The organism is Propionibacterium cyclohexanicum, from assembly GCF_900111365.1.
Classification (GTDB): Bacteria; Actinomycetota; Actinomycetes; order Propionibacteriales; family Propionibacteriaceae; genus Propionibacterium; species Propionibacterium cyclohexanicum.
Genome location: NZ_FOGZ01000010.1, coordinates 1 through 91355, shown reverse-complemented (window position 1 = coordinate 91355; position 91355 = coordinate 1). Strand labels below are relative to the sequence as shown.

At 66.8% G+C, this 91355-nt stretch carries 78 protein-coding genes, 1 tRNA gene, 2 pseudogenes and 1 riboswitch; of the genes and pseudogenes, 35 read left to right on the top strand and 46 right to left on the bottom strand.

Annotated features, from left to right (window positions below; translation table 11 throughout):
• Positions 1 to 93 precede the first annotated feature (93 nt).
• Complete coding sequence (locus BMX93_RS06435; protein ID WP_177170097.1) at positions 94 to 429, top strand: PRD domain-containing protein; 336 nt, start codon at positions 94 to 96, stop codon at positions 427 to 429.
• A 52-nt stretch (positions 430 to 481) separates the two neighbouring features.
• On the opposite strand, the gene BMX93_RS06430 is transcribed toward BMX93_RS06435, so the two are convergent.
• The 5 genes from BMX93_RS06430 to BMX93_RS06410 all read right to left on the bottom strand — a co-directional run bounded on the left by BMX93_RS06430 (position 482) and on the right by BMX93_RS06410 (position 5713).
• Positions 482 to 907 (bottom strand): heat shock protein transcriptional repressor HspR, encoded by a 426-nt coding sequence (locus BMX93_RS06430; protein ID WP_091969181.1) that lies wholly within the window; start codon positions 905 to 907, stop codon positions 482 to 484.
• Positions 908 to 937: 30 nt separating this feature from the next.
• Complete coding sequence (gene dnaJ / locus BMX93_RS06425) at positions 938 to 2101, bottom strand: molecular chaperone DnaJ (protein WP_091969179.1); 1164 nt, start codon at positions 2099 to 2101, stop codon at positions 938 to 940.
• A gap of 21 nt (positions 2102 to 2122) precedes the next feature.
• A complete protein-coding gene (locus BMX93_RS06420) occupies positions 2123 to 2872 on the bottom strand; it encodes a nucleotide exchange factor GrpE (protein ID WP_091969177.1) in 750 nt (249 codons plus the stop codon).
• A gap of 137 nt (positions 2873 to 3009) precedes the next feature.
• A complete protein-coding gene (gene dnaK, locus BMX93_RS06415) occupies positions 3010 to 4878 on the bottom strand; it encodes a molecular chaperone DnaK (RefSeq protein WP_091969175.1) in 1869 nt (622 codons plus the stop codon).
• Between the two features lie 610 nt (positions 4879 to 5488).
• Positions 5489 to 5713, bottom strand: a complete 225-nt coding sequence (locus BMX93_RS06410; RefSeq protein ID WP_091969173.1) for a CsbD family protein — start codon at positions 5711 to 5713, stop codon at positions 5489 to 5491.
• Between the two features lie 310 nt (positions 5714 to 6023).
• On the opposite strand from BMX93_RS06410, the gene BMX93_RS06405 reads away from it, so the two are divergent.
• From BMX93_RS06405 to BMX93_RS06395, 3 genes are all read left to right on the top strand, one after another.
• Positions 6024 to 7412: an FAD-binding oxidoreductase gene (locus tag BMX93_RS06405; protein WP_091969172.1), complete on the top strand. Its 1389-nt coding sequence runs from the start codon at positions 6024 to 6026 to the stop codon at positions 7410 to 7412.
• Positions 7413 to 7440: 28 nt separating this feature from the next.
• Complete coding sequence (locus tag BMX93_RS06400) at positions 7441 to 7896, top strand: GNAT family acetyltransferase (protein ID WP_091969170.1); 456 nt, start codon at positions 7441 to 7443, stop codon at positions 7894 to 7896.
• Positions 7897 to 8003: 107 nt separating this feature from the next.
• Complete coding sequence (locus BMX93_RS06395; protein ID WP_218139247.1) at positions 8004 to 10724, top strand: ExeM/NucH family extracellular endonuclease; 2721 nt, start codon at positions 8004 to 8006, stop codon at positions 10722 to 10724.
• Positions 10725 to 10784: 60 nt separating this feature from the next.
• Here the strand turns inward: BMX93_RS06395 and BMX93_RS06390 are convergent, their stop codons facing one another.
• The 3 genes from BMX93_RS06390 to BMX93_RS06380 form a co-directional block, all read right to left on the bottom strand.
• A complete protein-coding gene (locus BMX93_RS06390; RefSeq protein ID WP_091969169.1) occupies positions 10785 to 12218 on the bottom strand; it encodes a glycoside hydrolase family 1 protein in 1434 nt (477 codons plus the stop codon).
• Between the two features lie 22 nt (positions 12219 to 12240).
• A complete protein-coding gene (locus tag BMX93_RS06385; protein ID WP_091969167.1) occupies positions 12241 to 14112 on the bottom strand; it encodes a beta-glucoside-specific PTS transporter subunit IIABC in 1872 nt (623 codons plus the stop codon).
• Positions 14113 to 14347: 235 nt separating this feature from the next.
• Positions 14348 to 15229, bottom strand: coding sequence for a PRD domain-containing protein (locus BMX93_RS06380; protein ID WP_091969165.1), 882 nt, complete (start codon positions 15227 to 15229; stop codon positions 14348 to 14350).
• 274 nt (positions 15230 to 15503) lie between these two features.
• Between BMX93_RS06380 and BMX93_RS06375 the strand changes: the two genes are divergently transcribed.
• Positions 15504 to 16409, top strand: coding sequence for a Cof-type HAD-IIB family hydrolase (locus tag BMX93_RS06375; protein WP_091969154.1), 906 nt, complete (start codon positions 15504 to 15506; stop codon positions 16407 to 16409).
• Here the strand turns inward: BMX93_RS06375 and BMX93_RS06370 are convergent.
• The gene (locus BMX93_RS06370; RefSeq protein WP_245725764.1) at positions 16348 to 17100 is read right to left on the bottom strand and encodes a helix-turn-helix domain-containing protein; all 753 of its coding nucleotides are present in this window, start codon (positions 17098 to 17100) and stop codon (positions 16348 to 16350) included. The genes BMX93_RS06375 and BMX93_RS06370 overlap by 62 nt on opposite strands.
• A 108-nt stretch (positions 17101 to 17208) precedes the next feature.
• Between BMX93_RS06370 and BMX93_RS06365 the strand changes: the two genes are divergently transcribed.
• The 6 genes from BMX93_RS06365 (at position 17209) to BMX93_RS06340 (ending at position 23370) form a co-directional block, all read left to right on the top strand.
• The gene (locus BMX93_RS06365; RefSeq protein WP_091969152.1) at positions 17209 to 18156 is read left to right on the top strand and encodes an ABC transporter ATP-binding protein; all 948 of its coding nucleotides are present in this window, start codon (positions 17209 to 17211) and stop codon (positions 18154 to 18156) included.
• Positions 18153 to 18962 carry an ABC transporter permease gene (locus BMX93_RS06360; RefSeq protein WP_091969151.1) on the top strand — a complete coding sequence of 270 codons (810 nt, stop codon included), beginning with the start codon at positions 18153 to 18155 and terminating at the stop codon, positions 18960 to 18962. The genes BMX93_RS06365 and BMX93_RS06360 overlap by 4 nt, the downstream gene beginning before the upstream one ends.
• A gap of 122 nt (positions 18963 to 19084) precedes the next feature.
• On the top strand, positions 19085 to 19981 hold the full coding sequence (locus tag BMX93_RS06355) for an SDR family oxidoreductase (RefSeq protein ID WP_245725763.1): 897 nt from the start codon (positions 19085 to 19087) through the stop codon (positions 19979 to 19981).
• 75 nt (positions 19982 to 20056) lie between these two features.
• Positions 20057 to 21736: a cation:proton antiporter gene (locus BMX93_RS06350; protein WP_091969149.1), complete on the top strand. Its 1680-nt coding sequence runs from the start codon at positions 20057 to 20059 to the stop codon at positions 21734 to 21736.
• Positions 21737 to 21785: 49 nt separating this feature from the next.
• Positions 21786 to 22853, top strand: a complete 1068-nt coding sequence (locus tag BMX93_RS06345; protein ID WP_091969147.1) for a lactate/malate family dehydrogenase — start codon at positions 21786 to 21788, stop codon at positions 22851 to 22853.
• A 1-nt stretch (position 22854) separates the two neighbouring features.
• Positions 22855 to 23370: an ACT domain-containing protein gene (locus BMX93_RS06340; RefSeq protein ID WP_091969145.1), complete on the top strand. Its 516-nt coding sequence runs from the start codon at positions 22855 to 22857 to the stop codon at positions 23368 to 23370.
• A 6-nt stretch (positions 23371 to 23376) separates the two neighbouring features.
• Here BMX93_RS06340 and BMX93_RS06335 read toward each other — a convergent pair whose 3' ends face one another.
• From BMX93_RS06335 to BMX93_RS06300, 8 genes and pseudogenes are all read right to left on the bottom strand, one after another.
• Positions 23377 to 23589, bottom strand: a complete 213-nt coding sequence (locus tag BMX93_RS06335) for a TOBE domain-containing protein (protein WP_091969143.1) — start codon at positions 23587 to 23589, stop codon at positions 23377 to 23379.
• A 149-nt stretch (positions 23590 to 23738) separates the two neighbouring features.
• Positions 23739 to 25928 carry an alpha-galactosidase gene (locus BMX93_RS06330; protein ID WP_091969141.1) on the bottom strand — a complete coding sequence of 730 codons (2190 nt, stop codon included), beginning with the start codon at positions 25926 to 25928 and terminating at the stop codon, positions 23739 to 23741.
• Positions 25925 to 26980: a zinc-binding metallopeptidase family protein gene (locus tag BMX93_RS06325; protein WP_091969139.1), complete on the bottom strand. Its 1056-nt coding sequence runs from the start codon at positions 26978 to 26980 to the stop codon at positions 25925 to 25927. Before BMX93_RS06325 ends, BMX93_RS06330 begins: the two co-directional genes overlap by 4 nt.
• Positions 26981 to 27087: 107 nt before the next feature.
• Positions 27088 to 28392 (bottom strand): annotated as a pseudogene (mgtE, locus tag BMX93_RS06320) (magnesium transporter).
• Between the two features lie 105 nt (positions 28393 to 28497).
• A complete protein-coding gene (locus BMX93_RS06315) occupies positions 28498 to 29742 on the bottom strand; it encodes an ABC transporter permease (protein ID WP_091969137.1) in 1245 nt (414 codons plus the stop codon).
• Positions 29739 to 30662 (bottom strand): ABC transporter ATP-binding protein, encoded by a 924-nt coding sequence (locus BMX93_RS06310; RefSeq protein ID WP_218139245.1) that lies wholly within the window; start codon positions 30660 to 30662, stop codon positions 29739 to 29741. The genes BMX93_RS06315 and BMX93_RS06310 overlap by 4 nt, the downstream gene beginning before the upstream one ends.
• Before the next feature lie 62 nt (positions 30663 to 30724).
• Positions 30725 to 31165, bottom strand: coding sequence for a MarR family winged helix-turn-helix transcriptional regulator (locus tag BMX93_RS06305; protein WP_091969133.1), 441 nt, complete (start codon positions 31163 to 31165; stop codon positions 30725 to 30727).
• Positions 31162 to 33033 carry an MFS transporter gene (locus BMX93_RS06300; RefSeq protein ID WP_091969130.1) on the bottom strand — a complete coding sequence of 624 codons (1872 nt, stop codon included), beginning with the start codon at positions 33031 to 33033 and terminating at the stop codon, positions 31162 to 31164. The genes BMX93_RS06305 and BMX93_RS06300 overlap by 4 nt, the downstream gene beginning before the upstream one ends.
• A gap of 1009 nt (positions 33034 to 34042) precedes the next feature.
• Between BMX93_RS06300 and BMX93_RS06295 the strand changes: the two genes are divergently transcribed.
• From BMX93_RS06295 to BMX93_RS06285, 3 genes are all read left to right on the top strand, one after another.
• Positions 34043 to 34933 carry a substrate-binding periplasmic protein gene (locus BMX93_RS06295; protein ID WP_091969128.1) on the top strand — a complete coding sequence of 297 codons (891 nt, stop codon included), beginning with the start codon at positions 34043 to 34045 and terminating at the stop codon, positions 34931 to 34933.
• A 125-nt stretch (positions 34934 to 35058) separates the two neighbouring features.
• Positions 35059 to 35733 (top strand): amino acid ABC transporter permease, encoded by a 675-nt coding sequence (locus BMX93_RS06290; RefSeq protein WP_091969126.1) that lies wholly within the window; start codon positions 35059 to 35061, stop codon positions 35731 to 35733.
• On the top strand, positions 35733 to 36524 hold the full coding sequence (locus BMX93_RS06285; protein WP_091969125.1) for an amino acid ABC transporter ATP-binding protein: 792 nt from the start codon (positions 35733 to 35735) through the stop codon (positions 36522 to 36524). Before BMX93_RS06290 ends, BMX93_RS06285 begins: the two co-directional genes overlap by 1 nt.
• A 38-nt stretch (positions 36525 to 36562) precedes the next feature.
• Here BMX93_RS06285 and proC read toward each other — a convergent pair whose 3' ends face one another.
• The 4 genes from proC to BMX93_RS06265 all read right to left on the bottom strand — a co-directional run bounded on the left by proC (position 36563) and on the right by BMX93_RS06265 (position 40396).
• Positions 36563 to 37354: a pyrroline-5-carboxylate reductase gene (gene proC, locus BMX93_RS06280; protein WP_091969123.1), complete on the bottom strand. Its 792-nt coding sequence runs from the start codon at positions 37352 to 37354 to the stop codon at positions 36563 to 36565.
• A gap of 13 nt (positions 37355 to 37367) precedes the next feature.
• Positions 37368 to 38030 (bottom strand): VOC family protein, encoded by a 663-nt coding sequence (locus BMX93_RS06275; RefSeq protein WP_177170096.1) that lies wholly within the window; start codon positions 38028 to 38030, stop codon positions 37368 to 37370.
• Positions 38031 to 38117: 87 nt separating this feature from the next.
• Positions 38118 to 39230, bottom strand: a complete 1113-nt coding sequence (locus BMX93_RS06270; RefSeq protein ID WP_091969119.1) for an NADH:flavin oxidoreductase/NADH oxidase — start codon at positions 39228 to 39230, stop codon at positions 38118 to 38120.
• Between the two features lie 158 nt (positions 39231 to 39388).
• Positions 39389 to 40396, bottom strand: coding sequence for a ketopantoate reductase family protein (locus BMX93_RS06265; protein ID WP_245725762.1), 1008 nt, complete (start codon positions 40394 to 40396; stop codon positions 39389 to 39391).
• Positions 40397 to 40628: 232 nt separating this feature from the next.
• On the opposite strand from BMX93_RS06265, the gene cobA reads away from it, so the two are divergent.
• Positions 40629 to 41402: a uroporphyrinogen-III C-methyltransferase gene (gene cobA, locus BMX93_RS06260; protein ID WP_091969117.1), complete on the top strand. Its 774-nt coding sequence runs from the start codon at positions 40629 to 40631 to the stop codon at positions 41400 to 41402.
• A gap of 32 nt (positions 41403 to 41434) precedes the next feature.
• On the opposite strand, the gene BMX93_RS06255 is transcribed toward cobA, so the two are convergent.
• Positions 41435 to 41776 carry a MerR family transcriptional regulator gene (locus BMX93_RS06255; protein ID WP_091969115.1) on the bottom strand — a complete coding sequence of 114 codons (342 nt, stop codon included), beginning with the start codon at positions 41774 to 41776 and terminating at the stop codon, positions 41435 to 41437.
• Positions 41769 to 43937, bottom strand: a complete 2169-nt coding sequence (locus tag BMX93_RS06250) for an amylo-alpha-1,6-glucosidase (RefSeq protein ID WP_177170095.1) — start codon at positions 43935 to 43937, stop codon at positions 41769 to 41771. The genes BMX93_RS06255 and BMX93_RS06250 overlap by 8 nt, the downstream gene beginning before the upstream one ends.
• Positions 43938 to 44116: 179 nt before the next feature.
• Here BMX93_RS06250 and BMX93_RS06245 point away from each other — a divergent pair, with 179 nt between their 5' ends.
• Entirely contained in the window at positions 44117 to 45247 is a 1131-nt protein-coding gene (locus BMX93_RS06245) for a glycosyltransferase family 4 protein (RefSeq protein WP_218139244.1), read from the top strand.
• A gap of 177 nt (positions 45248 to 45424) precedes the next feature.
• On the opposite strand, the pseudogene BMX93_RS06240 reads toward BMX93_RS06245, so the two are convergent.
• Positions 45425 to 45541: pseudogene (locus BMX93_RS06240) on the bottom strand (integrase core domain-containing protein); the annotation flags it as partial.
• 469 nt (positions 45542 to 46010) lie between these two features.
• On the bottom strand, positions 46011 to 46202 hold the full coding sequence (locus BMX93_RS06235; protein ID WP_091969194.1) for a DUF4113 domain-containing protein: 192 nt from the start codon (positions 46200 to 46202) through the stop codon (positions 46011 to 46013).
• A gap of 366 nt (positions 46203 to 46568) precedes the next feature.
• On the opposite strand from BMX93_RS06235, the gene BMX93_RS06230 reads away from it, so the two are divergent.
• A complete protein-coding gene (locus BMX93_RS06230; protein WP_143052835.1) occupies positions 46569 to 48335 on the top strand; it encodes an alpha/beta hydrolase in 1767 nt (588 codons plus the stop codon).
• A 30-nt stretch (positions 48336 to 48365) separates the two neighbouring features.
• Here the strand turns inward: BMX93_RS06230 and BMX93_RS06225 are convergent, their stop codons facing one another.
• The 3 genes from BMX93_RS06225 to BMX93_RS06215 form a co-directional block, all read right to left on the bottom strand.
• Positions 48366 to 49700 (bottom strand): beta-1,3-glucanase family protein, encoded by a 1335-nt coding sequence (locus BMX93_RS06225; RefSeq protein WP_091969107.1) that lies wholly within the window; start codon positions 49698 to 49700, stop codon positions 48366 to 48368.
• A gap of 142 nt (positions 49701 to 49842) precedes the next feature.
• A complete protein-coding gene (locus BMX93_RS06220; protein WP_091969105.1) occupies positions 49843 to 50364 on the bottom strand; it encodes a hypothetical protein in 522 nt (173 codons plus the stop codon).
• A gap of 165 nt (positions 50365 to 50529) precedes the next feature.
• Positions 50530 to 51138 carry an NAD(P)-dependent oxidoreductase gene (locus BMX93_RS06215; RefSeq protein ID WP_091969193.1) on the bottom strand — a complete coding sequence of 203 codons (609 nt, stop codon included), beginning with the start codon at positions 51136 to 51138 and terminating at the stop codon, positions 50530 to 50532.
• Between the two features lie 119 nt (positions 51139 to 51257).
• Here BMX93_RS06215 and BMX93_RS06210 point away from each other — a divergent pair, with 119 nt between their 5' ends.
• Positions 51258 to 51668, top strand: coding sequence for a winged helix-turn-helix transcriptional regulator (locus BMX93_RS06210; protein ID WP_091969103.1), 411 nt, complete (start codon positions 51258 to 51260; stop codon positions 51666 to 51668).
• A 114-nt stretch (positions 51669 to 51782) separates the two neighbouring features.
• Here the strand turns inward: BMX93_RS06210 and BMX93_RS06205 are convergent, their stop codons facing one another.
• The 4 genes from BMX93_RS06205 to BMX93_RS06190 form a co-directional block, all read right to left on the bottom strand.
• Positions 51783 to 52526 carry a M50 family metallopeptidase gene (locus tag BMX93_RS06205; RefSeq protein ID WP_177170094.1) on the bottom strand — a complete coding sequence of 248 codons (744 nt, stop codon included), beginning with the start codon at positions 52524 to 52526 and terminating at the stop codon, positions 51783 to 51785.
• Between the two features lie 72 nt (positions 52527 to 52598).
• Complete coding sequence (locus BMX93_RS06200; protein ID WP_091969099.1) at positions 52599 to 53258, bottom strand: methionine ABC transporter permease; 660 nt, start codon at positions 53256 to 53258, stop codon at positions 52599 to 52601.
• Entirely contained in the window at positions 53255 to 54367 is a 1113-nt protein-coding gene (locus tag BMX93_RS06195; RefSeq protein WP_091969097.1) for a methionine ABC transporter ATP-binding protein, read from the bottom strand. Before BMX93_RS06195 ends, BMX93_RS06200 begins: the two co-directional genes overlap by 4 nt.
• 112 nt (positions 54368 to 54479) lie before the next feature.
• Positions 54480 to 55433: a MetQ/NlpA family ABC transporter substrate-binding protein gene (locus BMX93_RS06190; protein ID WP_091969095.1), complete on the bottom strand. Its 954-nt coding sequence runs from the start codon at positions 55431 to 55433 to the stop codon at positions 54480 to 54482.
• A 493-nt stretch (positions 55434 to 55926) separates the two neighbouring features.
• Here BMX93_RS06190 and BMX93_RS06185 point away from each other — a divergent pair, with 493 nt between their 5' ends.
• The 3 genes from BMX93_RS06185 to BMX93_RS06175 all read left to right on the top strand — a co-directional run bounded on the left by BMX93_RS06185 (position 55927) and on the right by BMX93_RS06175 (position 58819).
• A complete protein-coding gene (locus BMX93_RS06185; protein WP_091969093.1) occupies positions 55927 to 56388 on the top strand; it encodes a DoxX family protein in 462 nt (153 codons plus the stop codon).
• Between the two features lie 132 nt (positions 56389 to 56520).
• The gene (locus BMX93_RS06180) at positions 56521 to 57255 is read left to right on the top strand and encodes a response regulator transcription factor (RefSeq protein ID WP_091969091.1); all 735 of its coding nucleotides are present in this window, start codon (positions 56521 to 56523) and stop codon (positions 57253 to 57255) included.
• Between the two features lie 97 nt (positions 57256 to 57352).
• Positions 57353 to 58819, top strand: coding sequence for a sensor histidine kinase (locus BMX93_RS06175; RefSeq protein WP_177170093.1), 1467 nt, complete (start codon positions 57353 to 57355; stop codon positions 58817 to 58819).
• 151 nt (positions 58820 to 58970) lie between these two features.
• On the opposite strand, the gene BMX93_RS06170 is transcribed toward BMX93_RS06175, so the two are convergent.
• From BMX93_RS06170 to BMX93_RS06150, 5 genes are read right to left on the bottom strand one after another with little or no spacing between them, the layout of a single operon-like run.
• Positions 58971 to 60836, bottom strand: a complete 1866-nt coding sequence (locus BMX93_RS06170; RefSeq protein ID WP_091969087.1) for an amino acid ABC transporter ATP-binding/permease protein — start codon at positions 60834 to 60836, stop codon at positions 58971 to 58973.
• Positions 60829 to 62721, bottom strand: a complete 1893-nt coding sequence (locus BMX93_RS06165) for an ABC transporter ATP-binding protein/permease (protein ID WP_218139243.1) — start codon at positions 62719 to 62721, stop codon at positions 60829 to 60831. The genes BMX93_RS06170 and BMX93_RS06165 overlap by 8 nt, the downstream gene beginning before the upstream one ends.
• A 56-nt stretch (positions 62722 to 62777) precedes the next feature.
• Positions 62778 to 63776: an ABC transporter substrate-binding protein gene (locus BMX93_RS06160; protein WP_091969083.1), complete on the bottom strand. Its 999-nt coding sequence runs from the start codon at positions 63774 to 63776 to the stop codon at positions 62778 to 62780.
• Positions 63777 to 63817: 41 nt separating this feature from the next.
• The gene (locus BMX93_RS06155; RefSeq protein ID WP_091969081.1) at positions 63818 to 64669 is read right to left on the bottom strand and encodes an ABC transporter ATP-binding protein; all 852 of its coding nucleotides are present in this window, start codon (positions 64667 to 64669) and stop codon (positions 63818 to 63820) included.
• Positions 64666 to 65688, bottom strand: a complete 1023-nt coding sequence (locus tag BMX93_RS06150) for a FecCD family ABC transporter permease (RefSeq protein WP_091969080.1) — start codon at positions 65686 to 65688, stop codon at positions 64666 to 64668. Before BMX93_RS06150 ends, BMX93_RS06155 begins: the two co-directional genes overlap by 4 nt.
• Before the next feature lie 327 nt (positions 65689 to 66015).
• Here BMX93_RS06150 and BMX93_RS06145 point away from each other — a divergent pair, with 327 nt between their 5' ends.
• Together BMX93_RS06145 and BMX93_RS06140 are read left to right on the top strand one after the other, a co-directional pair.
• On the top strand, positions 66016 to 66393 hold the full coding sequence (locus BMX93_RS06145; RefSeq protein WP_245725761.1) for a winged helix-turn-helix transcriptional regulator: 378 nt from the start codon (positions 66016 to 66018) through the stop codon (positions 66391 to 66393).
• A gap of 118 nt (positions 66394 to 66511) precedes the next feature.
• Entirely contained in the window at positions 66512 to 67555 is a 1044-nt protein-coding gene (locus BMX93_RS06140) for a zinc-binding alcohol dehydrogenase family protein (RefSeq protein WP_091969078.1), read from the top strand.
• 25 nt (positions 67556 to 67580) lie between these two features.
• Here BMX93_RS06140 and BMX93_RS06135 read toward each other — a convergent pair whose 3' ends face one another.
• The 6 genes from BMX93_RS06135 to BMX93_RS06110 all read right to left on the bottom strand — a co-directional run bounded on the left by BMX93_RS06135 (position 67581) and on the right by BMX93_RS06110 (position 76117).
• Positions 67581 to 68588, bottom strand: coding sequence for a ribokinase (locus BMX93_RS06135; RefSeq protein WP_245725760.1), 1008 nt, complete (start codon positions 68586 to 68588; stop codon positions 67581 to 67583).
• A 20-nt stretch (positions 68589 to 68608) separates the two neighbouring features.
• Positions 68609 to 69556, bottom strand: coding sequence for a uridine-preferring nucleoside hydrolase UriH (gene uriH / locus BMX93_RS06130; protein WP_091969074.1), 948 nt, complete (start codon positions 69554 to 69556; stop codon positions 68609 to 68611).
• Between the two features lie 34 nt (positions 69557 to 69590).
• Positions 69591 to 69884 (bottom strand): GNAT family N-acetyltransferase, encoded by a 294-nt coding sequence (locus tag BMX93_RS06125; protein ID WP_091969072.1) that lies wholly within the window; start codon positions 69882 to 69884, stop codon positions 69591 to 69593.
• 96 nt (positions 69885 to 69980) lie between these two features.
• Entirely contained in the window at positions 69981 to 72044 is a 2064-nt protein-coding gene (locus BMX93_RS13265) for an FHA domain-containing protein (protein ID WP_091969071.1), read from the bottom strand.
• Between the two features lie 180 nt (positions 72045 to 72224).
• On the bottom strand, positions 72225 to 74879 hold the full coding sequence (gene ppdK / locus BMX93_RS06115; protein ID WP_091969069.1) for a pyruvate, phosphate dikinase: 2655 nt from the start codon (positions 74877 to 74879) through the stop codon (positions 72225 to 72227).
• Between the two features lie 356 nt (positions 74880 to 75235).
• Entirely contained in the window at positions 75236 to 76117 is an 882-nt protein-coding gene (locus BMX93_RS06110) for a pyruvate, water dikinase regulatory protein (protein WP_091969067.1), read from the bottom strand.
• A 166-nt stretch (positions 76118 to 76283) separates the two neighbouring features.
• A riboswitch (cobalamin riboswitch) is annotated at positions 76284 to 76419 on the top strand.
• Positions 76420 to 76454: 35 nt separating this feature from the next.
• Between BMX93_RS06110 and BMX93_RS06105 the strand changes: the two genes are divergently transcribed.
• The 3 genes from BMX93_RS06105 to BMX93_RS06095 are packed head-to-tail and all read left to right on the top strand — an operon-like array spanning position 76455 to position 79485.
• A complete protein-coding gene (locus BMX93_RS06105) occupies positions 76455 to 77525 on the top strand; it encodes a FecCD family ABC transporter permease (RefSeq protein WP_425438765.1) in 1071 nt (356 codons plus the stop codon).
• Entirely contained in the window at positions 77522 to 78373 is an 852-nt protein-coding gene (locus tag BMX93_RS06100) for an ABC transporter ATP-binding protein (RefSeq protein WP_091969065.1), read from the top strand. Before BMX93_RS06105 ends, BMX93_RS06100 begins: the two co-directional genes overlap by 4 nt.
• 29 nt (positions 78374 to 78402) lie before the next feature.
• On the top strand, positions 78403 to 79485 hold the full coding sequence (locus tag BMX93_RS06095; RefSeq protein ID WP_218139242.1) for an ABC transporter substrate-binding protein: 1083 nt from the start codon (positions 78403 to 78405) through the stop codon (positions 79483 to 79485).
• A 27-nt stretch (positions 79486 to 79512) separates the two neighbouring features.
• Here the strand turns inward: BMX93_RS06095 and BMX93_RS06090 are convergent, their stop codons facing one another.
• On the bottom strand, positions 79513 to 80820 hold the full coding sequence (locus tag BMX93_RS06090; protein ID WP_091969061.1) for an MATE family efflux transporter: 1308 nt from the start codon (positions 80818 to 80820) through the stop codon (positions 79513 to 79515).
• A gap of 125 nt (positions 80821 to 80945) precedes the next feature.
• On the opposite strand from BMX93_RS06090, the gene BMX93_RS06085 reads away from it, so the two are divergent.
• From BMX93_RS06085 to BMX93_RS06070, 4 genes are all read left to right on the top strand, one after another.
• Entirely contained in the window at positions 80946 to 81950 is a 1005-nt protein-coding gene (locus BMX93_RS06085; protein WP_091969059.1) for a class I SAM-dependent methyltransferase, read from the top strand.
• Complete coding sequence (locus tag BMX93_RS06080) at positions 81947 to 82801, top strand: aldo/keto reductase (RefSeq protein WP_091969057.1); 855 nt, start codon at positions 81947 to 81949, stop codon at positions 82799 to 82801. Before BMX93_RS06085 ends, BMX93_RS06080 begins: the two co-directional genes overlap by 4 nt.
• Positions 82791 to 83360 carry a DUF4175 domain-containing protein gene (locus BMX93_RS06075; RefSeq protein ID WP_143052834.1) on the top strand — a complete coding sequence of 190 codons (570 nt, stop codon included), beginning with the start codon at positions 82791 to 82793 and terminating at the stop codon, positions 83358 to 83360. Before BMX93_RS06080 ends, BMX93_RS06075 begins: the two co-directional genes overlap by 11 nt.
• Before the next feature lie 153 nt (positions 83361 to 83513).
• A complete protein-coding gene (locus BMX93_RS06070) occupies positions 83514 to 84284 on the top strand; it encodes a FadR/GntR family transcriptional regulator (protein ID WP_091969053.1) in 771 nt (256 codons plus the stop codon).
• A gap of 12 nt (positions 84285 to 84296) precedes the next feature.
• Here BMX93_RS06070 and BMX93_RS06065 read toward each other — a convergent pair whose 3' ends face one another.
• Complete coding sequence (locus tag BMX93_RS06065) at positions 84297 to 85622, bottom strand: LssY C-terminal domain-containing protein (RefSeq protein WP_245725759.1); 1326 nt, start codon at positions 85620 to 85622, stop codon at positions 84297 to 84299.
• A gap of 249 nt (positions 85623 to 85871) precedes the next feature.
• Between BMX93_RS06065 and BMX93_RS06060 the strand changes: the two genes are divergently transcribed.
• From BMX93_RS06060 to scpC, 3 genes are all read left to right on the top strand, one after another.
• Positions 85872 to 86369 carry a GNAT family N-acetyltransferase gene (locus BMX93_RS06060; protein ID WP_143052833.1) on the top strand — a complete coding sequence of 166 codons (498 nt, stop codon included), beginning with the start codon at positions 85872 to 85874 and terminating at the stop codon, positions 86367 to 86369.
• A gap of 51 nt (positions 86370 to 86420) precedes the next feature.
• Positions 86421 to 87605, top strand: a complete 1185-nt coding sequence (locus BMX93_RS06055; RefSeq protein WP_091969185.1) for a DUF1015 family protein — start codon at positions 86421 to 86423, stop codon at positions 87603 to 87605.
• A gap of 133 nt (positions 87606 to 87738) precedes the next feature.
• The gene (scpC, locus tag BMX93_RS06050; protein WP_091969049.1) at positions 87739 to 89256 is read left to right on the top strand and encodes a succinyl-CoA:acetate CoA-transferase ScpC; all 1518 of its coding nucleotides are present in this window, start codon (positions 87739 to 87741) and stop codon (positions 89254 to 89256) included.
• A 110-nt stretch (positions 89257 to 89366) separates the two neighbouring features.
• Here scpC and BMX93_RS06045 read toward each other — a convergent pair whose 3' ends face one another.
• The gene (locus tag BMX93_RS06045; protein WP_091969047.1) at positions 89367 to 90020 is read right to left on the bottom strand and encodes an HAD family hydrolase; all 654 of its coding nucleotides are present in this window, start codon (positions 90018 to 90020) and stop codon (positions 89367 to 89369) included.
• 215 nt (positions 90021 to 90235) lie between these two features.
• Here BMX93_RS06045 and BMX93_RS06040 point away from each other — a divergent pair, with 215 nt between their 5' ends.
• Entirely contained in the window at positions 90236 to 90877 is a 642-nt protein-coding gene (locus tag BMX93_RS06040; RefSeq protein ID WP_143052832.1) for a hypothetical protein, read from the top strand.
• A 188-nt stretch (positions 90878 to 91065) separates the two neighbouring features.
• Positions 91066 to 91139, top strand: a tRNA-Gly gene (locus tag BMX93_RS06035).
• Positions 91140 to 91355 lie beyond the last annotated feature (216 nt).

Below are 91355 nucleotides of genomic sequence, written 5' to 3'. Positions count from 1 at the left end.
TCGGCTTCCGCAACCTCACCAACTACATCGCCCGCAGCCTGCTCGAGACCGGCGGCTTCAGACCCCACCTACACCCTCATCTGTGAAGAGCCGGTGATCGGGCGCGCCGCCGGGCGCACCATCGACGAGGAGTCGATGTCGGCCACCCGCTTCGTGACCCACCTGCGCTATCTGTTCGTCCGGTTGCAGCGCAACGCCCAGATCGACCACACCTCTGCGGAACTCATTGCGGCCATCAAGGCGGCCGACCCAGCGGCGGCGTCGATCACCGGCTCGGTGGCCTATCTCATCGAAGCGCGCAGCACCACGACCCTGACGCCCGATGAACGGGCCTATCTCACCTTGCACGTTTCCCGACTGCTGGCCGAGTTGCCAGCCGAGGACCCTCCGAACAGACCCTCCCCGCCGAAGCCCGACACGCAGGGCTGAGTGCCGGCGGCCCGCCAGGTCAGCCCCAGCACAACGGCCGGTCGGCCCGAGGTCACATCTCGATGGCAGGTGGTGCCGCAGGGCGGCGGAAACGGGAGTAGTCCACCGTGCCCTGGGCGCCGGCGGTGAAGACCCGCTGCACTTCCTCCTGCACCTGCGTCATCTGGCGCATCAACTCGGTCATCTGGGCCGCCCGCTCGCGCATAGCCTCCATCTCGTTCTCCAGCTCGATGATGCGCCGGATGCCGTTGAGATTGATGCCCTCCTCCTGGGAGAGGTGCTGGATGAGCCGCAGCCGGGAAATGTCGCGCGACGAGTAGCGCCGTCCACGGCCCTTGGTGCGCTGCGGCACGACCAGCCCCATCCTGTCGTAACCCCGCAGTGTCTGCGGATGCATGCCCGCCAGCCCGGCGGCCACCGAGACACTGAAGATGTGGGCGTCCTGGTCAATCACCTCAGGAAGCCTGGAGGACTTCATCGCATCGCTCGATTCATCGCACGACCTGGCTCATCGCGACTCCCCGACCAGGTTCACCCGCGGGTTTGCCTCGCGCACTGCGGCGCGATAGGCCTCCAGCGCCTCCTTGGCGGAACTGCTGAGGCTGGACGGCACCTGCACCTCGATCGTCACGAGCAGATCGCCATACTCGCCGTTGGCCTTGCTGACGCCGCGACCGCGTACCCGGAAAGTACGCCCGTTGGGCGTGCCCGCGGGGACCCGCAGCTTCACCGGCCCCGACTGCAGGGTGGGAACCTCCACCTCGGCCCCGAGCGCGGCCTCCGGGAAGGTGACCGGAACGGTGACGGTGAGATTGTCGCCACTGCGCCCGAAGATGGGATGGCCGTTCACATGCACCACCACATACAGATCGCCATTCGCCCCGCCGTTCTCGCCACGACTGCCCTTACCCTTTACGCGGATGCGCTGCCCATCGGTCACGCCGGCCGGCACCCGCACCTGCATCGTGCGCGTCGAGGTGGCTCGCCCGGAACCATGGCAGACCTCGCACGGGTCGTCCACCACCAGTCCGCGCCCATGGCAGGTATGGCACGGCTCGGACAGCGAGAAGACACCCCCCGCGCTGGTCGGCTGCATCCCCGAGCCCTGACAGGTGGGGCACATCCGCGGCATCGTGCCCGCTTTCGCTCCGGTTCCCCGGCAGGCCGGGCACGGCTCGTCGCTGACCATCTGCATCCCCACAGTGGTGCCCTTGACCGAGTCGAGGAAGCTGATCGTCACCTCGCCCTCGACATCGGCGCCGCGGCGTGCCGAGCGCATCGTGGTGCGCCGGGCGGTGCTGGGCCCCTGGTTGAACAGGCCGCCCAGCAGGTCCCCCAGACCTCCCTCGCCCATCGTGGCGCCGCCACCCATTGTGCGGAAGATGTCGTTGACGCCGCCGGCGCCGCCCTGGGAGCCGTGCGGGAAGTGGAAGCCACCGCCCAGGCGCCTCGTCTCGTCGTACTCCTTGCGCTTGGCCGCGTCGCTGAGCACGTCGTTCGCCTCGGATGCCTCCTTGAAGCGCTCCTCGGCACGCGCGTCGCCTGGATGCTGATCGGGATGGTTCTCCCGGGCGATCTTGCGGAAGGCCTTCTTGATCTGCTCCGGCTTGGCATCCTTGGGCACGCCCAGCACCTTGTAGTAGTCCTTCTCCAGCCAATCCTTGGTGCTCATCGATGCCCCCTGTCAACCAACTCAGTTGCTCGTGGTGCCCGGGCCCGCCGCGGTGTCGTCATGGGGCGTGCCGGGCTGGTACTCGGGCTCCTCATCCTGCTGGCCGGCGGCCTCGCCCGTGCCCTGCGGGGCCTGTCCCCCCTCTGCCGATTCTCCGCCCGCCTGGTCCCCGTTCGGCACCGAGACCACCACGCGGGCCGGGCGGACCTCGACGCCGTTGAGCTCGACACCCTTTTGCATCACCTCATGAATGAGCATCTCGCCCTCGCCGGGCACCGGCACCTGCATGAGGGCCTCGTGCCTGCGCGGGTCGAACTCCTCGCCGGCCTCGCCGTAGAGGGAAAGCCCGTGCTTGGCGGCCAGCCGGCCCAGCTCGTCGGCGACCAGTTTGAACCCGCCGGTCAGTTCCCCGTGGGCCGAGGCCTGGTCGATCGCGTCGAAGACCGGGACGAGATCGCGCACCACGGATTCGATGCCCCGGTTTCGGGCAAGATCGCGGTCACGGTCGACGCGGCGCTTGTAGTTGACGTACTCGGCCTGCAGGCGCTGCAGATCGCCGGTCCGCTCCGCGACGAGCGCCTTGAGCTCGTCAACCGGATCGGCCGAGGCCTCATCCGCATCCGCGTCGTGGTCGGCGCCGGCCGGGGGCTCGGTGGCCTCATTGTCGGCCGTCTTGTCCAGGAACTGCTCGGGTGTCAGCTCGGAGAAGTCCTTGCTGATCCCGTCCTCGGGCCGGTCCTCGCCTGCGCCCTCGGCTGGCTTGTCAGTCATGTCTGTGTCTGCTCCTCATCGCCGGACCGTATCGCCCGGCGGGATTGTCCGCTACTGGAGCGCCCTGTGCCCTCGAGCGCATGAGACCGACGCCGGAGCCGTGAGCCGCACATCGGCCCCGGCTCCGGCGTCACCGATCACTTCTTGTCGTTGTCGTCGTCGACGATCTCGGCATCGACGACGTCGTCATCGCCACCGCTGGGCTGGGAGGACGCATCGGCCTGAGCGCCATCCTGGGGCGCGGACGCCTCGGGCTGGGAAGCCTGCGCCGCCTGGTAGATGGCCTGACCCATGGCCGAAGCCTTCTGGTTCAGATCGTCCATCGCGGAGCGCACCTCGTCATCGTTGTCGGTGCCCTTGAGCGCCTCCTTCAGCTTCTCGATCGCCTCGGTGACCGGCTGCTTGGTCTCGTCGGGGATCTTGTCGCCGTTGTCGCTGATCAGCTTCTCGGTGCGGAAGCACAAGGCATCGGCCTCGTTGCGCATCTCGACGGACTCGCGGCGCCGCTTGTCGGCCTCCTCGTTGGCCTCGGCGTCCTTGACCATCCGGTCGATCTCGTCCTTGCCCAGGGCAGAGCCTCCGGTCACGGTCATCGACTGCTCCTTGCCGGTGGCGGTGTCCTTGGCGTACACGTGGACGATGCCGTTGGCGTCGATGTCGAAGGTGACCTCGATCTGCGGCAGGCCACGCGGGGCAGGCATGAGCCCGGTCAGCTCGAAGTTGCCCAGCGACTTGTTGTCGCGGGCAAACTGACGTTCGCCCTGGTAGACCTGGATCATCACCGAGGGCTGGTTGTCCTCGGCCGTGGTGAAGATCTCCGAGCGCTTGGTCGGGATCGTGGTATTGCGGTCGATGATCTTGGTCATCACGCCGCCCTTGGTCTCGATGCCAAGGCTCAGCGGGGTGACGTCGAGGAGCAGCACATCCTTGACCTCGCCCTTGAGCACACCGGCCTGGAGGCTGGCGCCCAGGGCCACCACCTCGTCGGGATTGACCGACTTGTTCGGCTCCTTGCCGCCGGACAGCTGCTTCACGAGGTCCTGCACGGCGGGCATCCGGGTGGAGCCACCGACCAGAATGATCTCGTCAATCTGGCTCACGGTGATCTTGGCGTCCTTGAGGACGGCGTTGAACGGGCCGGTGCAGCGATCCAGGAGGTCCTGGGTGAGACGCTGGAACTCGGTGCGGGTGAGCTTCTCCTCCAGGTGGAGCGGGCCGGACTGGTTCGCCGTGATGTAAGGGATGTTGATGTCGGTGGTCTGCGCCTGGGAGAGCTCGATCTTGGCGTGCTCGGCGGCTTCCTGCAGACGCTGGCGGGCCATCTTGTCGTTCGACAGGTCGACACCGGTCTTGTTCTTGAACTGAGTCACCAGCCATTCGACGATGCGCGCATCCCAGTCGTCGCCACCCAGGCGAGCGTCGCCCTTGGTGGCCTTGACCTCGAAGACGCCGTCGGAGATGTCGAGCAGCGAGACATCGAAGGTGCCGCCACCGAGATCGAAGACGAGCACGGTCTCTTCCCTGTCGGCCTTGTCAAGGCCATAGGCCAGGGCGGCAGCGGTGGGCTCGTTGATGATGCGGTCGACCTTGAGGCCGGCGATCTCGCCCGCCTCCTTGGTGGCCTGACGCTCGGCATCCCCGAAGTAGGCGGGCACCGTGATCACTGCATTGGTGACGGTCTCACCGAGATAGGCCTCGGCGTCCCTCTTGAGCTTCTGCAGCACATAGGCGCTGATCTGCTGGGGCTTGAAGTCCTTGCCGTCGATCTTCGTCGTCCAGCTGGTGCCCATATGGCGCTTGACCGAGCGTACGGTGCGCTCCGGGTTGGTGACGGCCTGGCGCTTGGCGACATCGCCGACCAGCACCTCGCCGTTCTTCGCGAAGGCAACCACCGACGGGGTGGTGCGGGCTCCCTCGGCATTGGGGATGACCGTGGGATCGCCACCCTCGAGGACGGCGATGACCGAGTTGGTGGTGCCGAGGTCGATACCTACTGCACGAGCCATTGTTCCTGCTTCCTCCAGTGTCTGGGCGATGACCGCCCCTGTGTCCATGTGCGGGCGATGACCGCCCTGTTGTACGCCCGGTGGTTGCCCACCGGTTGGGGCCCCGATGCCGTTCCTGCCGCAAAGCATCGGCGGCCCACAAGCCTTGTCGCACTCAATCGATGGATCCCTCCATCGCGCACCGCCCGAGCGGCACGCCATTGAGCTTACATCACTCAAGCCCAAACCTTGAGTGCACTGGGCTCAACCGATCTGGAGGGTTCGTTATTCCTGGGTTCGACCACCATCCGGGTTCGACCACGACAGATCTGCGGACGGCTGGCCTCCACGCCTCACCCCGATCCCTGCCCCCAGGTCTCGCATTCGGGACGCAGAAAGGGGCACCCACCGCGGTGGGTGCCCCTGCCATGGACATAGTGCGCCAGCTGCGCCGACGAAGGCTCAGCCCCCTACCCGAGCCAGCCCAGACACGAGCCAGCCCAGACACGAGCCAGCAGGTGCACGAGCCAGCCCAGACACGAGCCAGCCCAGACACGAGCCAGCAGGTGCACGAGCCAGCCGAAGAATGGACCAGTTGCTGGGCCCTCGGCGCAGCTACCCGGTCAGCGCCTCACTGCTGATCGGAGTCCTTCTTGCCGATCCGCCCAAGGGCGTCCTGGACGCCCCTGGCAGCCTCTTCGGCCTTGCCCTTGATGTTCTCAAGGCCTTCCTTGAGCTTTCCCTCGGCCTGGTCGTTACGGCCCTCGGCCTTCAGGTCCTTGTCATCGGTGACTTTGCCGACGCCTTCCTTGATCTTGCCGCCGAACTGCTGTCCCTTGTTCTCGAGATCGGACATCTCGTCTCCTCACTGATCAGGCACGCTCTGGTCATCACTGCTCATCGCGTGGCCACTGGCCGAGCGATGAGCAGCTGGATTCCCCATACCCACTTGGGCAGCCGCCCACACCCCCAGATCTCCGACAACCCGGCCGAGCACACCACCGTCCGAACAAACCCCCGTCCGAATACACCACGCCCGAACAGACCGCCCCGACCTCACACCGCGGCGCCCGACGGACGAGGATCCGGCGAATCAGGCGGATGAGAGGGTGTAGCTTCCCAGGAACCGGCATCTGTGGAGACCGAGGAGTGGCAGAGGAGCGGCAATGGCCATCGCGAACGCCGACCTGACAATCAGGGAGCTGCACGCGGCAGTGGGCCGCTCGGCAGTACTGACGGATCACCAGACCCTGGCAGCACGCAGCAACGATCGTTCCGCCGCCGCCAGCCAGGGCCGGGCCATCGCCCTCGTCCGGCCCCGCGACACCGCGGGGGTCTCGGCGGTGCTCCGGATCGCCGCCACCCATCGCTGTCCCGTCGTGCCCCAGGGCCGGCTCAGCGGCCTGGCCGGGGGCGCCAACGCCGTCGAGGGCGCCATCCTGCTCGACATGACCGGGATGAATGCGATTCTGCGAGTGGACCCGGTCGAGATGGTGGCGGTTGTCCAGCCCGGAGTCATCACCGCCGATCTTGCCGCGCGAGCGGCACGCGAGGGCCTCTTCTACGCTCCGGACCCGGCGTCGGCCACCGAGTGCACCATCGGCGGCAATGTGGCGACGAACGCCGGCGGCATGCGCTGCGTGAAGTATGGCGTGACCCGCGACAGCGTTCGATCCCTGGAGATCGTGCTGGCCGGCGGTGAGGTGGTGCGCACCAGACCGCCGACCGTCAAAGCGGTGGGCGGCCTGGATCTCACCGGGCTGATGGTGGGCAGCGAGGGAACGCTCGCGGTGATCACCGAGATCACCGTTGACCTGCTGCCGGCCCCCGGACCGACGCTGGGAGTCAGCGCCTCGTTCTCTTCCGTGGACGATGCCCTGGACACGGCCAATGCCATCGTCGCAGGGCCGCACCGGCCCAGTGCCCTGGAATTCTGCGATGCCGGCGTCATCGCTGCGCTGCGGGCGAAGGTGCCGGAATCGGGGCTGCCGGCCGACGCCATGGCGTGGCTGCTGGTGCTCACCGACTCAGCGGCCGGAGCCGGGGAGGACGTGCGCTGGTACACCCAGACAGCCCGGGCCCACCGCGCGGTTCGCGTGGACAGCGCCACCGACGCCGGAGCGGTCGAGCGGCTCATGGTGGCGAGGCGGGCCCTCAATGTGGCGATGCGTGCGGTGCGCGGCGGAAGCCTCAACGAGGATGTCGCCATTCCGCGCTCGCGGCTCGGCGAGTTGCTGCGCCGTCTGGATGCGCTGTCCGCGCGGCGGGGAGTGCCGATCGCCACTGCTGGCCATGTCGGCGACGGGAATCTCCATCCGGTCATCCTCTTCGACCCCCACGACCCGGGCCAGGTGGCGGCGGCGCAGCAGGCACACATCGACGTCCTGGCGATGGCCCAGGAGCTCGGCGGAACGGCGACCGGCGAACACGGCATCGGCCTGGAGAAGCTGGGTGCGGTGGACGCCGAGCTCGGCCCGCGGCTCCGCTCGATACAGCGCGGCATCAAAGCGGTGCTCGACCCCCAGGGCCTGCTGAACCCCGGCAAGAAGCTCTAGGCACCGGCCCCGTGACAGTATCGTTGCCATGACGCCTCAGGCCGCTTTGCGCATCCGGCCATTCGCGCCCGAGGACAGCGGCGCAGTGGTAGCCCTCTGGCACGAAGCCGGTGTCACCCGCCCGTGGAACGACCCGCTCGCCGATATCGAGCGCAAACGCGCCGTCCAGCCCGAACTCTTCCTGGTGGCCGTCGATGCGAACCAGCCGGTCGGGGTGATCATGGCCGGTTTCGATGGTCATCGCGGCTGGCTGAACTATCTGGCAGTCGCCGAGCGCTATCGGGGCTCGGGGCTGGGCCGTCGGCTCGTCGAGGCCGCCGAGGCAGAGCTGGCGGCGCTGGGCTGCCCCAAGATACAGCTGCAGGTGTGCCCGGAGAACACGAAGGTCCTCGGCTTCTACGAGCACCTGGGCTACACCTGCTACGAGGTGGTCGACATGGGCAAACGGATTGTCGACGACCTCCACCGCGAGAGCGCCCCCTGACGCGAGGATGAGCAGCTGGTTTCCGCCCGGCAAACCGGCGGTGAACTCTCTCAGATCTTTCTCAGCCACCCCGGGCCAGGAGCGAACGGGCTTGTTAGCGTCGCTTCGTGGCGAGTCGCGCCCACATCGCGGACAAGGAAGACATGATCCCTCAGACAGCTCTCCGGCGCCTTCGGGCTGTCGTGGCCGCGGTGCTCACCGCGGCCTGCTCAACTCTCTCGTGGGCGATGGCCGGCGACTCGGCCCTCGCCGCTCCCGCTGCTGGGGATGCCCACATCGTCATCGACGAGGTCTACGGTGGCGGCGGGAACGCGGGGGCACCGTACACCAACGACTTCGTGGAGCTGTTCAACCCCACTGCGCGCAACGTCGATCTGGGCGGGTGGACGCTGCGCTATTACTCGGCCAGCGGCAATCTCGGCAACTCCTGCACGCTCACCGGAACGCTGGCCCCAGCGGGGTACTTCCTCGTACAGGAAGCCGCGGGCGCCGGCGCCGGTGAGGCGCTGCCCACCTCCGAGGCGACCTGCCCAGCGTCGCTGAGCGCCTCCAAGGGAACCGTCGAGCTCGCCGACGCCAGCGGATCGACGATCGACCTGGTGGGCTACGGAGCAACCAAGCGCTTCGAGGGCGCCGCCGCAGCGCCAGCGCTGGGGAACACCACCGCAGCGCAGCGCGTGGACCACCGCGACACCGACCAGAACGGGGCAGATTTCACTGCCGTGGCACCCGCACCGCACGCCGGCTCGTCAGGCTCGCCGTCCGGCCCGGACTCGCCCACCCCACCTGCGGTCACGGACACCCCGATCGCCGCCATCCAAGGCAGCGGCGACAGTTCTCCGCTCGTCGGACGTCAGGTGACGACAGTGGGCGTGGTGACGGCGGACTACCCCACCGGCGGATTCAACGGCTTCTACCTCCAGACACCCGGGACCGGGAACACCGAGAAGAAGCCCGGTGATGCCTCGGACGGCGTCTTCGTATACGGCTCCTCGATCGCCTCGGATGTGAGGACCGGTGACTGCTACCGCATCAGCGGCACGGTGAGCGAGTTCAACGGGCTCACCGAGCTCAACGATCCGAAGGTGATGGCCACCCTGAGCTGCGCCCCGGTGACTCCGGTGAAGCTGGCGGACTTCCCGGGCAGCGACGCGGCCAAGGAGGCCTACGAGGGCATGCTCGTCGCGCCGCAGGGCGACTACACGATCACCAACAACTATGCGCTCAACCAGTTCGGCCAGCTCGGCCTGGCCGTCGGGGATTCGCCGCTCCGCCAGGCGACCGATGTGGTGCGTCCCGGCACGGCCGCGCAAGCCTATGAGAGCGATAACCTCACGCGGCTCATGACGCTCGACGACGGGTCGAGCTGGAATTATCTGACCAACTCCGCGGCCCAGAACTCGCCCTTGCCCTATCTGTCCCAGGAGACTCCCCGGCGCACCGGCTCGCATGTGCAGTTCACCGAGCCGGTCATCCTCGACTACCGGTACGGATGGAACTTCCAGCCGACCGGACAGGTGGTGGGCGCGCACAGCTCCTTCGTCCCGATCAGCTCTCAGGACACCCGCGACGAGCACGTGCCGGCAGTAGGCGGCGAGGTGAAGCTCGGATCCTTCAATGTGCTCAACTACTTCCCCGATCTGGGGCAGGACGAGCCAGGCTGCACGGCCTACACCGATCGAACGGGCGTGCCGATCAGCGCGAAGGACTGCACCGTGCGCGGTGCCTACAGCCCCGCGGCATTCGCCGATCAGCAGACCAAGATCGTCTCGGCAATCGACACGCTCGACGTGGATGTGCTGGCACTGCAGGAGATCGAGAACCCGGCGCAGGTGGGCTGGTCCGGACATGGCCGCGATGCCGCCGTCGCCGACCTCGTGGCTGCCCTCAACAAGGCCGCCGGGACGACGCGCTGGGCCTATCTGCCCTCACCCGCCGAGGTCCCGGCCGGCGAGGACGTCATCAGGCCGGCCTTCATCTACAACCCGGCGACCATCAGCCCGGTGGGGGCCTCCTCGATCCTCACGTCCAGCGCATTCGACAATGCCAGGAACCCGCTGGCCCAGGAGTTCACGGTCACGCGCAGCGGCCTGTCCTTCGTCGCCATCGACAATCACTTCAAGTCCAAGGGCTCGGGCGTGGACGACGGCACTGGACAGGGTCTGGCGAACACGGATCGGGTGGCCCAGGCGAAGGCCCTGACCAGCTGGGCGACAAGCACTTTCGCCGACAAGCCGGTCTTCCTGCTGGGTGATTTCAACTCCTACTCGCGAGAGGATCCGGTAGAGACCATCGAGAAGGCCGGGTTCACCTCGCTGATCCCCCAGGCCGACACGAGCTATCAGTACTCGGGGCGGATGGGCTCGCTCGACCACGTCTTCGGGAACGCGAGGGCTGCCGCGCTCGTGAATGCGGGTGCCCACTGGCACATCAACGCCGATGAGTCGATTGCCATGGAATACGACCGGCGCAACGAGAATGTCACCGACTTCTTCGCTCCCGGCCCCTTCCGGTCCTCCGATCATGACCCCTCGGTGGTCGGCCTCGTGACGAGCAATGCGAGCGCCGTGCCCCCAGCGAGCAGTGCGGCCCCGCACAGCCCCTCGAGTTCTCCGAGCCAGGCGGAGCAGCTGCCCGGGTCCCCCGCCGCCTCGGCCAACCCGGCCACCCCGCTCGCTCACAGCACGCCGGTGCCCACGAGGACAGCCGCCGACCACCGGGCCGGCGCCGGCCTTCCCTTCACCGGCGGCGAGGGCGGCGCGGCCGTGGCGAGCGCTCTTGCGATGGCAGCCCTTGCCGCGTTCGGGGCTCGCCGGCGCAGCCGCTGAGGCAGGGCCGGCTCGTTCGCGCAGCCGCCTGGCCAGTCTGCGCACCGCCCCGGCGCCGACTCACTGGGAGGACGGCCTCACGAGCGTCCGGCCATTGCTCGCGATCACCTCGGCGTACCACCCGAACGACTTCTTGGGATAGCGGTCCAGCGTGCCGCTGCCGTCGTCGTCGCGATCCACATAGATGAACCCGTACCGCTTGCTCATTTGGGCGGTGCTGGCGCTCACCAGGTCGATGCACCCCCACGTGGTATATCCCCAGACCTCCACTCCGTCCTCGACCGCCTCGGCAACCTGCACCAGGTGATCGTTCAGATAGGCGATGCGATAGTCGTCGAGGACGGTCGGGTGCCCGTCGACCTGGACGAGCCGATCCCTGGCACCCAGTCCGTTCTCGACGATGAACAATGGCTTCTGCCACCGATCCCAGAACTGATTCATGACGGTTCGCAAGCCCACCGGGTCGATCTGCCAGCCCCATTCGCTGGCCTGCAGGGTGGGATTCGGCACGCCGCCCATGATGTTCCCCTGGCCAGCCGCCCTTTTCGCCGGATCAGCCGTCTCGCAGGAGCTCATGTAATAGCTGAACGAGACGAAATCCACGGTGTTGTGCAGCAGTTCCCGATCGCGAGCGGTGATGTCCAGCTCGATTCCCCTGTCGCGGAACATCCTCAGCGCATATCCCGGGTATTCGCCTCGGACATGGACATCTCCGAAGAGCAGATTGGCGTGATCGGCTGCCATCGCGGCGTGGACATCGGCCGGCGCGGGAGTCAATGGGTAGACAGGCATGGCCAGCACCATGCAACCGACCTTGATATGAGGATCCATCTCGTGGGCGATCTTGGTGGCCAGTGCACTGGCCACCAACTCGTGATGAACCGCCTGGTACAGATCACTGGGGGACAATTCCTCCGGCGGGGTCGCGATGGCGCCGCTCATGAAGGGCGCGTGCAGCACCGAGTTGATCTCGTTGAAGGTGAGCCAGTACCTGACCCTGGCGCCGTATCGGTCGAACAGCACACGAACATAACGCTCGTACAGACCGATGAGATCCCGGCTCACCCAGCCGTTGTAGCGCTGGGCAAGCGCCAGCGGGGTCTCGTAGTGGGAGATGGTGACGAGTGGTTCGATACCATATTTCTCCAGCTCATCGAGCACTCGGTCATAGAAGGCCAGGCCCGCCTCATTCGGCTGCGTATCGTCGCCGTTCGGGAAGATCCGGCTCCATGCAATGGAGAACCGGAAGACACGGAATCCCATCTTGGCGAACAGTGCGATGTCCTCGGCATAGCGATGATAGAAGTCGATGGCCTCAAGTTTCAGGTTCTCGGGGGTAGGGCCCGTCGTGATCGGGCCGACGAATCCCTGTGGCATGACATCCTGGATCGACAGTCCTTTGCCGTCCTCGTCGTAGGCACCTTCGATCTGGTTGGCGGCTGTCGCGCCACCGAAGAGGAAGCCCTCCGGGAATTCCACCGGGTTTGCATTCATGATCAGTCTCCTTGGATTGCGATCAGACGGACGCGGTCGCCGGCTCGGCGGCAACCGCCAGGTACAGGTTGTCCCCGTGCGCGATCGGCCCACTGGCTGGTTGGGCCACAGTGAAGCTCTTCGAGTTGGTCACGACGACCGGGGTCACTAGGGCGAAACCCGCCGCGCTGATTGCCTCGGCGTCGAACTCCACGAGGAGCTGCCCGAGCGTCACGTGCTGGCCCTTCTGCACCATGAGCTCGAAGTGCTTGCCATTGAGCTTCACGGTGTCGATCCCGATATGGATGAGCACTTCGGTACCGCTGGCGCTGCGCAGGCCCACCGCATGGCCGGTCGGGAAGGCGGCGATGACCTCGCCATCGAAAGGCGCATAGACCGCGCCACCGCGGGGCTGCACGGCAAGACCCTGACCGAGCTGCCCGCTGGCGAATGCGGCGTCTGGAACCTCGGACAGGGCGATGACCGTGCCGTCCACGGGGCTGTACACCTGAGTATCGATGTCGGGGGAGGTGGGCTGTGTCCCCGCACTCGGCGCAGCGGCGCCGACCAGCGACTCGTCGAAACCGAAGACGACGGTCAGGACGAACGCGACGACCACCGCCACCAGGACTCCGAGCCCGAGCATGAACATATTCCCCTGCCCGAACAGTGCGGGGGACGACAGCAGCGAGGGCACGACGAAGCTGTTCGACCTGATGCCGCCGGCGCTGATGATGGCCCCGCCCAGCACGCCACCCACGATGCCGAAGGCGAATGGCCTCTTGAGCGGCAGGTTGATGCCGTAGATCGCCGGTTCGGTGATCCCGGCGAGGAAGCCGGAGAGGGTGGCCGGTGCCGCGAGTGATTTGAGCGTCTGCTTCCTGGCCCGGACCCAGACGCCAGCGACAGCACCGGCCTGGGCGAGCACCGCGGCAAACAGTGGCGCGGCCAGCGTGATGGACCCGGTGGTCTGGTACTCCACGGTCATGATCGGGACGAAGCCCCAGTGCAGGCCGAAGATGACGAGCACCTGCCACAGACCCCCGAGGAGCGCACCGCCCAGCCACGGAGCCACCTTGAAGACCCACGTAATCCCCGAGGCGAGGCCATTGCTCAGGACGCTCGACAGCGGCCCGATGACCAGGAAGACAAGCGGCACGGCGATGAGAATGATGATCATCGGAGTGACGAACCGGCGGATCGCGGCTGGCAGCTTGGCGTACAGATACCGTTCGGCGAAGGACTGCAGCCAGACGATGATGACGATCGGGATGACGCTGGACACGTAGCTCACCATGACCACCGGAATACCGAAGAAGGTGATTCCCGAATGCCCGTTGAGGGCGACGATCGATGGATAGACCAGGGCACCCGCAATGGCAAAGGAGGTGAATTCACTGGCCTTGAAGTGACGTGCCGCCGTGATGGCGAGCGCCATCGGCAGGAAATTGATGAAGGCGTCCGACAGGGCATTGAGGATCGTGTACGTCGATGTGGTGTTCGAGATCCAGCCGAAGGTCACCGTCGCTGCCAGGAAGGCTTTCAGGAGACCCGTCCCGGCCAGCGCCCACAGCAGCGGGGTGAAAATCGCCGAGATCATCTCGATGAATCTGTTGAAGAGGTTCTTGTCCTTCTTCGGCTCTTCCTGGACAGCACCCCCCGAGGAGCCGAGCGCCGAAATCTTCCCGATGGCCGCATAGACCTCGGGGACATCGTTTCCGATGACCACCTGGTATTGCCCGCCCGCTCTTGCTGTCGTAATGACTCCCGGGACAGCTCGCAGGGCCTGGTCGTCGGCTTTGGACTCGTCCTTGAGCACGAACCTCAGACGTGTCATGCAATGCACGAGCGATTGCACGTTTTCTTCGCCGCCGACGCCCTTGAGGACGCCGGCGGCGGTATTCGAGTAGTCCATCGGACCTCTCCTTCCACCGCGCCTTCGCGGATCGACGGGGATGACATGAGCCGTTTTGGGCAACAAAAAAACCTGGGTCGCCTCGCACGCATGCGAAGCGACCCAGGTTTTGCCCGCCGTTGCGGTAACAAGCCTGGTCATCCGTGGGACTGCTGCGTCCCACGGAAAAACTGTAGCACGGCCACCCAGCAGCGCGACGATCCGAAAGTTCTCGCCGGGTGCCGATGAGCTGCCATCATGCCGGGCTGCTCAGCGTCCGGCTGAGCCGCTCCACATGCATGGTGAGATAGAGCACCTCCTCGTCGGTGAGCTCGGAGCCCGTCGCCTCGCCCACATACGCCTTGATGTTCTCGGCGATGCGGAACGCTGTGGGATAGGACCTGCGGGACACCTCATAGAGAGAGCTCTCGGTGCCTGTGAGCATCGAGCGGTCGACGAGGCGGCGCAGCAGGAACTGGACGTGCAGCACGAATCGTGCATAGTCCGGACTGTCTGCGTCGAGCGTCACCCCAAGCTCGGCCTCGACGACGGAGACGACGTGCTGCACCCCCCGCAGGATCTGGGCGGCGTCGGCGTCCGGCTCGTCGCGGGTGGCGTTGAGCAGATGCATGGTGAAGAAGATCTCTTCCCCCTGCGGCAGCTGCCGCCCCAGATCCCCCGACACGCGCTCCACCATCTTGCAGGCCACCGCATACTCGTCGGGGTAGAGCACCCGCAACGCCGGCATGGGGGCACTGGGAACCGAGATCGCCTTGTCGAGGCGTTCCAGCAGGAAGCTCACGTGATCCAAGAGCGCGAAGACGAGATGGCGCCCCAGGGATCGCCCGAGGCTGCGCTCGGCCAGCTCGACAGCCCCGATCACACTCCGCACGAGCTGGTAGGGCACATCTGCGAACAGCTCACGGATGCGATCGCCTTCGGTCCCTTGGTCCAGGACGAAGGTCTTCTCCACCTTGCCGGTGTCGATGGAGCCGTCAGGCTGCAGGTTGAATCCCAGTCCGCGGCCCATGAGCACCCGCTCCGTGCCGTTCTCGTCCACGGTGACAACGACATTGTTGTTGAGCACCTTGTGTGCTCCCGCATGCGCAGCGGGCTCGCCCCGATGGACATGTCGCATGGCTGAAGTGTAGTGGCGCCTCGCGTGGTCCCGGCCCGTCGATCGAGTCGCCGGGCTGGCACCGCGGTCCGGCCAACCCACGCTCGAGACCCCCTACTCGAGGCCCCCTACTCGAGGCCCTCTACTCGGGGCTGCCCGCAGGGAGCCTCCCGCCCGAGGCAGCCCGCAATCGTCCAGCCTGCCTTCCACGCGCCCGCGCGAGGATTGTGCGAGACTGCACCCGGACCTACCCGCGAGACCGACATCCGAACCGATCGGATCCGGAAGGACTGCCATGAGCCAGCCGAATGACACCGCGACCGCCGGCCCCCAGGATCCGGAACAGGCCGTACCCGCCGACGCCGATGTCCGATTGGTGGTCGCAGACCTGGACGGCACCCTGCTGGACGCTGACTCGAGAATCCCACCGGCGCTGTGGCCGCTGCTCGACCGGATGCGCGCGCACGGCATCGTCTTCGTACCGGCCAGCGGCCGCCAGTACGCCACGCTGCGCGCCATGTTCGAGCGCTTCGCCCACACCATGCCGTTCATCGCCGAGAACGGCGGATATGTGGTGCGCGACGGCCATGAGATCGACTCGACGACCCTCGAGCCCGATGTCGTGGCAGCTGTCGTGGCGCGCGTGCGCGAGCTGGTACGCCACGGCGCCGATCTCGGCATCGTGGTCTGCGGCAAGAACTCGGCCTATGTGGAGCGCCACGACGAGGCCTTCATGGCCCAAGCGCGCATCTACTATGTGGCGCTGGCAGAGGTGGATGACGTGGTGACCGCCGACGACGAGATCGTGAAGCTGGCGATCTACGATTTCGGCCATCCCGAGCGGACCACGATGCCCCATCTCGCCGAGTTCGAGGGCAGCCATCGCGTGGTGCTGTCCGGCAAGCACTGGGTCGATGTCATGCCGGCGGGGGTGAACAAGGGTCTGGCGGTGGCCAGTCTGCAACGCGAACTCGGCATCGGGCGCGAGCAGACCGCGGCCTTCGGCGACTACCTCAACGATGTGGAAATGCTCGATGCAGCGGACCTGTCGTTCGCGGTGGCCAATGCCCATCCGCAGGTGAAGTCGCACGCCCGGGCCGTCATCGCAGCCAACACCGACGGCGGGGTCATCGCAATCCTCACGCGCCTTCTCGAGGTCCGCGAGCAGAGGCGGGAGGCTGTTCGGCCAGCACAGCCATGAGCACCGCGGCCAGCGACTGACTGATGAGCGAAGTGGCGGCGCGCTCCCGGTCCGAGCGCAACTCGCTGGCCTCCTGGGGACTGCCGGTACCCCCGCTCTTCTGCTCGCCCGGAAATGCCGTCTCCATCGCAGCGCGCCAAAAGCCAGCAATCTCGTCGCGCGACTCGGGGTGGCGCAAGGCGAAGGTCCAGGTCTCCAGCACGAGCAGAGCGTCCTCCACTGCGCGCGGCGCACCGGCTGCCTGCCTGCCTTGCTCCCCCGAGGGATCCACGGCAATGGCCTGAGCGCTGTGCTCGGCCACTGTTCGGGCGACCTCGAGGAAGAGTGTCTGCTTGGAGTCGAAGTTGGCATAGAGCGCGCCCTTGGTGAAGCCCGCCTCGTTCGCGATGTCCCCCACCGTGGCGCCTTCATAGCCCTTGGCCGCGAAAACCCGTCGTGCTGCGGACACGAGTTCCTCGCGAGTCCGCTCGGCCCGGCTCCGGGCGGTGCCTGCCTGTGCCGCCCGCGACATCGTGGTCGAGGCATCTGCCAGCTCACGCGAGGCCGTCCGCAGAGCATCGGAGATCTGCTCCGAGATGTCGCGGCCCGCCGCGTGCGCTCCCCCGCCGACAGCCTTGGTGAACAGGTTCACGGCCTCGGTGAAGGCACGGGTCGCCGAGCCCAGGTCATCGGTGTCGTCGTGTCGGGACATGACCCCAGGCTACTGCACCACGAGCGACGCGATACCTCTCAAGTACTGATTGGTATGTTCCTACCGGTTGGTATATATTGAGTGGTACATCGACCACAAGGGGCGGATATGACAGACATTCTCGATGTCCACGAGCTGCACAAGAGCTTCCGGCGCGGGCACCGGATCGTGCGGGCAAACGATGGGCTCTCGCTGCTCGTCGGACAGGGCCAGGTGATGGGGGTCCTGGGCCACAACGGCGCCGGGAAGACCACCCTCGCGCATCAGATCGTCGGCCTGCTGCGTCCCGACCGGGGCTCGATCCGGCTCGCGGGCGTGGACGCGATCGCCCACCCCGAGCTGGCGCGCCAGCTCACGAGCGTGCAAGCCCAGGCGAATGTGCCGATCACCGGCCTCACCCCGCTGCGGGCCATCCAACTGGTCGGCCGGATCCGCGGCGGCAAGCCTGCCAGCGTCCGCACCCGCAGTCACGAACTCGTCGAAGCCCTCGATCTGGGACCCTGGGCCGAGGTGCCCGCCGAGAAGATCTCCGGGGGAATCGCACGACTCACCGCCTACGCGATGTGCGCCGTCGTGCCGGGCCAGCTCGTCATCCTCGACGAACCGACCAATGACGTCGATCCAGTGCGCCGCCGACTGCTGTGGGAGCAGATCCGCGAGCTCGCCAAGAAGGGTGCCGGCGTGCTGCTCGTCACCCACAATGTCCGGGAGGCAGAAGGCGTCGTCGACCGCCTGGTCATCCTCGACCACGGACAGGTCATCGCCGAAGGCACCCCCTCCGAGTTGGTGAGCCGGCACGCCGCCGGCTTCAAGCTCGAGGTCGACACCGCACCGCATGCGCAGCTCAGCTGGCCGCAGCGCTACCCGCGGACCCGGCGCGATGCCTCGCGCAGCTTCCTCACCGTACCCGCCGAGGACGCAGCACCGGCCGTCCAGTGGGCGGCCGAGCATCTGGCCCGCGGCTCGATACGCCGCTATGAACTGAGCCCCACCTCCCTGGAGGACGTCTACGTCGACATGGTGAGCAATGAGAACGAACAGGAGAAGGCAGCATGAGCACGACACAGACCCTCACGAAGCCGCCCGAGTACTGGCAGCTGCACGATCCTGGGCTGTTCCTGGAACCGCCCTCCCGGTGGCGCCAGAGCGGGCTTCTCATGCAATGGCAGCTGCGCCGCAATGCCCAGATGGCCCCGATGTACATCACCGTCCAGCTGCTCCTGGCGATAGCCACCGTACTGGGCTATGGGCTGCTCATCGGCGAGCCCGACCGCGTCGCCAGCCTCTACCTCACCACTGGTGGGCCCACCATCTCGCTCGTCATGGTGGGGCTCGTGATGACACCCCAATGGGTGGCCCAGGCGCGCACCGAGGGCAGCCTCGCCTGGATGCGCACCCTGCCGGTCCCCAGGCCGCTGTTCCTCGTGGCTGACCTCGCGGTATGGACGATGATGGCCCTGCCGGGCCTGGTCGTCGGGCTTCTCGTCGGTGCGGCTCGCTTCCATGTCGGCCTCAGCATCTCCTGGCCGCTCATACCCGGCGTCCTGCTCGTCGCTCTCACCTCCTCGGCCATCGGCTACGCCATCGCGAACCTGTTCGCACCGTCCCTGGCGCAGGTGCTCTCCCAGGTTTTCGTCTTCGTCATCATGTTGTTCACCCCGATCAGCTTCCCGGCCTCGCGCATGCCCGACTGGGCTGAGCAGATCCACCACTGGCTCCCCTTCGAGCCGATGGCCCAGGTGGTTCGCTCGGGTCTGGCCTCTGCCGACTTCACCACCCCGGGGCGGGCATGGGCCGTGCTGAGCGGCTGGTGCCTCGTCTCGGTGGCGGCTGCCGCCTGGGCACTGGGCCGACGCCAGTAAGACCCGGCACGCGCGCGACCATCCCGCCGCCCCTTGTCCCAGTAATCCTCGTCCCAGCAACCCTTGTCCCAGCACACGTGGCGAGCGGGGCAGTCGCGTAGGCTGGATGGACGAAGGGCGCAATGAGGGGTCCTGAGCACCACGGCACGATTCGGACGCGGGCCGTCACAGGCCTGGCTGTTCCCGAGGCCGTCTCCTCCCCGAGGCGGTCGCCGGACGACCCGGCCGTGGCGGACGCGGACGGCGTGGCCGCGCAGCGGGCTCCTCCCGACGCCGTCAGCGAGGAGGAATACGAGATGACCGGTCAAGAACTCAACGGAGCCCGCGTCCTGGTGGTCGGGGGCGCACGGGACATCGGACTGGCGATCGTCAAGGCGGTCGCGCAGGCAGGCGGGGCGCCCATCATCGGTGCCCGCAATCCCGAGAAGGGACAGAAGGCCGCGGCGGGTGTGCCGGGGGCGGAGTTCGTGCTCATCGACATCACCGATGAGAACTCCATCGTGGCGGGGCTGTCAGCGGCCGGCCATCTCGACCACGTCGTCGTCACGACCTCTGCCCAGCACAATGTGGCCGTGACGAAACTGGACCACGATCTGGCAGTCGGCGCGTTCGAGGCCAAGGTCATCGGGCCGCTCATCCTGGCCAAGCATCTGGCACCACTGCTGCCACCCACCGGTTCCATCACGCTCTTCGCCGGTGTCGCGGCCTGGGACCCGACACCGGGGTACACCGTGATGGGCATCACGAACGGTGCGGTGAGCACCGCGGCGAGCCAGCTGGCCAAGGAACTGGCGCCGCTGCGCGTCAATGCCATCTCCCCCGGGATCATCGACTCGGGCAGCTACGACGTGATGAGCCCCAAGGCGAAGCGCGAGTTCCTCGACCGCTCCGCCAAGCACAGCCTCGTCGGCCGAGTCGGCACGAACAAGGACATCGCCGACACCGTGCTGTGGCTGCTCACCGCGAACTATGTCACTGGGGAGACGGTCCACGTGGATGGCGGCACACGGTTCGCGTGACCAGCTGATCGGCCGGCCATGGTGACGACCCACCCGGTGTGGTGAACTGGGTGGGTCCGTCGGCAGGAGGAACCGGTGCTCACACAGATCGCTGTCGCCATCGCCTTGTTGCTCGTGATCGCGTGGGCACCGGTCCTCGAATCCAGGCTCCGTGTCGCCTCACCGCTGTTGCTCGTGGTCGTTGGGCTGGGTGTCAGCCTCGTCCCTGCCCTCCACCTGCCGGCGATCCCGCCCGAAATCGTGCTCGAAGGCCTGCTCCCGCCGCTTCTCTATGCCTCCGCCCGCGCAATGGCTCCCATGCACTTCCGCAGAGAGCTGCGCACGATCAGTGGGCTGTCCGTGGTGCTCGTCATTGTCACCTCATTGCTGCTCGGTTGCCTGTTCTGGTGGTTGGCGCCTGACATCGGCTTCGCGTGGGGCGTTGCGCTCGGTGCGATCGTGAGCCCGACGGATGCAGTCGCGACGTCGATCATCAAGAAGTCCTCACTGCCCCGGCGGGCAGTCACCCTGCTCGACGGTGAGAGCATGCTCAACGACGCGACGGCCCTGGTCCTGCTGCGCACGGCGGTCGCAGCCACCGCAGGTGACTTCTCGCTGGTGGGCTCGTTGGGCACCTTCGTATACGCGGTGCTGGTCGCCGTGCTCATCGGCTTGGCCGTCGGCTGGGTGGACATGGCCATCCGCCGACGGATCGCCGAGCCGACGGTGAACACCATCCTGTCGTTCACCGTGCCCTTCCTGGCCAGCATCCCGGCCGAGCTGCTCAATGCCTCCGGGCTCGTGGCTGCCGTCGTTGCCGGGCTGTACGCCAGCTCGCGGGCACCGCGTGTGCTGCCCCCTCGCCACCGCCTCTCAGACATGCAGAACTGGGCGAGCCTGCGGCTGGTTCTCGAAGGCGCCATCTTCCTCACCATGGGCCTGCAGCTCTCCGGTGTCGTGTCCGAGGTGAGCGAGAGCCAGGACAGCGCCTTCGTCGCGGTCGAACTGGCTGTTGTGGCCCTGCTCGTGCTGCTGGGGATCCGTGCCGGCTATGTCGCCCCGCTGCTGTGGGCACTGAGCCGGCGATCCCGGCGCATGTATGCCTTCCAACCCAGGATCGCCGCCTTCCGCGAGAAACTGGAGAGCGACGAGCCACTGCCACAGCGTCCGGCATGGAATCCACGAGATCCCACCGGCCCACGAGTCCGCGCTGGCCGGCAGCTGCGCGAGGAACACCGGGATCGCTATCTGAGCCGCGCACGCGTCCTGCTCGCGGACATCGATTATCTTGCGGCCCAACCCCTCGGCCTGCGCGAGGGCATCGTCGTCGTCTGGGCCGGGATGCGCGGAGCCATCACCGTTGCCGCCGCCCAGAGCCTGCCGGCCGAGACACCGCACAGGGCACTCCTGGTGCTCATCGCCTTCTGCCTGGCGACCATCTCGCTGCTTGTCCAGGGAGCCACGATCGGACCTGTGGTCTCACGCCTCTACGCACACACCCCCGCCGACGATGGCGAGGACGACGCCGAGCAGCGCCGCCGGATCCAGGATCTGCTCGACGAGACAGCCGCAAAGCTGGCGGCCGGAACCAATGACACCAACGACACCGGGGACACCGGAGAACAGCACTGGATCAGAATTCTGCAGGCCCAGCGCGAGGCCCTGCTCGATGCCCGCGACGAGGGCCTGTATGCCGCCGACAATCTCTCGGCGGCGCTACGCATCGTGGACGCCGACCAGATCGCACTCGAACTGCGCGACGAACCCGACCAGTGACTCGCAGTGTGAAACCCACCTGACATCTGCCCACGTTAACCTGACCGCCATGGATGTTGCAGTGGTCGGTGCCACCGGCACCGTCGGACGCCAGATCTGCGTCCAGCTCATCGAACGCCGGATCATCCCGGTGTCCTCACGCTTGCAGCTGGTCGCCAGGGGCTCCGGCTCCTCGGGGCGGGCCGCGCACGGCCTGCGTGCCGATCTCATCGATGCCTATGCCGAACACGCCCCGCTCATCGATGTGGCGCTGGCCCCCGATGAGGTCGTGGCCGACGTCATCGTGATGGCGGCGGGCCAGACCGTGCCGGCGGCTCCGGGGGCCAGCATCGACCGCCGGGCCCTCGCCCAGCAGAACATCGAAGTCTTCCGCTCCTACGCCACCGAACTCGCGCGCAACGGCTCGGGCCGTGAGGTGGTCATCGTCGTCTCCAACCCGGTGGAACTTGCCGTCGCAGTGTTCTCCAGCATCCTCGGACGCCACCGGGTCATCGGTATGGGGGCCTGGCTCGATACGCTCCGTTTTCGCCGCGAGATCGCATCCTCCCTGGGGATCCGCCGCCAGTCGGTCGGGGGATTCGTGGCCGGTCAGCACGGCGATGACATGGTTCCCCTGTGGTCAACGATGCGGATCACCGGTTTGACGACGAGCGAGCGACGCCGGGCTCTGGGTGAACTGCGCGGGCAGCGCTCACTGGCCGGTTTCGACGCGGAGATCGAGGCCGCGAAGAGAATCCTCCTGCAGCTGTCGGTGAACGACATGGGCGCCGCCTTCGCCGCCGTCGAGGAATCGCCCCCGGATCTGCGGCTAGTCGCCCGACCCTGGCTGACCCACCAGAGCGGCGCACGCACCGCCTCGGGCACTGCCGGCGCGGCTGTCGACCTCGTGGACACGGTCTTCGACGGTCGCGAGATCGTCGTTGCCGGCCAGGTGCGCCTGGATGGTGATATCGAGCTGGATGGCGAACCGGTGAGGGCAGTCACCGGGCTGCCGCTCGTGCTCGGACCGGAAGGGTGGACCCGTGTCATGCTCGACCCGCTCGCAGCCGATGAGGACGAGCGTCTTCGTCAGAGCATGACGCGGGTGAATCACACACTGAGTGAATGGGGACTGTGAGATGGATGCTGTGCCGGGCGATTCCACCGACCGCGAAGACGGCGAGGAGAACAGCCGACCCCACCAGTACGTCGCCTATGTCCTCGCTGCTGACCGGCCGGGAAGTGTCACGGCGATGGCCGAAGTGGTGAGCAGCCGGGGGGTGAGCATCGAGTCCTTCGCCACGGGCGACATCCGCGGCGGCACGGCAATGATCACGATGATCTTCTCCACCAGCGAGCGTCTGGAACGCGTCATCCGGCGGACCCTGCAACGACTGGCCATCGTCCTTGAGGTCGCGGTGCTGCGATCAGACGACCCCCAGGTGCAGGCAGCGGGCGTTGTGCACCCCGCCCCCGGCACCCGTTTCCTGCCCCCCGCCGATGTGAGCGTCACATGGTCGGGGGCGACCCAACCGGGCGAACCGCTGCTGGTGGACGGGCAGTTCCTCATGGTGACCCGGGTGATCGACGGCGCCATCGCGTCCGGTGCCAGCCGCGTCAACGTGGCGCTGCTGCCGCCGGCCCCGGAGCGCTGACGACGTTCAGTCGACTGCGATCTGGACCTCGGTGGACTTGATCAGTGCGTAGGCCTTTTCCCCCACTTTCAGCCCGAGGGATTCCACCGCATCCTTGGTGATGGCGGAGGTGACCACGAGGTCCGTGCCCTCCACGGCGATCTTGACGACAGCCATTGCCTCACCCTCGGTGATCGAGGTGATGGTTCCGGGGAACTGGTTTCGAGTCGACAGGCGCATGGTGAAACTCCTTTGGTCAATGTTTCCTGGTCAATGTTTCCTGGTCAATGTCGTGCCGAGATTGCGTTTTGTGGTCAATCTCGTACCGACATCGCCAAGTCTAGGGAGCACCACTGACCTCGGTGAGCACCCGGCGATGCCCAGCAGGATCAACCGGCCGTCCGGGTGGCCTCCAGGATGAGAATCTGATCGGGGAGCAGTTGCGGCGCCCGCACCCCGTGCAGGCGGAGCGCCTGACCGGTCATGACGATGCCCTCATGATCAACTCCGAACCACGCCGGCTCGCCGAGACGCTCCGGGCCGTTGCCGACGAGCCGGGGACGCAGCCGGTAGCTGGCATGATCGTCGAGACCTGGGATGAGCACCTGCCCGGACTGCGCCAGGGCCGTGCTCTCCAGACGGATGAGCCCGTACAGCGCCCGGAGCCGGTCCCGGGCCACCACGCCGTGCAGCAGCAGCGCGCCGCCGAGATCGCGCCGGACCAGGTCCCCGGTGCACAGCAGGGCCCGTTCGTCCTTGTAGAAGGCGATCCACTCGCTGAGCCGGGACATCTCGTCATCGGTGGTCTCCAGCAGATTCCATTCCACCCCGAAGTGTCCCCAGATCGCCATCCCGGCCCGGAAGGACAGCTCGCTGACCCGTCCGGTGATCGAGTTGCGCGGGGATGCCAGATGGGTGCCCATCATCTCCGGCGGGATGATCTGCTCGGTCCAGCGCATGATCTGGGCCCGTTCGTGGGGGTCGATGCAGTCGGAGATCCAGAAGCGCTGGGCGTGCCTGGCCATCTCCAGATCGATGCGCCCGCCGCCGGACGAACAGCTTTCGATCTCCAGCCCCGGGTGCTCCGCACGCAGCGCGTCCATCAGCCGGTAGCAGGCCAGCGTCTGCTCGTGCACCACCGGGCGCCCACCACGCTGACGGTCCCCTGCGTCGATGAGATCACGGTTCTGGTCCCACTTGATGTAGCTGATGTCGTACTCGTCGAGAATGGCGCCGATTGCTGCGTGGACATGATCGAATGCCTCGGGTATCGCAAGACCAAGTACTTGCTGGTGACGCCATTCCACCGGCAGCCGGGCGCCGGTGGCCATGATCCAGTCGGGGTGCGCGCGGGCAAGCTCGGAGTCGATGTTGATCATCTCCGGCTCGAACCACAAGCCGAACTGCATACCCAGCTCACGGACGTGATCCACCAGGGGATGAAGCCCAGCTGGCCAGACTTGTGGATCGACGACCCAGTCACCCAGACCTGCCGTGTCGTTGCGCCTGCCCAGGAACCAGCCGTCATCGAGGACGAAACGTTCGACGCCGATGGCAGCGGCACGCTCGGCCAGGCTGAGCAGGGTCTGCTCGTCGTGGTCGAAGTAGACGGCCTCCCAGACATTCAGTGTCACCGGACGCGGGGTGGCGGGGTGCCCGGGCAGGCTCCGGAGCCAGTCGTGCACGCGATGGGCGGCATCGTCGAGCCCATCGGCGTGCACCGCATAGACCCATGGACTCCGGTATCCCTGCCCCTGGGCGAGACGAACCTCGCCGGGCAACAGGAGCTCGCCACCAGCCATCACCTGGCGGCCCTCGGGACGGCGTTCCACCCAGCAGCGCTGGTTTCCCGAGAAGCCGACATGCAGGCCCCAGACCTGACCCGAGGCCTGGTCGAATCCCGGCTCCCCGCAGAAGCTCATGGTCGGGGAGTCGAAACCGGTGCGCCCGTGGCGGCTCTCCCGCAGCCAGTTTCCCAGGTCGAGGTGACGCCGCTGCGGTACTCGCTCATGGGACCACCGGCCCGAGAAGTCCAGCAGCTCATCGGCCTGCAGCGGCACCGGCAGCACCACTGCCAGCTCATCCACCGTCCAGTCTTCAGCTGCCTCGTTGGTGACCTCGGCGCGCACCCGGATCAGTCCGGTGGCAAGCAATTCCACGATCAGCTCAGCACGCAGGCCACAGTCCGGGTCAACCATTGAGCAGCGCAGTCTCCCGGCTCCGGCGCTCACCGCTGCAGCGTCGACCGCGATCTCGGCGGCGTCCAGCAGGACCTCGTCGACCCCCAGCGCGGGCGCCCATGCCGTACCGTCATCGCGGTGACCGGCGAGTCCGGGCCGCCCGCTCCACCCCGACGAGGACAGCGCCAGGGCCCCCAATCGAACGCCGCCGTCCACCGAACTGCCAACCGTCGGGTCGAGTCCGGCACGCACCATCGCCTCCAGCACGGCCGAAGAGACATTACCGAGATCGGCGCCCCAGTAGACGATGGCAGGATCGCGTCCGGACGACACGTCGATGACGATCGACGTTTTTGACGCGTGCAGATGGGCCAGCTGTGTTTGCGGACCAAGAATCATGCGGCCTCCACGAAGGGTGTTTCGGTGTGCGATGACCGCACGACGCGGTGGACGAATTCGAGCTTGGCCACGACCGTCTCCGGAATACGGAAAGGATAGAGGTCATCATTGCCCATCGCATTGTTCGCGCGGTTCAGGAAGCTGGCGACCCATCGCCAGTCACGCAGGGCAACCGAGAAGTCGACGTCGGCGTAGGAGTCGCGGGGCACGATCATCTCGTCGAAGAAGTGCGTCGATTCCGGCGGCACGAGCCGCAGCCCGCCATTGGCTGCCGTGCTCAGTGTTGCGAGAATGTGCTGGTAGTGGGCGAAGGTCTCGGCCCAGTCCTCGCTCGGGTGCATCGTGGCGTACTCCGAGATGTAGTTCGTTGCCCACTGGGCCGGGGCGCCGTTGGAATAGTGTCTGTCGAGGGCGTCCTGGTAGGAGGCCCGCTCGTCGCCAAAGAGCTCCCGCAGCTCATCGAGCATCGGCCCGCCGGGCTTCTCGACGAGCTGCCAGGAGAAGTAGTGGCCCACCTCGTGGCGGAAATGCCCGAGGACTGTGCGGTAGGGCTCCCCCAATCTGACGCGCTGCGCCTCGCGATGGGCATCGAGGGTTTCGGCAAGGTCGATGGTGATCACGCCATTCGCCTGCCCGATCATCACCTTCTCGCCGGAGGTCGTCGAGTCGAGCAGGTCGAAGGCGAGCCCACCGTCTGTGACCCAATAGGGCACCACGGGCAGACCCAGGTCGGCCAGCCCGATGAGCAGCCGACGCTGGGCCTGATAGCTCACCGCGAGGTGTTCGAGACTTGCCGGGTCGCTGCCATCGGGTCGGCGGCGGGTGATCCGGCAGGAGAAGCACAGATTCTGCGCAGCGTCCGCAGGCACCGCCCAGTTGCACAGCAGGGTGCGATTCGCGCAGGGTGCGAGCGCTGCGCCCTGCGCATTCTCGGCGTCCCCGAGGCGCACAACGGTGAGCGATTGGGGATCGAACATGACGGTCGTCTCGCAGTTCTCACAGGCAAGGCTCTCCAGACGGATGGGCAGGCCACAGTTCGGGCAGGTCAGCATGTGCACGCCCTTGACGCTACGCGAGCCATCCCATCCAGGCCGCCAATCGCAACGCTGTTCACGAGGTTTCCCGGGCAATGCCCAGAAACTGCCCCCGCAAGCCCAACTCAGAGCCCGAGCACTCTGGTGGCGATGGTGAAGTAGACGAGCAGTCCGGTTGCATCGCAGAAGGTCGCGATGAATGGCGTGGAGAAAACAGCGGGATCGACACCGATCGATTTCGCGATGAGCGGCATGACCCCACCGACCGTGGCAGCGAGTCCACGGACGATGACAATGGTGAGGCCGATGACGACCCCGATCCGCAGGTCGTAGGCGAATCAGGCCACGATCAGGCCTGTCAGCCCCAGGGCCAGGCCCAGCAGCAGGCCGGTGCGCAGTTCCTTCCAGGCAACGGCCAGCAGGTCCTTGGGGGAAGCATCCCCCATTGCCAGCGCCCTGGTGACGGTCACTTCAGCCTGGGAGCCGGTGTTGCCTCCCACCCCGGTGAGCAGGGGGATGAACAATGCCAGCTCCACCCGTTTCGCCAGCGTGTCCTCGAAGATCGACAACACGTTGACGGTGAGAATCGCCGAGATCGCCGGCACGAACAGCCACACGATGCGCGAACGGGCCAGATACAGGAAAGGGGTATGCAGATAGGGCCGGCGGATGGGGCTGCTGGCACCCGCGAAGGCGGCGTCCTCGGCTGCTGACTCGTCGAGGACGAGGGCCGCGTCGGTGAGCCCGAGCATGCCGACCAGTCGCCGCTCGCTGTCCACCAGCGGGAGCGCACTCAGCCGATTCCGCAGGAGATCGCGGGCCGCCCCCGTGGCAAGCTGTGTGACCTCGGCGCCCAGTGGCGGGGCGGACAGCTCCGCCACCGGTGTGCCGGGCCCGGCGGCGAACACGGCTCGCGGGTGGAGCAGGCCCACCACCGTCCGCCGGGCATCGATGACGGCCATCGTCTCGAAGTCGGTCGCGTCCCCGGCGCGCTCGTGCAGCTGGGCGATCACCTGCGCGGCCGTGTCCCCAGGATGCACGGCAACAGTCTGCTCATGGACGAAGCGGCCGACCGAATCGGCGGGATATCCGAGCACCACGGCCGTCCGCGTCCGTTCGTGGGGTGACAGATCGGCGATGAGCCGCTTGGCGACCTTTGCCGGCAACTCCTCGACCAGGCGGGCGCGATCGTCCGGGTCGAGTGCCGAGAAGACCTCGGTGACTTCTTCGTCGTGCAGTGCCCGGACCAGGGGTTTCTGCAGGCCCGCATCGAGGCACTCGAAGACGTCCATCGCCGTGTCCTTGGCCAGCAGCTGGAAGGCAACGGCCTGCTCGGTGGCGGGCAACTCGCTGAGCGTGCCGACCAGTGAGCCGGCGGACTGCCCGGACAAACTCACCGACGCATCGGCGAGTGAGCCGTTGCCGATCATTGTGCTCAGCTGGCGTGAATCAATCGCTGTCTGATCTCCGGCCATGGCTTACCCCTGCGAGTCGCTGGGGGATGAACCGGGCCGTTGAGCATCGGGACGCACGGTTCAGCCGCGCGCCCCGCCACGCTCGCGGCCACCGGGCAGCAGGGTGCGCAGGCTCAAGCGCTGCCCGTACGACAGCGAGCCGTACTTGAACAGCCGCACCGCCGCCACCAATGCGACGGCGGCGAGAGCGAACAGCCAGACAATAGTGGCGATGGCGGTGGTCACCGGCAGAGTCCCCAGGGCATTGCGTGCCATGGCGGTGAGCGGCGCCGAATAGGGGAAGATACTGAAGAAGCGGACGATGAGCGCACTGGGATCGCTGATGATCAAGGCGCTGGCATACAGCGGCATGAAGACGAGCAGGATCATTGCGCTGAAGACCGGGCCGGCATCCTTGGCGGTGGGCATCACGGCTCCGAGCGCGACGAGCGAGCCGGCCACCAGCGCGAAGCCCCCGAGCAGCAGCAGGAAACCGATGATGAGGCGCGAGGGCGAGAAGACCAGGGTGGACAGATCGATATTGGGCAGGCTCATCCGATCACGGAACGCGATATAGCCGAGCACTGTCGGTACCGAGAACACCAGAAACTGCACGAATCCCACGATGAACAGCGAGATGATCTTGCCGACGATGAGCCGGTCCGGTTCGATGGTGGTGAGGATCATCTCGGTGACGCGGTTCTCCTTCTCCTCCAGGGTGGCCGAGAGCATCTGGTTGCCCAGCAGCATGATGGCGAGCAGGAACAGCACCGGGAACAGCAGCGCAGGCAGCGCCTCCCGCAGGCCACCCGATACGGCACCGTCCTTATAGGTGGTGGTCACCGAGTTGATCTGCCCGGAGCTGATCGCCGCCAGCCGGGGATCGCCGATCTTGGCGCTCACGCTCGCGGTGAGCACCGATTTGGCGACCGCCTCGTACTTGCCGGAAGCGAACATGCCGACATCGCGTCCCGAGATCTGCACAGGCTGGCTGGAAGGATCGGCCGGATAGTGCACGAACGCGTCGAGAGCGCCCGAACGCACCTGCTCCACCCCCACGTTCTGGTCGGCGATGCGCGTGCCCCCGGCCGCCGACGCGATCTGCGGATTGACGAGGCCGGAGTCGTCGACATAGGCGAAGTTGATGTGGGCGGACGCCTGCCCCTGGGTCTGGTCCGAGATCGACGAGCTCGATCCGATCTGCAGCACCATGACGAGCGCGATGAACGCCGGCATCGCCAGCGTCGCGAGCCAGAAGCTGCGCTTGGCCAGCGCACGGGTCACCTCGAAACGAATGACGGTGCCGAGATTGTGCTGGGTGCTCACAGCCGTGCCTCCTTGCCGTAGACCTCGACGAAGATCGATTCCATGGAGCGACGCCTCGGCGTGAACTCCGAAATGCTCAGGCCCGACGCGGCGAGATAACTCAGCACATCCTCGGGCCGGGTCCCTGGGTTCAACAGCAGTTCTGCGCGGCCGTTGTCCACCGAGGCGATGCGGTACCCGTCGCTGGCAGGCAGCTCGCCATGGAAGCGCACCACGATGCTGGCGGCGCCGAACTGTGCCTGCACCTCGGGGACGCTGCCGTATGCCCTCGCAACACCGTCCTTGAGGAGCAGCACCCGGTCGCAGAGCCGCTCCACCTCGTCCATCTGGTGGGTGACCATGATGACGGTGGCCCCGGCCCTGCGCTGCTCCTCGATGATGTCCATGAGCAGGCGGCGGTTCACCGGATCGAAGCCCTTGGTGGGCTCGTCGAGGATGAGCAGCTCCGGATCGTTCATGACCGTGACACCGAGCTGGATCTTCTGCTGCTCGCCGCCCGAGAGCTTGTCCAGGCGCACGCGCTGCTTGTCGGCGAGGCCCACCCGATCGAGATAGTCGAGCGACCAGGCACGGGCGGCCGCTGCGCTCATGCCCTTGAGCTGGCCGAAGTAGACCATCGTCGTGAGCACCTGTTCCTTCTTGTACAGGCCTCTCTCCTCGGGCAGATAGCCAAGTCCCTGTTGGCCCGGGCGGAACTTCGCCCCATTGACGAGCAGGACACCTCCGCTGGGCTCATAGAGCCCCAGCAGCGCGCGGATGGTCGTTGTCTTACCGGAGCCATTCGACCCGAGGAAGCCGAAGGTCTCGCCGCGCGCCACGTCGAAGGAGAGATCGCGCACTACCTTGGTCGACCCGAAGGTCATCTGGAAGTGCTCGACGTGGACAGCTGGGGTGACTTCGGCCGTTGCGTGTACAGCCATGGCCACAAACTACCGGAGTGGACGCACCGGTGCTTACGGACCTGCGCTGGGGATCAGGCGCCTCAGTCGATCCGGGCCTGCTGGGCGAGGATCTGCAGTGCAGCGTGGATGATGCCCAGTTCGTGCGGGGTGAGCCCCGCGAGCAAATTCTCGATGCGATCGGCGTAGTCATGGCGCGCGCGGGCCAGCGCATCGCTGCCAGCAGGGGTGATCTCGATGAGGCAGGCACGCCCGTCGCCGGGATCGCGGCGACGGCCCACATAGCCCCGCTTCGTGAGGGACGAAATCATGTGTGTCATCGTCGGGGCCGCGACCCCCTCCCAGCGGGCAAGATCACCCGAACGCAGCGGACCGTGCTTGCCCACCGTGAACAGCGCCGCGAGCATGCCCATGCCCAGTTCGCTCCCCTTGGGGCGCAGCCTGCGGTTGAGCGCAGGCAGGACGTGGGCCGCGAGTTCGCAGACCTCGCGCAGGGGCTCAGCGGGTGAGGCCTGCGGAATCATCCCCGGACCAGACCCTCACGAGCCAGACTCTCACGAGCCAGCATCTCGCGGGGAAGCGCTTCCTCACCACCCGGCTCATCGTCGCCACCCGGCTCGCTGAATCCCTGCGGGGCGAACGGATTCAGCCCGTTCTCCTCCGCCGCCTCTTCGAGAGCAGCTGCTTCGTTGACGAATCGATCACCGCGCACCATGGACGCAGCAGCCGCGATGAGGGTGAGAATTGCTGCCACGCTGAAGACGACGACGAGTCCGTCGTGGAAGGGCCCAGAAATGAGGTGCGGGAAGAATTCCTTGCCCGTGAGCGCGGAAACGTCCTGGGCGTGCAGCGAACCGAGCACACCAGCGCCGCGCAGGAGCTCCTGGATGGGATTGAAGCCGAGGAAGGCCGCGAAGAGCAGACCAACCGGCGGCTCATGGCCGATGGCCTGGGCGGCCCCAGCCGGAACACCATGGGCGAGCAACCCGCTGGTGAGTGTCTGCGGCAGGGTCGAGGAGAAACCGACGATCATCAGTGAGAAGAAGACACCGATCGACAACGAATTCCCGGCATTCTGCAACATGCCCGCCATGCCGGACGCCGAGCCGCGCTGGTTTGCCGGCACCGAATTCATGATGGCCGTCCGGTTCGGGGCGCTGAACATTCCCGAGCCGATGCCCGAGAAGAAGATGACGACGGCGAACTGCCAATAGGTGAAGTCGACGGGCATGAGGAAGAGCAGCACGAAGGTCAGCGCCACGATGCCCAGACCGAGGGTCGAGAACAGCCGGGCACCGAGGCGGTCCGAGAGCATGCCCGAGACCGGGCCTGCCACCAGGAAGCCGACCGACAGGGGCAGCATGTAAATCCCTGCCCACAAGGGCGTTGACTCGAAACTGTAGCCATGCAGCGGCAGCCAGATGCCCTGTAGCCAGATGATCAGCATGAATTGCAGACCGCCGCGCCCGATGGCGGACAACAGCGTGGCGATGTTGCCGGCCGTGAACGCACGAATCCGGAAGAGGCGCATCTCGAACATCGGCTGGGCAACTCTCAGCTCGATCGTCACGAAGACTGCGAGGAGCACTACGCCACCGATCAGGGCACCAAGCACCCATGGGCTCGTCCACCCGGTTGTGCTGGTGCCGTAGGGCTGGATGCCGTAGGTGACGCCGATGAGCACCAGACCGAGCCCGGCGGCGAAGAAGGCGTTTCCGGCGAGGTCGAAGTGCCCGGGATTGCGGGTGCCGATCTCCTTGAGCGAGGTGAAAGCCCACAGCGTGCCGATCAGGCCCACCGGCACGCTCACGAAGAAGATGGCCCGCCAATCGATCACTGACAGCAGCCCGCCCACCAGCAGTCCGATGAAGCTGCCCGCGATGGCAGCGACCTGATTGACACCCATCGCCATGCCCCTGTGGTGGGCGGGGAAGGCATCGGTGATGATGGCTGTCGAATTGGCGAACAGCATCGCCCCACCCAGGCCCTGGACCATCCGCCACCAGATGAGCCACTGGCCACCGGCAGCGCCGGTGAAGGGGTCGATCGCCAGGAGAATCGACGCGGCCGTGAACACGGCGAAGCCGAGGTTGTAGATGCGTACCCGGCCGAAGATGTCCCCGAGCCGCCCGAAGGGCACGACGAAGATGGCGGTCACCACCATGTAACCCATGAGGATCCACAGCAGATAGTTGACATTGGACGGCTTCAACGGGTCCAGATTGATGCCCTTGAAGATCGCCGGCAGCGAGATCATGACGATGGAGCCGTTGATGGTGGCCATGAGCATGCCGAGGGTGGTGTTGCTCAGGGCGATCCAGTGATAACGAGCCGAAAAGACGGGAGCCTCCCCGTCGGTGTGAGCGCCTCGCGAGCGACTGAACAAGGACATGTGCCGGCTTTCTGCTGGTGCGAGGCCGACACCCCCGACGCGAAGCAACACACCGGAGGCAGCTGTGGCTCCGCACCAAAGATCGAAATTTACTTGCTTGGTGCTAAGCAAATGTTAGACCGTGTGGCCTTCAGCGCCAAACAACCAGGAGCCCGGCAGCACCTGCGAGGCCTGCTCGCATCCCGGCGCACACACAGGCCATCCGGCGTACTGCGCGGTGGATCGCGAGGCTGTCCGTGGCGGCGACCAGCTCTGCTGGCGGACATCGCTCCACGGCGATATCATCGCTGAAGTCGCTTGTCAGAGGGCAATCTAGATCCACGCTATACTCTTGGCATGCCATTGCTCGTGACCCGCAGAGTCGTCGACTTCGGGTACCTCACGGGCATCACCGGGCGCTGTTGCACAGGCCATGATTCTCCACCCTTTTGTTGGTGAGTGACGGCGATCGAGGGAACGGCAATGAGGCAGTCGTTTCTGGCTTGACCCAGAACTGGCTCAGACGATAGTTGCTGTGCGTTTCTCGCCAATGCTCACATCAGCCATGTCACCAGCACGACGGGGTTGACAAACTAATCACGGGAATCGGCATTGGGATAACCCGAACCACGGATCCAAGAACTTGGGACGAGGTTTGGGCGGGTGCTCGCGAGAATTGACTTATATTTCTTGGCCCAAGGCCAATTCAAGGACAACCGGGTTCTCCGCCAGCGCTCAAGGGACATCGGGAACAGGCGGTGTTCTTCAAGATCATGAACTCGTTGGATTCATAGCCCATCGCACTGTCCGTGAATTCAACAATCGGGAAGTCATTGACACCGATGCCGAATACCGGCCGTCCGACAACGAGTTCCCCCAATTGATCCTGCCTCTTGCCCCTGTCTCTTGACCCCGCCCCCACAACCAACGAGACAAGAACAGACCAGCAGATTGCCGTCACAATCCTGCCCGGCACGCGCCTTGACGCGTGCCAATTCACCTCGAGCCGCAGATAAAACAAGGAGTAAAAGTGCCCTCTACCAGCAGCACAAAGAACAAAAAGATCAACCAAACAATTCTGGAATTAATTCTGGTCATCGTATTGGCCCTCGGTTTTGGCCTGCTCGGGGGAAAGATTGCCAGCGGCAACAGCCATTCGGCTGCCATTGACAGCACGACGTGGATTTCGAAGATCAAAAAGGCAGGGGTGCTGCGGGTCGGCATGGCGGAAGACGCTCCGACAATCAGCCAGGCAAAGGACGGGCAATGGCAAGGCCCTTACACCGTCGTGGCAGCAGCGCTGGCAAATGAGCTCGGCGTCAAGGTGCAGTATGTAGAAACCAGTTGGGCAAACATCGTTGCCGGAATCCAATCTGACAAATATGATCTGGCAGCCGGTCTCGACATAACACTGCCTCGGTCCCTGGCCGTCGGATTCACCAACCCCGTGACTGGCACCAATAACGTCCTCCTGGTCAAGAAGACCGCGAACGTGAGCACCGTTGCAGAGGCCGAGAGCAATGCCCTCCCCATTGCCGCACCACAGGGCAGCGCGCAAGAGTCTGCACTCAAACTAAGCGACAAGAACTTGCTCAGCATCGACAGCTTCGCCAACGGTATTCAGGCCGTCATCAGTGGCCGCGCAATTGCGGCGATCGTCACTGGCGACACCGCAGTGCAGACCATTCAGTCCAATGACTCACTTCGCGCCATTGTCCCCGCCAATCCCATCGACGTGTCAATCTCCGCCTTCGGGGTGGCTCGTGATATTGATTTCACATCACTGCAGACGATCAACGCAGCCATCAGCGATACCGTTTACTCAGGGCAAGTGAGCGCGAGCTACACCCAGGCCAACATACCTTCAGAAATCCAGGACGGGCGTGTAGTTCCTGTTGTTCCCCAACAATACCAAAAGTGATTCACAGGTGACCAGCTGATTTCAATAATCCTTGGATACTCTCCTAATCTGCTTTCCTGGTGCCGAGTGACAACTCGGCACCAGGAAAGCACCAATCCAAGGTCATCGGGAATGAGGAACAAAGAATGCAGTACTCGCCTGATTGGAGTGTTGTTGGGCAAGCAATGCCAATGCTGCTCAACGGCTTGCTACTTTCCGTCTGGCTCACCGTCATCGTCATTGTGATCGGCCTTGTGGGCGCCATCCCAGTTGCTCTTGCGCGGATGTCAGATATATGGGTCATCCGCTATGCGACTCAAATATACATTGAGATCTTTCGCTGCACGCCACTGCTCATACAGCTCTTTTGGGCGTTCTACGCGCTCCCCATCCTTCTCAATATCAAGCTACCAGGAATCGCTGCCGCGATTGTCGCACTGAGTCTCAATCTGGTGGCCTACATGGCCGAGGCGTACCGCGCCGGCTTCCAGGCCATACCACCTGAACAACTCGAGGCCGCCGAAGTGTTGCAGCTGCCCAGGCTATCACAAGTTGTTCACATCATTTTCCCGCAGGCCTTTCGACAACAGTTGCCATCCATCCTCTCGCTGCTCATCAACTCCTTCAAAGACACCGTGCTCGTGTCGACAATTGGAGTTGCAGATCTCATGTTCCAGGCGAACACAGCCTCTCAGCATTATTACCGGCCGCTTGAGATCTTCACGACTGCCGCCGGTTTCTACTTTGTCATTGCCTTCCCTGTATCCTTGATTGTCAATTCACTTGAGCGCCGTAGTATTCGCCGGAGGGAGAACGCGTAATGGTTGATTCTGAGGGTGGTTCAATATCTGGAGACCCAGCTCCAGCTCCGGCCGTGAGAATTGAATCGGTCATCAAATCATATGGCGACAGGCACGTCCTCCGAAATGTCTCCGCCGAATTCAGGAGGGGTGAGATCAGCGTCATCCTGGGCAGTAGTGGTTCTGGGAAGAGCACTCTGTTGAGGGCCATTGCCGGTCTGACAACGATTGACGAAGGGAAGATCAGCATCGATGGACAGCTGGTAACCGATGGGGAGTCTGTCACAGAGAGTTGGGCCAGTGAGCGCCGGAAGATCGGCATGGTTTTTCAGAATTACACCCTGTGGCCGCATTTGAATGTCAGGCGGAACCTCACGCTTGCGCCCCGGAAGATCCTCAAACTGCCAACGGAAGAACTGCATCAGAAAACACTCTCGGCCTTGGCCTCAGTCGGCATGTCTGATTATTTGGAGGCAATGCCCTTGCAGCTGTCCGGGGGACAACGGCAGCGAGTTGCCATCGCACGCGCGTTGATGATGTCTCCCGAGGTACTCCTCTGCGACGAGATCACATCAGCACTTGACCCACCAGTTGCCGCAGATGTGCTCGGTGTTCTCACCGAGCTGAGAGACTCGAACAGCCTGTGCGTCGTGCTGGTGACACATGACATGAGTTTTGCCGCAAAGGCCGCTGACCGATTACTGTTCTTCCATGAAGGCAATATGAAGCTGTACCCAGGATTCGCAGATGCCAAAGCTGACAAGGAAAACACCGAACTCCAGAGATTCTTGGCAGCCTCCGCAATCAACTGACCATCTGCTGGCGCCGTCCACAAACTGGAAAGGAGCTGTCACAGTTCTCGAGCGCGCTGTGATCCCGCAATGACGGCCTCGATGAGGGCGGAGCGGAATCCGGCCCGCTCCAAGGCACGGATTCCCTCCAAAGTGGTGCCAGCGGGCGAGCAGGCGTCGTCCTTCAACTGTCCCGGATGATCCCCGCTGACAAGGAGCAATTTCGCTGTCCCCAGCACGACTTGTGCAGCCAGACGCTGTGCGGCGGGGCGCCTGAGCCCTTGCTGGACTCCACCGTCCGCGAGCGCTTCGATCATGATGGCCGCGTAGGCGCTGGCACCGGCAAGTCCGGTGACCGCGTCCATGTGTTCCTCGGGCACCCATTCAACGAGACCGATGGTGTTCAGCCATCCCTCGATGTCTGCCTTCTCGTCAGCGGTGATGGTGGTTGCCTCGGACAGCCCGAAGGCGCCTTCGGCTACCTGCGCGGGCGTGTCGGGCAGCGCGCGCAGCACCCGCGTGCCAGCAGGCAGCTGCCGGGCGAGGGAATCGGTGGTCAGCCCGGCGACGATGGTGATGACGGCCTTTCCAGCGAGGTGTTCTGCTACGTTCCCGACAACGGCGCTGGCGTCCTGGGGCTTCACAGCCAGCAGAACGATGTCGGATGCCACACATAGCTCGGCAATGCCAGCGGCGGTCCTGATGCCAACTGTCCCGGCACGTTCGAGTGCCGCGGCGGAGACATCCCAGGCCACGATCTTTGACGCCGGCAGCGCCTTGTTGGTGACCAGACCGGCGCCGATGGCGCCCCCCATGTTGCCGAATCCAATGATTCCAAGCCGATAGCTCATGGCATTCCTTTGATCAGTGAAGAGAAATCTGCCCGCGCGGGGTGTCAACGGTGAGGAAGATGGTGGGGACCAGTCCGAAACTGATGGGTGGAATGACCTGGAGCCCGAGCCCTGAGAGAGCTTGCGACAACTGCTCCGGACTGGGGTGCTCTAAGCGGAGTTCAACCACCGAAAGTGTCTCCAACGCCGTATTGAAGGATGGGTGTGGGGTATTCCCCCAGTCGATGAGGAATGGCTGGAGTCCACCGAAGGGCAATTCGGAATTGAAGGCAACCCGCCATTCGAGCAGCTCTCCTTCGGGCGACTCGCGCGACCATTCCCGCACATCACCCACCTGTACACCACGGCGCGTCGCCGCGCCCGTCACAGCTCCGAGATCACCCGGGTGGATTGCCCAGGTGAACAAATGGGGGTATGGATCGGGGCCGTATTTTCCGACTCCGAACACGGTGTCCTCGGCCCGAATGCCCTGTTGTGCATCGTCGAGGCCGAGCAGCTCGAGATAGGAGGGGTTGTCATTGCCGAAGTCGAGACGAACCAGGAAGTTCTTGGTTCCCATCTTCGCGTGCGCACCCCCGAACAGGGGGGTGACGCCGGTGACGCGAGCAAATTCCTCGACATAGTCATCGATGTGCGGAACGAGGAACACAATGTGATCAACCGGAAGTACGGCCATGATCCCTTTCCTTTGTGGGGTCTGTCCAGAGCAGCCTGGCAGACAATGCATGAGATTTCACAACTCCCGGCCGCCGGATCACAGTGCTCAGGCGGCCTGCCAGTAGCCCCGCTGGCGCGGCGGCGCCCAGGGGGCGCGCTCATTGGGAACGCCGAGTTCGTGTGCCGCGCGCAACGGCCAGTTGGTGTCGCGCAATGCCTCGCGGCCAAGATCGACGGCATCGGCCCGGCCCTGTTCCAGGATCTCCTCAGCCTGGCGGGGATCGGTGATGAGCCCGACGGCCGCGGTGGGAATCTGCGCCTCGCGGCGGATCCGCTCGGCGAAACCGACCTGGTAGCCCGGGCCCACCGCGATGTCGGCGCCCGGCAGGCCGCCCGTGGACGCGTCGACCAGGTCGATGCCGATCTCACGCAGCTGGCGGCACAGCCACACCGAGTCGTCGGCCGACCAGCCGCGGGGATTCCAGTCGGTGGCAGACAGCCGCAGCAGCACCGGCTTGCCGGCGGGGAAGGTGGCGCGCACCGCCCTGGCAACGTCGAGGGTGAGGCGGGCGCGCTTCTCGCGGCTGCCGCCCCAGCCGTCGGTACGGTCGTTGGTCAGGGGCGAATAGAACTGGTGGAGCAGATAGCCGTGCGCCGCATGGATCTCGACAGTGTCGAAGCCAGCCTGCTCGGCGCGCCAGGTGGCGGCGACAAAGGCGTCGATGACCTGGGCGATCTCCTGCTCGTCGAGCCCGTGAACGGGCACCCCGCGGCCCAGCCGATCGGTGAGCATGGTGTTGCGCACACCGACGGGGGCCCAGCCGCCCTCATCGACGCCGAGCAGGCCTGGCCTGCTGCCCGGCCATGGGCGTTCGGTACTTGCCTTGTCCCCGGCGTGGGCGAGCTGTACGCCGATCGACGCGCCGCTGGCGTGCACGATGTCGACGATGCGCGACCACGCCTGCTGCTGCTCGTCGTTCCACAGACCGGTGTCATAGGGAGTGATCCGGCCTTCAGGACTCACTGCCGTGAACTCGCAGACCACCAGGCCGAAGCCGCCGACCGCGAGACTGCCGTAGTGCACGGTGTGCCAGTCCTGCGGCACGCCGTTGCGGGCACCCACCGCGAACTGACACATCGGCGGTACCCAGGCGCGGTTGCGCACGGTGAGGCCGCGCAGCGTGATGGGTTCGAAGAGCAGTGCCGGCTGGTCGTTCATGTGATTCCTTCCCCGCGCGTCCCCACGGGACGCGGTCGTCGATGTCCATGGCCGAGAATGCCACCGGACCTTGTCGATGCGGCCGCAGATGATGGCCCGAGACGCCCGGCAGCCGGATTCTCGCGCACAGCGGAAGGCGGGGACGGCGCTACCTGCCTTCAGGCTGCCTGCTGGGCGCCCATCCGTGCCGGGTCCTCCTGCTCGACCGTCCCGGCAGCCTTGAGATCGCGCATCGCCTCGGCCAGGTGCATCTGATGGGTGACGAATTCGTGCAGCCGGCAGATGTAGTCGTGCTTGCGGCCCAGCCGGGCGATGTAGCCGTTGATGTAGTCCACCTCGGTTGGGCGCCCGTGCGAGAAGTCCTGGTACATCGACGGATAGTGCAGCGGGTTGCCGACCCGGCTCACGAAGTCCACCGATTCCACGCATTCCTGGCGCGTTTCGATGAGCTGGATCCCATCGCGCTCGCAGGCGTCATATGCCTCGTCGAGCAGCATCCGGGACATGTCCTGCGCGCCCGGGTAGGTGGCGAACTCGCCCATCGTCACGCCGAACATCGTGCACAGCGTGTTCACGACGGAATTGAAGACCACCTTGGCCATCAAGGTGCCCATGAAGTTCTCGGTGAGCACCGGATTGAGGTTGGCCGCCGTGAAGTCCTCGACCATGGCGCGGGTGGTCGCATCCGGCTTCTCGGTGCGGTTCACCATGTGCATGTGCCCTGCCCCCGACGCGCCGATGAAGTCGACGTCGCCGGGACCGTTGAGGACTGTGGCGATCATGGCGGTACCGGCCACCAGGTGGTCGTCCGCGAAGTACTCCTGCAGCTTCTCGACATGGCCCATGCCGTTCATCGCGCTGAATACGTACTGCCCGGGCCGAAACAGGTGGGCACATCGCTTGAGCACACCGGCCAGTTGCATTTGCTTGACGAAGACGATCCACACATCTGGATCCCCGGTGTATTCCTCCGGCGTGCACAGCCGGATCGGCACCAGGTGGCGGTTCTCGTGATCGCGCGAGACATAGACACCGTGCTGAGCGTGTACCGCATCGAGATTGGGCGTCCAGGTGTCGATGAAGTCGACGGACAGGCCGGCCTTCTCCTGGAGAAGAACACCATAGCGATATCCCATGGCGCCTGCCCCGATGACTGCGTATTTCACTGTATTGGCCCTCCCGGCTGGATTCTGTGCGGACTCGACGCTACGCTGTCCCGGCGAGCCCGCCAGGCGGTCTCCCATCGTGACCGCTCCCTGCGTCGCCGCCCTCGGCATCCCTGTGCGCCGGTTCCCGCGCGCAGCTGGCGGCCCGCGTGCCCCTAGAGTGGCCCATCGGGCCGGACATGACGGTTGTCCAGCGTCTGCAGAGGCCGGCCGATGTCCCACGGGAGGTTCGATGAGCACAGTTCTGCTGCCCGGCAGCGTCACCCTGGTCGGGGGCGGCCCCGGCGACCCAGGACTCATCACAGTGGCCGGGCTGCGCGCCGTCCAGCAGGCCGATGTGGTGTTGTACGACCGGCTCGCCCCCCAGGAGGTGCTCTCCCAGGCATCGGCGCAGGCCGAGCTCATTGCGGTGGGCAAGGTGCCGCGCGGGGAGTTCGTGCCCCAGGAGCGCATCAATCAGCTGCTCGTCTCCCACGCCCGGCGGGGCCGGCGAGTAGTCCGTCTCAAGGGCGGCGATCCCTTCGTCTTCGGGCGCGGAGGCGAGGAGTGGCAGGCCTGCGCCGAGGCGGGCATCCCCGTCGAGGTCATTCCGGGCGTCTCGGCGAGTACGGCCGGACCGGGCCTGGCAGGCATTCCGCTCACCCACCGCCATCTCGTCCAGGGATTCACCGTGGTCTCGGGCCACGTCGCACCGGGCGATCCCCGCAGCGAGGTGCCCTGGCGCGAGCTGGCGCGCACCAGGATGACGCTGGTCATTCTCATGGGCGTTGCCCACCTGCGCGAGATCGCACCCGAGCTCATCGCCGGCGGGCTCGCCGTGGACACCCCGGTGGCCGTGGTGAGCAATGCCAGCCTGCCCGGGCAGAGCTCCTGGCGTACGACGCTCGGCGAGGCCGTCGCCCAGATGGACGCCCGCCAGGTGAGCCCGCCCTCGCTCGTGGTGGTGGGCACGCTGGCCGGGATGGACCTGTCCCATCCCGATCACCGCGCTCCCAGCGACCACTGAGCCTCGGCGCCGGGCCGGGCCTGCACCAGAGGTCAGCGCTCGCGCTCATCCAGCTCGGCCTTGAGCCCGGCCACCTCGGCCTCGAGCTCATCGACCCGCCGGCGCAGGTCGAGGACGCGCCGGACCCCCGGCAGGGTGACGCCTTCGTGGGTGAGCTCGGCCACCTCCCGCAGCTGCTCCACGTCATTGCGCGAGTAGCGGCGCTGCCCGCCGCCGGAGCGCTTCGGGCGCACGATCCCCTCCACGTCGAGGCGCCGCAGCGAGCCAGCCGGAATCTCCAGCAGCATCGCCACCTGCCCGACGGTGTAGAAGGGCAGGTCATCGGCATGCAGCGGAGCGCGTGAAGTCCGGCGCATGAGGTCCTCGTCAGTCATGCCTCTCCTCGTGGTTGGCGCCGCTGCCACCAGTGTCCCCCGCACGGCCGGCCAGTTCCGAGACGTGGGCGCCAGTCTCGTCCGCGTCGACACTGACGGGTGTCGACCCAGCCGGGCTCCTGCGCAGCCGGACGCGCCCGATGCTGGCCGGTACAGCCGCCGCCCGGGCGTTCCCGGTGGGCAGGTCAGCGTCCAGGTCGAGGCTGATCCGCAGCAGCTCGAAGGGGGTGGCCGCAGCCCATGCCTGCGGCGAGCAGGAGGTCGGATAGGGCACCGGAATGGGCTTCTCGTCTCGCGAGAAGCCGCAGAACAGCTCGGGAAGTCTCCCCGAGAAGGCCTCCAGGGCATCGAGCAGTCCCTCCGTCACCGTCGTCGCGGCGTCACGACGGCCATAGCGGGCCATCCCGGAGGCCGCCAGCACCGAGTCGTGGGGCCAGACCGAGCCGTTGTGATAGCTCGCCGGGTTGTACCGGGGAGCCTGCGCAGACAGGGTGCGTATGCCGAAGCCATTGAACATGTCGGGAGCGACCAGCCGGTCGATCACCTGCCCGGCCACCTCATCCTTGACGATCCCGGTCCACAGGCAGTGTCCGATGTTCGAGGCGAGGGAACGCACCGGACGCTTGTGCCCGTCCAGCGCCAGCGCGTAGAAACCCTCGTCGGGAAGCCAGAAGGCCTCGTGGAAGTGCTCCTTGAGCTGTTCGGCTTGGTGGCGCAGCGCGGCGGCGCGGTCGGGTTCGCCGAAAGCCTCTGCCAGGTCGGCGGCGGCATGCCGGGCGGCGTAGCAGTAGCCCTGCACCTCCGCCAGCGCGATGGGGGTCTCGGCCAGGTGGCCATCGGCGTGGCTGATTGCGTCCGCGGAGTCCTTCCAGCCCTGGTTGAGCAGCCCCCGGTCGGTGCTGCGCTGGTATTCCACGAAACCGTCGCCGTCGCGATCGCCATAGTGATCGATCCAGTCGAGGGCCCGGTCAACAGCCGGGCGCAGGGGCGCGAGATCTTCGGGGGCGACACCCCAGCGCAGCGCCTGCCCTGCCACCAGGACGAACAGCGGTGTCGAGTCGATGGAGCCGTAGTAGACGGATTCGCCACCCAGCGCCAGGGAGAGGTCGGCGCCCAGCCGGACCTCGTGGGGGATCCGCCCGGGCTCCTCCTCGCTCATCGCCGAGACCTTCGTGCCCTGCAGCCGGGCGAGCGTACGCAGCGTGCCCACCGCGAGCTGGGGCACATAGGGCAGCATGAGCGAGCTGGTGATGAGCGAATCGCGGCCGAACAGGGCCATGAACCAGGGCGCACCGGCTGCCACCACCTCGTCGTCGGGGTGGTCCGGATCGCTGATCCGCAAGGCGCCCAGGTCACGTTCGCTGGTGGTCAGTGCCTGGGCGAGCACGGAATTCTGCACAGTGATGGCAGGGTTCATCGCATGCCAGCCGCGCATCCGCAGGGCCGGGCCGGTACTTGCCAGCGGGCGGTCCAGGGGGAAGGGCTCGGACAACTCGGCGCCTCCGACCACCGGGATCGCAGCGATGCTGGTGTGCCAGCTGCCGTGCGCAGGCACCACTGCCCTGGCCTGAAGCACGCCCGGGGCGGCCTGGGCGCCGGGCCACGAGATCCGTATGCCACGGCTCTGCACATTCGCCCCCGAGGTCTGCAGGTGCACGCCCGAGGCGTCGGCCCGCCTGTCGATCTCCCGAGGATGGGTGGGGCGGCGGTCCTTCACCTCGAAGAGATCGGCGAAGTCGGCGTCCACCTGCAAGGCCAGTTCCAGCCCGGCGGCCTCGGTGCCGTAGTTGGTGATGACGATGTCCTCGCGCATCCCCTCCCCGACCATCCGGTGGCGCTCGACGAGAATGGTGGGTTCCACCGCCCCCGGACGAGCCGGGAGCCGGCCGACGAAGCGGCACTCGTACGGCTCACCGGGCAGCACGCTCAGCGGCTCGATGTCGTGCCCGTCGATGCGCAGCTGCCAGCGCGAGAGAATCCGGGTATCGCGCACGAACAGGCCGTCGACCTGCTCGGGGACGATCTCGCCTCCCAGCTGAGCGACGCAGAAGGACGAGCCCTCGACGAGCGCCACGGTCTGCTGGAGGCGCGGCACCAACCCGATGCCATGGGGTCCGGTGCGATTGACGTCATCGTCGCTGCTGTGTTCCTGAGCATCCACCACGTCTCCCCATTCTGCCCGGTCCTCGCTGTGGGCATGGCCCCCGGAAGGCACCATCATAGCTACATCTAGACAAGCAAACCTACACTTCGACAAGTAGATTTTCTTGTCCTATGATTGGCATGAATCACCTGTGCATGTGCTACATCACATGATGATCAATTCGGAAGGAGATGCCGATGTCGCTGACCATGACTCCCGACGCACCAGCTGCGGCCAGACCCCAGGAAGACCCGCTGAAGATCGGGATGATCGCTCCCCCGTGGTTCGAACTGCCCCCCAAGGGATACGGCGGCACCGAGGCAGTCGTCGCAGCCCTGGTCGATCAGCTCGTCGCGCGCGGCCATGAGGTCACGCTCATCGCCTCGGGAGCACCGGGCACGAAGGCCCAGCACTATGTGCGGGTCCATGACGAGCCTCCCTCCGAGCTGCTCGGCTCGAGCGTCATGCCCGAACTCGTGCTGGCCGCCGAAGCCGGGCGCGCGCTGCGTGAGCTCGATCTCGATGTGGTCCACGACAACTCGGCGGCCGGGCCCCTGCTCGCCGCCGGACGCCATGAACCGACCGTGGTGACCATGCACGGGCCGGTGAGCGGAGACAACGGCGACTACTACCGACGGCTGGGCACAAGCATCGAGCTGGTCGCCATCTCGAGAGCCCAGATGCGCCAGGCACCGGGACTGAACTGGGCCGGCTGCGTCCCCAACGGGATCGACGTCAAGTCCTTCCCCTTCCGGGCGCACAAGGAGGACTGGGTGCTGTGGATCGGGCGCTTCTGCGCCGACAAGGCGCCCCATCTGGCCATCGAAGCCGCCCGTCGGGCAGGGCGCCCGATCGTCCTGGCGGGCAAGCTGAGCGAGCCGCCGGAGAAGGAGTACTTCGACCAGTACGTGCGCCCGATGCTCGGGCCCGATGTCCACTATGTCGGCGTGGCCGATGCGGCTCTGAAGCGGGAGCTCTACTCCAAGGCAGCCTGCCTGGTCTTTCCGATCCAGTGGGAGGAGCCGTTCGGCATGGTGATGGCCGAGGCGCTGGCCTGCGGCACACCGGTCGTGGCCACGCCGAGGGGTAGCGTGCCCGAGATCGTGCGCGACGGCACGACCGGCTTCATCGCTCGCGGGATCGACGCCTTCGCCCAGGCGATCAACCGGGTGGAGGAGATCGACCCGGCAGCCTGCCGTCGGGATGCCGAACAGCGCTTCGACCTGCCGGTCATGGCGGCGGGATACGAACGGGTCTACCGGATGCTCGTGGCCGGCAGGCGGACCATTGCGACCCTGCCTGTCACCACGACCTCGGCCGCCGCCTGAGGCGAAGTCCGCCTCAGTGGCGGGCACTTCCGGCGCCAGGAGAATCGGCGGGCCGGCCCTGAATCGCCAGCTCTACCGCCGCCTCGCCGACGAGATCCGAGTTGACTGGGCATGGAAGCATCCTGGATTCAGTGGCGGGCAAGTTCTCCCGGCGCCGGCTGGCCCTGGGAGGTCATTTCACGGTAGTACCCGTTCTCCTTTCTCGATGGGTGTGAGGTATCCGATCGATGAGTGCAACCGGTTCTCGTTGAACCAGTGCACCCAGGAGAGCGTGGGGAGTTCGAGCTCCTCGGCGGTCCAGAGCGTTCGCCCGCGTCAATCGCGGCCTGCTTGCACCAGCCACGCAGCGCGTCGGCGTTCACCCCGACACGCTGCTCGATCCGGACCACTGCCACATTCAACGACAACGCCGAATCCTCCTTCCGGGCCTCGGCAACCAGTCGCATCGCACGCTCACGAAGCTCCGTCGGATATTCCCTCGGTACTGGCACAGTCATCACCCCCTCGGGGAATCAGACCCTCCACCAAACCTGGGACGATTCATGCCTTCCACTCAGGCAAGCCTCGCGCTCAAAGTACCTGAGGCACCAACCCCACCCACGCGCTCAAGAAACGTGAGGCACGTCGGCTTGTAGAGATCGTCCGATGCAGGCCTTATGGCGAAATACCGGTTAACGTTTGGGGCTGGGATGTGGTGCGGCGGATACTGGAACCGGAGCACGGTCAGTGGACTGGCTGGATTGCACCGCGACGCGGCCACATATCAGGCGCGGACGACGGCCAGTTCGGACCAGCGGGTGGTGCCTCGGTTGGGAAGCATGTCACGGCGCATCTGCCAGTTCGGCGCGGACTCGAGGCCGGCGAGGCCGAGAGCAACAGCGTCCCGCCCGACGGTGGCGTTGACGTGGTCAATAAGAGCACTTAGGCGGCTACCTCGTTGGTCGGGCTCAACCAGGGGAGCATGGGCTACGCGTCATGGCCGGCAAGAGGGTGCGTGCTTGGCGCCGTGGAAAGCGAGCTTGGCGAGCGTGCGGGTGACAGCCGACCCCCCCAGGCGCGCGTGGGGTACCTCACCTCGACCGTGCTCACCCTGGGGTGCTTGGGCTGGCGCCCACCAGCAGGTGCGCACCGAGAATCGCGCTCGGGCCACCAAAGACCCTTTGCCCGAGGATCCTCTCGCTGCGCCGCCGTGGCGTGGGACCATGCGTTCGGGGCGGTGACGCGACGCGCATCCGGCTCACGAGGGCCCGTCCCCAGGTGAGCGCGAGACGACCCCTCCCCCGCTTTGTCGGCCCTGCCCGTTGTGCATAGGCTGGGCGCCATGGCGCGCCACCACCGCCGGAGCGATCCGGCGACCGAGCAGTTGCGCATCCAACTCTTTGAACGGCTGGTCGACTGGCGCGAGGCGCACCTGGCGGGGCTGTCTGCAGCCGGAGTCACTGGCGGGATCATCGGCTATACGGCGGCCTACTCCCCCTCGCTGCTGCCCCGGCCCTGGGGATTCCAGGGCTTCATTGCGGCATTGTCAGCCATGTTCGGCTACCAGTCGGGGCTGCTGGTCAGCTGGATGACCGGTTTGCTGGCTGATCTGCTCGGCGTCCACGTGCATCTGCGCCATGGCAAGCGCATCTGGCTGGCGGGGGGCCTGCTGGTGCTCGCGTTGCTGCTGGCCGGAATACCCCTCGCAAGCCTTTCGGGTCAGCGCCGCACCGCCCGCTACTGCCAGGTGAAGGGCCCTGGGCCGAGCTGGGCGGCACTGTCCACCGGGGCAGCTACTGTCATCCTGGCGCTGTTCGCACTGCAGTGGCGCGGCACGGTGGCCACCATCGACTGGTTCACCAATCACCTCAAGAGCCGCTTCGTGTGGGCACTGCTGGCGCGCATGCTGTCCACGCTCATCGTGCTCGCGACGATCGTCCTCGTCTTCGACCAGGTGATCCTCAAGGGTGTGTGCGGAGTGGGCAAGACGGCCTCTGAGCACCTCGACCGCACCACCCCGCCCGGTGTCGACGCACCCACCGACCCGGGACGCTCGGGAAGCGCGAGCTCCCGCGAGGCCTGGGACAGCCTGGGCCTGCAGGGCAAGCGCTTCGTCTCAGGCGGCCCGGATCGGGCCCGCATCGAAGAGGTGACGCGACAGCCAGCGCTCGAACCACTGCGGGCCTATGCCGCTCTCAATGGACGCAGCCTCGAGGGCATCGCCCAGGCTGCGGTAGCCGAGATGGACCGCATCGGCGCATGGCAGCGCCGGGCGATCTGTATCGTCACCACCACCGGACGCGGCAATGTCAACGAGTGGAGCGCCTCGGCCTTCGAATATCTCACCGGCGGGGACTGCTGCACCGTGGCCACCCAGTACTCAGGCCTGCCCAGCGCGATCACGCTGTTCACCGGCAAGGAGGTCCCGGTGGCGGCCAGCCGGCTGCTGTTCGAGGCCGTCGAGTCCCGGCTCCACGAGATTCCGCCCGACAAGCGGCCCAGGCTCTACCTGGCCGGAGAGTCCCTGGGGGCCTACGGCAGCAACGGCATCTTCGAGTCCCCACAGGACATGACCGCTCGCATCGACGGTGCGGTGTGGCTCGGCACCCCCGATTTCACCCCGATGCACGAGCTGCTCACCGACCGGCGCGCGCCCGGCTCCACCGTCGTCGATCCCGTCATCGATTCCGGGCGGCAGATCCGTTTCGCGAAGAACGGCCGCGAACTGCTCAGTGACGAGTTCGGCACGCCGCTGGAGGCCTGGGAACATCCCCGCATCGTCTATCTGCAGAACGACACGGATCCCGTGGTGTGGTGGTCCACCCGGCTGCTGTGGCGCCGCCCCGAGTGGCTCGGCGCACGCCGGGTCCCGGCCAGCCCGATGGCAGCGATGCGGTGGTGGCCATTCGTCACCTTCTGGCAGGTGGCGAGCGATATGCCGGTCTGCCGCAATGTGCCGGAGGGCTATGGGCACAAATACCATGCGGCGCAGATCACCCCGGCCTGGGCAGGTGTGCTCGGCAGGCCGGTGAGCGGCGACTATTCGGCGATCATCGCTGCGCTGCTCGAGGACGTGACGCTCAAGCCCGTGAAAGTGATGGGCATCTGAGGCGTTCGAGGAGCCCGGGCCGGTACCCGCTCAGCCCAGTGGCTGGACCGTGATCGACATCGCGCTGGGATCCGACTGGGAGACCAGTGACTCGTGGGCGCCCACGTCATCGAAGGGGAAGGCATAGGCCCGGCCGTCCGCCATCGCCGCATGCACGCTCTTGGCGTAGAGGTTGAGGCCCTCGGTGTTCGTGAAGAATCTCGCAGCGTCGGTGACGGGCTCGGTGTCCGCAGAGCCGAGCGTCCCCCTGGTCAGCGCTGCGCACACTGTGCGCGAGATGGGCCCGACGGTCTGGTCGTTGGGCAGGGTCGTATTGCCCACCCCGTTGAGATTGCCGTCGCAGCCCCACACGTCGGCGCTGCTGGGCCGGGCGAAGGCGGCGACCGTGGTACCGCTGGTATCGGTGAACGTCATCACATCGCCCACGGTCCTGCCGAAGAACTTTCGTTCGGGTTGCTGGGCATTGGGAATCACGGTGAGTGCCGAGTTCTCGTAGCGCGACCATGCGGTGGCGATGAAGGCATCGAGATAGTCCTTGGCGAGCAGCCCGGCCATCGTCGCATGGCCCGGTGCGAGTACCCGAAGGAATCTGCCGGACTCGTCCCGCACGACGGATTTCGCCCATGCCGGATCGGCCGACAGCGTCTCGATCACCTTCGCGCGCCCACCGGGGGCAAGCGTTCCGGTGTCGGCGGCGGCATTGTCGGGGCCGCGCACGCCGACGGTTGCCGGAACGGCGAACTGGTCCACCTGGGTGGGATTGGCCCACAGCCCGGTTCCCGAGGTGGCGTTCGAGGTGAAGGTGAACTCGGTCCAGTCGAACAGCGTGGCGTAGTTCTTGTCGGCTCGATCCCAGGGGGCCGGCTGAATGAGGCCGGTGGTGCCATCGCCGGCACCCACCAGGCCGAAGTGCAGCTTGTTGCCCAGCGCGTAGTAGATGCGCCCGGAGATTCCCACCGGCAGGTGCAGTGTCATCGTCGTCCCGGGGGCCGGGCCCTCGATCGCCACATCGGGGGCATCGACGGGGGTCGTGCCGTCCGCCTTCGGCCACAGCTGGAAGCGACCCTCGCGATCGACGTATCCGAGCTTGTCGCCGGAGGAGATGGTCGTGGAGCTCCCCACGATGTAGATGTACAACGGCTGGTCGGAGCCCGAGTTGTTCGTCAGCTCGATGGGAAGGCTCGACGAATCGACCCGGTCACCGGCCGAGCTGCCCGATCCGGCGGGCTCGGTGGTGCCGGCGGGATCGAGCGAGTTCGCGCCCCGGTTCGCCGAGTTGATGACGATCCAGACGGCGAGTGCCATGACGATGGCCGCAGCGAGCACGATCATCGGTGTACGGGCAGTGCTTCTCTTCGATGTCATGGCGGACTCCTAGCAAGGGTTTCACCACGGCCACGCAGAGTTCGGCGGCGCCGGTGCGTTGTGACAGGAATGGTAGCCAGAACCACCGACCCGTCTCAGCAATCGGGACGAATCCGCCGCCCACAGTCCGGAGAATCCACAGTCAGGAGAAGGAGATCGTCGCGCTTCCCAGCGAGCCCGTCGAATTGATCGTCACGGCATGTCGTCCCGCCGGTGCGTCGAGATCGATCCGGACCGGTCCCGGACCGTCGACGGAGGCCGTCGAGGTGGAGCCCCCCGCCACCTCGATGGTCAGGATGCCATTGCTGGTGCCCGGCCCCAGCGTGAGCGTGGCCCAGCCGGGGGCGTCCGCCGGGACGTTCACGGTGATCCGGTCGCTACCCGGGGCGGGCGTCGAGGCGGCCGTGATGTCGTCGGAGTCGGGCGCAGCGCCTGCGCTTCCCGCCGTGCTGCGGCCGGCCGCGGCGTGGCTGGCGCTGGCCACCACGGACGCCGGACCGGCCGTGCCGGATCGGGTCGCGCTGGGCCCGACCGTGCTGGGTGCCGGGGGTGAGTCGGCCGAGGAGGCGATCTTCACCACCATGACCAGGACACCGAGCACCAGGACGACGACGGCGCCGATGTACCAACCACTCCTGCGCACGCCACTGCCGGCAGCTGCCACGAACGAGATCCCTCCAGCGATCCGCCCCAGCGCTGCTGGCGCGTCGAGTGCCTTTGCGCTCTGAGACGAATCCTAGAGGACGAGCTGTCCGACTGACGAGGCGGACCCCGCCCTCACAAGGCCAGTCGACACGCGATGAGCCAGCACGCACCGAGCCGGCGCAGCTCAGTCGGCGAAAGTGATGCGCTGGTGACGATGGGCCGGCTTCTCGAGCTCGTCAAGCACCCCCACGGCGAAGTTCTCGGCGCTGACGTGCTCACCGGCAGGGCTATCGGTGCCCAGCGTGTAGTGCCCAGTGCGCTCACCCGGCGCGATGACCGGCGAGGGGGAGACGAACACCCAGTCGAGGCTGTCCCCCGCAGCACGGTAGCGCTCGAGCAGATCCGAGCCCCAGATCCCCTCTCGCTTGTAGTCCTCGGGGAACCCGGGGGTGTCGACGAGCCGGACGCCGTCCTCGAGCAGCGAGCCAGCGCCGCCGACGACGAGGACCCGCGTTGTGGGCTTGGCGTCGATGATCCGCTGGTGAGCCTCGATGTTGACCTCGATCGGCTCCGGGCTGGTCCGCGACGGCGGAACGGCGACCACCAGGGCGTCGGCGTTCTTGGCGAGATCCAGGATGGCCGGGGTATCGGTGAACTCGGCCTTGGCGCTCGTAGCCCCATCCACGGCAGTACCCCGGCGCGTCACAGCGACCACCTCGTGCCCTCTGTGCAGCGCCTCGGCGACGATTCGGCTTCCCACCATGCCGGTTGCCCCGACAACGACGATCTTCATGATGCCTCCACTCTCGGCCAGCCGCACGGACGGCCCGCGCGACTCATGGCACGTCTAAGGTATCCAAGCGAAATCAATATCTTCAAGGAAACTGAATATCCATGAGATACTATTGACCCATGAGCACAGCCCAAAGCCCTACCGTCCGCGACAACCTGCCCGCTGATGTCATGAATCCCGCCTGTCCCTCCCGCACCGTGCTCGCGCGGATGGGTGAGCGGTGGACACCGCTGGTCGTCGAGGCCCTCGACGCTGGCCCGCTGCGCTTCACACAGGTACGCGCCACAGTCGGCGGCGTCACCCCCAAGGTGCTCACGCATACGCTGCGCCTCATGGAGCAGGACGGTCTCGTGGCCCGCCGGGTCTATGCCGAGGTGCCGCCGCGCGTCGAGTACGAGCTCACGGCGCTGGGGCGCTCGCTCCGCGAGCCGGTGAGGGCCGCCCGGCGCTGGGCGGAGACCCATGTGGGCGATGTCCTGGAGGCCCGGGACGCCTGGGACCAGGGCCACAGCTCGCAGGCGCCGGCCTGACCCAGCGCCTCCGCAGGGCCCACCGGTGGCAGGCCTCGGGACGCAGAACTGCTCGTCGTCGCAAGCCGTCTTCCTGCGCAGCAGGCACCCTGGGGGCCGGCGTGCGGGTCATCATCAGGGCATCACGGCCTGGGCAGCCGCGCCCAGGGGAGCACCCAGCAGCCGCACCAGCAGCCAGCTCGATGCCGCCATCACGAGGGCGAACAGCGCGTTCCACAGCGCTCGCGGAATGTGGGTCAGGCCAGCCAGTGTGCCAGGGTCCTGGCGTGGGTCCGGGCTGCGGAGCACTGCGAGCCAGCCACGCCAACCCCCGAGAACGAGGAAGACACCCGCTCCGGCGACCACGGCCGTGTTCAACCCGTCTCCGCCGGCCCACCACAGGGCCCCCACTGCACCGAGCAGCAGCGCAAGGGTGAGCACTGTATAGGCGGACCGGGCGCGCACTGCGAGGGCCGCGAGAATCAGCCAGCTGACGAGCAGGAGGAGGCTCGCATAGCCGTGCAATCCGACGTACACCAGCCCGGCGCCCACCAAGGCTGGCATCGGATAGCCGGCAGCGGTGGTAGCGATCCGGGCGAGCCCCCGCTCGCGTCCCGCAGTGACCGTCTCACCCGACATGTCGGTATTGACCCGAAAACCCACAAAGCGCCGTCCGCAGGCCACGCCGACCAGCGCGTGACCGGTCTCGTGCACCACGGTGACGAGGCTGCGCGTCGCACGCCACAAGACCGGCACGGCTACGCAGGCCAGCGCCGCCAGGCAGGCAATGGCGAGCCAGCCGGTGTCGGCGGGTCCCTCGGGCACCGCGCTGGCCCGCAATCGCCCGACCAGGCCCGACCAGATCCGCTGCCACGTCATGGCGGCCATTGTGCCCCCGGCTGCTCGCGGCCCGCTGAGCCAGGCCCTGGCGGCCAGGGGCAGGCGGTCGGCTCAGCGCCGCAGCGCCTTGCGGGCCAGTGTGTTGCCAGTGAACTGGGCCAGCTGCACGAGAACGATGATCGTCACCACGGCCAGTGCCGTGACCGACCAGTTGAAGCGCTGATAGCCATAGCTGATGGCGAACTGGCCCAGGCCGCCCCCGGCAACCGCACCGGCGACAGCCGTCATATCGACCACCGAGACGAAGATGAAGGTATACCCGAGAATGAGGGGACCCAGCGCCTCGGGGATGACAACCGTGAACAGCACCCGCCATGGCCCGGCGCCCATCGCCCGGGCAGCCTCGACGACACCGGGGTCGACGGTGACCAGGTTCTGCTCGACGATGCGTGAGATACCGAAGGTGGCAGCGACGCACAGCGCGAAGGTGGCAGCGCTCGTGCCGATGGTCGTTCCCATGACGCGCAGGGTCAGAGGTCCGATGGCGGTGACGAAGATGATGAACGGGATGGGGCGGATGATGTTGACGATGACGTTCAGCACCGTATGCACCCACTTGTTGGCCAGCAGCCCGCCGGCTCGCGTCGAGTACAGGCCTAGGCCGAGCAGCAGCCCGGCGAGCCCTCCGACGATGAGCGTCGTGACGACCATGAAGAGGGTCTCGAGGATGGACTGGAAGTAGACGGACTTGATGGAGTCCCAGTCGCTCATTTCTCTGCTCCGATCGGTGCGTCCGGTTCTTCTCCCAGCTCGTGGCGGCCGGGCGCCGGGGTATCCAGCGCGTGCTCCCCGCGGGTCAATTCCTCGGCCAGCCCGGCAACCTCACGCAGGCTCGTCTCGGCCCGGGCCACCGCACCGGCCGGGCCGTCCAGCGCCACGGTGAAACTGCCGATCGAACGGGTCTTCACCTGCACGATGCCGCCGCGCACGATCTCGAAGCTGACCTCGGAATCGGCGCCGATCACCGCCAGGCAGCGCCCGAACTCGGCCGGATCGACCGAGCGAATACTCACCAGAGTGGCCCCGGGCCGGGCGGCCTGGAGACGCTCGATCTCGCCTGGTTCGGGATCGTAGTGCGTGATCGTGTTGACGAAGCGCCTCGTGGTGGCGGCCTTGGGATTCTCGAAGATCTCGTCGACGCTGCCACCTTCGATGAGCTGCCCCGAGTCGAGCACGGCGACCCGGTCGGCGATCGCCCGCACCACCTCCATCTCGTGGGTGATGACGACGATTGTCACGCCCAGTTCCTCGTTCACGCGCCGGAGCAGGGCGAGCACATCCTGGGTGGTCTCGGGATCCAGCGCGCTCGTGGACTCGTCGGCCAGCAGCACAGAGGGCCGGGTGGCCAGCGCGCGGGCGATGCCGACGCGCTGCTTCTGGCCGCCGGACAGCTGATCCGGGTAGACCCAGGCCTTCGAGGTGAGCCCCACGAAGCTCAGCAGCTCAGTGACCCGCGCCTGGATGTCGGCCTTGCTCCACTTCGCGAGCTTGAGGGGATAGGCGATGTTCCCGTACACGGTCTTGGAACGCATGAGATTGAACTGTTGGAAGATCATGCCGATCTCGCGGCGCACCGATCGCAGTTTGCCCTCCGGCAGGTGGGTGATGTCGATGCCGTTGACGAAGACAGTGCCCTGTGTGACGCGCTCCAGACCATTGATGAGGCGTACGAGGGTGCTCTTGCCAGCTCCGGAATAGCCGATGACGGCGAAGATCTCGCCCTTGTCGATCTCGAGGTCGATCTTCTCGAGTGCCGTGACCGGCCCCGACGAGGTCTGGAAGACCTTGCCGGCATTGTGGAACGCAATCTGGGTTGTCATGGCTCCTGGGTTCTGTATCGAGCGGTTTGCCGGGGCGCGCCCTGGGGGGCACGCCCCGGCCGTGACCCCACCGGGCCGCGGCGGCCTGCCTCGTGGGGTCAGTGGGGTGGGGTCACTTGTTCTTGCTCGCCTTCACCTTCGCCTCCAGGCCGTCGAGGATGGTCTGCAGCTCGCTGGCTGGACGATCCACGATCACTGCGGTGTCCTTGGAGTCGGCCCTGGCGGCATTGACGACGTCGGTCTCGTGGTACAGCTCGACGACTCGCTTGTAGGTGGCGTTGTCCTTGTCCTCGGCGCGTGCGACGAACACGTTGATGTACGGCTCGGCTGAGGAATTGTTCGGATCGTCCTTGTAGAGGGCCTTGCTCGGGTCGAGCTTGGCGTCGGCGGCGAAGTTGTTGTTGATGACCGCGCCGTCCACACTGGGCAGCGCCGCAACCGTCTGTGCAGCATCGACCGGGGTGACGCTCACGGTGGAGTTGGCGGCATCGATATCGGCAGGCGTCGAGAAGACGGAGCCGCCGTTCTTGAGCGTGATGAGTTTGGCAGCCTGCAGCACGAGCAGGGCACGGGCCTGGTTCGTCGGGTCATTGGGGATGGCGATCTTGCCGCCGCGGGGAATCTGGTCGAGTGAGGTGTGCTTCTGCGAGTACAGCGGCAAGGGCACGATGAAGGTGGCTCCGATGGGGGTCAGGTTGTCGTTGTTCGAGACGTTGTAGTTCGCCAGGTAGAGCAGGTGCTGGAACTCGTTGAGGTCGAGTTGCTTCTGGCTCAATGCCGGGTTGGCCTGCGTGTAGTCGCTGAAGTTCTTGGTCACCACATTGATGCCCTCGGCTGCGGCCTTCTTCTTGAGGATGGCCCAGTGGCTCTGGGCCTCATCGGTGACGCCGATCGTCACGGTCACGTTGGCGGCATCGGCCTTCTTGTTGCGCCCGGTGGCATAGACCACGATGGCGACGATCAGGGCGATGACCACGACGGCGATGCCGACGATCAGCCACACATTCGGCTTCGAGTGGGGACGCTCGGGCAGCGCGTCGGTGTGGGTGGGGTTCTGGTCGCTCATTGTTCTGACTCCGATGCTGGGGATGGATGCGCGCCCGTGGCGGCGCACGCGAAAGCGCGCCCACCCGGGCGATCTGGGAAAACAGGAAACGGATGTGCCTGGCCACAGGGTGACAGCCTGTGGGAAAAGGCCCGGGCGTCAGCACGCTGGCGCCCGAGGTGAATTGCGAATGCGGCCTTTTCAGCAGGCGCAGAGCATTCGGCGACAACACATATCGGTCGCCATCATCATGAGGGAGCTACCAGCGGACGCATCGGCGGACTTCGCGATGGTCAACATGATGTTCATCAGGATCCTCATGGCAGGGGGGCGGACGCCCCGGCGGTGCAGTCACCGTAGGCCGTGGCTCGGAGCGCTGTCAAACCCTGCCATGCTCAGCACCACAGCCAACGGTCCAGGTCGAGACCCAATGGCGCGGCACACACCACGGTCGCAACGCCTCCACCGCGCCCCGAACACGTAGTGTCACTCCCACAAGGCAAGGGGGACTGCCATGACGACCTTCATGAACGTCGTCCACGACATCGGACTGCTGGTGGCACGGGTCACGCTCGGGCTGGCGCTCATCGCGCACGGCTGGGCCCGCTGGGACATCCACGGGATGGACGCCGAAGTGCTCTTGCTCACCGAGCATGGCGTGCCGGCACCGGAACTGATGGCCTGGGGAGCCCTCGTCTTCGAGGTGGCCGGCGGGGTGATGCTCATCTTCGGCATCCTCACCCGGCTGGTGGCGATCATAGCCATCGCCCAGAATGTTCTCATCGTCGTCTGGCTGCGATTCCGCTGGGGACCCTATCTGTCCTCGGGTGGCTACGAGTACAACGTGGTGCTCGCCACCGTGGCCTTCGTCCTGCTGTGCTTCGGCGCAGGACGCACCGGAGTTGACATGCTCTTCGAGAAGGACCGTTCCACTACGGAAAGCGAAGGTTTCGATAGTCTCGTGCCGCCCAGCTGATCGAAGGAGCGCCAAGCACCCGGCTGATCGAAGGGGCGCCTAGCACCCGGCTGACAGGGCGCAACACCCGTTCACAGTGAATCGACAGACACCGCACAGGAAATCCTGTGGCTGCGCTGTCAGCATGGTGTCATGCGTGGTGTGCAAACACAGGAACAACTGACGAGGCCCGATGGCACGCCCATCCGGGTGCTGGCGGTCGACGACGAGACGAGCCTGGCCGAGCTTCTGTCGATGGCGATGCGCTATGAGGGCTGGGAGCCCAGCACAGCCGGATCCGGATCCGAGGCGGTGCGGGTGGCTCGCGATGTGCGCCCCGATGCGATCGTGCTCGACATGATGCTGCCCGACTTCGATGGGCTGGAGGTGATGCGCCGGGTGCGCAGCGAGCAGCCCGATGTGCCCGTCATCTTCCTTACGGCCAAGGATGGCGTGCAGGACCGGATCAATGGGCTCACCGCCGGTGGCGACGACTATGTCACGAAGCCGTTCAGCGTCGAGGAGGTGATGGCCCGGCTGCGCGGGCTGTTGCGCCGTACCGGTGCCACGAGCAAGCGTTCGGAGTCCGAGCTCATCGTGGGCGACCTGGAACTCGACGAGGACTCCCACGAGGTGACGCGAGGTGGCGAGGAGATCCACCTGACGGCCACCGAATTCGAGTTGCTCCGCTATCTCATGCGCAACCCGAGGCGGGTGCTGTCGAAGGCCCAGATCCTCGACCGGGTATGGAACTATGACTTCGGCGGCCAGGCCAATGTCGTGGAGCTCTACATCAGCTATCTGCGCAAGAAGATCGATGCCGGCCGCGCCCCCATGATTCACACCATGCGCGGCGCCGGATATGTCCTCAAGCCCGCCGCCAACTGACCCGGCGGAGCCGGCCAAGCCGACCGAACCGACCGAGCCGACCGAGCCGGGCGCGGCGCAGGGTGCCGGGCGAGTGCTGGCCACTAGGCTGGCGCCAATGGGCAGAGGCACTCTCAGCAGACAGCTGGTAACGCGCATCTGCGTTCTCGTCGCGGTGATCGCGGTGGCCTTGAGCGCGCTTGGCATCGTCATCGTCAACCGGATCCTCACGGCCCAGATCGACCAACAGCTTGCCCAGGCCATCGGGCTGGAGAACCAGAGCGGACGCACCAGCGGAACAGCTGGTCTTGGCGGTCTTCCCGTGGGTTCCATCATTGTCATCGTGGCCAGCGATGGCGCGACGGTCGGCACGATTGAGGGAGTCGACCGCACCCAGTCCAGCTCCACATCGCCGCAGATCAACGCGGCGATGACGCGGATCCCCACCGATGGCACGACGCGTACCGTGACCATCCCCGATCTCGGCACCTACCGGGCGCTGGCCCACAAGGCCCTCATCTCGTCGCGCGAGGGAACCATCTCTGGCACCGTCTACCTGGGTATGCCCATGGAGCGGTGGAGCCATGTCATACGCGAGTTCATCGCCATCGAAGCGGGCTTCACGGTGATGGCCATCGTGGCCGCGGCAGTGAGCGCCATGGCCGTCGTAAGGGATTCGCTGCGACCCCTCAACCAGCTGGCGGCCACCGCCACCGAGGTCTCGAAGATGGACCTCGACACCGGCGAGGTCGTCCTGCCCGAACGGATTCCGACCGGCGAGTCAGCCGAAGACAACGAGGTCGGGAGGGTGGGGCTGTCCTTCAATAGGATGCTCGACAATGTCGAGGGTGCCCTCAGCGCCCGTGAGAGATCGGAAACCAAGGTCAAGCAGTTCGTCGCCGACGCCAGCCATGAGCTGCGCAATCCGCTGGCTGCCATCCGAGGTTATGCGGAGCTCAGCCAGCGGCGCGGGGACGAACTGCCCCCGGACGTCGCCTTTGCGATGAACCGAATTGCCAGCGAGTCACGCCGGATGGGGCGGCTGGTCGAGGACATGCTGCTGCTCGCGCGCCTGGACGCCGGACGCAATGTGGAGCTGACACGCGTCGATCTGGTGGAGATCGTGCTCAATGCGGTCTCGGACGCGCGCGTCGCCAGCCGCGACCACCATTGGCTGCTCGACGTGCCCGACGAACCGGCCATGGCGCTGGCCGATCGCGACCAGATGCACCAGGTAGTCGCGAATCTGCTGTCGAACGCCCGCAAGCACACCCCCGCCGGGACCACTGTGACCACCTCGGTGCGCATCGAGGGCGAGGATGCGCTGATCAGCGTCGAGGACGACGGGCCAGGCGTACCCCCCGAGATCAGGGACCACGTCTTCGAGCGATTTGCCCGCGCAGACGCGGCCCGCACCCACGACGAGGAGGGCTCGACGGGGCTGGGGCTGGCCATCGTAGCCGCCGTCATGGCAGCTCACGGCGGCTCGGCCCGCGTGGACTCCCACGAGGGCTACTCCTGCTTCACACTGCGGATCCCGGTGCAGAAGCAGGATCCGGCGCAGAGCGTCGACGGCGCATCCTGATGCGGCCAACGCCCAGCGTGAGGCGACCGTCGCGGCGCAAGGGCTGGGTGCCGCCTAGACGGGTATCACCCGTGCCGCGAACTCACCGCATACCCGCACCCGCTCGGAGGGGGTCGTGGGCGACGATGGGGCTTTCTACCAGCTCAGCGGCTCACGATGACGTCAGGCCGGCCGTCACCTGGCTGACGGCGTCGGCCTCGCGGGCCAGCATCCGGGCATAGAGGCCCTCGGACGCTGCCAGCTCGCCAGGACGGCCCTGCTGAACACAGCGCCCCCGGTCCAAGACGATCACCCGGTCGGCCCCCAGCGAGCTCGACACCCGATGGGTGATCTCGATGAGGGTGGCATCGGGGCGTGCCTGCCGCAGGCTCGCCGCCAGCTCGGCGGCCAGCTCGTCGTCGAGGCTCGCGGTGTACTCGTCGACGATGAACACCCGGGCATCAGTAAGCAGGGCCCGGGCCAGTGCCAGCCGGGCACGCTGGCCTCCCGACCAGGAGGCTGCCAGCTCACCGACATCCGTGCCATAGCCCTGCGCAAGGGTGGCTATGTGCTCGTCGATATGGGCCTGACGGCACACCTGCGCCAACTCGGCGTCGCTCGCATCGGGCCTTGTCAGACGCAGATTATCGGCGACACTCCCGGCGAAGAAGAAGGGCTGCTGGTTCACCATGGAGATCGCTGCGCGTAGCTCGGTCAAGGCCAGCTCACAGACATCGACGCCCCCGACCAGCACCTCCCCTCGAAGGGGATCGGCATAGCGCAGCGCCAGCTGCACGAGGGTCGACTTCCCCGCACCCGAACTTCCCACGATGCAGGTGTGTTCGCCAGCGGCTGCCGTGCAGCTCACCGCATCCAGGGCGGCATGCCCGCTGTCGCCCACCCCGTCGTCGTAGCGGAAACTGACCTGCTGCCAGACCACATCGAGCGGGCCGACTGCCAGCGCGCGGGGGCGCTCGGGGTCACGCACCGCAGGCGGCGTGTGGGCGACGCGCCACAGCCGCCCGGCCGATGCGAAGGAGGCGTCGAGATCGGTGAGGAAGTCCTCGACAGCCCTTGTCGCGGCGAAGCAGCGCAGCGCCACCACGATGACGGCGGCCAGTATCGCCACGCCGACCCCCTCATGGTGTCCCACCACGGCCATCGCCACGACCGTGCCCCACTGCACCACCCCCGACACCATCGCGCGCGCCGCTTCGACGGCAGTGACGACGCGTCCGCTCGCACCCAGCCGATCGGCCAGCACTCGGCTCCTGGCCACCCGATCGTCCTGGAGGCCGTAGCCGGTGACCTCGGCGACGCCCTGCACGGAGTCGGTGATCTCATGGGTAAGGCGCCCGCGCGTTCTCGCACTGCGCGTCGCGGCTCGAGCCGCAGGCCCAGCCCCCAGGAATGGCACCAGGAACACGGTCAGCGCCAGGCCGATCGCCATCACGCCAGCCACTGGCCACGACACCAGCCAACCCGCCGTGAGCGCCGCGACGAGCGGGGTGAGCACTGCGGTCAGCGCGGGAGCGAAACTGTGCGCGAAGAAAACCTCGACACGGTCGACATCCTTCGTGAGCCGCTGCAGCAGATCCCCCGAACGGCTGCGCGCAAGCACCGCCGGAGCCTGGGGCCACAGGGCGGCGAAGGTCTCCACCCTCAACAGTTCGAGAGCCTTGAAAGCCACCAGATGCCCGAGGAACTGCTCCAGATAGCGGCACAGCGCCTTGACCAGGCTCAGTGCCACGAGGGCGAGGACGAGCAGCGCGAGCGCCCCGCCGCCAGCGTCTGCCCAGCTCAGTACGCCCAGCATGGCCAGGCCGAACAGGGCGAGACCGGCGAGCTGGTCGACCAGTCGTGCGGCTGTGGACGCGGCCATCGGCATGAGGACGGGGCGCGCCACGCCCACCAGCCATCGGGCCACCTCGCGCCGACCGGCAGACGGGGGCTCGGCGCTGCCATGCCCCCTCGCGGCCCCTGCTCGGGCCTGACGCAGCGAGCTGGCGCTGCCGGTGGGCTCACCGCTATCAGACATCGCTGGCCTCCAGCCCTCGATGCAGCTGGCCAGCAGGGATCTGCTGAAGTCCGTGGTTGGCGACCTCCCAGATTGCACTGGCTCCGGCCACTGCCGAGGGTCGGTGCGTGACGAGCACGATCGTGTGGTCGGCGGCCAGCTGGTCCAGCGCCGCCATGATGACCTGCTCGGAGAACAGGTCGACCTGCGAGGTGGGCTCGTCCAGCAGCAGCAATTCCCGGCCGGACAGGAAGGCCCGGGCCAGCGACAATCGCTGCACCTGGCCACCCGACAGCGCCTGTCCACGCTCCCCCACGGCGCTGTCGAGGCCATCGGGCATCCGGGTGACGAAGCCCGCGAGATCGACAAGCTGGAGGGCCTGCCACAGCGCGTCCTCGTCGGCCTGCGGGTTGACCAAGGCGAGGTTGTCGCGGATGCTTCCCGTGAAGAGCCAGGTGCTCTGTGCCACGAGAGCGCTGTGGGCCCGGACGCGTTCCTGGGTTCCGGCGCTCAAGGCGATGCCGTCGATGACGACCTCGCCTGCCTCCGGCAACAGATCGCCCTTGAGGGCGCGCAGCAGCGTGGACTTGCCGGCCCCCGAGGGGCCCAGCACGACGACCCGGCCGCCGCGGGGAACGGTGAAGTCGACGTCGTGCAGAACCGGCGCCCCGGGGTAGCCGAGGTGTGCACCGCTCAGCCGAACACTCGGCGCAGCGTGCTCCTCGTCGCTCTTGCGTTCGGCCAGGTGATGGGCGATCCGCTCCTCAGGGCCGGGATTCGGTGCCGGCCGGAGCTGTGCCTGTGGGCTCTCCCCGCGCGGGGCCCAGAACCGCTGGAGCGCCCGCTGGGCTCCTTGACCCGCCAGGCCCACATAGAAGGAGCTGGCAACCAGGTCGAGGGGCGAGAGCAGGAGCACCGAGCACAGCACGACTGCGATCGCCCCGGCCGGTGTGATCGCTCCCGAGCCCAGCCGCCACGCCGCCAGCGCGGCCGAGAGGGTGACCATCACGAGGGAGAAAGCGGCGTCCGAGACGAGCAGGACGAGCTGATTGCGGGCCAGCACGGCCATCGTGGCCCGCCGGCTCCGCTCACCCGCCTCGGCAAGCTCGCGGGCCACGCGGGGGGCTGCATTGGCGATCACCAGCGTCTCGAGTCCCTGGATCGATTCGAGGTACTGAGTGGCCAGTCGGCTGCGCAGTTCCCGCGATCGGTTGGCGGCCGTGCGCGAGAGCGCACTGAACCTCTTGATCGCGAGAGGTGCACAGGGCACGGCCAGCGCGAGGATCACGGCGATGACCGGGTCGACGCTCACGGCGATCACGCCCAGCACGCACAGCGGGGCGATGCCTGCGGCACGCTGGCGTCCCGCGAAGCCCTGGCGGTACTGGGTGAACCGCTCGACTGAGTCCGTGAACAGCGATATCCGGTCGCCACTCCTGGTCCCGGCCGGCCCCTGGGAAGCTACCGCCGGTCGTGCGTGAATGCCCGATGCCGTGCGCCACCAGCGTTCCAGCAGCCGTTCTCGCAGCGGCTGCTCCTCGCTCAGGGAACTGACCCGGCACAGCGAGCGGCAACCGACCCCGGACGCCACATGGACGAACCCGGCAAGTGCCGCCACGATGAGACCGCCCGAACTCGGCGTCTGGGCGATGAGCCTGGCCAGTTCCACGAGGAAGACCGCAGCTGCCACCGAGGCGAGCAGGTCGAGGCCCACTGTCAGCGCCAGGGCCTGTCGGCCACGGCTCGTGCCAAGACGCACCCCGGGCTGATCGCCATGCTGGGGCTGCCCACCGGCTCCGTGCCGCGGGCGGTGATCGTGCCCGGCATCGGCGGGCGCGCCTGCGCGCCACTGGGGGTGCGCCTGCCCGCTACTCATCGCAGGAACCGCTGCCGAATTGACGTCCACGGAAACCGAGTCTTGTCCGCGCGGTACAGCCGGCACAAACCGGGCGCCTGGCGAACTCAGGAGACCTTCTTCAGATCGTCCACGATGGCACGATAGCCGACCGCGGTCTGGGTGCCCGACACCGCGGATGCCTGCGTCATGGGAATCAGGTAGACGTGCGCATTGGCGATGGCGGGCACCGAGGCTAGTACGGGGCTGGCGAGCAGCGCAGCGAAGGGCTTGCGGCCCTGGCCCATGAAGTCCTCCAGGAAGATGACCTGCGGGTTGGCCTTGGCAACCAACTCGGCATCGACCGGCCGGGTTTGGGTGAGTCCTACGCTGGCGCCTGCATTCGTGGCGCCGGCCCGCCTCACCAGACCGGGCAGCATCTGGCTGTCATCGAAGGCCATCACGGTGTTACCCCTTGCCATCAGCGACAACGCAGTGGGATGCGCGGTGCCGCGGTCGGCATCCACGCTCTTCACCGAATCCATGAGCTCGGTGCTCAGCTGCGCGGCCCTGTCCTGCTCGCCAAGCACCTGGCCCAGGATGTCGATGACATGGGCGAGTTTCTCGGGGGTCGTGAAGTCCGAGTCGCTCAAGCTCACCACAGGCACGCCGGATGCCTGGATCTGCCGGCTCGCGTTCTTTTCGCCGTCATGGCGCAGCGTCGACACCACGAGATCGGGCCCATAAGACAGCACTTTCTCAGGGTCGGGATCGGTGCCGGTGGGCAGGGTATTGGGCACCTGTCTGGCGAGTTCGACGGCCGTGCCCATGACGGGCAGCTGGCTGCTGGCGGGGATGGCCGCAAGACGCGACGGCCCGGCAAGCTGGAGCGCGAGATCCGCGGTCTCGGAGGTGATGGCCACGATCTTTCGCGGTTGAGCCTTGATGGTGATCTTCTGGCCGTCAACGTCCACGACTCGGGGCCAGCTGGAAGCGCTCGCTGTGGACTCGCCAGCAGGTGGCGTGGCGTCTGCGGTGTGGGTGGCGCATCCACTGAGCACCGCGAGCATGAGCATCGCCGTGGCGATCGTGGTGGCTATTGGGCAACGGCGGGAGATGACGTGCACAGGTGTTTCCTTTCACCAGGAGAGATGGGTACAGCAGGCGATCACAGGGGCGTGACGTCGAGGGTTCCGGTGGCTGCGACAGTGGTGATTGCGGTAGCGATGCCATAGGCCGCGCGCAAGGTGCCCGTAGTGAGCACCTCGGCCGGCTTGCCGCTTGCGATGAGCCGGCCGTTGACCAGCAGATGCAGCCGATCGCAGAAGCGCGCCGCCCAGGTGAGGTCGTGCAAGACGAGCACTGCCGTGCGCGGTCTGTCACCGCCGGCGACCCATGGGTGCAGCAGCCGCAACACGCTCAGTTCGTGGCCCAGGTCGAGCGCCGAGGCGGGTTCGTCAAGCATGAGGATCGCCGCATCCTGGGCAAGGGCGCGCGCGAGTGCGATGAGCTGACGCTCACCGCCGGAGGCCTGGGCCAGCGGGCGCGAGGCCCATTCCCGGCAGCCGGTCATATCGAGGGCTCGGTTCACGGCCTCCTCATCGGCGGTATTGAGCTGGCCGAAGCGGGGCCGGCGCGCGTAGCGGCCCATGTGCACGTACTCCTCGCCGGTGAGGGTGGAGGTGGTCGTCAGATCCTGCGGCAGATAGCTCATGAGCCAGGCGCGCTGCACAGCGCTGAGGGTGACAAGTTCATGTCCGTGCACCAGGAGCTGTCCACGGGAAGGAATCAGGCCCAGGCAGGCCTTGAGCAGTGTCGATTTGCCTGCACCGTTGGGCCCGATGATGCCGTGCACCAGGCCTGGCTCCACGTCGAGATCGAGGCCGGCGATCACAGGGTGACGCCCGTACCCGGCACGCACCTCGTGAAGGCTCAGTGCCGCGGTGCCGATCTCCACGAGCGGGCGGCGCCGTGCAGCGCGCCAGGCGCCTGTCCCACGCCCCGATTTCCTCGTACTCACTGCCGCACTCCGCCGTCCCTCAGTACGAGGGCTAGCAGGAAAGGGGCCCCTACCAGGGCTGTCACCGTTCCGGTCTGCACACTGACCGGGCTGAACGCCATGCGCGCGATGGTGTCGGCGATGACGAGGAAGATCGCGGCGAGCAGTGCGCTGGCGGGCATGACAAAGCGATGATCACCGCCCCAGATCAGGCGCACGATGTGGGGAATGACCAGTCCGACGAAGGAAATGATGCCCGTGACGGCCACTCCGCCAGCCGTGGCCAGCGCCGCCGCCGCGATGATGCGCCGGGTGCAGGCGCGCACGTCGAGGCCCGAGGTCTGTGCGGTGGCATCGCCCAGGCTCAGCAGGTTGAGTTCTCGGGTGTGCCACGCCAGCGCGAGTACACCGATCACGATGGGCGGGGTGGCCATCCGCACATCGTCCATGGAGCGACCGGTGAGATCGCCGTTGAGCCAGAACAACGCGGAGCGCGCTTGTTCGGCCTGCGGAGCATTGGTGATCACGGCACTCACCACCGCTCCGAGAAGGGCATTGAGGGCGATGCCCACGAGCAGCAGTGGAGCGCTGGAGCGCCCCGGAGCGCTCAGGCTGAACACCTGGATGAATCCTGCCACGGCCATGGCGCCGAGGAAGGCACCCAGCGGCAGCACGCCGGGGATCCGGGCACCACCGGTGACGATGAGCAGGACCGCTGCCACTGCGGCACCCGACGACACACCGGTGATACCGGGCTCGGCCAGCGGGTTATGGAAGACCGTCTGCATCGCCGCCCCCGCGATCCCCAAGGCGGCCCCTACGAGCACAGCAGTGAGCACCCGGGGCGCCCGCACGGCAGCGATGAGAAGGTCGCTCCCGCTGTCATGGCCGTGCCCAGTGAGCAGCCGGGCAACCGAGGAAGCCGCCTCACCGGTCGTCATATGGATGGGCCCCAGGCCCACAACGACGAGACTCACGAGCACGAGCAGGGCGGCGAGTCCCGCCAGGGTCAGCTGGCGGCTTGCAGGCATAGCGCGCATGGGCTTCCTCCACGAATCGGGTGCCTTGGACGGCGACGGGGAGAAGTCTAAACATTGATGAGAATCATTAGCAATTATCATGACACGGGCCCTCCGACCGAACCAGGCGAATGGGGCGCAGAGCTGGCCCGCCATCGAACCCGCGGGATTGCCATGCCGGCAGGCGCGTGAGGGCGCTCGAGAATCCGGCCACCGTCAACGGTCCACGAGGGCGGCGCCCAATCGCGCGCGCCGGCCGGTCAGGCCGGGCACCGCTTCTGCGGGACTATCCTTTAGATACCTGTCGATGGAATTCAGCTGCTTTCCCAGCAGCTCAGGAGGCCCACCGTGCCCAGCTCGCAAACCCGCACTGACACCGCCATCACGCATCGCGGTGACGTCTACTCGTCCAGCTGTCCGTGTCGCGAGCTGCTCGACGTGGTGGCCGGCAAGTGGTCGGCGCTGGCCATCGGCGCCCTGGCGGACGGCCCTCGCCGGTTCGGCGAATTGGAGCGGCTGCTCGCCGGAATCTCACCGAAAGTCCTCACCAGCACGCTCCGCCGGCTGGAGGACCATGGCCTGGTGGTACGTCAGGTCATCCCCGAGGTACCCCTGCACGTCGAATACTCGCTCAGCGACCTGGGACACAGCGCGGTCGGGCCCATTGCTGCCCTGCGCACCTGGGCGGAGGACCATCATGCCCAGGCCCAGGCCCACCTGAGGTGAGCTGGCTGCGCACTGCACGGGATCGATCCATTACTAGCTAATGGATAGTAAGTGCCGTTGCGGGTAAGTACCCCGTGCCAACTACTCTCCAGGAATCCGAACGAGGAGGAGAACCGATATGGCATCTGAACCCGCGGCGAAGTTCCCGACGACGATCCCGGCCGTGGTGACACGGGCCGGCGGCCCGATCGAGGGCCCGGAGAGCCTGGTGGATACCACCATCCCGGCTCCGGGTCCGGCGAGCGGGCATGATCTTCTGGTGGACGTCCAGGCCATCTCCGTCAACCCGGTGGACACCAAGCTGCGCGTCGCAGGGCCGGGCGAGGCCGGGGAGAGAGTCCTCGGATGGGACGCTTCGGGGATCGTTCTCGCGGTCGGTCCGCAAACCTCCCTGTTCCAGGCTGGCGACGAGGTCTACTACGCCGGGAGCATCGATCGCCCCGGTTCCTACCAGCGCATCCAGCTCGTGGACGAACGCATCGTGGCGCGCAAGCCGATCTCGCTCAGCCATGAGCAGGCCGCAGCGATGCCCCTCACCGGGCTCACCGCATGGGAGGGGCTGTTCGACAAATTCGGTCTCGAGAAGCGCTCCCGGGGCACCCTCCTCGTCATCGGAGCCGCCGGTGGGGTCGGATCCATGGTCATCCAGCTCGCGAAGGCACTGACCGGCCTCACCGTCATCGCCACCGCGTCGAGGCCGCAGTCCCAGGCATGGGTCCGCGAGCTGGGCGCAGACCATCTCGTGGACCACCACGACCCGCAGCTGGCCCAGCACATCCGCCAACTCGCCCCCGAAGGCGTCGACTACATCTACTCAACCCACTCCGCCGGCCTGACCTCGCTGTTCGCCAGCGTCACGAGGCCATTCGGCCACATCCTGGCCACCGACGAGCCAACCGACATCGACTACCTCGCACTGAAGGACAAGGCGCTGTCGTGGCACTGGGAGTTCATGTTCGCCCGTCCACTGAACCACGCCGCAGATCTGGTTCGCCAGCACGAGATCCTCGAGCGGATCGCACAGCTTGTGGACTCCGGCACCCTGCGCACCACCCTCACCGCAGTGGCCGGCCCGGTGGATGCCCGCCATCTGCGGGCCGCTCACGCCGATCTCGAGGCTGGGCATGTCAGGGGCAAGATGGCGCTGAGCTGGCAGGACTGACGCTGCTGGATACCCGGCCGGCCCGTCAGACGCCTTGCCAGCCGGCATCCTGTTCGTCGAGGAAGGCGCGCACCCGCTCCCGGTCGGGATAGGAGCGCTGAGCTCCGGGGGAACTCGCGGCGAGGGCCGCCACCGCGGCGCCCACGGCGGCCCCGTCCACCAGGGAACCACCCGAGGCGAGCGCTGCGAGCAAGGTTCCGGTGAAGGCATCTCCACATCCGGTGGTGTCGACGGCTTTCACTGCGAAGGCGGGCAGCCTGTGGGGTTGCGCCCCGTCGATCACCCGGCAGCCGCGTGACCCCAGGGTCACGACCGCTCGGGGCACACCGAGCCGACGCACCATCTCCATGGTGTCATCGCCGGTCTCGCCCGAGCCCGAGAGCTGGGCCAACTCGTGTTCGTTGAGCACCAGCACATCGGTCAGTGCGCTCAGCTCCGCGGGGATTGCGCGCATCGGGGAGGGATTGAGCACCACACGCGCCCCAGCCTCGCGCGCCACCCGGGCTGCCGCGACGAGGGCCTCGTCCCCGATCTCGAGGCACAGCCCCAGGACGGCGGCGCGCCGGATCAGCTCGGCACCCCGGTGGACATCGGCGCCGCTCAGGGCGGCATTCGCCCCAGGGGACACGACGATGGTGTTCTCACCGACAGCATCGACGGTGATGACCGCGGTCCCGGTCGCGAGCTGGCGTCGCAGGACGCCGGTCGTGTCCACGCCGGCGCGACGCAGCGAGTCGAGCAGCATCGCACCGTGCTCATCCGCGCCGACGGCACCGATCATCGCCGGGCGGGCTCCGAGCAATGCGCAGGCCACGGCCTGGTTCGCGGACTTGCCGCCGGGCAGCACGGTCATCGGCCCGCCGCTGACCGTCTCGCCCGGTCGCGGCAGGTGCTTCGTGCGCACCGTGAGGTCCGCATTGAGAGAGCCCACCACCGCCACCCGGCCCTCGAGCCCCTCGAGCAGATGCCGCGCCCTACGGAGCAGCTGGCCGCCGGCGGGTCGTCCACGGGATCGATCAGCCGGCGTCGGCAAGGGATTCCGCCCTGCGCCCATCACCTCGCCCCTGCCTGGACGCGCACCAGGGCGTCGTGGACGAGTGCCCAGAATCGGGACACATCGAGCGTTGTCGCCACCCGCGTATGGCAGTCGGCCGGGGGCGGTGTCCGGAAATCGGCGACTGTCATGCCCTCGGTGAGATGGCCGCCCAGCTCGACATCGACCGGCACCGGCACCGTCTCGACGATGCTCGGATCGATGCAGTAGGCCACCGCGCAAGGGTCGTGCACCGGCGGCGCGGGAAAGCCCCGGGCATGCTCGTAGGCTGCCCGGAAGGCATCGAAGAGGTCCATGATCAACGCCGTGACGGGGCCTGGCACGGCACCGAGGTCAGCGATCACCTCATCGGTGGCGAGTGCCTGGTGGGTGAGATCGAGCCCCACCATCGTGACCGGCCACGGTTCGTGGAAGACGATGTGGGCGGCCTCCGGGTCGGTATGCACATTGAACTCTGCCACCGGGGTGATGTTGCCGGTGTGCTGTCCGCCGCCCATGAGCACCACCTCGGCCACGCGCTCGACGATCCTCGGCTCGAGGCGGGCCGCCATCGCGATGTTCGTCAGCGGCCCGGTGGCAACAAGCGTGATCCCGCCAGGATCGGAGGTCATCACGGTGTCGATGATCAACTTCACGCCATGGCGCCGGTCGAGTGTCATGGCCGGTAGGGGCAGGTGCACCCCACCGAGTCCGGACTCCCCGTGGATCTCGGGAGCGACCTGTGGCTGCCGGACAAGGGGCCGTGCGCACCCGGCAGCGATCGGCACGTCTGTCATCGAGAAAGCGGTCGCCAGGCCCAGCGCATTGCGAGTCACCTTGGCGAGTGTCTGGTTTCCCCCGACGGTGCTGAGCCCCACCACCTCGAGCTCAGGATTGCCCTGGGCCAGGAGCATGGCCACGGCATCGTCGTGACCCGGGTCGCAATCCAGCAGGACCTTCTTCGTCATCGCTGTCGGCTCGGTATCGCTGCCCGGGACCGCGTCACGCCTGTCCGGCCTCCAGGTCCTGATAGTCCGGATGCTTGTCGAGCCATCCCTTGACGAATGGGCAGGTGGGGATGATCTTGTGCTCGCCCTGCGCGCGGATCTCGTCGAGGCCATAGCGCACGAGAGCACTGCCGACCCCCTGCCCGCCGAACTGCGGGTCCACCTCGGTGTGCGGCAGTTCGATGGCATCGCCCGCGGAGCGGTACTGCAGGAACCCGGCAAGCTGGCCATCGATCCGGGCCTCGTAGCGGGACTCCTGCTCGTTCTTCGTCACGTCTGGTTCACTCATGTGTACCCCTTCGATCGATGTCGCGGTACGCGAACGGTGTACCTCGAGCGTAGGCGGGGCGAGCGATGCCGGCAGCGTCCTGCCGAACCCTGCGGTTCAGCCTCGGGGCGCCTCGATGCTCACCTGTTGCCCATCGCCAAGGTCGATGACGGTGCCCAGTCCCACGAATACGGTGTCCCCGGAGCCGAGTCTCATCGGATCGTTGCCCACCTCGAAGACGATGGTGCCATTCGTGGAATTCATGTCGGTCACGGCGATGTCCCACTCGTGCGGGGCCACCCGCACGTGAGTACGGCTGATGTCGTGGTGGGGGCTCTGAACCCGCAAGATGGCAGCGTCCTCGCCAGGCTGTGCACGCGGCGCACGCCCGATGAGCACCGGTCCGTCGAGCTGGAACACCTGACCACCCGAGGTGACGAGGTCAGCCAGCAGGGGACGCTGCACCGGCTGGGGTGCGCTATCGGGGATCTTCTGGCCGCACACCCGGCACAACCTGCTGCCGGGGCGGTTCGGATGCCCGGCCGGGCAGAACTGTGCCAGGACTGCTGCTGGAGCCTGCGGCCCTGGCGGCTCGGCCTGGGCGCCGGGAGCCGCGGGGGGCTGGTCGATCGGTGGTTCTTGTGGCCCGGACTTCGAGGCGGACAACGGCGAACCGCCCGCCTGGGGCTGGGATGGCTGCGATCCGTCGTTGACGGCGGGTCGAGGCAAGGGGGCGGACGGCTGCCCGGGAACTGGGGCCGGCTCGGCGGACGGCTCCTCGCCGAAATGCTCAGCCGAAGCCGCAGGGTCGTCTTCTGCCATCCCCGTGGCCTGAGGCCACGGCTCCCCCGACTCTGCGGCCTGAGGCCACGGCTCCCCCGACTCTGCGGCCTCGTGCCAGGGCCCCCTGCGTCCAGCTTCCTCGAAGGACTCGCCGCCGATGGCGGGCTCCCCGTTCTGGACATCCCCCGGCTCCGGTTGGGCGCCGAATCCGGGCACGAACGAGGCGGGGCCGAGATCGGGCTCCCAGACATCCCCCGCATCCTCGACCGGCGCACCCTCAGCTGCCGGGGTACTGGCCGGCTCACCCTCAGCTGCCGGGGAACCGGCCGGCTCACCGGACATCGGCTCCTCACCGGAGCCGCCCTCGCTCGGTTCGGTCCGACTGCGCTCGGCGTCATGGCCTGAGCCGAGCACCTCGGTCTTCGCGTACATGAAGGCATCCTGGTCGGAAACCCCGCCACGACCGAGCCAGGTGGACTCGTCGGTCCAGCCATGGGGCGACCACTCGACCACCTCCTCATCGGACTCGACACGATCAGCATCCGCGGAGGAATCGGTGGCGCCGGAAGCCTCCTCGACACCGCGCAGATCAGGAGCACCGTGCAGATCGAGAGCGCTCCGCAGATCGGAACGCGGATCCCCAGCCCGGGCCTCGCGGTCCTCCCCGCCCACATCCTGGCCGGCTGCGGATGCCTGGGTGGGCAAGGGAGCGGGCAAGGAGGCGGTAGGCGCGGCGAATCGTTGCAGCACTTGGGGTGAGGCCGTGCTCCAGTCCCGGTGATGGCCGGTGGGCACTGGCGCTCCCACGGCATCCGCGGGCTCGCGGCCCGGCTCGGCGGCGCTGGGGGCGGGGGCGATGGTCCTGGGCGGTACCGCCGCGGCCGGCGTGTCGTACAGGGCATGCGAGACCGCCGCGTGGGGCGGCGACGTCTTCTCGCCGAGCTCGTAGGGCTGCACCGTGAGCGAGGAGCACAGTGCCACGCCCCGGCGCAAGGGCAGCAGCAGCCCCCCTGCAGCCCCATCGCCGCTGAGTTCGAGGCGAAGCGCGGCGCCGTGGCCGTCCACCTCCACGAAATCGGCGCGTCCGGCGCCATCGGCGAGCAGGCCCGCGCGCCCCAGCTCGCGCACCTGGACCTGGCCGCGGACCAGGCAGCGGCTCACCCCACCCTCGGCAAGGATGATCGCGGCGTCGGGCAGCCTGTCCAGGCCATGGCGGGCCAGCGCGGTGAGCGCGTCGGCGCGACCGCGCGCCGACTCCACATCGGACCACATCGCGGCGATGACGTCGGAACTGCAGTCGAGGCTACGGCGCAGGACGACGACGACACAGCGCCCGGCCCAGACCACCCAGTCGCCGGGGGCATAGCGAAGCCGCCAGTCAATCCGATGGTCAGTCATGGCGCATCCTCCCGTGGTCCACCCGCTCGCTGCTCGACAACCATTCTCCACTGCGCCGCCGACAGTCCCCTGGCTCCTCGGTGCACCGCTCGGCCGGGCCTGCGGGAATGGCGTCGAACACAGTAGCGGCCCGCCGGGTCGGCGGGCCGCTACTGAGGGATCATCGCTGCGCCAGCGCGCTCACTTCGCCTGGGCCTGGGCCAGCTTCGCCTTCGCCGCCGCAAAGCGCGCGATCGGCACCCGGTAGGGCGAGCAGGAGACGTAGTCGAGGCCGATCTGCTGGAAGAAGGCAATCGAGTCGGGATCGCCGCCGTGCTCGCCGCACACCCCGACGCTGAGCTTGGGGTTCGCGGCGCGGCCCTTCCTCGTGCCCATCTCCACCAGCTGGCCGACCCCGTCCACGTCGATCGTCTGGAAGGGGTCGCGCTTGACGACACCCTGCGCCTCATACCAGCCGAGGAAGCCGTTCTCGGCGTCATCGCGGCTGATACCCAAGGTGGTCTGGGTGAGATCGTTCGTGCCGAAGCTGAAGAAGTCGGCGCACTCGGCGATCTGGTCGGCCACCAAGGCGGCGCGAGGAAGCTCGATCATGGTGCCGACCCGGTAGGCCAATTCCTTGCCCGCCTTTGCCAGCTCGTCGTCAGCGGCCCGCACGACGATCTCGCGCTGGGTGGCGAGCTCTTGCCGCAGGTGCACCAGCGGGATCATGATCTGCAGCTCCACTGTCTCGCCCTCGCGCTCCAGCACTGCCAAAGCAGCGCGGACGATGGCCCGGGCCTGCATCTCGGGGATCTGGGGGTACAGCATGCCCAGCCGGCAGCCGCGGGTGCCGAGCATCGGGTTCTGCTCGTGCAGCTTCTTCACCTGGGCGAGCAGCTGACGCTCCGTGGCAAGATCCTGCTCGTCGGCACCCTTGAGCTCCATCTCCTGCACCTTGAGGGCCTGGCTCACGAGATCTGGCATGAACTCGTGCAGCGGCGGGTCGAGCAGCCGGACCGTCACCGGCAGCCCCTTCATGGCAGTGAAGATCGCCTCGAAGTCGGACTGCTGCATGGGAAGGATCTTGTCCAGCGCGGTCTGACGTTCCTCGTCGCTGCCAGCCAGGATCATCTCGTGCATGGCCGGCAGCCGGTCCTCACCGAAGAACATGTGCTCGGTGCGGCACAGGCCGATGCCCTCGGCACCCAGCTCGCGCGCCTTCGCAGCGTCCGGGCCATTGTCGGCATTCGCTTCGACGCCGAGCTCGCGGATCTCGTCGGCCCAACCGACCACCTTGAGGAAGTCCTCGTTCATCCGTGGCGGGATGAGGGTGAGAGCCTCGTCGAAAACCTCACCGGTGGAGCCGTTGAGGGTGATGGTGTCCCCCTCGTGGACGACCTTCCCGCCCACGGTGAGCGTCTTGGCCTCGGTGTCGATCTTGATCTCGGTGGCCCCGGCGACGCAGGGCTTGCCGAAGCCTCGGGCGACGACCGCCGCATGGCTGGTCATGCCGCCGTGAGCCGTGAGCACCCCCTGCGACTGCAAGACCCCGTGGATGTCGTCAGGGGTCGTTTCGAAGCGGATCAGCACGACCGATTCGCCGGACGAGCCCTTCTGCGCGGCAGTGTCGGCATCGAAGACCGCCGCTCCCACCGCGGCACCCGGGCTGGCGGGCAGGCCCTTGGTGATCGGCTTGGCCGTATTGCTCGGATCGATGGCCGGGTGCAGGAGCTGATCGAGCTGCTCCGGCTCGATGCGGCGCACGGCTTCCTCCTTGTCGATAAGACCCTCAGAGACGAGATCTGCCGCGACTTTGAGGGCGGCTGCCGCAGTGCGCTTGCCATTGCGGGTCTGGAGCATGTAGAGCGCGCCGTTCTCGATGGTGAACTCCATGTCCTGCATGTCGCGGTAGTGGGACTCCATCGTGTGCATGGTGTCCACCAGCTCGCGGTAGGCCTTCGGCAGCACCTGCTCCATCTCCTCGAGGGGACGCGGCGTGCGGATACCTGCCACCACGTCCTCGCCCTGGGCGTTGGTGAGGAACTCGCCGTAGAGCGCCTTCTCACCAGTGGAAGGATTGCGGGTGAAGCAGACGCCGGTGGCCGAGGTCTCGCCCCGGTTGCCGAAGACCATCTGCATGATGTTCACGGCAGTGCCCAGGTCGTCGGGAATGTGGTTCGCCTTCCGGTACACCTTGGCCCGCGGGTTCTGCCAGCTGCGGAAGACCGCCTCGACAGCGCGGAACAGCTGCTCCCGGGGATCGGAGGGCCACTCGCCGCCCAGCTGCTCATTGCTGATCTTCTTGAACTCTGCGGTGAGCTCCTTGAGATCCTCGGCGCTCAGCTCGGTGTCGAGCCCGACGCCCCGGCGCTGCTTCATGGCGGTCAGAGCGTCCTCGTAGGCATGGCCGGACAGGCCCTCGACGACCTCGCCGTACATCTGGATGAAGCGCCGGTAGCAGTCCCAGGCGAAACGTTCGTTGCCCGACTCCTCGGCAATGGCACCGACCGAGTCGTCGGAGATCCCGAGATTGAGGATGGTGTCCATCATGCCGGGCATCGAGACGACGGCTCCGGACCGCACCGACACGAGCAGCGGATTGGTCGACGCGCCCAGGGTGCGCCCGACGCGCTGCTCGAAGCGAGTGAGCGCATCGTCGATCTGCTCGCGGAGGCCCTGCGGCCATTCGCCGCCGTTGCGCATCGTCTCGACACAGGCCTGGGTGGTGACAGTGAAGCCGTCGGGCACCGGTACCCCGAGCCGGGTCATCTCGGCGACACCCGCGCCCTTGCCACCCAGCAACGGCTTCATGCTCGCGTCGCCCTCTGACAGGTCGTATGTGTACTTTTCAGTCACTTCTGCACTCTCCTTTGACGAGCAGTTCGGGCGGCGAACCACCCGTGGACGCGCTGGCCGCTGCTTCGAGGCCATCCGTGGAGCCGTGTTCTGTTGTTGAACCAACGGCACGCAACCACCGTGTCGCGCGACTCCGATTCTTGTCTGTTGGGCGCATCGTCTCAAGTCCGACGGGAATTCGGCGCGGATTCCGCGCGATTCACGGATTCCGGTGCCCCAGGACGGGCACCGTGCCGTCTCGCTGCCGGCTGCGGGCGGCGCCATCGCCGTGAGGAACCGGCAGCGCCCGGCTGTCATGCCACCGTCAGGGCTCGCCTGTGAGGCCACCGTCAGGGCCCCCGACCTCATCGTCAGGCTTACGGCCGGATCTTCATGCTCCCTGCCGGCCTGCGCAGGTGCGCACCAACCCGATGCGCCCGCTCCTCGACGATCTCGATGACGCGGGCCGCAGCCTCCTCCAGAGCCAGGCCGGTGGTGTCGATCACCGGGCAGCCGAGGGCGCGCTGGACCGCGCCCACCTCGTCCAGCTCGTCATAGATCTTCGCCAGATCGGAATAGCCGTCCTTCGTGCCGAAACCGCCCATTCCCTTCACGCGCCTGGTGCGGATCTGCAGCAGTCGCTCGGCGTCGATGGTGAGCCCGACGATGCGCCAGCGCTCGATGGAGCGCAGCTGCTCTGGCGGCGCGATACCCGGCACAATCGGCACGTTGACGGTCTTGTAGCCGGCGTAGCCGAGATAGATGGACAGTGGGGTCTTCCCCGACCGGGAGGCCCCCACGAGGCAGATGTCACAGTCGCGAAGCGACTCGGGCATCACACCGTCGTCATTGCGTACGGCGAACTCCATGGCGCTGATCCGGTCGAAGTAATCGGCTTCCACCCCGACCGGGCGCATGGGAACCTCGTCGGCGCTGCGACCCGCGGCCTTGCCCAGCGCCTCGAGTGCGTCGCCCATGAGGTCGGCATGAGGGATCGCCTTATCAGTGCAGTAACGCTGCACCATGCCTCTCATTTCCGCATTGACAAGGGTGAAGAAGACGACCCGGGATGCCTGGCCGGCTGATCCGTTGATCTCGTCGAATGCCTGGAGCAGTTGCTCGGGATTTCTCACCCGCGGATGGCGCACGATCACGAACTTGGTCTGAGGGAATTGCACCTGCGCGGCGCGGGCCAGCCTCGCGGCGGTTTCGCCGGTGGAATCGGCGATGACATGGATTTCGAGCGGTGTAGCTACCATCCACCGACTCTAGCCAGCAGGGTTCGTCGTGGCATGGGGCCTTGGCTGTGCGGAAGTGAGCGACACAAAACTGACCCAACTCGCCTCAAATCGCTCGAGGAGCGCCGCACACGGCGATGCGTGTCAGAAAAAGCTCGGCCCCACCTCCTGCAACGACCCAGGATCTGTGCTGTTAGCGTAAGTACGTCCTAACAGGGTGCGGTGGGGAATCCGGTGCGAATCCGGAGCCGACGCGCGACGGTGAGGGCGGTGCCATCGGCATCCGCCCAAGTCCGGCTACCAGCGCATCCCTGGTCGAAACGAGCCTCGCGATCAGGCTCCGAGCGAAAGCACCATAGTGACCTCACGGCCCTCAGCGCCCGACGCCGCCCCAGCGGCACGACGCCTTCCTGCCGGCCCGCTGGCCTGCGCTCTGGGAGCGCTCCTGGCGCTGAGTATCGTCCTGTCCTTGGGTTTCGGTGCCAATATGCTCCCACTCGACCAGGTCGTCGCAGGGTTACGGCAGGGCCTCGGCGGACCGGCCACCAGCCCGACGGCCCACCTGATCGTCTGGCAGCTTCGGCTGCCACGCACGCTCCTCGCCGTCATCGTGGGTGCGGGTCTGGCCATCGCCGGCGCGAGCATCCAAACCCTGGCCCAGAATCCGCTCGCCGATCCCTATCTGCTCGGGGTCTCCTCGGGCGCGTCGGTAGGGGCGACGGCGGTGATCGCGGGAGGGCTGGGTGCCCTTGGAGGACGACTGGCGCTCACCGGCGGCGCCCTGGTGGGCGCGCTGGCTGCCTCCGTGCTGGTCTTCGGGGTGGCCCAGCTTCAAGGGGGTCTCACCCCGCTACGTCTCGTTCTCACCGGCACGATCCTGTCCTCCGCATTCTCCTCGCTGTCGAGCTGCCTCATCTTCGTCTCCGGCAACCAGCAGGCTGCCCAGGCCGTGCTCTTCTGGCTGCTGGGAACCCTCTCGGGTGCGCAATGGTCGAATCTGCTGCTCCCGGCAATCGTGACCCTCGTCCTGGGGATCGTCCTGTACAGCCTGAGCGGCTGGCTGGATGCCCTGGCGAACGGGGCACAGGTGGCGATCGCCCTGGGTGTCCCGGTCACGCAGCTGCGTATCGCCCTGTTCGTCATCCAGGCGGTCCTCGTCGGCGTCCTCGTCGCATCATCAGGGGGCATCGGTTTCGTGGGCCTGGTCATGCCCCACCTGGCACGGCTGCTGGTGGGCGGACGCCATCGCGTCCTGTTCCCGATCGCTGCGCTCATCGGGGCCGTGTTCATGGTCTGGGTCGACGTCATCACGAGGATCCTGGTGGCGCCCGTCGAAATCCCGGCCTCCGTCGTGACCGGACTCATCGGCGCCCCGATCTTCCTCGTCCTGCTCGGACGGCGTACCTATGAGTTCGGATCGGGCTCATGAGCAGGCGCACGCTGCTGGCCCCGTCGCTCGCGCCCACGGCGTCGACCGCTCGGGCCGCGCGGCTCGAGGCCCGTGCGCTGAGCTGCGGGAACCAAGGACGGGTCGTGCTCAGCGGGGTCGACCTCAGCGTCGAGCCCGGTGAGTCCCTGGCGCTGGTCGGTCCCAACGGATCGGGAAAGTCCACACTCATCCGCGCGCTGGCCGGCGTGAGCCCGGCCATGGCGGGCCGGATCATGGTCAACGGCCAGGAACTGTCCACCATGCCATCGGCCGAGCGCGGGCGAACGATCGCCGTGGTCTCCCAGGATGAGCGCCCGAGCGGGGATCTGCGGATCGCCGAGTTGGTGGAACTGGGTCTAGTCCCCCATCGCAACCCCTGGTCACGCCCTCGCCGCGAGGACCGGGACACCGTCCTGGAAGCCCTCGATCGGGTCGGACTGCGCGCTCTGGCGGATCGGCCGGTCTCGCGCACCTCGGGAGGTGAGCTGCGCCGGGCCATCCTGGCCAGGGGACTCGTCCAAGGTGCGCCGCTGCTCTTTCTCGACGAGCCGACGAATCACCTCGATGTGCACCAGCAACTGTCCCTGCTCGACCTGGTGCGAGGCCTGCATCGCACGGTCATCGCAGCAGTCCATGACCTCGACCTGGCGGCCGCCTATTTCGATCGCGCGGCGCTCATCGACGGCGGGCGACTGCTGGAGTTGGGCGAGGCGCAGCAGGTGGTCACAGGCGAGGCATCAGCCCACTGCTTCCACGTCGACATCACGCCGGTCGAGAACCCGCGCACCGGGGACACGCACCTTCTGATGGGCAGCCCCCAGAATCCGCGGCCCCCACAGCACCACTGACAACCCATGCACATGAAAGAGAGATCCCGGTGAAAGCACGGAAAGCCTGGAAAGCTGCGGTCTTGCTGACCGCCACCCTTCTGGCAGCGAGCGCCTGTTCCTCGCCAAGCGCCTCGCCGGCGGCCAGCTCGGCCTCGGCGAGCACGGCAGGCACCGTCTCGGTCACGAACTGCAACCAGCAGGTCAGCTATCCCTCACCCGCCGACAAGGTCTTCGTCAACGACTCCGGCATGATCGCCATGATGCTGGCGATCGGGGCCGAGAAGAATCTGGTGGGTATTTCCAGCCTCAACCGCGACCACACAGTGCTGAGCGCCCACTACGGCGCGTCGGCCCTCTCCGGGCTCTCCGAGACCTCGCCGACGATGGCCAGCCTCGAGACCATCGTGGCGAAGCAGCCCCAGGTCGTGGTTGCCGGCTGGAACTACGGATTCAAGCAAGGCGGGGTCACTCCCGAGTCGCTCCGCGCCGTCGGCATCAGCCCCTATGTCCTGTCGGAGAGCTGCCTGCAGAAGCAGGGCGAGAAGGCCCGCGGGATCATGGATCCGTGGACGGCGCTGGACACGGACCTGTCCAATCTGGGCACCATCACCGGCCATCGGGCCCAGGCGAGCGCAGTCGTCTCGGATATCGACGCTCGCCGTGAGGCCTTGGAGAAGGCTCCTCAAGCCACCGCGAAACCCAATGTCCTGGTCTTCGACTCCGGTGACACGACAGTCTTCACCAGCGGACGATTCGGAGGACCACAGGCAGTCATCACAGCGGCTGGCGGGCGCAATGTGATGGACGATGTGGCAGATACCTGGACCACCGTCTCCTGGGAGAAGGTCGCCTCCAGCAATGCCGATGTCATCGTTTTCGTCGACTACGGGGAACAGACCTTCGCCCAGAAGACGGCCCTGCTGGAATCGAACCCAGCAACGAAGGACCTGCCAGCCGTGAAAGCCAAGCGCTATCTCAACCTGCCCTACGCGATGTGGGTGAGCAGCCCGCTCAACATCGACGCCGCCGAGCAGCTGCGCCACGCGATGGAGCAATGGTCACTGGTGCCCAAGTCCGAGCTTCCCCAGCCCACCCACGACGACCACATCGAGGTCTCGCCGGCCTCGTGAACCCGTCGTTGGCCCGCGGCAAGTGGCTCAGACGCCGACGCGCACCCAGCGTCCGGAGCGGGCGCGCAACAAGAGCGTCACTCCGCGGGCCATCAGGAAGCCTCCGTAGGCGATCCACAGCCATATCAGCCCGGCCCGGTAGTGATCGACGAGGACGAGCATGGGCAGGTGGACAGCCACCACGGCCAGTCCGGCGAGCGCCAGGAAGCGGGTGTCCCCCGCACCGATGAGCACGCCGTCGAGCACGAACACCGCCGAGGCCAGCGGCTGGAGGAAGGCGATCACGACCAGAGCACCCATGAGCAGCTGCGCAAGCTGCGGATCGGGGGTGAACAGGCCGATGACGAGGGGACGGGCCGCCACCAGGAGGCCACCGGCGAGCAGCGCCTGCACGCACCCCCATCCCAGCGCACGGACCATGACAGCGACGGCGCCGGGCACATCGGAGGCTCCCAGCCGCCGGGCCACCAGCGACTGGCAGGCGATGGCCAGCGCATCGAGGGCAAAGGAGATGAATGACCACAACGAGTTGACCACCTGATGCGCGGCCAGCACATGGGAACCGAGATGGGTGGCCACGACGGTGGTGGCGGTGAGCGAGATCCACAGCGCTGCCGTGCGCACCACGAGCCAGCCTCCGTGCCGGGCGGCTTCCGCCATGCCGCGCACGCTGGGCACCATGCTTGCCCCGCCGCGGGCAGCTCGTCGCGCAACCACCGCGAACAGCACCACCGCCGAACAGGCCTGAGCCGTGGCCGTGGCGCTGGCAGAGCCGCGGATGCCCATCCCGAAGCCATAGATGAGCAGCGCATCAAGACCGATGTTGGTGAGGTTCACCCCGATCGCGATGTACAGCGGGGTGCGGGCATCCTGGAGACCGCGCAGCAGACCGGTGGAGGCCAGCACGACCAGCTGGAAGGGCAGCCCGAGCACGACCAGACGCAGATAGCTCACCGCCTGGGAGGCCACCTCGGGTGCCGGCCGGTACCAGCCGATGATCTGCGGTGCGCCCAGGACCAGCACTGCCGCCAGCACGATGCCGAGCACCAGGCCCAGTGCCATCCCGTCGCGTCCGGCGTCGAAGGCCGCCGCGGTGTCCCCGGTGCCGAGCCGTCGCGCCACGGTCGAGGTCGTGGAATAGGCCAGGAAGACGCACAGGCCGGTGACCACCCCCAGCACATTGGATCCCAGCCCCAATCCGGCCAGCGGAATGGACCCGACGTGGCCGATGAATGCGGTGTCGGCAAGCACGAGCAGGGGCTCGGTGATGAGGGTGGCGAAGGTGGGGACGGCGAGCGCCAGCAGCTCGCGATCGTTGCGCGTCCACAGTTTCACGGGCAGGAACGCTAACACCCCGGAGCCTCGCTCCTGGGCGCTGTCTGCGCAGCACCCGGGCCGCCGGCCGATCTCGGCACGGGCCGCATGTGACAGCGACGCCGCAGGCCGGGAGAATCGGTGCCATGGATCCCGTGGAACGCATCATCGTCGAGCAGTCTCCCGACGTCGCGCATCACCTGCTGGTGATCGACGCCCCGGGGCTCGTGGAGGCGGCTGGGGAGCTGGCCGGACGAGTCAGCATCTGGTGCGACGACCGCCGCGACGCCGATCTGCTGCCCGCCGAGATGCTCGTCGACTCCCTCGACGAGAAGACCCTCGCCGGGGTGGATCTGGTCTGGATGAGGCTGCCGAAGGCGCTCAGCGCGCTCGACGAGTACGCCGAGCTCATCTCGGCCCATGCCGACCAGAACGTGCACGTCATCGCAGCGGCCCGCGCCAAGAATCTCAATCGGTCCATGAACGAGGTGCTGGCAAAGCACTTCAAGGGCGTCTCGGCCTCCTTGGGCAAGTACAAGTGCCGGGCCTTGCGGGCCACCGGCGCCGGGCGGAGCCGACTCAGCTGGCCCCGCGAGCGCGTCCACCCCGATCTCGGCATCGGCGTCATGGCCCATGGCGCGGTCTTCGCAACGAACAAGGTGGATGACGGCACTCGGCTGCTCGCCGCCCGGTGCCCCGATCTGCACGGTGACGTCCTCGTGGACTTCGGCTGCGGATCCGGCATCCTCGCCACGCTGCTGGCCAGGGCGAATCGTTCCTCGCAGGTCTACGGGATCGACACCAGCCAGGCGGCCGTCGCCTCCACCCTCGCCACCGCCGAGGCGAACGGCGAGCGTGTCGAGGCCCATTGGAGCGACCGGCTCGAGGGGCTCGACGACGGCTCGGTGGACGTCGTGGTGATGAACCCGCCCTTCCACCGCGGCATCGCCAAGGATTCCGAGCCGGCGCTGGAGATGTTCGCCGAATCGGGGCGGGTGCTGCGTCCTGGCGGCGAGCTGTGGTGCGTGTACAACTCGCACCTGCCGTGGAAGGCCCGGCTCACCGCTGCCGTCGGGATGACCACCGTGGTGGAGCAGAACCCCTTCTACACCCTGACCCGCTGTGTGGCACGTGGCACAGTGACTGCATGAACGCGCTTCCCGCACGGGCCATCGAGCTCATCCACGGCACCGCAGGCCGCCCGGTCACCATTCCCCAGCTTGGTTTCGGCACCTACAAGATCACCCCTCATGACACCGAGACGGCTGTCCGCGCCGCCATCGAGCTGGGATATCGCCATATCGACACGGCGCAGATGTACGGCAACGAGGCCCAGGTCGGCAAGGCGATCGCAGGCTGTGGGTTGCCACGCGACCAGCTCTTCATCACCAGCAAACTCAACAACACGGCCCACGAGCCGGCCCGTGCGCGCGAGTCCTTCGATGCGACTCTGCGGGCGCTCGGCCTCGAGGTGCTCGATCTGTTCCTTGTGCACTGGCCGATGGCGCTGTCGGGCGATCTGATCGGCACCTGGGCGACCATGATCGAATTCCTGGACTCCGGGCGGGTGCGGGCCATCGGCGTCTCGAACCACCAGCGCGAGCATCTCGAGACCATCATCAAGGCGACCGGTGTCACTCCGGCGGTGAACCAGATCGAGATCCACCCCTATCTGACCCAGGAGCCACTGCGTACTGCGCACCGTCAACTGGGCATCGTCACGCAGGCCTGGTCCCCGCTGGGACGCGGTCATCTGCTCCGCGACCCGGTGATCGAATCGGTCGCCCGCGCGACGGGGCACACCAGCGCCCAGGTCGTGCTGCGCTGGCATCTGCAACGCGGTGACGTGGTCTTCCCCAAATCGGTGCATCCCGAGCGGATCGCCGAGAACTCCCAGCTGTTCGACTTCGAGCTGGACGACGACCAGCTGGCCCGGATCAGCGCGCTGAACCGTGACCATCGTTTCGGCAGTCACCCCGACGAGGTGCAAGGTGCCAAGTGAGCCGCGCCGGCCCGCCGCGCGTCCTGAACTCGGCGCGACGGTACGGGCCTGGGCGACGTGCAGTAGGCCCGCCTTCGTGCTCGTGCCGATGGCCGTCGCGCTGGAGCTGGCGGCCTTCGGGGCCATGCCCGAGCAGGTCCCCCGCCATGTCCGTTTCGCCGGGCCGCCGGATGCCTGGTGGTCGCGCGACTCCTGGCTGGGGTTCTCGGCAGGGATGACGGTCTTCTTCGCGGCGATGATCCTGGTGGGTGGGGTGCTGCTCACGATCTCGCCGAGCGGCTTCCGGCTGCGCGACAAAGAAGCCACCCGCTACTGGACCCGCGAGGAGAACTGGCCGCTCATGCGCCAGCGACTATGGCTGCTCATTGCCTGGCTCGCCGGGCTGTTCGCGATCTACCTGGCGCTCTCGCTGGGCGTCTTCGCCCTGGCACCGAGCTGGGGTCTTCCCCATTGGGCGAATCTTGCGGTCATGGTGGGGGGTCTGGTGGCGGGCGCCAGCTGGCTGTTCGTCTCGATCCGCCGGCTCACGACCCTGCCGGGGCGCGGCGCGCGGCGCTGAGCCGGGGTCTGCCCAGGGGCTGGGTACACAGGTGAGCTGCGTTGAGCGGCCAGACATCGGGTTACACTCGCCTGTGACGACGGACGTCCCACGCTGCCGAGCCCGCACAGACGCTGGCGACCGGGCGGGTACGAGAACAGGTGAGGTGCTCCGATGAACGGCGCTCGAACCAGGATTCCCGGCATTGCCGAGGGCCAGATCGACACGGCCGGGGAGGCTCCCGAATCGACCTCTGCGAACACCGTCGCCGAGCGGATCAAACAGCTCATCGTCGACGATGGGCTCGGACCCGGCGACCCGATACCGCCCGAGCCCGAGCTCGGGGCCCGGCTCGGCGCCAGCCGATCGTCGATCCGCGAGGCGATCCGCTTCCTTGCCGCGCTCGACATCGTGGAGGTGCATCATGGCACCGGCACGAAGGTGGGGGCCCTGACCCTCACCCCGATGGTGGCGAACCTGCTGTTTCGCGCCGAGGTGCGCCCCGGCGACGCCGTGGGCAGGCTGCGCGAGGTGGTGGACGCCCGCCTCACCCTCGATCTGGGCCAGGCCGACCGGGTGGTGTCCGAACTGGAGGGAACGCACGACGAGACCCTCCACCAGCTGGCTCGTCAGATGGTCAGGCTCAACAACGACGGGTCCCCCTTCACCGAGCAGGACCGGCTCTTCCACGGGATGCTCGTGCCACGATCGGCGGGACATCTCATCAACGATCTCATGCAGGCCTTCTTCGATGTGCACACCACCTTGCTGGCCGAGCTGGACGTGCCACCCGACGAGGAGCTCCACGAGGCCGTGGCAGCCCACGGCGCGATGCTGCGAGCGGCGGAGTGCGGCGACCTCGACGCCTACCGGGATGCCGTCCACAGCCACTACCAGCCGCTGGCGCGCGCCCTGGAGACCTGGGCCTGCGAGGATTTGGGCTGACCGGCGGAGCCCTCACGCACGGCCGCGATGTCGCCGAGCCCTCCTATTGCTCACCTGGTGGCGGGTCCATTGCCGCGCCGACAGGCTGGTGAGAGCGTAGACGACCGCAACATCGGCCGTCATCCGAGCCAGCGAGAAGGCGCTGGGCACATCGCGGACGAGTGCACGGCCCAGCTCCCCGGTGATCGACACGGTCACGACGAGCAGCAGGGCCAGCCTCGCGATGTTCACCCCCTGGAAGACCGCCCAGGCAAGAGCCAGTTCGACCACTGCCAGCACACCGAGCACGACGGCCAGCATCACGACCAGGGTCAGCGGCGAGGCACCCGAGGACTCGACAACCTGGGGAAAGTCCCGATCCACGAGGATCAGCGTCCCGCCGATCTGGACCACGATGTTGACAACGATGATGAGAGCGGCGATCGCCACCGACAGCGGCCTGCGGCCGACATCCTCGAGGACGGGCAGCTCTTCCTCGGTCTCGCCCGCCCACGGCACCGCCACGCGGCTCACGTCGACCACCGGCAGCGCGCCATCGGTGTGCACCGAGTCGCCGCCGCCGTTGCGCGAGTGATAGCCCGTCGAGAAGTTCTCGATGACCTCGACCGACACCTGGGCGGGGCTCTCCCGCAGGGTCTCGATGATGTGATCGCGCTCCACGTCGATGTCGGCGGCAATCTTGTGAGTCACCTGGAAGGTGAACAGCGAAAGGCCCACCGAGCGGTCATAGGTTCCTGCGGCGAGCCACTCGACCCGGCGCCCACCCGGCAAGAGCCAGCCCTCGGGGCATTTCCAGAAACGCACATGGTGGCGCTGGGAGGGATTCCCGGACACCTCCTGCTGGTAGGCGAAATCCTGCTGTCGTCCGAACAGGAACAACGGGCTCACCGGGGCATGCGCATAGCTTCGACGCAGCAGCGAGGACGACACGATACGCAGCGCCGAGGCAAGGCTCACCGGATCGGCCTCCACCCAGCCGGCCTTCTCCATCGCCTCGCGGATCTGATCGGCCTCTCCCACCAGGGCGAGGTTCACCGGGTCGCCAAGCAGACCATCGCTGGTGCGGGTGCGCCCGATGAAGTAGTCGGGCACATAGAGCGTGGTGAGGATCCGGTGGATGCGCGGCAGGGCGAGATAGGCCAGCACCAGGTAGAAGCCGAGCAGATAGAACAGATCGGCCCAGGTGCTGATCCCCTTGCGCAGCACCACGGCGGCAAGCAGGAGCGAGAGGACAGCGGCAGCGATGAACAGCGAGTCGTCCAGCAGGCCGCTGGCCCGCCATCGGCGCAGCGCCATCGGCCGCTCGGCGAGGAGTGCAGGTTCGCGTTGGTTGTCCACCGTCTTCCTCCGCTGGGTCCTGGAGCAGTGAGCGCCCGGCGACCAGGGGCCGGGACGCCTTGCCCCATACCGTATTGTCCGGATGATCGGTAAGGACCGAGGAGCTCATGTGCCGTTGCGAAGGTCCATTGCGGCGGCCGGCCGCACAGCAGGAACGTGGGGCGGTCCAGCCCAACGCATGGCGGGCCTTTCGACTCGGTCTCGCAGCGCTGTGCCCCCCTCACGCGAGACGGCGAATAGCATTGCCGCGTGGTCGCTGCTCCACTTGACACGCAACGCCTGCTTCTCACGCCGTTGAGAGTGGCGGACGCCCGCGAGATGGCGAGGATACTGGCGGACCCCGCCCTCTACGCCTATATCGACGACACGCCGCTGGACGAAGAACAGCTCGCCGCCAGGTATGAGTCGCAGACATCTCGCTGGGACAGCGCTACGACAAAATGGCGAAACTGGGTGGTGCGCCTGAAGCCAGCGCAATGCGCCATTGGCTACGTCCAGGCGACTATCGAGCCGCACGAGTGCATCCTGGCATGGGTCATCAACCCTCAATGGCAGGGCAACGGATATGCCACCGAGGCCGCTCTCGGAGTAATCGAGCAGACTTACGCACAGCTGGGCATCACTCGCTTCTCCAGTACGATCGACAGGCGCAACGCCCCCTCAAGGGGAGTCGCGCAACATCTCGGTATGGCCATCGCCGCCGAGCGCTGCGGCACCGAGGACTACTGGACCATGGACATGGAATGAGTATCCAGGCAGGTTTCCCGCCCGCCGCCGTTGCTCGCTAGCCTGTTCTCCATGCCTCGTTTCGAGCCCTTTGCCGCAGTGCGCTTCGCCCCATCGGTCCCTCTCGACCAGGTCATCGCCCCGCCCTACGACGTGATCAACGACGACGATGTCGAGGCGCTCGAGCATCGCGACACGCACAACATCTCGTGGCTCGATGATCCGCGCGGCGGCCAGGACCGCTATGAGATCGCCGCCCAGACCCTGAACCGCTGGCTGGACGAGGGAATCCTCATCGAGGAGGACGAGCCCAGCTTCACCATCTACCGGATGGCGTTCACCGATGCCACCGGTACCGACCGGATGATCAGCGGTGTGATGGGTGGACTGGAGGTCGTCGACGAGGGCGCCGGCGGGGTCCTGCCCCATGAGCACACCACCAAGAAGGCTGTCACCGACCGGCTCGATCTCACTCGCGCCACCCATACGAATCTGTCACCGGTATGGGGGCTCTCGCTGGCCGAGGGGCTCACGCAGGTGCTCGCCGCACCGGGCGAGCCGCTCGGATCGGTGAGGGTGGAAGGCGTGCGCCACTGCATCGAGCGGGTCACCGATCCGGCCCGCATCAGCGCCATCCAGACCGTACTGGCGGCCGATGACGTGCTCCTGGCCGACGGCCACCACCGCTACGCCATCTCGCGCACCTACCGCGACGAGGTGCGCGCCGCGACAGGACGCACCGACACCTCCGCCGAATTCACGCTGGCCTTCGTCAACGAGCTCGTGGAGCACCAGCTGTCCATCGAGGCCATCCATCGGCTGGTGGACGGCATCGGCTTCGGGGAGCTCCGGACCGCGCTGGCCCGCCATTTCGAGATCGAGTCGATCGGGCATCCGGTCGGGCCCGCCACCCTGGCACAGATGGTTGACCTGGGACGCCTTGTGCTGCTGGCTCCCGATGCCACGGCAAGTTGGCTCATTGCCAAGCCTGGCGCCTTCGACGATGTCAGGGCCCTGGACGGCGCCTGGCTGGAGAAGGCATTGGGTGACACTGGGGCCACCATCAGCTATCAGCATGGGCTGGCAGAGATGACGCGGGAGGTTGCGAACCATGCGGGTGGCATCCTCATCCGGCCCACTGGCCTGGAGGAGATCATGCGCACCGCCCGCGAAGGTCTGCTCATGCCACCCAAGTCCACCTTCTTCACCCCGAAGCTGCGTACCGGCTTCGCGATCCGGCGCAGCGGGGAGTTCTGAGCGAAGCCCCATCGACCGGCGAAGTGAGAGGGTGACCTGTCTCATCGTCCGCCGAGGCCGACCTGTAGCCTGTGCACGTCATGACGGCAGCCGCCCTTGGCGGGTGGACTGCGTCCACGGACCAGGAGGATTGATGGCAGAGCGGATTGCGAATGCAAGCTTCGCAAGCAAGGTCATGAGCGCGAGCGATGCAGCAGCACTCGTGCCCAATGGCGCAGTGATCGGGTTCAGCGGATTCACCGGATCGGGTTATCCCAAGGAATTCCCGCCGGCCCTGGCGCAGCGCATGAGGGTTGCCCGCGACGCCGGCGAGGATTTCAGGATCAGTGCCTATACCGGCGCATCGACAGCCCCTGAGCTCGACGGCGCGCTGGCCGAAACCGGTGGTGTGCAGCTCCGCTCCCCATACCAATCGGATCCGAGCATGCGCAAGGCGATCAACGCCGGCACCACGTACTACTCCGACGTGCATCTGTCCTTCATGGCTGGTCAGGTGGCGGCCGGTTTCTTCCCCAAGCCGGATTTCGCAGTCATCGAGGTGTCAGCCATCACCGCTGACGGCGAACTCGTCCCATCCAGCTCGGTGGGCAACAACCGCACCTGGCTCGAGCTCGCCGACAAGGTGATCCTCGAGGTCAACAGCTGGCAGTCCGAGGACCTGCGCGGCATGCACGACATCTACTATCCGATCGGTGCGCTCCCCCCGAACCGCGTTCCGGTGCCGATCACCAGCGCGGGCGACCGGATCGGCCAGGCGACCTTGAAGGTGGACCCCGCCAAGGTCGTTGCCGTCATCAAGACCTCCGACCCGGATCGCAATACGCCGTTCAAGCCGATCGACGACGACTCGCGCGCCATCGCGAACTATCTGCTCGATTTCCTGCACTACCAGGTGAAGTCGGGTCTGATTCCCAAGAATCTGCTGCCCCTGCAGTCGGGCGTGGGGAATATTCCCAACGCAGTGCTCGACGGCCTGCTGCATTCGGACCTGGAGAATCTGTCCAGTTATACCGAGGTGATCCAGGACGGCATGATCGATCTCATCGACGCCGGCAAGCTCACGGTCGCCTCGGCCACCGCCTTCTCGCTGAGCCCCGATTATGCGCACAAGATGAACGAGAACGCCGCGTTCTACCGAAAGCACATCATCTTGCGCCCCCAGGACATCTCGAACAATGGCGAGGTGATCCGTCGGCTCGGCGTGATCAGCTCCAATGGCATGATCGAGGCCGATATGTACGGCAATGTGAACTCCACCCATGTCATGGGAACGCGCATGATGAACGGCATCGGCGGTTCGGGCGATTTCACCCGTAGCGCGTTCATCAGCTGTTTCGTCTCACCGTCAACTGCCAAGGGCGGCAAGATCTCGGCGATCGTGCCGATGGTCTCTCACGTGGACCACACCGAGCACGATGTGCACGTCATCATCACCGAGCAGGGCCTGGCCGATCTGCGGGGGCTCGCCCCGCGTCAGCGCGCCAAGGTGATCATCGAGAAGTGCGTGCACCCGGACTACCGCGAGCAGCTCAAGGACTATTACGAGCGGGCCTGCGCCACGAGCACCTTCCAGCAGACCCCGCACATCCTCAGCGAGGCGCTCAGCTGGCACGAGCGCTTCAACGAGACGGGGTCCATGCTCCAGGCGTGAGTCCTGGGGGCCCGATCAGTCAGTCGCCGGGGGCGGTCCGCAGTGGCGGGCCGCCCCCGGCGACTGCGTACCGGCGCAGCCCTCACCTGGCTCGCGCGCAGGGCCCGGTCCTAGCCGAGCAGGGCCCGGCGCAGTTCGGCGGCGCTGTTCACCATCGCCATGGGGCGCTGATCGGCCATGGCCGCCTCCTCACCGGCACCCCAGGTGACCCCGATGGCGTCCATCGGAACGGCGGCGGCGGCCTGCAGATCGTAGATCGCGTCCCCGATGTAGACCGCCTCGGATGGCTGGACGCCCACCTTCGCCAGGCCTGCGAGCAGCGGTTCGGGTTCGGGCTTGTGCTTGACGGTGTCCTCCATTCCGCTCACGACGCTGATCGTCTCGGGGTAGCCGGTCAGGCGCAGGCCGTGCGTGGCCAGCGGGGTGCGCTTGGCGGTGACGACAGCGGTCTGCACGCCTCGCTCGGCGAGCTCGGTGACGAGTTCGACCATTCCGGGGTAGGGCCGCACCATCTCGTCGTGATGGGCGTTGATGTAGGCGTAGTAGCAGTCCTGCATCTGCTCCGAATGCTCCGGGGCCTCGGCGGCCATCACATCGGGCATCGGCAGGCCGATGAAGGTGAGCACCTTGCGGCGGGGGATGTCGACGCCCAGCACCTGCGCATAGGCCTCGGTGAATCCCTGGACGATCAGGTCGATCGTATTGACCAGGGTGCCGTCGAGATCGAAGAGGGCAAGTTTCCAGGCGGGATGGTCGTCGCTCACCTGTCACACACTAGGCCATGGCGCTCGGACCGTGCCGTGCTCGCCGCCGCGCCCAGCACTGCGCACCGTGGTGTCACCTGCCCCTGGCGCTCGCACGGGGCTCGGGCGGGCGCAGGCTTGCACCCGGGCCTGCAAGTCGGGCTGCCTGCAAGCCGACTGCCTGCAAGTTTGGGGCGCTAGGCTGTGGCGCACACGGACGCGCAATGGAGGTGGCGATGACGTCGAGCGGCAGCGACGACGATCCGGATGTCACCCGATCGGCCGGTACCGAGGGCCTGGGCGTCGCCCCACAGACCCCGATCGCGACCCTCCCACCCCTGCCGGCGAGCCACCGGGGCGTCCCACTCTCACCGCGCACCGGTGAGCCCATCCGCCCCGGTGCCCTGGTGGCTGTCCAATGCCTGCTCTATGCCGGCGCCGGGGCGGCCGCAGTGGGCTACCTGAGCTACTGGTGGGTAGCGATGCACGTGGAGCAGTTCTTCGATTCGGCGTGGGTGGTGGGCTGGCTGCGTCCCCGCCCGGGAGGGGCCGGCTCGGTATGGCTGGTCGTGGCACTCGCCGCGGCGGTGGCCGCGATGGTCGCGGCGCCCTGCGTGTGCGCCTATCAGGCGTGGACCGGATACCGTTCTGCGCGGCAGCTGGGCATCGTCGCATTGGTGGTGTCTGTGCTCGGGGTGCTGTTCAATCCAGTGACCTGCCTGGCCATCCCGCTCACCGCCCTCGCGCTTGGCCTTGCCTGGCACCCGGCATTGACGCGGTACTTCGAGCAGTGGGAGAGCCTGCGGAAGCCACCGGAACCGCTGCCTGCACCCCCCGCCGGGAGCGTCGTCTACGGGCGCCTGCCCAGATTCGAGTGAGGCTCATGCCTCGCAGCCGTCTGTGGCGGGCGCTGGATGACCTGCTGCGGGATCCTGGCGGGACCCGAACACCGAAGAGTCCGGTGGACCGGCGGGGCTGTGGCGCAGCACTGGTCCGGCTGACAGGGTGCCCGCCCGCTCACAATCTGGTCGCGCTCATGCGCTAGACTCAGCACGTCTCACGCTCTGCGGGCGTAACTCAATGGTAGAGCGCCAGCTTCCCAAGCTGGATACGCGGGTTCGATTCCCGTCGCCCGCTCCATGCGCAGTTCTCCTGACGGCGATCGCTGTCAGGAGAACTGACCGGTTCTCTCTCGCGAAAAGCGCCTGGTGGACCGCCAGGCCGGCAATTGACCGGGCCCATGCCCCTATCGACGAAGACTGGCTCTTCCCAGATGAGGGTGTAGGCGACGCAGCAGCCGTGGTGGGAGGGCGCGGCGCGTCGGTGCCCGGATAGTGGCCGAGGCCTTCCGAGGAT

What these genes read in the sequence shown, in the direction of transcription:
- BMX93_RS06430 (WP_091969181.1), bottom strand. Translation starts at nt 907, where the DNA reads ATGAAGTCCTCCAGGCTTCCTGAGGTGATTGACCAGGACGCCCACATC.
- dnaJ (WP_091969179.1), bottom strand. Translation starts at nt 2,101, where the DNA reads ATGAGCACCAAGGATTGGCTGGAGAAGGACTACTACAAGGTGCTGGGC.
- BMX93_RS06420 (WP_091969177.1), bottom strand. Translation starts at nt 2,872, where the DNA reads ATGACTGACAAGCCAGCCGAGGGCGCAGGCGAGGACCGGCCCGAGGAC.
- dnaK (WP_091969175.1), bottom strand. Translation starts at nt 4,878, where the DNA reads ATGGCTCGTGCAGTAGGTATCGACCTCGGCACCACCAACTCGGTCATC.
- BMX93_RS06410 (WP_091969173.1), bottom strand. Translation starts at nt 5,713, where the DNA reads ATGTCCGATCTCGAGAACAAGGGACAGCAGTTCGGCGGCAAGATCAAG.
- BMX93_RS06405 (WP_091969172.1), top strand. Translation starts at nt 6,024, where the DNA reads ATGGCCATCGCGAACGCCGACCTGACAATCAGGGAGCTGCACGCGGCA.
- BMX93_RS06400 (WP_091969170.1), top strand. Translation starts at nt 7,441, where the DNA reads ATGACGCCTCAGGCCGCTTTGCGCATCCGGCCATTCGCGCCCGAGGAC.
- BMX93_RS06390 (WP_091969169.1), bottom strand. Translation starts at nt 12,218, where the DNA reads ATGAATGCAAACCCGGTGGAATTCCCGGAGGGCTTCCTCTTCGGTGGC.
- BMX93_RS06385 (WP_091969167.1), bottom strand. Translation starts at nt 14,112, where the DNA reads ATGGACTACTCGAATACCGCCGCCGGCGTCCTCAAGGGCGTCGGCGGC.
- BMX93_RS06380 (WP_091969165.1), bottom strand. Translation starts at nt 15,229, where the DNA reads ATGCGACATGTCCATCGGGGCGAGCCCGCTGCGCATGCGGGAGCACAC.
- BMX93_RS06375 (WP_091969154.1), top strand. Translation starts at nt 15,504, where the DNA reads ATGAGCCAGCCGAATGACACCGCGACCGCCGGCCCCCAGGATCCGGAA.
- BMX93_RS06370 (WP_245725764.1), bottom strand. Translation starts at nt 17,100, where the DNA reads ATGTCCCGACACGACGACACCGATGACCTGGGCTCGGCGACCCGTGCC.
- BMX93_RS06365 (WP_091969152.1), top strand. Translation starts at nt 17,209, where the DNA reads ATGACAGACATTCTCGATGTCCACGAGCTGCACAAGAGCTTCCGGCGC.
- BMX93_RS06360 (WP_091969151.1), top strand. Translation starts at nt 18,153, where the DNA reads ATGAGCACGACACAGACCCTCACGAAGCCGCCCGAGTACTGGCAGCTG.
- BMX93_RS06355 (WP_245725763.1), top strand. Translation starts at nt 19,085, where the DNA reads ATGAGGGGTCCTGAGCACCACGGCACGATTCGGACGCGGGCCGTCACA.
- BMX93_RS06345 (WP_091969147.1), top strand. Translation starts at nt 21,786, where the DNA reads ATGGATGTTGCAGTGGTCGGTGCCACCGGCACCGTCGGACGCCAGATC.
- BMX93_RS06340 (WP_091969145.1), top strand. Translation starts at nt 22,855, where the DNA reads ATGGATGCTGTGCCGGGCGATTCCACCGACCGCGAAGACGGCGAGGAG.
- BMX93_RS06335 (WP_091969143.1), bottom strand. Translation starts at nt 23,589, where the DNA reads ATGCGCCTGTCGACTCGAAACCAGTTCCCCGGAACCATCACCTCGATC.
- BMX93_RS06330 (WP_091969141.1), bottom strand. Translation starts at nt 25,928, where the DNA reads ATGATTCTTGGTCCGCAAACACAGCTGGCCCATCTGCACGCGTCAAAA.
- BMX93_RS06325 (WP_091969139.1), bottom strand. Translation starts at nt 26,980, where the DNA reads ATGCTGACCTGCCCGAACTGTGGCCTGCCCATCCGTCTGGAGAGCCTT.
- BMX93_RS06310 (WP_218139245.1), bottom strand. Translation starts at nt 30,662, where the DNA reads ATGGCTGTACACGCAACGGCCGAAGTCACCCCAGCTGTCCACGTCGAG.
- BMX93_RS06305 (WP_091969133.1), bottom strand. Translation starts at nt 31,165, where the DNA reads ATGATTCCGCAGGCCTCACCCGCTGAGCCCCTGCGCGAGGTCTGCGAA.
- BMX93_RS06300 (WP_091969130.1), bottom strand. Translation starts at nt 33,033, where the DNA reads ATGTCCTTGTTCAGTCGCTCGCGAGGCGCTCACACCGACGGGGAGGCT.
- BMX93_RS06290 (WP_091969126.1), top strand. Translation starts at nt 35,059, where the DNA reads ATGCAGTACTCGCCTGATTGGAGTGTTGTTGGGCAAGCAATGCCAATG.
- BMX93_RS06285 (WP_091969125.1), top strand. Translation starts at nt 35,733, where the DNA reads ATGGTTGATTCTGAGGGTGGTTCAATATCTGGAGACCCAGCTCCAGCT.
- proC (WP_091969123.1), bottom strand. Translation starts at nt 37,354, where the DNA reads ATGAGCTATCGGCTTGGAATCATTGGATTCGGCAACATGGGGGGCGCC.
- BMX93_RS06275 (WP_177170096.1), bottom strand. Translation starts at nt 38,030, where the DNA reads ATGGCCGTACTTCCGGTTGATCACATTGTGTTCCTCGTTCCGCACATC.
- BMX93_RS06270 (WP_091969119.1), bottom strand. Translation starts at nt 39,230, where the DNA reads ATGAACGACCAGCCGGCACTGCTCTTCGAACCCATCACGCTGCGCGGC.
- cobA (WP_091969117.1), top strand. Translation starts at nt 40,629, where the DNA reads ATGAGCACAGTTCTGCTGCCCGGCAGCGTCACCCTGGTCGGGGGCGGC.
- BMX93_RS06255 (WP_091969115.1), bottom strand. Translation starts at nt 41,776, where the DNA reads ATGACTGACGAGGACCTCATGCGCCGGACTTCACGCGCTCCGCTGCAT.
- BMX93_RS06245 (WP_218139244.1), top strand. Translation starts at nt 44,117, where the DNA reads ATGTCGCTGACCATGACTCCCGACGCACCAGCTGCGGCCAGACCCCAG.
- BMX93_RS06230 (WP_143052835.1), top strand. Translation starts at nt 46,569, where the DNA reads ATGGCGCGCCACCACCGCCGGAGCGATCCGGCGACCGAGCAGTTGCGC.
- BMX93_RS06225 (WP_091969107.1), bottom strand. Translation starts at nt 49,700, where the DNA reads ATGACATCGAAGAGAAGCACTGCCCGTACACCGATGATCGTGCTCGCT.
- BMX93_RS06215 (WP_091969193.1), bottom strand. Translation starts at nt 51,138, where the DNA reads ATGAAGATCGTCGTTGTCGGGGCAACCGGCATGGTGGGAAGCCGAATC.
- BMX93_RS06210 (WP_091969103.1), top strand. Translation starts at nt 51,258, where the DNA reads ATGAGCACAGCCCAAAGCCCTACCGTCCGCGACAACCTGCCCGCTGAT.
- BMX93_RS06205 (WP_177170094.1), bottom strand. Translation starts at nt 52,526, where the DNA reads ATGACGTGGCAGCGGATCTGGTCGGGCCTGGTCGGGCGATTGCGGGCC.
- BMX93_RS06200 (WP_091969099.1), bottom strand. Translation starts at nt 53,258, where the DNA reads ATGAGCGACTGGGACTCCATCAAGTCCGTCTACTTCCAGTCCATCCTC.
- BMX93_RS06195 (WP_091969097.1), bottom strand. Translation starts at nt 54,367, where the DNA reads ATGACAACCCAGATTGCGTTCCACAATGCCGGCAAGGTCTTCCAGACC.
- BMX93_RS06190 (WP_091969095.1), bottom strand. Translation starts at nt 55,433, where the DNA reads ATGAGCGACCAGAACCCCACCCACACCGACGCGCTGCCCGAGCGTCCC.
- BMX93_RS06185 (WP_091969093.1), top strand. Translation starts at nt 55,927, where the DNA reads ATGACGACCTTCATGAACGTCGTCCACGACATCGGACTGCTGGTGGCA.
- BMX93_RS06180 (WP_091969091.1), top strand. Translation starts at nt 56,521, where the DNA reads ATGCGTGGTGTGCAAACACAGGAACAACTGACGAGGCCCGATGGCACG.
- BMX93_RS06175 (WP_177170093.1), top strand. Translation starts at nt 57,353, where the DNA reads ATGGGCAGAGGCACTCTCAGCAGACAGCTGGTAACGCGCATCTGCGTT.
- BMX93_RS06170 (WP_091969087.1), bottom strand. Translation starts at nt 60,836, where the DNA reads ATGTCTGATAGCGGTGAGCCCACCGGCAGCGCCAGCTCGCTGCGTCAG.
- BMX93_RS06150 (WP_091969080.1), bottom strand. Translation starts at nt 65,688, where the DNA reads ATGCGCGCTATGCCTGCAAGCCGCCAGCTGACCCTGGCGGGACTCGCC.
- BMX93_RS06140 (WP_091969078.1), top strand. Translation starts at nt 66,512, where the DNA reads ATGGCATCTGAACCCGCGGCGAAGTTCCCGACGACGATCCCGGCCGTG.
- uriH (WP_091969074.1), bottom strand. Translation starts at nt 69,556, where the DNA reads ATGACGAAGAAGGTCCTGCTGGATTGCGACCCGGGTCACGACGATGCC.
- BMX93_RS06125 (WP_091969072.1), bottom strand. Translation starts at nt 69,884, where the DNA reads ATGAGTGAACCAGACGTGACGAAGAACGAGCAGGAGTCCCGCTACGAG.
- BMX93_RS13265 (WP_091969071.1), bottom strand. Translation starts at nt 72,044, where the DNA reads ATGACTGACCATCGGATTGACTGGCGGCTTCGCTATGCCCCCGGCGAC.
- BMX93_RS06110 (WP_091969067.1), bottom strand. Translation starts at nt 76,117, where the DNA reads ATGGTAGCTACACCGCTCGAAATCCATGTCATCGCCGATTCCACCGGC.
- BMX93_RS06100 (WP_091969065.1), top strand. Translation starts at nt 77,522, where the DNA reads ATGAGCAGGCGCACGCTGCTGGCCCCGTCGCTCGCGCCCACGGCGTCG.
- BMX93_RS06085 (WP_091969059.1), top strand. Translation starts at nt 80,946, where the DNA reads ATGGATCCCGTGGAACGCATCATCGTCGAGCAGTCTCCCGACGTCGCG.
- BMX93_RS06080 (WP_091969057.1), top strand. Translation starts at nt 81,947, where the DNA reads ATGAACGCGCTTCCCGCACGGGCCATCGAGCTCATCCACGGCACCGCA.
- BMX93_RS06070 (WP_091969053.1), top strand. Translation starts at nt 83,514, where the DNA reads ATGAACGGCGCTCGAACCAGGATTCCCGGCATTGCCGAGGGCCAGATC.
- BMX93_RS06055 (WP_091969185.1), top strand. Translation starts at nt 86,421, where the DNA reads ATGCCTCGTTTCGAGCCCTTTGCCGCAGTGCGCTTCGCCCCATCGGTC.
- scpC (WP_091969049.1), top strand. Translation starts at nt 87,739, where the DNA reads ATGGCAGAGCGGATTGCGAATGCAAGCTTCGCAAGCAAGGTCATGAGC.
- BMX93_RS06040 (WP_143052832.1), top strand. Translation starts at nt 90,236, where the DNA reads ATGACGTCGAGCGGCAGCGACGACGATCCGGATGTCACCCGATCGGCC.